At 64.9% G+C, this 81783-nt stretch carries 71 protein-coding genes and 1 pseudogene; 36 read left to right on the forward strand and 36 right to left on the reverse strand.

What is annotated here, in order from left to right; all coding sequences use genetic code 11:
• Positions 1-31: 31 nt before the first annotated feature.
• From AC0L3K_RS11005 to AC0L3K_RS11015, 3 genes are all read left to right on the forward strand, one after another.
• Entirely contained in the window at positions 32-1663 is a 1632-nt protein-coding gene (locus tag AC0L3K_RS11005; RefSeq protein WP_219684478.1) for an isocitrate lyase, read from the forward strand.
• Positions 1664-1693: 30 nt separating this feature from the next.
• Positions 1694-1900: a DUF4170 domain-containing protein gene (locus tag AC0L3K_RS11010; RefSeq protein WP_007595122.1), complete on the forward strand. Its 207-nt coding sequence runs from the start codon at positions 1694-1696 to the stop codon at positions 1898-1900.
• 199 nt (positions 1901-2099) lie between these two features.
• Entirely contained in the window at positions 2100-2654 is a 555-nt protein-coding gene (locus AC0L3K_RS11015; protein ID WP_354201415.1) for a hypothetical protein, read from the forward strand.
• A 113-nt stretch (positions 2655-2767) separates the two neighbouring features.
• Here AC0L3K_RS11015 and AC0L3K_RS11020 read toward each other — a convergent pair whose 3' ends face one another.
• Positions 2768-3649, reverse strand: a complete 882-nt coding sequence (locus tag AC0L3K_RS11020; protein ID WP_473365967.1) for a metallophosphoesterase family protein — start codon at positions 3647-3649, stop codon at positions 2768-2770.
• Between the two features lie 78 nt (positions 3650-3727).
• On the opposite strand from AC0L3K_RS11020, the gene AC0L3K_RS11025 reads away from it, so the two are divergent.
• The 5 genes from AC0L3K_RS11025 (at position 3728) to AC0L3K_RS11045 (ending at position 7717) form a co-directional block, all read left to right on the forward strand.
• Positions 3728-4219 carry an NUDIX domain-containing protein gene (locus AC0L3K_RS11025; RefSeq protein WP_007595115.1) on the forward strand — a complete coding sequence of 164 codons (492 nt, stop codon included), beginning with the start codon at positions 3728-3730 and terminating at the stop codon, positions 4217-4219.
• A gap of 62 nt (positions 4220-4281) precedes the next feature.
• The gene (locus AC0L3K_RS11030) at positions 4282-5229 is read left to right on the forward strand and encodes a glycosyltransferase family 2 protein (protein WP_473365968.1); all 948 of its coding nucleotides are present in this window, start codon (positions 4282-4284) and stop codon (positions 5227-5229) included.
• Between the two features lie 68 nt (positions 5230-5297).
• Positions 5298-5813: a GNAT family N-acetyltransferase gene (locus AC0L3K_RS11035; protein ID WP_007595102.1), complete on the forward strand. Its 516-nt coding sequence runs from the start codon at positions 5298-5300 to the stop codon at positions 5811-5813.
• Between the two features lie 35 nt (positions 5814-5848).
• The gene (locus AC0L3K_RS11040; protein ID WP_007595101.1) at positions 5849-6526 is read left to right on the forward strand and encodes a methyltransferase domain-containing protein; all 678 of its coding nucleotides are present in this window, start codon (positions 5849-5851) and stop codon (positions 6524-6526) included.
• 33 nt (positions 6527-6559) lie between these two features.
• Entirely contained in the window at positions 6560-7717 is a 1158-nt protein-coding gene (locus tag AC0L3K_RS11045; RefSeq protein ID WP_473365969.1) for a hypothetical protein, read from the forward strand.
• A gap of 22 nt (positions 7718-7739) precedes the next feature.
• Here AC0L3K_RS11045 and AC0L3K_RS11050 read toward each other — a convergent pair whose 3' ends face one another.
• The 7 genes from AC0L3K_RS11050 to AC0L3K_RS11080 form a co-directional block, all read right to left on the reverse strand.
• Positions 7740-10097 carry a TonB-dependent receptor gene (locus AC0L3K_RS11050; protein WP_473365970.1) on the reverse strand — a complete coding sequence of 786 codons (2358 nt, stop codon included), beginning with the start codon at positions 10095-10097 and terminating at the stop codon, positions 7740-7742.
• A gap of 147 nt (positions 10098-10244) precedes the next feature.
• Positions 10245-10649, reverse strand: a complete 405-nt coding sequence (locus AC0L3K_RS11055) for a DUF2946 domain-containing protein (RefSeq protein ID WP_473365971.1) — start codon at positions 10647-10649, stop codon at positions 10245-10247.
• Between the two features lie 226 nt (positions 10650-10875).
• Positions 10876-11889, reverse strand: coding sequence for an alpha/beta fold hydrolase (locus AC0L3K_RS11060; protein ID WP_473365972.1), 1014 nt, complete (start codon positions 11887-11889; stop codon positions 10876-10878).
• A gap of 260 nt (positions 11890-12149) precedes the next feature.
• Positions 12150-14213, reverse strand: a complete 2064-nt coding sequence (locus AC0L3K_RS11065; RefSeq protein WP_473365973.1) for a hypothetical protein — start codon at positions 14211-14213, stop codon at positions 12150-12152.
• A gap of 7 nt (positions 14214-14220) precedes the next feature.
• Positions 14221-17034: a DUF4159 domain-containing protein gene (locus tag AC0L3K_RS11070; RefSeq protein WP_473365974.1), complete on the reverse strand. Its 2814-nt coding sequence runs from the start codon at positions 17032-17034 to the stop codon at positions 14221-14223.
• Positions 17031-17975, reverse strand: a complete 945-nt coding sequence (locus AC0L3K_RS11075) for a DUF58 domain-containing protein (RefSeq protein WP_007595084.1) — start codon at positions 17973-17975, stop codon at positions 17031-17033. Before AC0L3K_RS11075 ends, AC0L3K_RS11070 begins: the two co-directional genes overlap by 4 nt.
• Complete coding sequence (locus tag AC0L3K_RS11080; RefSeq protein WP_219684491.1) at positions 17975-18973, reverse strand: AAA family ATPase; 999 nt, start codon at positions 18971-18973, stop codon at positions 17975-17977. Before AC0L3K_RS11080 ends, AC0L3K_RS11075 begins: the two co-directional genes overlap by 1 nt.
• Positions 18974-19249: 276 nt before the next feature.
• On the opposite strand from AC0L3K_RS11080, the gene AC0L3K_RS11085 reads away from it, so the two are divergent.
• From AC0L3K_RS11085 to AC0L3K_RS11105, 5 genes are read left to right on the forward strand one after another with little or no spacing between them, the layout of a single operon-like run.
• The gene (locus AC0L3K_RS11085) at positions 19250-19861 is read left to right on the forward strand and encodes a DUF1285 domain-containing protein (RefSeq protein ID WP_219684492.1); all 612 of its coding nucleotides are present in this window, start codon (positions 19250-19252) and stop codon (positions 19859-19861) included.
• Positions 19858-20529, forward strand: coding sequence for a CoA pyrophosphatase (locus AC0L3K_RS11090; protein WP_007595081.1), 672 nt, complete (start codon positions 19858-19860; stop codon positions 20527-20529). Before AC0L3K_RS11085 ends, AC0L3K_RS11090 begins: the two co-directional genes overlap by 4 nt.
• Complete coding sequence (locus AC0L3K_RS11095; protein WP_007595079.1) at positions 20526-20789, forward strand: DUF6111 family protein; 264 nt, start codon at positions 20526-20528, stop codon at positions 20787-20789. Before AC0L3K_RS11090 ends, AC0L3K_RS11095 begins: the two co-directional genes overlap by 4 nt.
• A 9-nt stretch (positions 20790-20798) precedes the next feature.
• On the forward strand, positions 20799-22055 hold the full coding sequence (locus AC0L3K_RS11100) for a CCA tRNA nucleotidyltransferase (protein ID WP_473365975.1): 1257 nt from the start codon (positions 20799-20801) through the stop codon (positions 22053-22055).
• Positions 22052-22819 (forward strand): sulfite exporter TauE/SafE family protein, encoded by a 768-nt coding sequence (locus tag AC0L3K_RS11105; protein WP_473365976.1) that lies wholly within the window; start codon positions 22052-22054, stop codon positions 22817-22819. Before AC0L3K_RS11100 ends, AC0L3K_RS11105 begins: the two co-directional genes overlap by 4 nt.
• 43 nt (positions 22820-22862) lie before the next feature.
• On the opposite strand, the gene AC0L3K_RS11110 is transcribed toward AC0L3K_RS11105, so the two are convergent.
• Complete coding sequence (locus AC0L3K_RS11110; RefSeq protein WP_473365977.1) at positions 22863-23363, reverse strand: nuclear transport factor 2 family protein; 501 nt, start codon at positions 23361-23363, stop codon at positions 22863-22865.
• Between AC0L3K_RS11110 and AC0L3K_RS11115 the strand changes: the two genes are divergently transcribed.
• Positions 23323-26844, forward strand: coding sequence for a LuxR C-terminal-related transcriptional regulator (locus AC0L3K_RS11115; protein WP_473365978.1), 3522 nt, complete (start codon positions 23323-23325; stop codon positions 26842-26844). The two genes, AC0L3K_RS11110 and AC0L3K_RS11115, sit on opposite strands and share 41 nt — an antisense overlap.
• A 94-nt stretch (positions 26845-26938) precedes the next feature.
• Here the strand turns inward: AC0L3K_RS11115 and AC0L3K_RS11120 are convergent, their stop codons facing one another.
• Positions 26939-27244: a hypothetical protein gene (locus AC0L3K_RS11120; RefSeq protein WP_354169712.1), complete on the reverse strand. Its 306-nt coding sequence runs from the start codon at positions 27242-27244 to the stop codon at positions 26939-26941.
• Positions 27245-27544: 300 nt separating this feature from the next.
• Between AC0L3K_RS11120 and AC0L3K_RS11125 the strand changes: the two genes are divergently transcribed.
• Positions 27545-28618, forward strand: coding sequence for a TauD/TfdA family dioxygenase (locus tag AC0L3K_RS11125; protein WP_473365979.1), 1074 nt, complete (start codon positions 27545-27547; stop codon positions 28616-28618).
• Positions 28619-28861: 243 nt separating this feature from the next.
• Here AC0L3K_RS11125 and AC0L3K_RS11130 read toward each other — a convergent pair whose 3' ends face one another.
• Positions 28862-29059, reverse strand: a complete 198-nt coding sequence (locus AC0L3K_RS11130) for a DUF1127 domain-containing protein (protein WP_354127387.1) — start codon at positions 29057-29059, stop codon at positions 28862-28864.
• Between the two features lie 41 nt (positions 29060-29100).
• Positions 29101-30510 (reverse strand): MFS transporter, encoded by a 1410-nt coding sequence (locus AC0L3K_RS11135; protein ID WP_473365980.1) that lies wholly within the window; start codon positions 30508-30510, stop codon positions 29101-29103.
• 248 nt (positions 30511-30758) lie between these two features.
• Between AC0L3K_RS11135 and AC0L3K_RS11140 the strand changes: the two genes are divergently transcribed.
• Positions 30759-31538, forward strand: coding sequence for an ArsR/SmtB family transcription factor (locus AC0L3K_RS11140; RefSeq protein ID WP_354169719.1), 780 nt, complete (start codon positions 30759-30761; stop codon positions 31536-31538).
• Positions 31539-31715: 177 nt separating this feature from the next.
• On the opposite strand, the gene AC0L3K_RS11145 is transcribed toward AC0L3K_RS11140, so the two are convergent.
• The 6 genes from AC0L3K_RS11145 to AC0L3K_RS11170 all read right to left on the reverse strand — a co-directional run bounded on the left by AC0L3K_RS11145 (position 31716) and on the right by AC0L3K_RS11170 (position 35533).
• Complete coding sequence (locus AC0L3K_RS11145) at positions 31716-31919, reverse strand: YodC family protein (protein WP_354169721.1); 204 nt, start codon at positions 31917-31919, stop codon at positions 31716-31718.
• 371 nt (positions 31920-32290) lie between these two features.
• Positions 32291-33037, reverse strand: coding sequence for an HAD family hydrolase (locus AC0L3K_RS11150; protein WP_007595054.1), 747 nt, complete (start codon positions 33035-33037; stop codon positions 32291-32293).
• Positions 33034-33921 (reverse strand): oxygen-dependent coproporphyrinogen oxidase, encoded by an 888-nt coding sequence (gene hemF / locus AC0L3K_RS11155; RefSeq protein WP_219684501.1) that lies wholly within the window; start codon positions 33919-33921, stop codon positions 33034-33036. Before hemF ends, AC0L3K_RS11150 begins: the two co-directional genes overlap by 4 nt.
• A gap of 119 nt (positions 33922-34040) precedes the next feature.
• Positions 34041-34406 (reverse strand): 6-pyruvoyl trahydropterin synthase family protein, encoded by a 366-nt coding sequence (locus tag AC0L3K_RS11160; RefSeq protein WP_473366017.1) that lies wholly within the window; start codon positions 34404-34406, stop codon positions 34041-34043.
• A gap of 17 nt (positions 34407-34423) precedes the next feature.
• Positions 34424-35056, reverse strand: coding sequence for a 7-carboxy-7-deazaguanine synthase (gene queE, locus AC0L3K_RS11165; protein ID WP_473365981.1), 633 nt, complete (start codon positions 35054-35056; stop codon positions 34424-34426).
• Between the two features lie 18 nt (positions 35057-35074).
• Complete coding sequence (locus AC0L3K_RS11170) at positions 35075-35533, reverse strand: tRNA (cytidine(34)-2'-O)-methyltransferase (protein WP_473365982.1); 459 nt, start codon at positions 35531-35533, stop codon at positions 35075-35077.
• Between the two features lie 288 nt (positions 35534-35821).
• Here AC0L3K_RS11170 and petA point away from each other — a divergent pair, with 288 nt between their 5' ends.
• The 5 genes from petA (at position 35822) to AC0L3K_RS11195 (ending at position 42416) form a co-directional block, all read left to right on the forward strand.
• On the forward strand, positions 35822-36352 hold the full coding sequence (gene petA, locus AC0L3K_RS11175; RefSeq protein WP_007595042.1) for a ubiquinol-cytochrome c reductase iron-sulfur subunit: 531 nt from the start codon (positions 35822-35824) through the stop codon (positions 36350-36352).
• A 62-nt stretch (positions 36353-36414) separates the two neighbouring features.
• Positions 36415-38487 (forward strand): cytochrome b/c1, encoded by a 2073-nt coding sequence (gene fbcH, locus AC0L3K_RS11180; RefSeq protein ID WP_473365983.1) that lies wholly within the window; start codon positions 36415-36417, stop codon positions 38485-38487.
• A 144-nt stretch (positions 38488-38631) separates the two neighbouring features.
• Complete coding sequence (locus tag AC0L3K_RS11185; protein ID WP_007595039.1) at positions 38632-39306, forward strand: dienelactone hydrolase family protein; 675 nt, start codon at positions 38632-38634, stop codon at positions 39304-39306.
• Positions 39307-39702: 396 nt separating this feature from the next.
• Entirely contained in the window at positions 39703-41868 is a 2166-nt protein-coding gene (locus AC0L3K_RS11190) for an anthranilate synthase component I (protein ID WP_473365984.1), read from the forward strand.
• Between the two features lie 8 nt (positions 41869-41876).
• A complete protein-coding gene (locus AC0L3K_RS11195) occupies positions 41877-42416 on the forward strand; it encodes an adenine phosphoribosyltransferase (RefSeq protein WP_007595035.1) in 540 nt (179 codons plus the stop codon).
• Between the two features lie 39 nt (positions 42417-42455).
• Here AC0L3K_RS11195 and AC0L3K_RS11200 read toward each other — a convergent pair whose 3' ends face one another.
• The 8 genes and pseudogenes from AC0L3K_RS11200 to AC0L3K_RS11235 all read right to left on the reverse strand — a co-directional run bounded on the left by AC0L3K_RS11200 (position 42456) and on the right by AC0L3K_RS11235 (position 52284).
• Positions 42456-43124 carry a hypothetical protein gene (locus AC0L3K_RS11200; protein ID WP_007595033.1) on the reverse strand — a complete coding sequence of 223 codons (669 nt, stop codon included), beginning with the start codon at positions 43122-43124 and terminating at the stop codon, positions 42456-42458.
• A gap of 60 nt (positions 43125-43184) precedes the next feature.
• Entirely contained in the window at positions 43185-43937 is a 753-nt protein-coding gene (locus AC0L3K_RS11205; protein WP_007595031.1) for a P-loop NTPase family protein, read from the reverse strand.
• 205 nt (positions 43938-44142) lie between these two features.
• The gene (locus AC0L3K_RS11210; protein ID WP_473365985.1) at positions 44143-45381 is read right to left on the reverse strand and encodes a M48 family metallopeptidase; all 1239 of its coding nucleotides are present in this window, start codon (positions 45379-45381) and stop codon (positions 44143-44145) included.
• A 150-nt stretch (positions 45382-45531) separates the two neighbouring features.
• Positions 45532-46093: pseudogene (locus tag AC0L3K_RS11215) on the reverse strand (LemA family protein).
• A 139-nt stretch (positions 46094-46232) separates the two neighbouring features.
• Positions 46233-47210: a small ribosomal subunit Rsm22 family protein gene (locus AC0L3K_RS11220; RefSeq protein ID WP_473365986.1), complete on the reverse strand. Its 978-nt coding sequence runs from the start codon at positions 47208-47210 to the stop codon at positions 46233-46235.
• A gap of 112 nt (positions 47211-47322) precedes the next feature.
• The gene (gene smc, locus AC0L3K_RS11225; protein WP_473365987.1) at positions 47323-50787 is read right to left on the reverse strand and encodes a chromosome segregation protein SMC; all 3465 of its coding nucleotides are present in this window, start codon (positions 50785-50787) and stop codon (positions 47323-47325) included.
• A gap of 218 nt (positions 50788-51005) precedes the next feature.
• The gene (locus tag AC0L3K_RS11230; RefSeq protein WP_354169754.1) at positions 51006-51662 is read right to left on the reverse strand and encodes a DsbA family protein; all 657 of its coding nucleotides are present in this window, start codon (positions 51660-51662) and stop codon (positions 51006-51008) included.
• Positions 51663-51789: 127 nt separating this feature from the next.
• Positions 51790-52284 (reverse strand): DUF721 domain-containing protein, encoded by a 495-nt coding sequence (locus AC0L3K_RS11235; protein ID WP_007595017.1) that lies wholly within the window; start codon positions 52282-52284, stop codon positions 51790-51792.
• A gap of 122 nt (positions 52285-52406) precedes the next feature.
• On the opposite strand from AC0L3K_RS11235, the gene mutY reads away from it, so the two are divergent.
• Both mutY and AC0L3K_RS11245 read left to right on the forward strand, forming a co-directional pair.
• Positions 52407-53507, forward strand: a complete 1101-nt coding sequence (gene mutY / locus AC0L3K_RS11240; RefSeq protein ID WP_473365988.1) for an A/G-specific adenine glycosylase — start codon at positions 52407-52409, stop codon at positions 53505-53507.
• 68 nt (positions 53508-53575) lie between these two features.
• Complete coding sequence (locus AC0L3K_RS11245; RefSeq protein ID WP_473365989.1) at positions 53576-53998, forward strand: PaaI family thioesterase; 423 nt, start codon at positions 53576-53578, stop codon at positions 53996-53998.
• A 211-nt stretch (positions 53999-54209) separates the two neighbouring features.
• On the opposite strand, the gene AC0L3K_RS11250 is transcribed toward AC0L3K_RS11245, so the two are convergent.
• A complete protein-coding gene (locus tag AC0L3K_RS11250; protein WP_473365990.1) occupies positions 54210-55487 on the reverse strand; it encodes a flavin-dependent oxidoreductase in 1278 nt (425 codons plus the stop codon).
• 141 nt (positions 55488-55628) lie between these two features.
• Here AC0L3K_RS11250 and AC0L3K_RS11255 point away from each other — a divergent pair, with 141 nt between their 5' ends.
• A complete protein-coding gene (locus AC0L3K_RS11255) occupies positions 55629-56249 on the forward strand; it encodes a glutathione S-transferase family protein (RefSeq protein WP_354162122.1) in 621 nt (206 codons plus the stop codon).
• An 83-nt stretch (positions 56250-56332) separates the two neighbouring features.
• On the opposite strand, the gene AC0L3K_RS11260 is transcribed toward AC0L3K_RS11255, so the two are convergent.
• Entirely contained in the window at positions 56333-57253 is a 921-nt protein-coding gene (locus tag AC0L3K_RS11260; RefSeq protein ID WP_473365991.1) for a LysR family transcriptional regulator, read from the reverse strand.
• A gap of 90 nt (positions 57254-57343) precedes the next feature.
• On the opposite strand from AC0L3K_RS11260, the gene AC0L3K_RS11265 reads away from it, so the two are divergent.
• Together AC0L3K_RS11265 and AC0L3K_RS11270 are read left to right on the forward strand one after the other, a co-directional pair.
• On the forward strand, positions 57344-57787 hold the full coding sequence (locus tag AC0L3K_RS11265; RefSeq protein WP_219684697.1) for a nuclear transport factor 2 family protein: 444 nt from the start codon (positions 57344-57346) through the stop codon (positions 57785-57787).
• Positions 57788-58122: 335 nt separating this feature from the next.
• Positions 58123-60132 (forward strand): HAMP domain-containing methyl-accepting chemotaxis protein, encoded by a 2010-nt coding sequence (locus AC0L3K_RS11270; protein WP_473365992.1) that lies wholly within the window; start codon positions 58123-58125, stop codon positions 60130-60132.
• A gap of 58 nt (positions 60133-60190) precedes the next feature.
• On the opposite strand, the gene AC0L3K_RS11275 is transcribed toward AC0L3K_RS11270, so the two are convergent.
• The 3 genes from AC0L3K_RS11275 to AC0L3K_RS11285 form a co-directional block, all read right to left on the reverse strand.
• Positions 60191-60877, reverse strand: a complete 687-nt coding sequence (locus AC0L3K_RS11275; RefSeq protein ID WP_007594996.1) for a glutathione S-transferase family protein — start codon at positions 60875-60877, stop codon at positions 60191-60193.
• A 132-nt stretch (positions 60878-61009) separates the two neighbouring features.
• Positions 61010-61336 (reverse strand): hypothetical protein, encoded by a 327-nt coding sequence (locus AC0L3K_RS11280; protein ID WP_007594994.1) that lies wholly within the window; start codon positions 61334-61336, stop codon positions 61010-61012.
• Positions 61337-61503: 167 nt separating this feature from the next.
• Complete coding sequence (locus AC0L3K_RS11285; RefSeq protein WP_007607106.1) at positions 61504-62634, reverse strand: site-specific DNA-methyltransferase; 1131 nt, start codon at positions 62632-62634, stop codon at positions 61504-61506.
• Positions 62635-63044: 410 nt separating this feature from the next.
• Between AC0L3K_RS11285 and ypfJ the strand changes: the two genes are divergently transcribed.
• Together ypfJ and moaB are read left to right on the forward strand one after the other, a co-directional pair.
• Positions 63045-63980: a KPN_02809 family neutral zinc metallopeptidase gene (gene ypfJ / locus AC0L3K_RS11290; RefSeq protein WP_007594991.1), complete on the forward strand. Its 936-nt coding sequence runs from the start codon at positions 63045-63047 to the stop codon at positions 63978-63980.
• Positions 63981-64136: 156 nt separating this feature from the next.
• The gene (gene moaB / locus AC0L3K_RS11295; protein WP_007594989.1) at positions 64137-64700 is read left to right on the forward strand and encodes a molybdenum cofactor biosynthesis protein B; all 564 of its coding nucleotides are present in this window, start codon (positions 64137-64139) and stop codon (positions 64698-64700) included.
• 250 nt (positions 64701-64950) lie between these two features.
• On the opposite strand, the gene AC0L3K_RS11300 is transcribed toward moaB, so the two are convergent.
• Positions 64951-65877: a bifunctional helix-turn-helix transcriptional regulator/GNAT family N-acetyltransferase gene (locus AC0L3K_RS11300; RefSeq protein ID WP_354127375.1), complete on the reverse strand. Its 927-nt coding sequence runs from the start codon at positions 65875-65877 to the stop codon at positions 64951-64953.
• A 61-nt stretch (positions 65878-65938) separates the two neighbouring features.
• On the reverse strand, positions 65939-66514 hold the full coding sequence (locus AC0L3K_RS11305; RefSeq protein ID WP_007594985.1) for a glycosyltransferase family protein: 576 nt from the start codon (positions 66512-66514) through the stop codon (positions 65939-65941).
• 323 nt (positions 66515-66837) lie between these two features.
• Here AC0L3K_RS11305 and AC0L3K_RS11310 point away from each other — a divergent pair, with 323 nt between their 5' ends.
• A complete protein-coding gene (locus AC0L3K_RS11310) occupies positions 66838-67677 on the forward strand; it encodes an RMD1 family protein (RefSeq protein WP_007594984.1) in 840 nt (279 codons plus the stop codon).
• Between the two features lie 233 nt (positions 67678-67910).
• Here AC0L3K_RS11310 and AC0L3K_RS11315 read toward each other — a convergent pair whose 3' ends face one another.
• Positions 67911-69098 (reverse strand): acetate/propionate family kinase, encoded by a 1188-nt coding sequence (locus AC0L3K_RS11315; RefSeq protein ID WP_473365993.1) that lies wholly within the window; start codon positions 69096-69098, stop codon positions 67911-67913.
• 8 nt (positions 69099-69106) lie between these two features.
• Positions 69107-71521 carry a phosphoketolase family protein gene (locus AC0L3K_RS11320; protein WP_473365994.1) on the reverse strand — a complete coding sequence of 805 codons (2415 nt, stop codon included), beginning with the start codon at positions 71519-71521 and terminating at the stop codon, positions 69107-69109.
• 211 nt (positions 71522-71732) lie between these two features.
• On the opposite strand from AC0L3K_RS11320, the gene AC0L3K_RS11325 reads away from it, so the two are divergent.
• From AC0L3K_RS11325 to AC0L3K_RS11340, 4 genes are all read left to right on the forward strand, one after another.
• On the forward strand, positions 71733-72896 hold the full coding sequence (locus tag AC0L3K_RS11325; RefSeq protein WP_007594981.1) for a PA0069 family radical SAM protein: 1164 nt from the start codon (positions 71733-71735) through the stop codon (positions 72894-72896).
• Positions 72897-72920: 24 nt separating this feature from the next.
• Positions 72921-73376: a VOC family protein gene (locus AC0L3K_RS11330; RefSeq protein ID WP_007594979.1), complete on the forward strand. Its 456-nt coding sequence runs from the start codon at positions 72921-72923 to the stop codon at positions 73374-73376.
• A gap of 84 nt (positions 73377-73460) precedes the next feature.
• Positions 73461-74297 (forward strand): ribonuclease HII, encoded by an 837-nt coding sequence (locus AC0L3K_RS11335; protein ID WP_473365995.1) that lies wholly within the window; start codon positions 73461-73463, stop codon positions 74295-74297.
• A gap of 98 nt (positions 74298-74395) precedes the next feature.
• On the forward strand, positions 74396-75904 hold the full coding sequence (locus tag AC0L3K_RS11340; protein ID WP_473365996.1) for a glycosyltransferase family 39 protein: 1509 nt from the start codon (positions 74396-74398) through the stop codon (positions 75902-75904).
• 120 nt (positions 75905-76024) lie between these two features.
• Here the strand turns inward: AC0L3K_RS11340 and AC0L3K_RS11345 are convergent, their stop codons facing one another.
• On the reverse strand, positions 76025-76834 hold the full coding sequence (locus AC0L3K_RS11345) for a uracil-DNA glycosylase (protein ID WP_473365997.1): 810 nt from the start codon (positions 76832-76834) through the stop codon (positions 76025-76027).
• Between the two features lie 135 nt (positions 76835-76969).
• Here AC0L3K_RS11345 and AC0L3K_RS11350 point away from each other — a divergent pair, with 135 nt between their 5' ends.
• The 3 genes from AC0L3K_RS11350 (at position 76970) to AC0L3K_RS11360 (ending at position 81683) form a co-directional block, all read left to right on the forward strand.
• Entirely contained in the window at positions 76970-78631 is a 1662-nt protein-coding gene (locus AC0L3K_RS11350) for an electron transfer flavoprotein-ubiquinone oxidoreductase (protein ID WP_473365998.1), read from the forward strand.
• A gap of 336 nt (positions 78632-78967) precedes the next feature.
• Positions 78968-80770 carry a tetratricopeptide repeat protein gene (locus AC0L3K_RS11355; RefSeq protein ID WP_473365999.1) on the forward strand — a complete coding sequence of 601 codons (1803 nt, stop codon included), beginning with the start codon at positions 78968-78970 and terminating at the stop codon, positions 80768-80770.
• Between the two features lie 28 nt (positions 80771-80798).
• The gene (locus AC0L3K_RS11360) at positions 80799-81683 is read left to right on the forward strand and encodes a 4-(cytidine 5'-diphospho)-2-C-methyl-D-erythritol kinase (RefSeq protein ID WP_473366000.1); all 885 of its coding nucleotides are present in this window, start codon (positions 80799-80801) and stop codon (positions 81681-81683) included.
• Positions 81684-81783 lie beyond the last annotated feature (100 nt).

Below are 81783 nucleotides of genomic sequence, written 5' to 3' on the forward strand. Positions count from 1 at the left end.
GGTGGCCGTCGTCAGCGAAAGGATCAGGCACATGAATTACCAGCCCCGCGGCATCAGCACCCTCCAGGCCCCCGCCTCGTATCAGAGCGAGGTCGAGGCGGCCCGGTCGCTCCTGGAGACCCAGCCGACCTGGAACGGGGTGTCGGCCGAGGCCGTCGCCCGCATGCGCCTGCAGAATCGCTTCAAGACCGGCCTGGATATCGCCCGCTACACCGCGGCGCTGATGCGAGCCGACATGGCCGCCTATGACGGCGATCCCACCAAGTACACGCAGTCGCTGGGCTGCTGGCACGGCTTCATCGCCCAGCAGAAGCTGATCTCGGTCAAGAAGCACTTTGGCAAGACCGATCGCACCTATTTGTACCTGTCCGGCTGGATGATCGCGGCGCTGCGCTCCGAGTTCGGCCCGCTGCCGGACCAGTCGATGCACGAGAAGACCTCGGTGCCGGCGCTGATCGAAGAACTCTACACCTTCCTGCGTCAGGCCGACTCGCGCGAGCTGAACGATATCTTCCGCAACCTCGATAAGGCCCGCAAGGAAGGCGACAAGACCCGAGAGAAGGAGTTGATCGAGAAGATCGACAACTTCCAGACCCATGTCGTGCCCGTCATCGCCGACATCGACGCCGGCTTCGGCAATGCGGAGGCGACCTATCTGCTCGCCAAGAAGATGATCGAGGCGGGTGCCTGCGCGCTCCAGATCGAGAACCAGGTCTCGGACGAGAAGCAGTGCGGCCACCAGGACGGCAAGGTCACGGTGCCGCACGAGGTGTTCCTCGCCAAGATCCGGGCCTGCCGCCACGCGTTCCTCGAACTCGGCGTCGAAGACGGCATCGTCGTGACCCGTACCGACTCGCTCGGTGCCGGCCTGACCCAGCAGATTGCGGTCAGCCACAAGCCCGGTGACCTCGGCGACCAGTACAACAGCTTCCTGGATTGCGAGGAAGTGACGGCGGAGAACGCCCGCAATGGCGACGTCATCATCAACCGCAACGGCAAGATGATGCGTCCGAAGCGGCTGCCCTCCAATCTCTATCAGTTCCGCCCGGGCACCGGCGAAGACCGCTGCGTGCTGGACTGCATCACCTCGCTGCAGAACGGCGCCGACCTGCTCTGGATCGAGACCGAGAAGCCGCATATCGAGCAGATCGCCAAGATGGTCGACCGGATCCGCAAGGTGGTTCCGAACGCGAAGCTGGCCTACAACAACTCGCCCTCGTTCAACTGGACCCTCAACTTCCGTTGGCAGGTCTACGATGCGATGAAGGAAGCCGGCCAAGACGTCAGCAAGTACAATCGTGCCGAGCTGATGAAGGTGGAATACGACGATACGCCGCTGGCAAAGGAAGCCGACGAGCGCATCCGCACCTTCCAGGCGGATTCGGCTAAGCGTGCCGGCATCTTCCACCACCTGATCACGTTGCCGACCTACCACACGGCGGCGCTCTCGACCGACAATCTGGCGAAGGAATATTTCGGCGACCAGGGCATGCTCGGCTATGTCAAGAACGTCCAGCGCGCCGAGATCCGTCAGGGTATCGCCTGCGCCAAGCATCAGAACATGGCCGGCTCCGACATCGGCGACGACCACAAGGAATACTTCGCCGGCGAGGCTGCCCTGAAGGCGGGCGGCGCCCACAACACGATGAACCAGTTCGGCTAACGCATCACGCTAATCGACAGGAGACTGACAATGACCAACAGCAATTTCTGGGTGATCGGCGGCGAGTTCGGCTCGATGAACTTCCACAAGCTGGTGGAAGGCTCGGCCCAGGTGCAGGGTCCGTTCAAGACCCGCAAGGAGGCCGAGGACGCCTGGCGCTCGGTCTCGGAAGAGAACCGCCACAAGGCGGGCGTCCGCTTCTCGATCGTGGAAGAGCCGTCGCGGGTCTCGGCGTGAGAATCTGAACTAACATGCCAATCTGAATAAGAAGACGTCCAAGGACGGAGGGTCCCATCCGGCGCAAGCCGGGTGGGACCGTCTGTTTTTGGCACAGGTGAATAGCCTGTGGGCTCCGTAAGTAACTGGAATTGTAGGGCCTTTGCGGACACATTGGTTGCTGATAGGTTAATCCGGCCAAGTGAGGACGAGGCCGCCAATGTCAGAGCCCGAGACCAGCGGGATCCATCCCAGCCAGCCGCGCCCGGTGCGGCTGCGCGATGCGCTGTTGCGGGCGCGGATCGAGGCCGCCGACCGCACCGGCGTCGTCGTCGATTTGCGCGATGCCGAGGTGGCACGGCTCGAGATCCTCAACGATTCGCTCGATCCTCTGTTCGCGCAGGTGCCTGACAAGATCGACCTGTTCGACCGCGGTATCAGCCAGGGCGATACGCCCAGGCTCTGGATCGACGTCGTCGCGCACATCGTGATGGGGCGCGACAAGCGGATGTACCGCTTCGTGCAGGACACCCGCTTCGGCCGCATCGTGCTCGCCGAATCGCACGACACCGCTGTCATCGTCGAGGCCGTGACCGATTACGTCGCGCGCCGCATGATCGAGCGCGAGCATGCGATGGTGGTCCCGCCCGAGCCGAAGCCCGAGGTAGCGCAGCCGCGGCGCCGCTCGCGCGTCTGGCCATTCGTGCTGGGGTTCGTGCTCGGTGCCGCCGCGCTGTTCGGGGTCGCCGTGCTCGCGGCCTTGCGGAGCTGGTGAGGCGTCGTCATTCCGGGGCGCGCGAAGCGCGAACCCGGAATCCATTCATCAGCACGTATTGCAGCCCGATGGATTCCGGGTTCATGCTTCGCATGCCCTGGAATGACGGCGAACTAGATCAGCCGCACGTGCTTGATCTGCCCGATCTGAAGTCCAGCCCCCAGGCTCCGCACCGTCTGCTCGCAACGCCAGCCGGTGTTGTCCTTCTCGATCGTGAACAGATTGTAGGCCGCAGCCGGGGTGCGCCCGTGCGCGAGCGCGGAGGCCGAGGGCACGCCGAGCGCGGGAATGTTGCCGTTGGGTCCCTCGAACCACATCGTCGAATGAATGTGGTCGTGCCCGTGCAGGATCAGCTCGACGCCGTGGCGTTTCAAGAGCGTCAGCAGCTCGGCCGAGTCAATCATCCGCTTGTGGCGCGCGCCGGACTTCAGTGGATGATGCACCAGCAGCACGCGAAAGACGTCCTCGGCTGCGAACCGCTCGAGCATCTCTTCGAGCGACGCGAGCTGATCGCGTCCGAGCGTGCCTGTCGCCATCAGCGGCAAGGTGGGCACCGCCGTGGACAGGCTGATCAGCGCGAGCGGCCCGCGCCGGCGCAGGCTCGGAAAGCCGATGCGGCCATCGTCACCCGCAAGATAGGGCGCGAAGGTTTCGCCGAAGCGATGAAAGGTGGCGCGGACATAAGCGTCGTGATTGCCGGGAATCGTGGTGACGCGGTCGGGCGGACCGAGGCCCTCGAGCCAGGCGCGCGCCGGCGCGAATTCCGCCTCCAGCGCCAGATTGACGAGATCGCCTGTGACCGCGATGTGGTCGGGACCTTGCGCCTTCACGTCGGCGACGAGTGCGTCGAGCACCTCGCGGCGCTGGTACTTGTGACGGTTGCGTGTCCAGTTGACGTAGCCGAGCGCGCGCTTGCCCGCGAGCTCGATCAGCCGCGGCTTCGGCAGCGGCGGCAGATGCGGGTCCGACAGATGGGCGAGCGTGAAGGGGGCCATTGGGGCGATTGCCTCGCTATTCGCCCGCTGTAATGGCAAGGTCGCAGGCCAGGTGCAAGCGGGGATCAAGGGGGCCCGATGGCGGAACGTCTGAACAGCGTCCGACGCAGATTCGAGCCGCTGCTGCGGCGAATCTTCCACGCCTATTTCCTGCTGGTCCGCGGCATGACGCTCGGCGTCCGCGCCGTGGTGCTGGATGCCGACACCAGGGTGTTCCTGGTCAGGCACAGCTACGTCACGGGCTGGTATCTGCCCGGCGGCGGCGTCGATCTCGGCGAGACCATGGAGCAGGCGATGCGCCGCGAGCTCAAGGAGGAGGGCGATATCGATCTCACTGGCGATGCCGTGCTGCACGGCATCTTCCTCAACAGCCACGTCTCGCGCCGCGACCACGTCGCGGTCTACGTCGTCAGGCAGTTCAAGCAGGATCGCCTGCCCGCGCCCAACCACGAGATCGCCGAGTGCGGGTTCTTCGCGGTCACCGCGCTGCCCGAGGGGACCACGCCCGGCACGCGGTTGCGGATCGCGGAAGTCCTGCACGACAGGCCGCGGATTGCGACGTGGCGATGATGGCTGCCTGTGCTAGTAAATCGCCGCACCTGCGGTGTCGGCGCATGGACGAGGGATGAAGATTGTCTGAATCGACGAGGTCATGGCCATTTCGGGTCGCCGTGCTGGTGCCCTGCTACAATGAGGAAGCCGCCGTCGCGACGGTCGTCGCTGATTTCCGCAAGGCCCTGCCTGCGGCCGAGGTCTACGTGTACGACAACAATTCGACCGATCGCACCGCGGCGGTCGCGCGCGAGGCGGGAGCGATCGTGCGCAGCGAACGGCGCCAGGGCAAAGGTCACGTCGTGCGCCGCATGTTCGCGGACATCGAGGCCGACATCTACGTGCTCGTCGATGGCGATGCGACCTACGACGCGCCGAGCGCGTCGCGCATGATCGACGAGCTCCTCGACGAGCATCTGGATATGGTTGTCGGTCTGCGTGTCGATCAATCGCAAGCGGCCTACCGGCGCGGTCATCGCATCGGCAACCGGCTGTTCACCGGTTTCCTGGCATCGACCTTCGGCCACGCCTTCAAGGACATCCTGTCCGGCTACCGCGTGTTCTCGCGCCGCTTCGTCAAATCCTTCCCGGTCCTGTCCGGTGGCTTCGAGATCGAGACCGAGTTCGCGGTCTATGCGCTGGAATTGTCGCTGCCGGTCGCCGAGGTCGAGACGCCCTATTACGCGCGCCCGGAAGGCTCCTTCTCCAAGCTCGATACCTGGCAGGACGGGTTGCGCATCTTCAACACGATGCTGAAGCTCAACCGGTCGGAGCGGCCGCTGCGCTTCTTTTCGGCGATCGGCATCGTGCTCGCGCTGCTGTCGATCGCTTTCGGGCTGCCCGTCGTGATCACCTTCCTCGAAACCGGCCTCGTCCCGCGCCTGCCCACCGCCGTGCTCTCCATGGGTCTGATGATCATGGCGCTGCTTTCGGCTTCGTCGGGGCTCGTGCTCGACACCGTGACGCGCGGGCGGCGGGAAATAAAGATGCTCGCCTACCTGTCCCAACCGCCGCTCGGGCGGACCTGAAATTGGCTCCCGGGGCCGGGCGCAATCGTATGGACCGCTGCCCTCCAAGGTGATATCCCGCCGACGCGATGAACGATCTCTCCCTCACCATCCGGTCGGAAGCCGCCGGCGATGCTCAGGCGATCGAGCGGCTGCACGAACGCACCTTCGGACCCGGCCGCTTCGTGCTCAGCGCGTACCGAATCCGCGAGCATGTGGATCATGTGCTCGATCTATCCTTCACCGCCCGCGTCGGTACGTTGCTGGTCGGATCCGTACGGCAATTGCCGATTTGCGTTGGCGACACGCCGGCACTGCTGCTCGGGCCCCTGACGGTCGAGCCTCCGTTCCGCAGCCGCGGCGTCGGCCGGCTGCTGCTCGAGCGCGCACTGACGGATGCGAAGGCGCAGGGCCATCGCCTGGTGCTGCTGGTCGGCGACGAGCCCTATTACAGCCGCGTCGGCTTCAAGCAGGTCCCCAAGGGACGCGTCACCATGCCGGGCCCGGTCGATTACAGCCGGCTCCTCGTCATCGAGCTGGTCGAGGGCGCGTTCGAAGGCGTATCGGGACCGGTCGGTCCGGACTGGAGCAAGACGCGCACCTGACGCCATCGCTTCGAAGCTCACATGAAGGTAGAGCAGTGCCGGTCGATCAGCAATATTACCGGGAAGTGGCGTCCGGGAGCACGGCGGAAAAGCTGCTGATCGCCGCGCGCGACCGCATCTACCAGGATTTCATCGCCCGCATGCAGCCGTCTGCCTTGGACGAGATCCTGGATGTCGGCGTATCCGACGTGATCAACGACGGCGCGAACGTGCTGGAGCGAAGCTACCCGCATCAGCACAAGATCACGGCGTGCGGGCTCGGCGAAGGAATCGGGTTCAAGGCGGCTTTTCCGCTTTGCCGTTACGTGCAGATCGAACCGAATACACGGCTGCCGTTCAACGACAATGCGTTCGATGTCGCGACGTCCAATGCCGTGCTCGAGCATGCCGGTAGCCATGAAAATCAGGTGCTCCTGGTCGAGGAGCTTTGCCGCGTCGCGCGGCGGGTGTTCATCACCGTGCCCAACAGGTTCTTTCCGGTCGAGCACCACACCGCCATCCCGCTGGCGCATTATCTCGACGGCACCTTCAGGATCGCCTGCAGGATCGCCGGCAAGTCGGAATGGACCGACGAGCAGAACCTGATCCTGATGACGCGAAAACGGCTGCTGGGGCTCGCCGCCAAGTCCTCCACCCCTAAGTCCGCGGCCGTGGGCTACACCGGTTTGTCGCTCGGCCCGCTATCGTCCAACCTCTATCTTGCATTCCGCTAAAGCAGCGCCGCCTCCGTCGCATCATGATCCCCGATGAAGAAGATCCACACCAGCAAAGCCGTCTTCGCCGTGTTGTTTCTCGCGGTGCTGATCGGCCATTTCTGGACCATGATGCGATGGAATGAGGCGCGCGGCGTCTATGACGACATCTGCTACCTCAGGCAGGCGCATCTGTTCCAGAGGTTCGGGCTGGTGGAGGGCTTCGACACCAACCTCGGCCGCGACGACGATGGCTATCAGAAAGCGAAGCTGAAGGAGATCGGCTACCCGGACTGGAACGATACGACCGCGGCGCCCTGTCACAATCTGATGCCGGCCACGGGGAAGGTCGTCATTCAATATCCGCCGGGTGTCGGCCTCGTGTTGGCGCTGTTTCCGCCAGGTCACCAGGTCGTGCCCATGTACATGCTGGCGACCATTATCGTGCTCGGCTTTGCGCTGTTTGCGCTTTCTCTCGCGCGCAGCATGCGGTCGGTCCTGATGGCCGGGACGTTCGGCTGCCTTGCGATCTACCTGATGGTCAATCCGGTCAAGGCGAGCTATTCGATGGCCCCGACTGTCGTCGTGTGCGCGCTCGCGGGATGTCTCACGGCGCGATGGCTGGCGAGCCCGCGATCTCAACCGAGGATTTGGCCGCTGGCGCCGATCGGTTTCCTGCTCGGACTGACCGTCGATTTCCGGTTGGCCAATCTCTTCCTGGCGTCCGGCTATGGCCTGTTTCTCCTCGTCGCGTTCCTTGCGGAACGGACGTTGTCCCGGTTCTTGCAGGGGCTCGTGTTCGGCCTCGCGTTGCTGGCCGGCGTGATCCCGACCATCGTCTCTTACGCCGTCAACGCCGGCAGTCCGTTCGCGTCGACCTACGGCAACAACCCCGATGTCAGGCCGCTGGATTTTTCGTTCGCGGTGGTCCGGGACTATCTCGCCGACCCGCTCCAGACCTTGCTGATCGTCATCGGAATTGCAGGCTCGATCTGGCTGTTGCGGCAGGCGAACGGCATTCGCCGTGTCGCGCTGCTCACGTTGGCCAATCTGGCGCTCAACCTCGCCTTCTTCTTCACCTATCCGATCGCGACGCCATACTACACGATCCCCATTTCTCTCCTGACATTGTGGACCCTGCTGTTCGCCGTGCTGTTTCGGGAGGCGGCAGAGGCTTCCCCCGATGCAGCCACTCTAGCCGAAGCGCGATGAGCTCCGGCTAGCTATCGCGCTTTCAGAACTTGAAGTTCGCAAACGCCCTGACCCCGATGCCGGGCATCAGCACCTCGTCCTTGGTGTAGGACACCGAGTTGCGGATGTTCTCGTTGAGGAGATTGTTGCCGACGATACCCGTCGTCACCTCGCGCGCACCGAACCAGTTGTGGTCGAGCTTGGTCTTGTAGCTCACCTCGGCTTTCAACAAATTGTAGCCCGGTGTCGGCGTCTCCGCGATCACCGCGACGTCGTTATGAGCGAAGGCGTGCAACAGATTGACGCGCATCAGCCAGTTGTCGTCGCGCCAGAACACGCCGCCGCCCAGCCGCACCGGCGGAATGCGCGGCACGTTGGTGCCGTCGGTGAAAGTGGCACGGACCACGTCGAACTGGTTCTCGATGCCCCAGATGCCGCCCTGGAATGCTCCGACATCGAGCTGCGACTGGAATTCGCCGCCGCGGAAGTTCGCGTCCCGCTGCGAATAGACCGCCTGGTTCACCTCGGCGCCGGGCGCGCCGCACGAGGCAAAGTCCTCGTCGCACATCACGCCGGTGAGACGGCGATAGATGAAGTTGTTGAAGTGCGTGTAGTAGACGGTCGCCTCGAACCGGAACGGCCCCGTCGCCTTGCGCAGGCCGACCTCGACGGACTTCGCCGTCTCGATGACGAGGTTAGGGTTGCCGATGTCGAAGGTCGCGGTCGCATCATGCGCACCGCGCGAGAACAGCTCCGCCGCCTTCGGCGCGCGCTCGACATATTGCGCGGTGATGCTGCCGACCATGCCACCCGGCAGGTCCTGCAACAGGCCGATGCTGCCGCTTTTCGGCGTGAAGGACGGATTGCGCGAGATCGCCGCCTGCGGCGTGCCATCGGGCAGGAAGTCCGCGGGAAAATCCGGCGTCGTGCCGTGCAGCTCGACATGCTCGATGCGGCCGGCGATCTGCGCCCGCGTCGCGTCCGTGAACTTGAACTCGTTGAAGGCGTAACCGGCAACGCGCGTGCTGTTGTTGGGATCCCACAGGCCGTTGAACAGCGTGCCCGGATTGTCCGGGCTCGGCGCGCTCAATTCCTGATGGCCGACCTGGAAGCCCAGCGCCGTCGTCACCTCGGCGAAGCGCGCGTTGAATGGCATCAGCTGCACCTCGGTGCGGATCTCCTGCTCCTTGTTGGTGAAGGTCTGCCGCACGCCGTCGGTATTGGGATCGGCGGGATCGGCAAGCCCGATCTCGTTGTGCCGGTAGTCGGTCGCGCCGGCCCAGAAGCGAACGACATCGATCGCCGTCGCGTCGGGATGGTACTCGCCCTTGACGTTGATCTTGGTCTGGTGACCGTCGATCCGCGTGTTGTGGTCGGCGCCGTCGATGCCGGGGATGTGGTAGAGCGCATCGTTCTGCGTGATCGCCGCACCGATATAGCCGCCCTGGAAAAAGTAGGAGCCGCCGATCGAGGCGCCGTCCGAGCGCGTCGCCGAATTGGGCTGGCGTCCGTTGACGACTGGCCGGGTCTGGTCGGCGAGGTACGGGTAGCTCGGGATGCTGTAGTCGGTGGTGTTGCGCCCGTAGACGTCGGCATGGAAGGCAAAATTGCCGCCGCCGGTGTCGAGCAGCACGCCGCTTTCGACGCCGCGGTCGACCGAGCTGAAGGCGCTGCGCGTCTCGGCGGTGACGCAAGGCGATGTCGCGGCGCTCGCGAGCGGCGCCTTGGCCGGCATGCCGTAAGCCTGGAACGACGGAGCGCAGGAGGGCAGCGCGTCGGGAATCCGGTTGTTGGTGGCGCTGACGACGCCACCGATCGAGGTCGAGCCGTAGCGCAGCGCAGCCGGCCCGCGTACCACCTCGACCTGGTTGGTCGCCAGCGGATCGATCGGGACGAAGTGATCCTCGCCGAGGTCGGAGGCGCCGCCGGCATTGGTGCCGTTCTCGACGATGCCGACGCGGTTGACGTCGAGCCCCCGGATGATCGGCCGGCTGGAAGCGCCCGGCGCGAAGCTCGAGCCGGTGATGCCGGGTTTCGAAAACAGGAGATCGCCGAGCTGGCCGCCGCCCTCGCGGCGAATTTCCTCGTTCGGCACCACCGTGACGGTCGCGAACTGGTTGGTCACGATGGGCAGCACGCCCTGCTGAGATGCGGCGGGCGTGGAGGCTGCCGGCGTGGCGTCCGCCGTGCGTTCCTGGCTGCGTGCCCGCGCGGTTCGCGTGGGGCGGCCCGGATTGCGGGTCGGCACCACCGCCCTGCGTACGATGGGGCTCGGAGCCGTCACGGTGACGGCGGGGATCTCGGTCGATGACTTATCCTCGGCCAGCGCCGAGGTGGCGACGCCGATCAGGAGCAGGCTTGCTCCGCCAAGGCGCTGCGTGCGCCGCAATTTGAATGACATGGTCCTGATTCCAGTCAGGCGCCGTCCGCATGATGATCTGCTGATCGGAGGCGGCCTGCCGTCGCTGCGCGACGGAATTCGACTTCAACTGCTCCCGGGCACGCGCCTGAAAGCGGCGAGCCGAGCGTGATCAAGCGTTGTTGGAAGTCAGGACGCGGGAGGGGCGCGCGGCTGGAATGCCGTGCCGGCCGATTTCAGATGGACGAATTCGGCGTCGGTGGTGCGATAGAGCAGGTCGATCGCCTGCGGCAGCAATAACACAGGCGGCGCCGCGAACATGACGCTGCCGGCCATCGCGACCAATGCGCAGATCGCGCAATTGTCCTCGCCCGGGTGCTCCCTGTCGGGAGCCGACGGCGATTGCTTCTGAGCCGCGGCGCGGTCGATCGAAGCGAGACCTTGGGCGCTGTCGGTCTGCTGAAGCGAGGGCTGGGCGAGGGGAGCGGCCTGGGCGAACCAATGGCTGTGGCCGAACGTCAGCGCGAACTGCACCAGCATCGCGAAGATCGCGAGCCGGGCGCCGTGTCTGATATTCGACCGGAACCACTTCATCTGGAAACGCCACCCCCACATCGCGAGGTATCATCCCCTGATCCCGCGACGTTATAATGTAACATCGCCCGATCGGTCAGCGGATGTCAACCGCAGCCGCACCGACCCGAGTGGGCCGGCTCCTCGATGTGTCGTTCGGGCAACTGAAAGATCTCGGCTGAGGACCTATCGAATGGCTTACGGGAACGGCGATTGATTGACTCAGTGCCAGCGCGAGGAGGCGGCATCAGAGCTTTTTGCTCTGGAGCCAGGTGCGGATAGCCTCGATGTGTTCTGCCTTGCGCTCCAGCGGCAGCCAATGCCCTGCGGGCATGCTCGTTACGGTCAGGTCCGGGCAGGCGGAGCGCATCGGGTCACCTTGGCGATTACCGGTGATGCTGCAGATCTGATCAAAGTCGCCGTTAACGAACAGCACCGGCTGCGACAGGCGGCCGCCACTGGGTGCCTTGCGCGCATAGGCGATGTCGGCGTCGTCGTTCAGGTACCACGCGCAGGATGGGCGGAAGCCATGAGCCTGGAACGACTGCACCAGCACCTCGAAGTCCGCCGGCGGCCAGAGAGCCGGATCAGGCTCAGTCGGCGGGGCGCGGTGCGCGGCGCCAAAGCGCCCTCCATTGCGCGTGACAATCGCATTCGGCGAAACCTTGCCGATGCCGGCGGGGTTGCCTGGCCGAAAGATCGACGCCAGCGATGCGGCCAGATCTGCATCGAGGTCGGCGACTGCCGCCTCGAAGTGCGTGGTGTAGTAACGGTAGTAATCCCATTGGCCGTCCGGATATTGGTCAACCGGATAAATCGTTCGGTCGACCAGCGGGACGACTGTGCGCAGGGCGTGCCCGTCGGGTTGATACGCCAGCGAGGTCAGCACGACGCCGCGGCTGCGCTTGGGCTGATGCGCGACCAACTGACCAACCACAACACAGCCCCAGTCGTGGCCAACCCAGATCGCAGGCTTGCCGCCGAGGTGATCATGGAGTTCGGCCATGTCTGTCACGATTTCCTCGATGGTATAGGCGTCGTTGGCTGCGGGCGTGGAAGAGCCGCCGTAGCCGCGCAGATCGGGAGCGACGCAGTGCCAACCGTCGGCGGCAAACGCGTCCATCTGAGCGCGCCACATCAAACTGATGCACGGCCAGCCATGGACGAAGATCATCAACGGTCCGTCGGCCGGCCCGCACGCGATGTAGCGCGTTGTCTGACGAGGCGAGCTGAACGTGCGCTGGTGAAGTGTGTCTGTCATGGTCGAGTAACTCCGCTTCTCATCGAACGCTCGCGCTGTTTGGGTGCTGCGAAGGCTCCGTCGAGAACTGCTCTTGTCCGCGGGGAGCGATGCCTGGACAGGGACACGCCTGCCCAGGGCCGAGGAAGAACCGCCCCCAGATTTCACAACGCGCTACATTCGACCGAGTTCGGGGTCGAAGGCGCTATGGAGCTTCCGGCGAAGAAGTGACGATTGGATTTATCCGACTAACGGGAAGCGAAGGGACGCGCGTAAGCCGCCTAGCGCCCTTCACGGACCCACGTCGCAGCAAACGCGCCGAGCAGCAGCAACAGGCCGATCAGGCCGGCAAAGATCGGCAGCACGCCGACGCCCTTCACGACGCTGGCGTCGCGCATCCGCACGCCCATCCAGCCGTCACCATGGAAGACGCTCGCCGAGCGGACCGGCAGGATGCGCGGCAGCTCGACGCTGGCGCCGTCGACCACGCGCACGGCGTCACCGCCGGTCGCCTGGGTCAGCGGCTTCAACGTCTCGGTGGTGGAGGTGACTTCCGAAAACTCCTTCGGATTGGTCGGGCCGACATTGATCAGCGCCTTCAGCGTGCCGTCGGTGGCTTGCCACAGGCCGAGCTCGCTCGCCGGCAGGCTGGCGCGCCATTCGCCGGGATCGCCGGCTGCAAGCGTCAGGTCGCGCGACACGCCCGACGGCGAGGTCACGCTCACCGGCTGAACGCTGTCCGCCATGGTCTGGCGCACCACCACGAGATTCTTGCCCTGCACCTGCAGGCGCAACGCTTCCTCGTCCAGATCAGGCTGCTTCATCAGCCAGTGCGACATCCGCCGCAACAGATCGAGATGCGGACCGCCGCCTTCATAGCCGCGCGCCCACAGCCAGATGTGGTCGGAGAGCAGCAGCGCCACGCGGCCCTCGCCGAAACGCGATAGGAACAGCAGCGGCTTGCCGTCGACGCCCGTCATGACGGGCGGGTTGACCGCATTGCGGGTCTCGACGGTGCGGAAGAAGCGGCTCCAGCGCGGCGGCTCGGAGGCGGAGCCCTCGAGGCCGCGCGTGACGGGATGGCGTTTGCCGACGTCGGACAGATGCGCGTAGAACGGCTTTTCCGTCACCCCGACCGGTTCGGCCGGCAGCACCGAATCCAGCGGCGTGCGCCAGATGCTGGTGTTGGACGCGTAATCGGGGCCGGCCGAGACCAGCACTGCGCCGCCGGACCGCACGTAGCGTGCGATGTTGTCGAAATAAGCGATCGGCAGCACGCCCTGGCGAGCATAGCGGTCGAAGATGATCAGCTGGAATTCGTTGATCTTCTGCTGGAACAGCTCGCGGGTCGGAAACGCGATCAGCGACAATTCGTTGATCGGCGTGCCGTCCTGCTTCTCCGGCGGCCGCAGAATGGTGAAGTGGACGAGATCGACGCTGGCGTCGGACTTGAGCAGGTTGCGCCAGGTGCGCTCGCCGGAATGCGGCTCACCCGAGACCAGCAGCACGCGCAGCTTGTCGCGCACACCGTCGATGGCGACGACGGCGCGGTTGTTCACCGGCGTCAATTCCCGCTCGAGCGGCGAGGCCTCGATCTCGACGATGTTTGGCCCGGAATGCTTGATGTCGACCTCGACGCTTGCGGCCTGGCCGCTCGAAAGCGTGCGCTCGTTGATGACCTCGCCGTCTCTGCGGACCGTGACCTTGGCGCGCTCGCCGCTGACGCCCTGGTCGTCGAGGCGGTAGGTGATGGTCTGGGGCTGCCCGACGATGCCGAAGCGCGGCGCGGCGATGACCGCAATACGGCGGTCGCGCTCGTCCTTCTGCCCCGTGATCAGCGCGTGCACCGGCGCCTGGAAGCCGAGCCCGGCGGCGTTGGCCGGAACGTCGTGGACACGGCCGTCGGTGATCAGGAACGCACCGGCGACGCGGTCGACCGGCACGTCCGACAAGGCCGAGGCCAGCGCCCCGAACAGCTTGGTGCCGTCGGTCTCGCCGTCGGCCTGTCCGGCATCGACGACGCGGACCTCGAGCCCCTTGATCTTCTTCAGGCTGTCGACCAGCGCTTCCTGCGCCTGAGCGGCCTCGCGATTGCGATTGCCGAAATTCTGGCTCGGGCTCTTGTCGACGACGATTGCGGCGACCGAGGTGAGGGGATCGCGGTCCTCGCGGGTGAAGGAGGGATTGGCGAGCGCCAGCAGGAACAGCGCCAACGCGGCCACGCGCACGGCAGCGCCGCGCGCCCGCGCCAGCAGCAGCACGAGCGCGATGACGACGACCGCGGCCAGCGCGAGCCACAGGACAATCGTGGGAACCAGCGGCGTGAATGCGATGCCGTAATTCATATCGATCCTACTGCCCCAGCCGTTCGATCAGGGCCGGTGCGTGCACCTGGTCGGCCTTGTAGTTGCCGGTCAACGTGTACATCACGATGTTGGCGCCGGCGCGGTAGGCGAATTCGCGCTGGCGGGGGTCGCCGCCGGTCACCGGCAGCATGGCCTGGCCGTCGGGCCGCACGGCCCAGGCGCCGGCAAGGTCGTTCGAGGTGATGATGATCGGCGAGACGCCGTCGCCGCCGCGTGCCGGCCGCTGCGCGCTGTCGTCATCGTCTTCGCGCGGCAAGGTCTCGACCCAGGTCTGGCCTGTCGTGAAGCGGCCGGGGAAGTCGCGCAAGAGAAAGAAGGTCTTGGTCAGCACGTGCTCGCGCGGCACCGGCTCCAGCTCGGGCACGTCGAGCGAGGACAGGATCTCGCGGAGCGTCTGCATGGCGGGGGTCTGCGCGGCGCCGTTTGCGCCGGGCGGCGCTTCGACCGCGTCGCGGGTGTCGAACAGCACGGTGCCGCCCTGCTTCATGTAGGCGTCGATCTTGTTGATGGCGTCCCGCGACGGCTTGGGCGCGCCCGGCACGATCGGCCAGTAGATCAGCGGGAAGAAGGCGAGCTCGTCGCGCGCCGGATCGATGCCGACGGGATCGCCGGCCTCAAGCGCGGTGCGCTGCGCCAGGAACAGCGTCAGTCCTGATAGCCCGGCCCTGACGATGGAATCGACGTCGGCATTGCCGGTCACGACATAGGCGAGGCGGGTCTGCGACACCGCCTTCATCGCGAACTCGTCGGACGCGCTGTCCGCGTGCGACGGCGTCGACACGAGCGAGGCGACTCCTGCGAGAGCCAATCCGACGACGATCATCGCGGGCGCGGCGCGGCGGCGCAGCAGCGCGGCAAGACCGCCGCCGAGCACCGCGACGATGATGGCGTCGATCAGGAACAGCGCGAGCGCCGTCGACAACAGCCAGCCGCGCAAGTCCTGCGGCTCGGCATTGGTGTAGGTGGCGTGCCGCGCGCGCAGGCTCGCGGTGTTCAGGGCTGCGATACGGTCGGCGCTGGCAAGCGTGTTCACGGCGAGCGGTCCTTCTGCCGGACCATAGAAGCCCGGCGGATGATCGGGTGTGGCGCGGTCGCGATAATCCGCGGGCAGCGGCTTGGCGGCGGCCGGCGGCGGACCGAAGGCGCCGAAGCCGTCGAGGATATGCAGCGGCGCCACCGTCTCGGCGCTCGCCTCAGTGGCGACGCCTGCGCCCGGTTTGGCGGTATAGCCGGACATGTCGACGACGCGCCGCAGGATTTCGACGAAGGTGCCCGACATCGGCAGATCCGACCAACGCATGTCGGCGCTGACGTGGAACAGGCTGACGACGCCCTTGCCGCGATGCTCGCCCGTCACCAGCGGCGTGCCGTCTTCCAGCGAGGCCCAGCTTTTGGTGGCGAGCACGGCGTCGGGCTCGGCCAGCACCTGGCGGCTGATGGTGACGTCCTTGGGGACCACCACGCCGGCAAACGGACCATCGGCGGCAAAGGAGGCCAGATGTTGCGGCTTTTCCCAGGTCAGGCTGCCGCCGAGCGTCCGGCCGCCCTTGCGCAGCTTGACCGGGACGAGATCGTCCTCGGCCTGCGCCAGCCGCGGACCGGCGAACCGCACCAGCACGCCGCCCTGGTCGATCCAGGCATTGAGACGCTCGCGGATTTCAGGGGCGATGGTGCCGACATCGGCAAGGATGATCATCGGCAGCTTCTGGTCGAGGAACTGCGTGATGCCCTGCTGCGGCGAGCCCTTGTCGGCGAGCCGCACGTCGGCGAACGGCGCCAGCGCGCGGGTGAGATAGAAGGTCGGCGCCAGCAGCGGCTGCGCGGTCTCGCTGGTCGAGCCCGAGACGATGCCGATGGCGCGGCGGCGCCAGCGCTTGTCGAGCAGCTGCACTGCGCCTGCGGAGCGCTCACCGGCAATTTCCAGCCGCGTGATGTCATTGCGCAGCTCGACCGGCAGATCGAACGACGCTTCGGTTTCCTTGTCCTGCGGGCCGAACGAATAACGCGCTTCGCCGATCGGCGAGGCCTTCTGGTCCAGCGCGCGTACGGTGCCGATCGCGATGCCGCTGTCGGTGCGCAGCACCTTCACCGTCATTTTGGCTGCGGCGTTCTCGGCCGCGACCAGGGCCAGCGGCGACGAGGTACCGCCTTCGAACACGGTCAGGCTGCGATCGCCGATGGTCTTGCCGAGGCCCGCCACGAATTCCTCGCCGCGACCGGTGTCGACGCTGTCGGAGAGCCAGGCGATCTCGCAGTCGCCGGTCGCTTTCAGGAAGCGATCGATTGCGGTCAGGGTCTCGACGCGGTCGATGGAATACGGCTTTGGCGTCAGCTGCCGCAACGCGACGCGCGCGGCGCCCGCCGGCATTAACGTGATATCGCGGTTCGGCTCCGACAGCGGCACCAGCGCAATCGCGCGGCGGTCGTTCTCGGCACTGGCGATCAACTCATCGGCGGCCCTGATCCGGATGTCCCAGTTCGAGGCCGCGCTCCAGCCGTCGTCGAACATGATCATCAGCGGCGCCTTGCTCGCGGCGGCGCCTGTTTGCGGATTCCAGATCGGACCGGCGGCGGCGAAAATAACGAGTGCGGCAGCCAGCAGCCGCAATGCGGTCAGCCACCACGGCGTCCGCGACGGGGTCTCTTCGCGCGGTGCGATGTCGAACAGCAGGCGCGTCGGCGGAAACTCGATCCGGCGCGGCCGCGGCGGCATCACCCGCAACAGCCACCACAGCACCGGCAGGCTGACGAGGCCGATCAGGAGCAGCGGTTCGGTGAAGGCGAGCGGCAGTCCCATCATGCTGCCGGCCCCGCCTTGATCGTCGTGGTGCGGGCGCCCGACTTGCTCACCTGCATGCCGGCATGGAGGAACAGCAGGAGCTCGGCGGCCGAGCGGTCGGTCGCATGTGTCGTGAACAGCCAGTCGAGCTTGTTGGTCTCGGCGCGGATCTGGTCGCGGTGCAGCGCGAGCCGCGCGGTGTAATCCTGCGCCCAGCTCTCGGCGCGGCCGGCGGTGATCACGCCGAACCCTTCTGGCTCGACGAACTCGACGCGGCCGGAATAGGGGAATGATTCCTCGGCGGGATCGACGACCTGCACGAGCGTGCCATGCGCACCGGAGCCGGACAGGCCGCCGAGCGTGGTCCTGATCTCGGAGATCGGCGACCAGAAGTCCGACAGCACGATCGTCTCGGCCAGCGCCGCGGGCACGAAGGACGGCGGCAGGCTCAAGCGGTCGGCATCGTCATGCAGCATCGCCTGCGCCATCTTGTCGATGACGCTGCGGCTCGCGGTCGGTGCCATCAGCCCGGGAATGCCGACGCGTTCGCCGCCGGAGACGAGCAACTCGGCCAGCGCGAAGGCGACGATCAGCGTCCGCTCGAGCTTGGATTCGCGCGCCTGTTTTGAAGCGAAGGCCATCGAGGGCGAGCGGTCGGGCCAGATCCAGACCGTGTGCGAGGCTTCCCATTCGAGCTCGCGGACATAGAGCAGATCGTCGCGCGCCGATCGCCGCCAGTCGACGTTCTGCGACGGCTCGCCGGAGACGAAGCGGCGGTACTGCCAGAAATTTTCGCCGGAGCCGGCGCGACGGCGGCCGTGCAGGCCGTGAATGACGTTGGCGGCGATACGGCGGGCCTCGAGCACCAGGCGCGGCAAGGAAGCTGCGAGCGTGCGGCTTTCGCCATCGGCACGTCGGATCGCGATGATTTCCTTTGCTGCGTGCCCGTTCTCCGCCGCCATCAACCGATCCGTGTCTTCAATTGCCGGATCACGTCCGGAATCGTGCGGCCTTCGGCGCGCGCCTGGAACGTCAGCGCCATGCGGTGCTTCAGCACGGGCTCGGCGAGGTCGAGCACGTCGTCGATCGAAGGCGCGAGGCGTCCGTCGATCAGCGCGCGTGCGCGCACCGCGAGCATCAGCGATTGGCTGGCGCGCGGGCCCGGGCCCCAGGCGATGAATTTGCTGGTGTCGCCGCCGTCCGGACCCGGACGGGCCGCGCGCACCAGCGACAGGATCGCCTCGACCACGGAATCGCCGACCGGCAGGCGCCGGATCAGTCGCTGCGCGGTGATGAGTGCGTCAGGTGTCATCGTGCCCTTCGCCAGCGTCTCGTCGGCGCCGGTGGTTTCGAACAGGATGCGGCGCTCGGCGTCGCGGTCGGGATAGTCGACGTCGATCTCCATCAGGAAACGGTCGAGCTGGGCTTCAGGCAGCGGATAGGTGCCTTCCTGCTCCAGCGGATTTTGCGTGGCGAGCACGTGGAACGGCTTCGGCAGGTCGTGACGCGCGCCGGCAACGGTGATGTGCTGCTCCTGCATCGCCTGCAGCAGCGCCGACTGCGTGCGCGGGCTGGCGCGGTTGATCTCGTCGGCCATCAGCAGTTGCGCGAACACGGGGCCGGAGATGAAGCGGAAGGCACGCTTGCCGGAGGTGCTCTCGTCGAGCACTTCGGCGCCGAGAATGTCCGACGGCATCAGGTCGGGCGTGAACTGGATGCGCTTGGCATCGAGGCCGAGGGTGATGCCGAGCGTCTCGACCAGCTTGGTCTTGGCGAGGCCGGGGACGCCGATCAACAGCGCATGGCCGCCGGAGAGGATCGTGACCAGCGTGTTCTCGATCACGCGATCCTGACCGAAGATGACGGAGCCGATCGCCTCTTTCGCCGCGCGAATCTGGCTCGACACCTGCTCGGCCGAACGGACGATTCCGTCTTCGAGCTTCTCGACACTCTCCGCCATCCGTTAGCTCCTTCAGCCTGCCATGCAGCTCGCTTGCGTCGTCATGTCGTCACGTCCTCAACTCAAGACGTGGGCCCTATGCTAGACTTGCAGGAAGGCCATGTATTCGTTGAATTAACCTATCCCCACCTTATCGGCTTAGGGATATGTAGGGCATCACGAAGTGGCGACCTCCACACCGGATGAATCCGGGGTGGAACCGTGCACCGGCATACAACGTAGACCTACAATTCAGACTTGCACCGATCGTGCCAAATGACAAAGTCAGGGCAAACCATGGCGAACCAAGGGCAGAGCGCCGATCGCGGTCTTGAGGGGCTGACTGCCGCTGCCAAAACTGCTGCCGATGCCGAAGGCGCCAAAAAGGGCCTGCCTCCGGTGCATTTGTGGAATCCGCCGTTCTGTGGCGATCTCGACATGCGAATCGCGTCCGATGGTACTTGGTTCTATTTGGGGACGCCAATCGGCCGTCATGCCTTGGTTCGCCTGTTCTCGACCATCCTCAAGCGCGAAGGCGACAAGCATTTCCTCGTCACTCCGGTGGAGAAGGTCGGCATTCGCGTCGACGACGCGCCGTTCATGGCGGTCGAGATGCAGAAGGACGGCGAGGCCAACCATCGCGTGCTCCGCTTCCGCACCAATGTCGACGACTGGGTCACCTGCGATGCGGCGCACCGGCTGCGCTTCGAGCAGGCCAGAGACGGCGGGCTGACGCCCTATCTGCACGTCCGCGCCGAGCTCTGGGCCAAGGTCACCCGCGCGCTCTATTACGATCTTGTTGACATGGGTGAGGAGCGGATGGTCGATGGCCAGCCGATGTTCGGTGTCGAATCGGCCGGCGAATTCTTTGCCATGGCCGATGCGGAGCAGGTGAGGGCCGCGCTTTGAACAAGCCTATCTCCAGGAACGATCCCGCCGTGATCGGTGCGGCCGATTTCTTCGCCCGCTCCTCCGCGCGGCTCGGCTTCGACGTTCCGCCCGGTCTCTACGATCCCAACATCATTCCTGCCTCGGGCGATCCCGGCACCGACAAGATGCTCGAGATCATCGCGCGCGAGCAGCCGGTGCGGCCGGCGGCGGTCCTGATCGCGGTGGTCGATCATCCCGAGCCGACCATCCTCCTGACGCAGCGGTCGGCGCATCTGAACGACCATGCCGGCCAGATCGCCTTTCCCGGCGGCAAGATCGACGCGACCGACCGCTCGCCGCTCGATGCGGCGCTGCGCGAGGCCGAGGAGGAGGTCGGGCTGTCCAGAGACTTCGTCGAGCCGATCGGCTATCTCGATCTCTACGGCACCGGCTTCGGCTTCCGCATCCTGCCGACGGTTGCCAGGGTGCGCCCAGGTTTTGAGCTGACGATCAACCATTCCGAGGTTGATGATGCGTTCGAAGTGCCGCTATCCTTCCTGATGAACCCGGCCAACCACCAGGTGCACAGCAAGGAATTCCGCGGCATGGAGCGGTCCTACTACGCGATGCCGTTTGCCGAACGCTACATCTGGGGCGCGACGGCCGGCATGCTGCGTGTGCTCTACGAGCGGATCTATTCGTCATGATCCGGCCGATCCTGACCGAGATCGGAATCTTCCTCGTTCCCTTTGCCGTCTATGCGCTGTTCCTGGCCGCCACGCGTTCCGGCCTGTTCGTGCAATCGTCCTGGCCGACCACCATCGTCGCGCGTCTCATGCTGGCGGCGCTCGTGCTGGTGATCGCGGGGCTGATCGGCTTTGCGCATTACTCCGGCGCTGCGCCGGATTCGACCTATGTCCCCGCCCATGTCGAGAACGGCAAGCTCGTGCCGGGCGTGGAAAGATAGGGCCGGCCGATGAGCGCGGTGCCCATGCTCGCCGATGCGCCCTGGCTGATTTCGGGCGGGACCGCGCGCGTCCTGCAATTGCTCAATGCGGATAGCGAGGAGGCGCGGGTTGTCGGCGGCGCCGTGCGCAACGCGCTGCTCGGCCTCGTGCCCGGCGACATCGACATCGCGACCACGGCGCTCCCGCACGAGGTGATGCGGCGCGCCAAGAGCGCCGGCATCAAGGCCGTGCCGACCGGCATCGACCACGGCACGGTCACCCTCGTCATCGACAGCCAGCCTTACGAAGTCACGACGCTGCGCGAGGATACCGAGACGTTCGGCCGCAAGGCCAAGGTTGCGTTCGGCCGCGACTGGGTGAAGGACGCCGAGCGCCGCGACTTCACGATGAACGGGCTCTCGGTCGATGCTGACGGCGTCGTCCACGATTATGTCGGAGGCATCGCGGATGCGGCCGCGCGGCGCGTGCGCTTCATCGGCGATCCCGACCAGCGCATCGCCGAGGATTTCCTGCGCATTCTGCGCTTCTTCCGCATCCACGCCGCCTTCGGTGCCGGCGATCCCGACCGCGACGGCTATCTCGCCTGCATCCGCGGCCGCGCCGGACTTGCCAGCCTCTCGGCCGAGCGGCTGCGCATGGAGACGCTGAAGCTGCTGGTCGCCGGCGGCGCCTCTGCCGCCGCGCTCGCCATGGCGGACGGCGGATTGCTGCAGGCGCTGACCGGCGGCGTCGTCTATACCGGGCCGCTCTCGGCGATGATCGCGATCGAGCGCGAGCTTGGCCTCACCGCAAGCAGCACGCGGCGGCTCGCCGCGCTGACGGTCGCCGTGACCGAAGACGCCAAGCGCGTCGCCACGCGCCTGAGACTCTCCAATGCGGAAACCAAGGCGCTGGATTCGATGGGGCATCGCTGGTGGCGCCTGGCCACCAAGGGGGAAGCCGATGCGCGGCGGCTGCTCTACCGGCTCGGTGCGGAGCGCTATCACGATCGCGTGTTGCTGGGCTGGGCGCGAGCCGGCGGTGACGTCGGCTCGTCTGGATGGCGTGCGCTCGCCGAGCTGCCGCAGCGCTGGATTGCGCCGAAATTTCCGCTTCGCGCCGCCGACTTCATCGCGCGCGGCATGGCGGAAGGACCCGCGCTCGGACATGTCTTGACGCTCGCCGAGGACGCTTGGCTCGCGGCAGATTTTCCCCTAGATGAAGCCGCACTCGCTTCCATCGCCGATCAAGCTGCGGCACGAATCAGCCGCGATGAGAGAACGTGACCATCGTCTCAGGCTTCGCCGACATCTCGATTTTTCAGCTCCTGCTGGTCGCGTTGATGGCGTTGTTTGCTTCGATCATCGGTGGTCTCGCCGGCTACGGCACCGGCGCCTTGATGCCGCTGGTGCTGGTCCCTCTCGTTGGCGCCGAGCCGGTGGTGCCGATCATCGCGATCTCCGCGATCTTTACCAATTCCAGCCGCGCGGTCGCCTATCTCCGCCATGCCGATCGCCGCCGCGCGCTGATCGTGCTGGCCTGCGCGGCACTGACGACCGCCCTTGGTGCCTACGGCTATACGCGGCTGACCAATGCCGGCGCGGCACTCGTGATCGGCTCCATGCTGATCCTGAGCGTGCCGCTGCGCCGGGTGCTCCGCCGCCGCCAGGTCAAGATCGGCGACACTGGGCTTGCGGCCGGCTCGGCCGGCTATGGCGTGCTGGTCGGCGGCACCTCCGGCTCCGGCGTGGTCCTGCTGTCGCTGCTGATGGCCGCCGGCCTCGAAGGCGCTGCCGTGATCGCGACCGATGCCATGATCTCGCTCGGCACCGGCCTCATCAAGATCTCGGTGTTTGGGCTGGCCGGCGCCGTGACCGCTCAGGTGCTCGCCTTTGCACTTCTGATCGGCGCCATCGCGATTCCCGGCGCGTTCTTGGCCAAGGCCTTTGTCGAGCGGATGCCGGTGCACATCCACACCGCGATCCTCGACGTCGCCGTGATCACGGGCGGGCTGGTGATGATCTCGGCTGCGGCGAGGCAGCTCATCTAACGCCGCCAGGTGTCCCGCTGCGGGTTGGGGTTACGCCGCAGGTCTAGTGTGAGGGACTGCAGTCCAGTTCCTTGATCCTGCCGGCGGCGTCAAACGCCAAAAGTGCACTCATCACACCAGCACTGGTGATGTACGAGATAATGGTGCGGTCGTTCTGCGAGGGATTGAGATCATCCAACGTGCCTGCCGGATATTTTCGGAGGCGATCGACCCAATAGGCACGAAGTGCCTCGCGGCCGGTAATGGTTTGGACACCGGCGCAGCCGCAGTGCACAACGGCATCTTCGGCATATAGCTCCAAGATCGCCTCGATATCGCCCGCGCGATAGGCATCAAGCCAGTCAACCGCAACGGCCATCGGGTCAAAGGACATATTTTTCACTCGCATGCCGTCCAAATCTGCTTCAGGCTCTGGAACTGCCGAGCCTTTTTTGATTTTAATATCCCACCCGGGCACGGCCATATGGCGAACGACATAGAGGACCGGGCCGAGGGCAAGATCGATGTTGGACGCGTCCGCCAGGCAGGGGATACTCAAGCCCATCCGGCTTGTGATCGTCGATCCACAGCCGATCGTTTTGCAGGGACTGAGGTCGGTTCTCGGGACGCAGCCGGACTTCGACGTTGTCGCATCGTCCAGCGATCGGACAAGCTGCCTCGAAGCAATTCGAAAGCTGACACCCGACGTCGCGCTTCTTGCCGACAAGGTGCCGGATCTGACGGCCCCCGAGATCCTCGCGATCGTGAAAGCTGAGAAGCTCTCCACGCGCCTGGTGTTCTTCACCGAGTCCGACACCGACCACGATCTGACGTCCGCCATCGCAGCCGGCGCCTGCAGCGCAATTTCCAAGTATGCCTCTCCCGCCACGATGCTGCGATCGCTGCGGCTGATGACGAAGAGCGGTGTGGCACTGGCGAAGTCCGATCTCTCGGCAGCCGGCAAGGAGGTGGACGGCGACGGCAAAGTCGAAAAGATGCTGGAGCTGTTGACGCAACGGGAACGTCAAATTGCACGGCTGGTGTCGGAAGGACTGTCGAACAAGGAGATCGCGCGTAAGCTCAACGTCTCCGACGGGACGGTCAAAGTCCACCTGTACAATATTTTCCAGAAGCTTGAGATCACCAACAGAACTGTGCTCGCGACCATCGCATTGCTGCAGCGCCCCTCCGGCCTGGCCGCGCTCTCCCTGGCGTTTCTGGCGTTGGCAATTGCGGACGAACTCAAGGCGTCCGAAGCGAACGGCAGCTTTCCGGATCAGAACGGCGTCGGCCATCCGGACGAGCACGCCGCGTACGAGCCCTGGAAAAAAGGCATTCTCCGGCACCTCATCGCCTGGGAATCCGGCGAGACGCCCACGCTCGCCCAGAGAGACTTGTTCGCCAAGGCCGCCCAAATCACGAACCCGGCGGCCGCAATGGAAGCACTGCGCCCGGCCGAGCAATCCGGAGGCGCGAAAGCGTGGACACACCACGGTCCAACTGGATCGGGCGCGCCCGATCTTCCCGTGCCCTTACCGCGAGCAGCAAACGACATACAGGTCGGAGTTGACCCGGCCCCGGAACATCAATTCCCGCGGCTTCTTTCCAATGCGATGTCGATGCAGGGCGGGTATGGCAACTTCGCTATTCTCGCCGGTGCGTTGATCTACGCACTGCAGGATCCCCATCTCGCCGCGCAGGCGCATGACCTCCGTGAAGCGTCGATCGACAGCATCCTGGCCGTTACTGAAGAGAGTGCGACCACAAAACTGGCCGCGATCACCCATGCTGCCGCCAATCATGACGACAATTCAGCCCCGGGTTTCCTGTCGCACGATGTCCGCCTGTCTTCCGCCGTTGCGACCGCTGGACACGACGACGTCGCGGAAGGCGCTCTGGGCCAAAAGGGCCCGGGCGATGCGAGTGACAACCTCCATAAACCCGTTGGCGCGGACCTTGGTCACGATGCCAGTATCGGCTTGGGCGGCAACGTTGAAAAAATTGTTTATCGCTCCCCGATCGATTCCGTGTCTAACGATTCCAAGTCGACCGCTTCCGACACCGTGTTCGATTTCGCATCTGGGTCGAGCAGGATCAATCTTGCGGCTTTCGGAGCGCTTGCTTGGCTGCATATGACGGCGGCAAGCAAGTCTATACCGCCACATACACTCGCCTGGGTCTACGACTCCGCAAGCAACGAAACGATCGTCTATGTGAATGCGACCGATCGTATCCTTGATATCGGCGATCGCGGCTTGCTGGAAATTCATCTGGAGGGAATTGTAGCCGTTGCGGAGGCGGATGTCGTCTCCGAGCCAGATGGCGCGGCTGTCGCGACCACTTTGGAGCAGCTCGAAGCCGCGCTGATACCGGCGACCGCACCCGATGAGGCTGTTTCGAGCAAGGACCATGTCCAGACCAGTATCGAAGGGGGCGAGAGCACGCTCGGGACGGCCGGAGCCTGGGCCCTTCTGGCCAATAACGGCTCGGGTTTCCATTTCGGGCAGACCCGGACCGGCTTGGGAACGCCGTCGAAGTTCGAAACCTCCACGGACCCGTCCGCGGATGCAACGGAAGAGAGCGATGGTGCGTCTGCCGCGTCGGCTCACGGATCATCCATCGAGCTTGCTCATAGTGCCACAGCGCCGGCAGTCGCAAATGTCACGTCGCACAGTGGCCCGACCGACACGGGCACCGGCGTTTCGTCGATTGCACCCAACGAGATCGGCCAACCGAGCGTCGTAACTGCCGACAACGCGGGGCACGGCAACTCGCAGCACGCTTCAGAGCTAGGGTCTGCAAAGGATGCAGCTACCGAATCGACTGAAGCTGGCTCCAAACCGGGCAAGGGCGACGACAATGGCGCCGAGCATCACGCATCGGCTTCGGAAGCTCCGGGAGGGGCAACGCAGAAGGCAGAACCAGCGGGCGCGGAACACGGCAAATCCGGGCACTCAACCGCTGCAAGCCCGCCGGACGGAGCAGAGATCGATCCGGGCGTCGCAACGGCCGCCGGCGCGGGCCACGACAACTCGCAGCACGCATCGGAGCCAGGGTCTGCAAAGGCGGCAGCTACCGAATCAACTGAAGCTGGCTCCAAACAGGGCAATGATGGCGGCCATGGCGGCGATCATCATCACGCTTCGGCTTCTGACGCTGCGCAACCACCAGCGACGACGGCAGAACCAAGCGGCGCGGAACACGGCAAATCCGGGCACTCAGCCGCTGCAAGCCCGCCGGACGGAGCAGAGATCGATCCGGCCGCCGCAACGCCCGCCAGCGCGGGCCGCGGCAACTCGCAACACGCTTCGGAGCCAGGATCTGCAAAGGCGGCATCCACGGAATCGACTGAAGATGGGGCCAAAGCGGGCAACGCGGCCGACCGTGGTGCCGAGCATCACGCTTCGGCTTCTGACGCTGCGCAACCACCAGCGACGACGGCAGAACCAAGCGGCGCGGAACACGGCAAATCCGGGCACTCAGCCGCTGCAAGCCCGCCGGACGGAGCAGAGATCGATCCGGCCGCCGCAACGCCCGCCAGCGCGGACCACGGCAACTCGCAACACGCTTCGGAGCCAGGATCTGCAAAGGCGGCAAGCACGGGATTGACAGAAGATGGGGGCAAACCGGGCAACGGCGCCGGCGATGGCGCCGAGCATCACGCTTCGGCTTCGGATGCTGCGGGGACCATGAAGACGGCAGAACCAGCCACCGTGGACCACGGTAACTCGCAGCACGCTGCGCAATCTGCAGCAATCGCATCAGACGACGCACACCCGGCCAAGGCTGCGTTCGAAATCGGCGGCGCAGACCAAGGACCGGTGTTCCGGTTCGATAGCGGACCAACTCCTTCTCCTCTCGTCGCGATAGTTGAGGTTAAAGAGTTCAATGATCCGCTCGATGGGCACGTTCCGCCCAGTCAGGAAGAGAGCCTCGGGTTCAACGCCAAGCTCGTCCCTCATGCACTGAACGGACACGCGGACGATCACGGCAATAACGGCGCGCATCAAGCCATTGTCCCTGCGCATCATGATCTGCTGATTTGAACCGCTGCAGCGTCATTGACCGAAAATGGCAACTGTCACCGCAGTACAGGTCTCAGGAACACGACGCCGGATCAGCCTCATTGAGCGGAATTGTTCAGGGTTGCAGCCGTGAGAGCAGACGTTGCCGATCCTGATCGCGACGTCGCTGCTCCATCCGCATCCGTTCGAGTTCGCCTTCCGCCTTGGCTGTGTCCTCGTTCTGGCGCTTCATTTCAATGATCAGCGCCTCCTGCTCTGCGAGCCGGCGTTCTCCTTCGACGACGTCGCGCTCGATCTGCCTCAGCTCATCGTATATCGCCGTCGTGTACATCGCGGTCCTCGCGCGGCCGTGCCGCGAAGCACGCCGCAGAGTAGCTTTCGCCTCTTCCAGAGCCTTATCCGGGCCGCGCGGTGCGGCCATGACCGCAGCGCGACGCGCATGACTTTTAACTCAGCCAGCTTCGTGAACGTTCCGGCTGATGCCATTTTTTCCCGGGCTTTGATCGGTCGCACGAGGGGCGGCGTTGTAATCATTTTGGCGGAAGCGGCTCACCTAACACGCGACTGCCTGGAACGGATCTCGTCACGGCGACAATGCGCTCAGCTCACGGCGGCGCTTCAGCCAAGTTGCAAACAAGTGGTCGGCACAATATCGTCGATCGTCCGCCCCCACGTCTTCCGCCCCCATGTCTGACGTCCAATCTCTTCGGGAGCCAACACTATGAATTTGGTCTCAGTGCCCGGCGGGATTCATCGCCCTCCAGGGAAGGTCGATATCCCGTCTGCCTGGCTGGGCGCTGAGATGAAAGCCAATCCTGATCGATGGTTGATATCGCTTACGGCCGGCGAGATTGCGGAACTCGAGGGCGCGGCTGAAACATATCTTGGCAGAAACAAAAAAATCGCCGAGATCACGAAGGAAAGCTTTCCGCTTCCCCACTTCGGCAGGCATCTGGAAGAGCTTAAGACAACGCTCCTGGCTGGCCTTGGCTTCGAAGTCATGCGCGGCCTCCCGGTGGCAAAATATAATCAGGAGTTTGCCGCTACGATCTTTTGCGGAGTGGGCGCGCACCTTGGATCGGCGCGGTCTCAGAATGCAGCGGGTCACATTCTCGGTCACGTCCGTGACACCGGCGCCGATGCAAGGGATCCCAACACCCGAATTTATCAAACGTCGGACCGGCAGACATTCCACACGGATTCGGCCGACGTGTTTGGATTGTTATGCATTCGCGAGGCGATGGAGGGAGGGGATTCTCTCCTCGTCAGTACGACGACAATCTACAACGAGATGTTTGACAGACGTCCCGACCTTGCCGCTCTCTTGTTTGATCCGATCGCGACGGACCGGCGAGGCGAGGTGCCGGAGAACGAAAAGCCATATCTTGAAATCCCGGTGCTGAATTGGCATGTGGGGTTCCTGACCGGGTTCTATCAGCGCCAGTATATCGATAGTGCCCAACGCTTTCCCGATGCGCCAAGACTGACGCCGGCTCACGTCGAGGCGCTCGATCTCTTTGACGCGCTCGCAAATGATCCCGCGCTGCATTTCGGCATGCGGCTTCAGCCGGGCGACATGCAGTTCGTTTACAATCATGCCTTGTTGCACGATCGGACCGGATTCCGCGATTGGCCCATTGCAGGCCAAAAGCGTCATTTGTTGCGCCTTTGGCTCAGCACGGAAGGCGACCGGCCGCTGCCCGATTGTTTCAAACAGCGCTATGGCTCGATTGAGATCGGCAACCGTGGTGGCATCATCACCAAGGGTACCAGTTTGAACGTTCCGTTGGATTGACGTTCGAAGCATCCAGCGATGTCCGCTCTTATGCCGATATTGGTAGAGGAGCGGACATCGTTGCTGCGAAGCCTGGCACTAGATCGAGGCAGGCCATCTCGAGGCCACGGTCCGGCGCCATTTTCCTTTGCGCAACCGCGGCAAATGTCGCGATGGGCCAAAAGCGGAAGAATTTAGTTGGACAAAGGTCCGCCTTCTTTGGCCGGCCTCGTCGCGCAGGAGGCCGCTCTATCCGAGTGCTATTCAAGCCCGCCAGAAGGACTTTTTGATTTCCAGAGCGATGTCAGACCAGGACAATCCGACATCATGCAAGTCGTGGTCAGTCCATTGCGCCAATTCGCGGCGCTGCCGAACCCGTTCGCGCCAAATTTGCAGTGTGACAAACGCGCGCTTCACTGCGTCAGAAAGCTGCGAACCGTCGGACCCCACGGTCTTCGACATCCGGGCACCATACGAGGTCGATCGGCCCCTCCCTTTCACCGTCAGTCCTTTGCTCGGCCAAGCCAGATCGCGACCGCACCGGCGAGCAACACAGCGGCCGAAATGAGCAGCGAGGTATGTGCGCCCGCAATGAACACGTTGTTGTCTCCGACCAGCGAGCCGAATAGGGCAACGCCAAGCACGCTGCCGGTCTGCCGCGTTGCGTTCAAAACGCCCGCGGCGATGCCGGATCGCGACTTCTCGACACTGCCGAGCAGCGTCGAGGTCAAGGACGGCACGAGCAAGCCGAGCCCGCCGCCGAGGATCACAAGCTGAGTGCCGATCGCCCCGTAGCTGGTGCCTGAGGCCATAGGCAGCAGCGCAACGCAGCCCGCGGCAGTCATCGCACAAGCCAGTGCAATTGTTTGCGGCGCGCCGAGGCGCTCGCTGACCGATGCGGCGACGAGGTTGGCGGGCAGCACCATGCCCATCATGGGAACGAAAGCGAGACCCGTTGCGAACGGCGACCAGCCATTGATTTTCTGGAAGTAGAGACTGAGCACGAAGATCAGGCCGTAGAAGGCGATGTTGAAGAGGAGCCCGACCAGAGCGGTCAGCGCAAACACGCGGTGGCGGAACAGCGAGAGTGGCAGCATCGGTTGTGGCGCGCGCGCCTCGCGCCATACGAACAGGAGTCCGATCACGGCCGCTGCCACGAAGCCCATGATGACGAGCGGATGACTCCAGCCGAGCACGCCGCCTTCGATCAGGGCGCCGGCCAGCGTGCCGAGGGTTGCAATCGCCGCGATCTGTCCCGGCAGATCGATCTCGCGCTGCGCGAGCCGCGGCGTCTCCTCGGCATAACGCCAGGCAAGCCAGAGGCCGGCGGCGCCAATCGGCAGGTTGACGAGAAAGATCGCTCGCCAGCCGACCAGCGCGATCAGCGCGCCGCCGACAAACGGCCCCGAAGTCAGTGCGACGCTCGCACCTGCGGCCCAGAAGCCGATCGCGCGGCCGCGCGCCTTCGGATCGGTATAGGCATGATTGAGCAGCGTGAGCGAGTTCGGCACCAGGATCGCTGCTGCCAGGCCCTGCACGGAGCGTGCGGCGATCAGGAATATCGCCGACGGCGCCAGCGCGCAGGCGAGCGAAGCCAACGTGAAGATCGCAAAGCCCGCGATGAATATCCGTTTGGCGCCGACGCGGTCACCGAGCGCGCCGGAGGTCAAAATGAAGGCCGCGAATGCGATGGTATAGGCGGTCACCACCCATTGCAGCTCGGCCACGCTACCGCCGAGCGAAGTGCCGATGCTGCTCAGCGCAGTATTGACGATGGTGATATCGAGCTGCACCACGCCAAGGCCGAGGCTCGTGGCAGCAAGTGCCAGCGCCGTCGCGAGAGGCGAACGGGATGACGTGTTGTCGGAGTGGGCTAGTTCCGGCTGTCTTGTATTGAACGAAGTTGTTGGCATTGATCACACTCAGTTGCCTGCGAGAATTTGACGGCCCTGATCAGCCCACTTCGCGATGGTCATTCGATACCAACCGAATACTCGGAGCCGCGGGATGATCTTTCTCCTCGTCGCGGCATTTCTTCACCGGGCCTACTGGCGTCCGGGCAACCTATGTTTCGTGATCGATCCAGTCTCGCGGAAACACTACGGTCTTGACCGAAGTATCCGTGCTTGGCACTGCGTCCTTATCGGCGTACGAGAAGGGCATGGACACGGGACCCAAAATCGCCCAAGTCGCAGCGGTCATCGGCGATCCGGCGCGCGCCAACATGCTGAGCGCGCTGATGGATGGCCGAACGTTGACCGCCTCGGAGCTCGCCTATGTGTCTGGCGTGGCGCCGCAGACAGCGAGTGGCCATCTTGCGAAACTCAGCGACGCGGGATTGCTCGCGCTCGCAAAGCGGGGCCGACGGCGATATTTCCGCCTGGCCTCTCCGCACGTCGCGCGCGTGCTAGAAGGTCTCATGGTCGTGGCGCAGGACGGCCCTGCCCGGCAGCGCAATCTCTGGCGCGGTGGAGAAACGCTCCGGCACGCGCGCACGTGCTATGACCACATGGCAGGCCGCATCGCCGTCGCAATCGCCGACCGGCTGGTCCAACAGTCGTTTATTTTGCTCGACGAGGATGGCGGGCAACTCACCGACGCCGGCCGGTCATTCTTCAATGAGTTGGGCGTCGATCTTGGCCTCGCCTCTAAGCGCCGGGTGTTCTGTCGCCCCTGTCTCGACTGGAGCGAGCGCCGGCCGCATCTGGCCGGGGCAGTCGGCGCCGCCATTCTTGATCACGCTCTCGAGCACGATTGGGTCGAGCACGTCAGGGATAGCCGAGCGCTCGTCGTAACCCCGGTTGGCGTTAGAGAACTCGCCACAAGGTTCGGCATTGAGGGCGTACCCCCGACGGACGGTCACGATGGGCGTGTTGGATCACTATCCGGAGGCCGGGTATCAGCTATAACGGTCGAGTCAGCGCCTCCCGGACGGAGGTAGTAGCGCGATTAGCCATTTTAGGCTGTGGTGACCGGAGCTAAGGCAGATGCGCTCCATTGTGGCCGTTCTGCGCCCTGCAGCGATGTCCGCTACCGCGCCATTGTTGGCGAAGAAGCGGACATCACGCGCGCCGGAGCTGTGCGCTACGATCAAACCAGGACGCGGCCTCAGCCGCGCTTACTCCTCGTCTTCGTCGTCCTCGTCTTCGTCTTCGTCGAGCTCTTCCAGTCGATCGAGGACCGCGAGCGGCAGCGTCTCGCGAAACAGATCGCCTTCCGCGCCCATCCAGAGACAGATCACGTCGTCGCCCTTCACGTCAGCGACTGTGAGCGGCTGCCCGCCGGATTTCAGCATGACGATATCGCCGGCTTTTAGTTCCATGGATGGTCCTTTCGGGTTGATTGACGGAGAAGCTAGCAAACCGGCATGACATGCCGATCACGGGCTACTCGGTCAGTGGATGTGTTGCGGTAGCGCGCATCCGCCGGCCGTGCTGCTGAAACGTCGATCAGAGAGCTTTAGGCCGGAGCGATCCCATCACGAGAGGCAATGGCGCCTGTTCGATGGATGGCGCAAGGGCTCTTCCGTCCCGTGCGTCGCGACCATGACACCATGCGCCTGTTTTGCCCGACGGAGCAACCGATTTCGTCGGATCCGCAGTTCGCGTTTTCCGCAAGTCGTTGATTTTGCTGCGGCCGTCTACTGTGCATGGGGTTGTTTTCGATGTTTTTGTTTACGCACCCTGATTGCAGTCAGCCCGGCACCAGTTCTGTCAGCGAGCGGATGATGCGGTCGGGCTTGACGATCGAGCCTTCGGGCAGGCCGTCGCCATGCACGTCGATCCAGATCGAGTAGATGCCGAGACGCTGCGGCGTCACGACTTCCCATTCCAGATTGTCGCCGATCATCCAGGTATCCTCAGCGGTGACGCCAAGCGCGTCCATCGCGTGCAGATAGGCACGCTCCTCGGGCTTGCCGAAGCCGTGTTCGCCCTCGATCTGGATGTGGTGAAAGCGATGCGCCAGCTCGAACCGCTCGACCTTGGCGCGCTGGGTGTCGGCGGCGCCGTTGGTCACCAGCGCGAGCTTGATGCCGAGCGCCTTCAATTTGTCGATCGCATCATGCGCGCCGGGGAAGACGAACATCTCCTCCTCGCGATAGGTGGTGAAGCGGTCGGCGAGACGAATGGCGAGGTCGTCCGGCAAGGCGCGGTGACCAGCGGCCGCGAGCGCGGCAAAACCGCCCTTGACCGTGAGATGGCGGGCCTCGGCGAGCTTCATCCGCCACGAAGCGTCCGCATTGGCCCAAAAATTTTTCGCAAAGGCCAGCACCGTGGCTGCAACCAGTTGCGGCGGCAGCGGCGCCAGCTCCTCGGCGAACTCCGCTGTGATCGTGTTCCAGGCGATCTCGGGCCGCGCATAGGCCGACAGGATGGTGTCGTCCATGTCGATCAGCATGGCGCGCGGCAGCGGCCTCATTGCGGGCTTCATCGTCGTCATGGCCACTTCACCTCCGGCGGCAGCGACGACAGGATCGAATCCACATTGCCGCCGGTCTTGAGCCCGAAAATGGTGCCGCGGTCGTAGAGCAGGTTGAACTCGACATAGCGGCCGCGCCGGATCAATTGCTCCTCGCGATCCTGCGCGGTCCAGCTCGTCGCGAAATTGCGCCGCACGATGTCGGGATAGATCTTCAGGAAGGCGCGGCCGACATCCTGGGTGAAGGCGAGGTCGGCGTCCCAGTCGCCGCTGTCGTGCCAGTCGTAGAAGATGCCGCCGATGCCGCGCGCCTCTTTCCGGTGCGGCAGGTGGAAATACTCGTCGCACCACTTCTTGTACTTGTCGTAATCGGCGATGCCGTTCGGCTGGGTGCAGGCCTGTTTCATTGCGGCGTGGAAGGCGATGCTGTCGGCATCGTCCTGCGTGCGGCGGCGGTCGAGCACCGGCGTGAGATCGGCGCCGCCGCCGAACCAAGCTTTCGTCGTGACGACGAAGCGCGTGTTCATGTGCACCGCCGGCACGTGCGGATTGCGCAGGTGCGCAATCAGCGAGATGCCGGAGGCCCAGAATTTCGGGTCGTCCGCCGCACCGGGAATCTGCGCGCGAAACTCGGGCGCGAATTCGCCGTGCACGGTCGAGCAATGCACACCGACCTTCTCGAACAGGCGGCCTGACATCATCGACATCACGCCGCCGCCGCCGGCCGCGCCGGTATGATCGGTGCGCTGCCACGGCGTGCGTTTGAAGCGGCCCGGCTCGCCCGAATAGAGGCTTTGCGGGGCATCGTCCTCCAGCCGCTCGAAGCTCGCGCAGATGTCGTCGCGCAAGGATTCGAACCAGGCGCGAGCGCGGGTCTTGCGGTCTTCGATCGTAGAAACGTCCATATGCAAATCCCAACGAACCGGCTCGTAGGGTGGGCAAAGGCGCACTTGCGCCGTGCCCACCATTGATCACCGTTTATCTTGAATGGTGGGCACGCTACGCTTTGCCCACCCTACGAATTTCACCCTTGCGGACCGTAATAGGTGCAGCTCTCGTTGCAACTGTCGCGGTGGATGCTGACGCGGGTGAGCTTGCCGATGTGCTGGAGCCGCTCCCAGACGAAGCGCGAGAGGTTTTCCAGCGTCGGTGTGCCCAGCGCCTCGATCTTGTTGAGGTACTTATGGTCAAGCGTCATGCGCACATCCTCGATGGCGCGCTGGACCAGGCCGAGATCGACCACCATGCCGGTCGCAGGGTCCGGCGTGCCGCGCAACGTCACCTCGGCGCGGAATGAGTGGCCGTGGATCTCTTCGCTATCAGCGCCGAATGTCGTTCCCGACAATGAGTGCGCCGCCTCGAAGCGAAACGATTTCGTCAATTCCCACATCTGTTCGAAAACCAATCCTATCTGATACCGAGCGATTTATGCGTCTGCACGCTGAGCCGCCATTGCGGATGATTGAGGCAATAGTCGATTGCGCCCGCGGTGTTTTGGGCGACTTCGGGCCCGTCCATCGGCTGCAGCGAGAAGCGCTCGAAGGCGAGATCCGCGAAGGCCTCCGGCATGGCGAGCGGCTGCGGATAGACCAGCTTCAGCTCGTGGCCGCGCCGGATCACCAGATCGCTGCCGCCCTTCGGGCTGACGCAGATCCAGTCAAGCCCCTCGGGCGGGGCGATCGTGCCGTTGGTCTCGACGCCGATCTCGAAGCCGCGGGCATGGAGCGCGTCGACCAGCGCCGTATCGACCTGGAGCAGCGGCTCGCCGCCGGTGAGCACCACATAACGGTTATCGGTGGAGGCTGCCCATTGCGCGGCGATGGTGTCTGCGAGTTCCGCGGCCGAGCCATAGCGCCCGCCGAGCGTGCCGTCGGTGCCGACGAAATCGGTGTCGCAGAATTTGCAAATGGCCGCACTGCGGTCCGCCTCGCGCCCGCTCCAGAGGTTGCAACCGGCAAAACGGCAAAACACGGACGCGCGCCCGGCATGGGCGCCTTCGCCTTGCAGCGTCAGGAAGATTTCCTTGACCGCGTAACTCAACCGTCTCTCCTCAACATATCAACCTTGCGGGTTCCGGAGCTGCCGCAGCGCTTCGCCTGCGGCCATCGCCGCGGTCATGGCGACATTGAGCGACCGCAGCCCCGGAGCGATCGGGATCACCAGCCGCGCGTCCGCCGCCTCGACCACCGCCTCGGTGACGCCGGCGCTCTCGCGCCCGAATAGCAGGATGTCCGCCGTCTGGTAACGGAAATCGCGGTAGTCGGTCGCGCCTTTGGTGGTGAACAGCAGCAGGCGGGCGCCTTGCGCCGCGCGCCATTGCTCGAATTTCGACCAGGAGTCGTGCCTGACGATGCTGACCTGATCGAGGTAGTCCATTCCCGCCCGGCGGAAATGCCGGTCGGAGACGGGGAAGCCCGCCGGTTCGATGATGTGGGCGGCCACGCCCAGACAGGCGCAGAGCCTGAGAATCGTGCCGGTGTTCTGGGGGATGTCGGGTTGGAAAAGCGCTATCTGCATGGGCTGTGCATGGGCTGTCTCGGTTCGGTGCGGGCCGGAAATGTCTCAATAAAACATCGCTGGCCGCGGAATTCGTGCATTGCACGCTCCCGCGCCGATAGCGGGCTTGCGCTCGCCCGGCAAGGGTGCCAATAGAACGATTCTGGACTGCTGTTTTCGCCTTGTTTTGGTGGGGGCACGTGAAGTTCTGCCGCCGCGGGGGGCCGCGGGCGCCGGCAGGCTGTTCTGGGGACCTTGGGGGCTCCCGGAGCGGTTCCGCCGGCTGCATAAGAAGAAAGGGTTGGAATCGTGACGACAGCGTCTTCGGCGGACCATCCGACACGCCGTGATTTCTTATTCGTTGCAACGGGGGCAGCTGCAGCAGTAGGGGGCGCAGCCGCGCTCTGGCCCTTCATTTCCCAAATGAATCCTGATGCGTCGACCATCGCCGCCGGTGCGCCGATCGAGGTCGATCTCAGCCCGGTCGCCGAGGGGCAGGACATCAAGGTGTTCTGGCGCGGCAAGCCGATCTATATCAGCCACCGCACCAAGAAGCAGATCGACGAGGCGCGCGCCGTGAACGTGGCGAGCCTGCCCGATCCGCAGTCCGACGAGGCCCGGGTCAAGTCCGGCCATGACCAGTGGCTGGTCGTGATCGGCATCTGCACCCATCTCGGCTGCATCCCGATCGCCCATGAAGGCAATTACGACGGGTTCTTCTGCCCCTGCCATGGTTCGCAGTACGATTCGTCCGGCCGTATCCGCCAGGGGCCCGCGCCCGCCAACCTGCCGGTGCCGCCGTACCAGTTCGTTTCCGACACCAAAATCCAGATCGGCTGAGCTTCGGGCCCTCGTCCGAAGCTTCGCGCCGTCTCGTCGTACTATTTCCTCAGGATCGCATCATGAGCGGACCATCCGACTACCAGCCGAGCAATCCGGCCCTGCAATGGATCGAGCGGCGTCTGCCGATCCTCGGCCTCATGCACTCCTCCTTCGTGGTCTATCCCACCCCGCGCAACCTGAACTATTGGTGGACCTTCGGCGCCATCCTCTCCTTCATGCTGGGGATCCAGATCCTGACCGGCGTGATCCTGGCGATGCACTACACGCCGCATGCCGACCTCGCCTTCAAGTCGGTCGAGCTGCTCGTCCGTGACGTCAATTACGGCTGGCTGCTGCGCAACATGCATGCCGTCGGCGCCTCGATGTTCTTCGTCGCCGTCTATGTCCACATGCTGCGCGGCCTCTATTACGGCTCCTACAAGGAGCCGCGCGAGGTGCTCTGGATCCTCGGCGTCATCATCTACCTGCTGATGATGGCGACCGGCTTCATGGGCTACGTGCTGCCGTGGGGCCAGATGAGCTTCTGGGGCGCCACCGTCATCACCAATCTGTTCTCGGCCATCCCCTATGTCGGCGAGAGCATCGTGACGCTGTTGTGGGGCGGCTATTCGGTCGGCAACCCGACGCTGAACCGCTTCTTCTCGCTGCACTATCTATTGCCGTTCCTGATCGCGGGCGTCGTCGTGCTCCACGTCTGGGCGCTGCATGTCTCCGGCCAGAACAACCCTGATGGCGTCGAGCCCAAGACGGAGAAGGACACGGTTCCGTTCACGCCGCATGCGACCATCAAGGACATGTTTGGCGTGTCCTGCTTCATGCTGCTCTACGCCTGGTTCATCTTCTACATGCCGAACTATCTGGGTGACGCCGACAATTACATTCCGGCGAACCCGGGCGTGACGCCACCGCACATCGTGCCGGAATGGTATTACCTGCCCTTCTACGCGATCCTGCGCTCGATCCCGAACAAGCTCGCGGGCGTGATCGGGATGTTCTCGGCGATCATCATCCTGTGCTTCCTGCCCTGGCTTGATGCTGCCAAGACCAAATCGTCGAAGTACCGTCCGCTGGCCAAGCAGTTCTTCTGGATCTTCGTCGCGGTCTGCATCCTGCTCGGCTATCTCGGCGCGCAGCCGCCGGAAGGCATCTATGTGATCGCCGGCCGGGTCCTGACGTTCTGCTACTTCGCCTACTTCCTGATCGTGCTGCCGCTGCTCTCGCGGATCGAGAAGCCGCGGCCGGTGCCGAACTCGATCTCGGACGCCGTCCTGGCCAAAACCGGGAGCAGGTCGACGCCGATGGTGTCGAGCGCGATCGTGCTTGCGCTGGCGGGCGCGTTGTTTGCGGGCTCAGCCGATAGCGCGCGTGCCTCCGAAGGCAGCGACAAGCCGCCGGGCAACAAATGGTCGTTCGCCGGTCCGTTCGGCAAGTACGACCGCGGCGCATTGCAGCGCGGCTTGAAGGTCTACAAGGAAGTCTGCGCCAACTGCCACGGCCTGTCCTACGTCGCCTTCCGCAACCTCGCGGAAGCCGGCGGTCCCGGCTATTCGGTCGCGCAGGCTGCAGCCTTCGCCTCCGACTACAAGGTCAAGGACGGTCCGAACGACGCCGGCGATATGTTCGAGCGCCCGGGCCGGCCGGCGGATTATTTCCCCTCGCCATTCCCGAACGAGCAGGCCGCGCGTGCGGCGAATGGTGGCGCGGCGCCGCCGGATCTGTCGCTGATCACCAAGGCGCGCTCCTACGGCCGCGGCTTCCCCGGGTTCATCGTCGACTTCTTCACCCAATATCAGGAGCAGGGCCCGGACTACGTCTCGGCGGTGCTCCAGGGCTTTGAGGACAAGGCGCCCGAGGGTGTGACGATCCCGGAGGGGTCCTACTACAACAAGTACTTCCCGGGCCACGCCATCAAGATGCCGAAGCCGCTCAGCGACGGCCAGGTGACCTATGACGACGGCTCGCCGACCACGGTCGCGCAATACGCTAAGGACGTCACCACGTTCCTGATGTGGACCGCCGAACCGCACATGGAAGCGCGCAAGCGCCTCGGTTTCCAGGTGTTCATCTTCCTGATCATCTTCGCCGGCCTGATGTACTTCACCAAGAAGAAGGTCTGGGCCGACTCGCACTGAGCGGCCCGAGGCGAGAATGAAGAGGCCCCCGCAAGGGGGCTTTTTTGTTGGGCACGAGAGTGTGTTGTCAGGCGCGATTGCCTATCGCCCGCTCAAACGCCAAAATGCCGCCAACCGCTCCCCAAAAACTCGTCGGAGGACATCATGGGAACCGCCATCACCTTCAAGCGCCCGGACGGCAAGGACGCATCGGGCTATCTCGCCAATGCCGCGCGCGGCAACGCGCCGGGCGTGGTGGTCATCCAAGAATGGTGGGGCCTGTCGGACCAGATCAAGGGCCTGTGCGACCGCTTCGCGCTGGCCGGGTTCGATGCGCTCGCGCCCGATCTCTACAGGGGCAAGGTGGTGCCGTATCACGACACGGACGCGGCCGGCAAAGAGATGAACTCGCTCGATTTCATGGACGCCACCACGCAGACGGTGCGCGGCGCCACGCAATATCTGTCGCGCAATGGCGCCAAGGTGGGCCTGACCGGCTTCTGCCTCGGCGGCGCCGTCACCATCATCGGCGCGGTGCATGTGCCGGAGCTCGCCGCCGGCGTGGTGTTCTACGGCATCCCGCCAGAGCAGGCGGCCAAGCCCGCCGACGTCAAGATCCCGCTCCAGGCCCATTTCGCCAACAAGGACGATTGGTGCACGCCGGAACTGGTCAATGGCTTCGAAAAGGCCATGAAGGCCGCCGGCAAGTCGCTGGAGCTGTTCCGCTATGACGCCGAGCACGCCTTCGTCAACGAGCAGCGCCAGGCCGTGCACGACCGCGAAGCCGCCGAGCTGGCCTGGGGCCGGGCGACGGAGTTTTTCCGCAAGCATCTGGGGTAGGTTGGGCGCCAATCGCGCTACAATTTCGATGTCGTCCCGGCGAAGGCCGGGACCCATAACCACAACACTTTGTGGTTGGGGCGAGCTGCCACTGCGAGTCTTCGCCAAACTCAATTTTGTGGCTATGGGTCCCGGCCTTCGCCGGGACGACGGTGGAGATTGACATCACTGCCGGGCTACGGCGCAGGGGCCTACCCTTGACGCCGTCCCCGCGCCATGGTGAGTATCCGCCCATGAGCACCGCCGTCCGCCCATCCCGTCTTTGGTGGCGCACCTCCTGAGAGGTGGCCGGTGCGATTTATTCTCCCAAAATCGTCTGAGGTCGCCCACGCAGTGCGGCGGCCTGATCGTTTGTCCTGTGTGGCGTTCCCTCGACAAGTTTCGTAAGAGGATCCCATGAACAGGACCGTCTTTGCCCTTCCGGCTCGAAGCGACTATGTGACCCGCGCGGGGCTTGCGATCACGCGCGTGGCGGAACAGTTTTCCGGCGGCGCCAACCGGCTCGACGATCTCGTCAACCTGCTCGACCGCCGCCGCGGCGTGGTGCTGTCCTCGGGTACGACCGTGCCCGGCCGCTACGAAAGCTTTGACCTCGGCTTCTCCGATCCCCCGCTCAAGCTCGAGACCACCAGTGTCAATTTCAAGCTGGAAGCGCTGAACGCGCGCGGGGAGGTTCTGATCGCCTTCCTCGCCGACGTCTTGCGCGAACCCTGCGTCGTGATCTCTGAGACGACGCCCACGCGCCTTGCCGGTCATATCATCCGCGGCGAAGCCCCGATCGACGAAGACCAGCGCACGCGGCGCGCCAGCGTGATGTCGCTGGTGCGCGATCTCGTCGCCGCTTTCTCCGCCAATGACGACGGGGTGCTGGGTCTGTTCGGCGCCTTTGCTTACGACCTCGTGTTCCAGATCGAGGACCTCGTGCAGAAGCGCGCACGCGAGGCCGACCAACGCGACATCGTGCTCTACGTCCCCGACCGGCTGCTCGCCTATGACCGCGCCACCGGCCGCGGCGTCGTGCTCACTTACGATTTCGCGTGGAAGGGCAAGTCCACCGCGGGCCTGCCCCACGAGACCGCCGAGAGCCCCTACCTCAAGACACCGCGCCAGGGTTTTGCCGATCACGCGCCCGGCGAATATCAGGCTACGGTCGAGACCGCGCGCGCTGCCTTTGCGCGTGGCGATCTGTTCGAGGCGGTGCCGGGGCAACTCTTTGCCGAGCCCTGCGACCGCTCGCCGGCAGAAGTGTTCCAGCGGCTCTGCGTCATCAACCCGTCGCCTTACGGCGCGCTGATGAATCTCGGCGAGGGCGAATTTCTCGTCTCGGCCTCACCGGAAATGTTCGTGCGCTCGGACGGACGCCGGGTCGAGACCTGCCCGATCTCGGGGACGATCGCGCGCGGTACCGATGCGATCGGCGATGCCGAGCAGATCCGCCAGCTCCTGAACTCCGAGAAGGACGAGTTCGAGCTCAACATGTGCACCGACGTCGACCGCAACGACAAGGCGCGCGTCTGCGTCCCCGGCACGATCAAGGTGCTGGCACGCCGGCAGATCGAGACCTATTCAAAACTCTTCCACACGGTCGACCATGTCGAAGGCATGCTGCGTCCCGGCTTCGATGCGCTCGATGCGTTCCTCACCCATGCCTGGGCCGTCACCGTCACCGGCGCGCCAAAGCTCTGGGCGATGCAGTTCGTCGAGGATCACGAGCGCTCGCCGCGCCGCTGGTATGCCGGCGCGATCGGGGCGGTGAATTTCGACGGCAGCATCAACACCGGCCTCACCATCCGCACCATCCGGATGAAGGAAGGCCTCGCGGAAGTGCGTGTCGGTGCCACCTGTTTGTTCGACTCCGATCCCGCCGCCGAGGACCGCGAATGCCAGGTCAAGGCCGCGGCCCTGTTCCAGGCGCTGCGCGGCGATCCGCCGAAGCCGCTGTCGGCCTTCGCGCCCGATGCCACCGGAAGCGGCAAGCGGGTACTGCTGATCGACCATGACGACAGCTTTGTGCATATGCTGGCCGATTACTTCCGCCAGGTCGGCGCCGACGTCACCGTGGTCCGCCATGTGCATGCGCTGGACATGCTCAAGCAGAAGCGGTGGGATTTGCTCGTGCTGTCGCCCGGCCCCGGCAGGCCTGAGGATTTCGGGATCAAGAAGACCATCGACGCAGCGCTGGAGAACAAGCTGCCGGTGTTCGGGGTCTGCCTCGGCGTCCAGGCGATCGGCGAGTATTTCGGCGGCGAGCTCGGGCAGCTCACGCATCCCGCCCACGGCCGGCCCTCGCGGGTGCAGGTGCGCGGCGGGCGGCTGATGCGCAATCTGCCGAACGAGATCGTGATCGGCCGCTATCACTCGCTTTATGTCGAGCGTGACAGCATGCCGGAGGTGCTATCCGTCACCGCCAGCACCGAGGACGGCGTCGCCATGGCGCTCGAGCACAAGACCCTGCCGGTCGCCGGCGTGCAATTCCATCCGGAATCGCTGATGTCGCTGAGCGGCGAGGTGGGCTTACGAATTGTCGAGAACGCGTTCCGCCTGGATGCGCGCGCTGATTGAGAGGCACCATGACTTTTGACCACGATCTGAAGGCGAGCGTCCGCACCATCCCGGACTACCCGAAACCCGGGATCTTGTTCCGCGACATCACCACGCTGCTCGCGGATGCGCGTGCGTTCCGCCGCGCGGTCGACGAACTCGTCAATCCCTGGGCTGGCAACAAGATCGACAAGGTCGCCGGCATGGAAGCGCGCGGCTTCATCATAGGCGGCGCCGTGGCGCACCAGGTTTCGGCCGGCTTCGTGCCGATCCGGAAAAAAGGCAAGCTGCCGCACACCACCGTGCGGATCGCTTACTCCCTCGAATACGGCATCGACGAGATGGAGATGCATGTCGACGCGATCCAGCCCGGCGAACGCGTGATCCTGGTCGACGACCTCATCGCCACCGGCGGCACCGCGGAAGGCGCGGTGAAGCTGCTGCGTCAGATCGGCGCCAATGTGGTCGCCGCCTGCTTCATCATCGACCTGCCGGACCTCGGCGGCGCCGCCAAGCTGCGCGCGATGGACGTGCCGGTGCGCACGCTGATGACATTCGAGGGGCACTGAGCCAGGACGCCGAGGAGTATCGCCCGGGTAAATTATCGCCTAGGACCGTTGCAGGATCAGGCTGAGCTCCAGCTCGCGGAAGGCGAGATAGTTCCGCCGGGTCCACTGGTGCAGCTCGGTCGAGGCATCCTTCTCCTGGCGCAGATAGCCGGTGAAGGAGAAGTTCAGCCGGCCGATATAGGTCTTGAGAAAGCCGGGCAGCGCAGGCAGGCGGAATACCCGTCCGGCAGCCATCGCCGCCGGCAGCTCGCCGCGTATGATGTGCTCGTTGTCCACCGTGATCAGGTTAATCCGCGGGATCTGTTCGCGCAGCATCTCGTGGGCGCGGGCCGAGACGCGGTCGGTGTCGGCGACGAACAGGATCATCGGCGCGACGTGGCGGCGCGCCGCCTCTTTCAACAGGCCGATCTCCTCGGTCATCTTGAAGAACTCGTCAAAGGCGTGGAAGCCGAGGTCGATCACCTTGGCAACCCCGTCATCGACGATGACGCGATCCATCAGCTGCATCTTGCCGTAGGTGTCGATCACGTCGGCGGTCTCCGTGATCGTTGGCAGATAGTCGAGCAGCGACGGCTCCTTCAGGTTGACGTCGAAGGCCACGACGTTGCCGTTCTTGAGCAGCAAAAATTCGCTCAAAAGCCGCGCCAGCAGGGTCTTGCCGACCTGCGGGCGGGGCGAGCAAATGATGTAGAGGGGCGTCGCGGGCATCGATAGCTATATCAGTCGAACTCGGCGACCAATCCAGCCGTATCCGCCCGGCTTGCGCAACTATTTTTCGCTGTTGCGGGTCGTGGGCTTGGAGCCGACAATATCGGTCAGCCGGATCCGGTCGAATTCGCTCCAGACGTTCGCCAGCCAATGCCGGACATAGCCGCGCAGCACGAACGAATAGTTCGCGGCCTCGTCGTTGATACCCTTGTTGGCGACGAATTTCAGGAACGGAACGGAAGACACCTCGACCTGCTCATAGGCCATTTCGTTGAGCTTGGGGATGGTTAGCTCGGTCGCATCCTTGATGCGGTGGAAGTAGGAATTATAGGTCGCCTGGTCCCACTGGAAGAACTGGGTGTCGTTGATGAAGTTCTTCACCAGGAAGTATTTGGCGCCGGTCATGAAGCCCGCGGTCTCGGCGATTTCGTCCAGAGAGGCGATCGAGGGTCCGAGGATGTGGAACACGGCAAAGGTGATCTGGCCGGCCTTGGCGGCATCGAGGAAACCGATGTCGCGCAAGGAGGCGAGCGCCGGCGAGAGCAGGCCGGCGCGGACGTCGATCACGGTGACCGACGGGCTCGTGGCGTTGAGCGTATCGAAGATCTTCATCTGATCCGACGTCGTCGTCATGTCGACGATCTCGGTGATGTCGGGGTGGAAGCGCTTCAGGGTTCCGCGCGGTGACTCTGTGTCGAAGGCGCGCGTCGGCACGTTGTTGGCGGAAAAATAATCGAGCAGGGTGCGCGATACCGTGGTCTTGCCGACCCCGCCCTTGTCCGCGCCCACCACAACCACTGCCGGCTTTGCCATTGCTGTCCCCTAACGCGCGCCCCCGATCGCGAGGTCGCAATCGGACGGGCCCCAAATCGATGTCGCAAAGATGTCCCAAGTCTGCTGTTGGGCGCGAACATGGCAGAAACAAGGGAGAATTCAATTCCGCAGGCCCCAGTTACGGCAATTCCCGAGGTTTTTCCCAATCGCGATCAATCCTTCCGCGCATGGCGTCAAATCGCGCTCAATGGCGGCCCCAAGGACCCATAGGATTTCCCAAGGGATTGCTTACCCGATTGCCTATTGGGTTGCTGCTGGCGGTTCCGGGTGCGGGCACGGGCGGCGGACTGGCCGTGCCGCCTGCGTCGTTCCAGGGACCCTGGCGCAGCGGCGGTGGGGTGTTCTGGCGGTCGGCTTGCGTGTCTGGCTCCTCGGCCTCGTAGGCGGGAGGCGGCAGCGGGCCAGGATCACGGCCGCCGGCGAACTTGACCAGCGCGTCCACCCGGGACTGCACCGAGGGGTGGGTCGCGAATAAATCGGCGAAGCCCTCGCGCGGATTGTCGACGCAGAGCTCCATCACCGCCGAGGTTGCGCCCGGCAGCTCGCCGCGGTTCTCGATCTTGCGCAGGGCCGAGATCATGGCGTCCGGGTTTTTCGTCAGCTCAACGGAGCCCGCGTCCGCGAGATATTCCCGCGAGCGCGATAGCGCGAGCTTCACCACCTGCGACAACAGCCAGGCCACCACGATCAGCACGACCGCGATGATGATCACGATCACCGCGCCGCCGCCCGAACTCTTGCTGTCGCTCGACGACGAGGACGATCGTGAGGACGAGGAGGAGCCCGACGACCACGAGCCGCCGGAGCCGGAGCTCCAGCTGAAATTCGTGAACAGGCGGAAGAACAATTCGCCGAAGAACCCGACCACGCCCGCGATGATGACGGCGACCACCATGAGCTGCACGTCGCCGTTCTTGATATGGGTCAGCTCGTGACCCAGCACCGCCTCGATCTCCTTGTCGTCCAACGCATTGAGGAGACCGGTGGTGACGGTGATCGAATATTGCCGCGGGTTGAGGCCGGTCGCGAACGCGTTCAGCGCCGGGCTCTCCATGATCTTCAGCTTCGGCATCGTGATGCCGCGCGAGATGCAGAGATTTTCGAGCAGATTATAGAGCCGCGGCTCTTCCTGCCGGGTGACGTCGTGGCCGCCGGTCACCGCATCGATCATCGACTGGTGGAAGAAATAGGCGATCACGATCCAGGCCGCTGCCACGACGGTCGCAACCGGAGCGGCCACTTTCAGGTCATAGAAGGCACGGCTCAGATAATAGACGACGGTCTCGTCGCCATTGATGACGACTTCAGCGATCAGCGCGCCGGCATAGACCAGCACATAGACCAGCGCGAACAGGCCGGCGAGCAGCAGCATCGAACGAAACTTGTTCGAGGCGATGTGCGTGTAGAGACCATACGCGGCCATGACGCGCCTTCCTCAATGTCCGTCGTTCCGGGGCGCGCCGAAGGCGTGAACCCGGAACCTCGAGATTCCCTGGTGCGCAAGCGCGCACCATGGTTCGTCGCCTTGCGACGCCCCGGAATGACGAAGAAAAACGATGGACATGTCAGGCAATCAGAACTTCACCTGCGGCGTGGCTTCGACCTCGGAGCGGCTGGCACCAAGATCGAAGAAGTCCTTTTTGGTGAAGCCGAACATGCCGGCGAACAGAGCGGCGGGCATCTGCTGGATGCCGGTGTTGTATTCCTGGACCGCGCTGTTGAAGAAGCGGCGGCTGGCCGCGATCTTGTTCTCGAGGTCGGACAGCTCGCTGGCGAGCTGCTGGAAATTGGCGTTGGCCTTGAGGTCGGGATAGGCCTCCGACAGCGCGATCAGCCGGCCGAGCGCGCCCGAGAGCTGGTTCTCGGCCGCGGACACCTGCGCCGGTCCCTGCGCCGACATCGCCGAATTGCGCGCCTTGATGACGTCGTCGAGCGTGCCGCGCTCATGCGAGGCATAGCCCTTCACCGTCTCGACCAGGTTCGGGATCAGATCGTGACGCTGCTTGAGCTGCACGTCGATGTCGGCAAAGGCCTGGCCGACGCGCTGGCCCAGCGCCACCAGCCGGTTGTAGGCGGCGAAGGCAAAGGAACACGAGGACGACGATAACGCCGAGGACGATCCAGCCGGTCGACATGGAGAACTCCTGAAGGGGGAAGAAGGCGAGCGCTAGGGTAGACCAAATTGGCGCGGAGCGAGAGCCCCGGCGCAGAGGGAAGGTAGGATTTGGTCGGATGAGGGACCATCCGAGTTCAAGGTGAAAGAGCCGGAGGAGGTTAACTTTCGGACATGGCGGCATCACCCCAGCGCCACCGCCTTGCGTCCGCATAGGCGGCCTTGTCCCGCCGGGGGACCTTGGCGAGTTCGACACCGTCCTCCGTGCAGAGCTTTGCAGCGATCTCGGCCTTGCCGACATCCGGCGGCGCCAGCACGCGCGCGGCGCGGGCTGCGGGCGGCGTGCGGGTCAGCGCCACATAGATGAACCGCTCGTCCTCGAACGGCACCTCGGCGCCCTTGATCTGGCGGTGAGCCTGCGAGCGCGGCAGGCGCTGTGAGAAATGGCACCAGTCGGGCGCCGTCAGCGGACACGGCTTTTCGTGCGGGCAGGGTGCGGCGACATAGGCGCCCGCCGCGATCAGTTGCTGGCGCAAAGCGAGGATGCGGGCGTAGCCGGCGGGCGTGCCGGGCTCGATCACGACCAGCGCGTGGCGCGCTTTCGCCCACATCGCTTCCGCGAGATTGCGTTGATCGCCCTCACTGAGCTCGCCAATGACATAACTCGCGACGACGAGATCGGCTTGCGAGAACTCGGCGAGGTTCGCGCCGGCATCGCCCGGCAGATAGCGGCAGTCCGCCAGACGCGTGCTGTCGCGCGCCAGTTCGAGCGCGAGACGGCTCAGCGTGGCGTTGGCGTCGAGCAGGGTGAAATCCTGCAGCGAGGAGAACGCCTCCGCAGCGGCCCAGCTCGCGGTGCCCGGACCTGCGCCGACGTCGAGCAGCGTTTCCGGAGCGAGGTCAGTTACGATCTCGGTCAGCGCATTCAGACTGGCCGCCACCGCCGCGTAGGTCGCCGGCATGCGCGCGAGCGCATAGGCGAGCGCGTCGGCATCCGACTTGATCGTGCCGGAGCCGCCGCCTGTGCGGTAGGTGGTCGAGATTCTCTGCGATCGCTGCGCTGCGTCGGTGCGCGAGAACCCCTGGAGCTTGCCGTCGAGGGCGGCCTTTAGCTCAGCGGGAAGCGTGGGCGAGATCATCTTAATTCGCCGTCATTCCGGGGCGCGCGTAGCGCGAATCCGGAATCTTGAAATGGTGGCGCGAGATTCCGGGTTCGATGCTGCGCATCGCCCCGGAATGACGGCCAAAAAATCACGCCACGTTCTGGTCGAGAATGTCCACCGCCTCTTGCAGGTTCACCGACACCAGCTGCGAGACGCCGCGTTCGGCCATGGTGACGCCGAACAGGCGGTTCATCCGCGCCATCGTGATCGGGTTGTGCGTGATGATGATGAAGCGCGTGTCGGTCGAGGCGGTCATCTCGTGCAACAGGTTGCAATAGCGCTCGACGTTGTGGTCGTCGAGCGGCGCGTCGACTTCGTCCAGCACGCAGATCGGCGAAGGGTTGGTGAGGAACACCGCGAAGATCAGCGCCATCGCGGTCAGCGCCTGCTCACCGCCGGAGAGCAGCGACAGCGTCTGTGGCTTCTTGCCCGGCGGCTTGGCGATGATTTCGAGGCCCGCTTCGAGAGGATCATCGCTCTCGATCAAATGCAGCGCGGCTTCGCCGCCACCGAACAGCTCGACGAACAGGCGCTTGAAGTGGTTGTTGACGACCTCGAACGACGTCAGCAGCCGCTCGCGCGCCTCCTTGTTGAGGCTCTGGATACCCTGGCGCAGCCGCTTGATGGCCTCGACGAGATCGTCGCGCTCGGTGACCAGACCGTTGTGCTGGGTCTCGACCTCGCGCAGCTCTTCCTCGGCGCGCAAATTGACCGCACCCAGGCGCTCGCGATCGCGGCGCATTTTTTCGAGGTCTTCCTCGATGTCGTGCAGCGGCGGCAACTCCGTGCCGGGTTCGATCTCGGCGAGGCCGGCAACGGCCTGCGGTTCGACTTCCAGCATGTCGCGGATTTCGCGCTCGATGTCCTCGAGCCGGCGACGCGCACCTTCCATGCGCTCCTCGGCGCGGGCGGTGGCCTCGCGGGAGCTTGAGAGTGCCTCGAGCGTCAGCTTCGCGACGCGATCGGTTTCGGCCATCGCGGTTTCCGCGCTGGCGAGCGCATCGGCGGCCATGCGGCGGTCGTTTTCGGCATATTCGATCTCGGTGATCAGCGCGCTACGCTTCTCCGCGAACACGGCCGGCGCGTTCTCGAGATCGCTGCGCTCGATCGAGACTTCGGCGATGCGCGCCTGGATGGTGTCGATGTGGGAGGTCGCGCTCTCCTTTCGGTTCTGCCACTCGGTGCGTTCGGCGAGGATCGCCTGCACGCGGCGGTCGGCCAGCTCGGCTTCGCGCGCCAACGCCTGTGCCTCGGCGCGGACCTGGGCGGCCATGCGGCGATGGCCTTCGATGTCGCTGCGGACGGCGGCGAGACGGGTTTCGGTGTCCTCGCTCGACGGCAGCTCGGAGATCCCGGCTTCGGCGTATTCGTAGGCGGCTTCGGCCTCGGCACGGTCGGCGGCCAGACGGCTGTGCGCTTCCGACAGCGTCGCCTTGCGCGCGGCGTGGCGGCTGATCTCGCGCTCGACCGTGGCATGGCGCTCGCGCGCGACGTTGAGCTCGCGCTGTGCGGCGCGCCAGGCTTCGCGGCTCGCACCTTCGGTGCTGGCGGCCATCTGCAGCTCGGCCTCGGCGTTCTCCAGCGCCTGACGCTTGATCTGCGCGTCGATGCGGGCCTGCTCCAGTTCGTTCTCGACGTCGATGAGGCGGGCGCGCTCGGCGAGCCGCCGTGCTGCGCCGGTCGGCGCGTGGGCGGCTGCGACAAAGCCATCCCAGCGCCAGACGTCGCCTTCGGGCGAGACCAGCCGCTGGCCGGTCTTGAGCTGCGAGACCAGTTCGGCGCCGCGCTCGCGCGGCACCACGCCGATCTGCGCCAGGCGGCGGGTCAGCTCGGCCGGGGCTTGCACGTGGCTGGCGAGCGGCACGACGCCTTCGGGCAGTTCCGGATCGCCGTCGGTGACGCCGGCATTGGTCCAGCGCATCGGCGCGGACGGATCGACCGGGGCGTCGAGATCGTCGCCGAGGGCTGCGCCGATCGCCTTTTCGAATCCCTTGTCGACGGTGATGCCGTCGATGATCGGCGGCCACAGATTCTTGGTCTCGCCGTTGAGGATCTTGGAGATCGTGCGCGCCTCGGTATCGAGCCGCTGCACGCGCTTGTCGGCTTCGACGAGCGGCGAGCGCGAGGATTCCAGCGTCTGCCGCGCGGCGACATGCGCGGCTTCGCTGGCCTGAGCCGCGGCTTCCGAGGCCGCCAGCGTCTGCTCGGCGTTCTCGACGGTCGCGGTCAGCTCGTCGAGATCGCCGAAGCCGCCGGTCGCCTCGGTGAGCTTCTGCTCTTCCGCCGCGACGTTCGAAATCTCCTGATCGAGCCGGGCGAGCTTGTCGCGGTGGGTGCGAACGTTGGCTTCGAGCTGATTGCGCTTGGCGGTGAGGTCGGCGAGCGCGGTGGTGAGCTCGGCGAACTGCTGCTCGGTTTCGGTCAACACCGCCTCGGCTTCGGCGACACGCTCGTCGACGCCGGAGCGCTTCTCGACGCGCGACTTGATCTCTTCCTTCAGCTCGGCATCTTCGGCGTCGAGGCGCTGCAGCGCGACGTCGGCGTCCATGGTCTGCTGCTGGGCACGCGAGATATCGCCTTCGAACTGTGCGAGGCGCCGCTCGAGCTCCGCGACGCGCTCCTTGGCGCGCTCTTCCTCGCGATCGAGCAGCTCGCGGGCGTTGGTGAGGCGCTGCAGCCCGGCTGCCGCGCGCGCTTCCGCATCGCGCAGCGCCGGCATTTCGGCGGCGCGGATCGCCTGGATGCGGGCGGCCTCGGCCTGGTGCTGGGTCCGCTCGGCCATCTCGCGGACCGCGAGATCGTGGGTGTGGCCGGATTCGTTGACGTCGGCATGGGCGCCGATCCAGCGCAGGTGGAACAGGGTTGCTTCGGCCTTGCGGACCTTGGCCGCAACTTCGCGATAGCGCACGGCCTGGCGGGCCTGCTTCTTGAGGCCTTCCATTTGCCCCGCCAGCTGGCCGATCACGTCCTCGACGCGGGTGAGGTTGGTTTCGGCCGCCTTGAGCCGCAGCTCGGCTTCGTGGCGGCGGGCGTGCAGGCCGGCGACGCCGGCGGCGTCTTCCAGCACGCGGCGGCGTTGCTCGGGCTTGGCCTGAATGATCTCGCCGATCTTGCCCTGGTGGACCAGGGCTGGCGAGCGCGCGCCGGTGGCGGCGTCGGCGAACAGAATCTGCACGTCGCGGGCGCGCACGTCGCGGCCGTTGATGCGGTAGACCGAACCTGCCTCGCGCTCGATACGGCGGGAAATTTCCAGAAGCTGGCTGTCGTTCATCGCCGCCGGCGCGGTGCGATCGGAATTGTCGATCGTCATCGTCACTTCGGCGTGGTTGCGCGCGGGACGATTGCCGGAGCCGGCGAAGATCACCGCGTCCATGTCGGCGGCGCGCAACGACTTGTAGGAGGTCTCGCCCATCGCCCAGCGCAGCGCCTCGACGAGATTCGACTTGCCGCAGCCGTTGGGGCCGACCACGCCGGTCAGGCCGGGCTCGATGACGAAGTCGGTGGCCTCAACAAAGGACTTGAAGCCGTGAAGGCGCAGGCGGGTGATTTTCATAAGCACGCATCTCTGTTGGCAGGCGCGAATCCCCCTGCCGGGACAATACCATGGAAGGCAATGTCGCTATCCGGGCGAGTCGCGCGAGGCGCCTCATGCGGCTGGACAATGGCCGCGGTGCGCTGCGAGGGCAACCGGCGAAAGCCGCTTTTCCCAAGGGATTTATGCCGGGAAAGATACGGCTATCGAGATGCGAATCAGGGATTGTGCCGTGCGAATCAGCTCTTCAGCAGCGGATTGATCTTCTTGGCGAATTCCTCGAACGAGGTCTCGCCCTTGATCTTCTCGCCGTTGATGAAGAACGTCGGCGTCGAATCGACCTTCAGAACGTCGCTGGCATATTTCTGGTCGGCGGCGATCTTGTCGAGCAGCGCCTGGTCCTTCAGACAGGCCTCGACCTGCTGCTGGGTGAGGCCGGCTTGCTTGCCGATCCGCGTCAGGGTCTCCGTGGTGTTCTTCGCCACCCAGTCGTTCTGCTGGCGGAACAGCATGTCAGTGACCGCAAAGTATTTCGGTGCGTCGCCATTGGCGATGCAGCGTGACAGCATCGAGCCCGCGGCGGCTTTGATGTCGAGCGGGAACTCGCGGAAGATGTAACGGACCTTGCCGGCGTCGATGTATTCCGACTTGATCTTGGGAAACACCTGCTCATTGAAAGCCGCGCAATGCGGGCAGGTCATCGAGGCGTATTCGGTGATGGTGACCGCGGCGTCCTTCGGGCCCAGCGCCATGTCGGGCAGTGACACCGGCTTGGCGACGTCGCCAGCGGCCTGCGCGATAGCTTCCGAGATGAACCGCAGCGGCGAGAACCCGGCGAGCGCGGCAAGCCCGGTCAGCGACAGCATCGAGGTGAAGGCGCGGCGGGTGATGATCAAGGTCGGCTCCCGGATTGGCGTGGTCTCGCCCGAAATTCCCATTCAGACGGCCTGTCGCTAGCTTGAAACGTTGTTTGAGGCAATGGCGAGCGGCAAGGACAGGTCCAGTTTGGCCGCCGAATAAGGCTCAATTTCGCTTGATAGCGGCCCCCAGGCGCGCCAGCGCCGACTTCAATTGTTCATCTTCGATGTCGCCCAGGCGCTCAGCCACCTCGGCCACCGATTTGGCGTCCGGCGGGGCGGGCCGGGTTGGCCGCCGGGCGCGCGACAGTGGAGCCTGGCGGAAGGCCAGCTTGCCGACCGCGCTCCAGCCGAAGAAGCGGTTGACCCGCTGCAGGATCACATCGGCGGAGTGCTGGATCTCCAGCGCCATCGGCCCCTCGACCCGCAGCACCAGCGTGGCCGGCTCCTGCGGCTGACCCTCGACCGGCCGCGGCCATTGCATCTTGAGCGGCTCGGCATGGGCCGCGATCTCCGGTCCGGCAATCTGCGCCCACCGCGTCACCAGCTCGCGCGCGGCAAAACCCTGCTTGGCATAGGCCTCGGCGAAGACGTCGTTGAGCAGGAGCGACAGCGGCTTGGCGCTGATAGGACCGGGTTTGATGGGGCGAAGCTTGGACATGGGACCTTATAGCACTCCGGCGCGTCTGCCACAGGCTCTTCGCCGCGAAGAAAAACGTGGACGCCCGCGACCAGCGTGGGCACGACGTGGAGAGATCGGTGCATTGCCGTTACAGTGCGAACATGAGCCCCAAATCCGCCCTCAGGGCGAAATCGGAACCAGTTCCGCCGCAGACCTCGTCGCGCCCGCTCGCGCTGCTCGATTGGTACGACCGCCACCGCCGCCGCTTACCCTGGCGCGCTGCGCCCGGCGAGGCATCTGACCCTTACCGCGTCTGGCTGTCCGAGATCATGCTGCAGCAGACCACGGTGAAGGCGGTCGGGCCCTATTTCGAAAAATTCGTCGCGCGCTGGCCTGATGTCACCGCGCTCGGACGGGCCTCGCAGGACGACGTGCTGCGGATGTGGGCCGGGCTCGGCTATTATTCTCGCGCCCGTAATCTCCATGCCTGCGCGGTCGCGGTGATGCGCGAGCATGGCGGCACCTTTCCCGATACCGAAGTGGGTCTGCGCGCGTTGCCGGGCATCGGGCCCTATACGGCGGCAGCGATCGCGGCGATCGCTTTCGACCGCCGCACCATGCCGGTCGACGGCAATATCGAGCGCGTGGTCTCGCGGCTCTTTGCTGTTGAAGAAGAACTTCCGCAGGCCAAACCGCGGATCCAGCACTTGGCTGCGACGCTGCTCGCCGACTCCCGCGCCGGTGATAGCGCGCAGGCGCTGATGGATCTGGGTGCCTCGATCTGCACGCCGAAAAAGCCAGCCTGCTCGCTATGCCCACTCAACGAGGACTGCACGGCGCGCACGCTGGGAACGCAGGATACGTTTCCGCGCAAGGCGCCGAAGAAGAGCGGCGCGCTACGGCGCGGCGCCGCTTTCGTTGTCACGCGCGGCGACGAGCTTCTCGTCCGCAGCCGTCCCGAAAAGGGTCTGCTCGGCGGCATGACCGAGGTACCGGGATCGGATTGGCTGGCCGAGCAGGACGATGCCAAGGCAAAACAGCAGGCGCCCGAGCTGAAGGGGCTGTCGCGCTGGCAACGCAAGGTCGGCGTGGTCACCCACGTCTTCACGCATTTCCCGCTGGAACTGGTGGTCTACACGGCGAGGGCCGAAGCGCGGACGCGGGCACCCGCCGGCATGCGCTGGGTGCCCATCGCCATTCTCGCGGACGAAGCATTGCCCAACGTCATGCGTAAGGTGATTGCGCATGGATTGGACCCCTAGCAGCCCATCCTGCTGACAACATGCTGGCAGCAGGCCTGCGTTAGCTGTGGTCTGCAACGGAGGCTCGCATGATCAAGACCGCGCTCGACAACTTTCCCAGGCCGCCTTGTGCCGAGCTATTGGGGTGGCGTCTGCTCGATGCCCGTCCCGGGGAAGGCTGGATCAAGCTCGCCTTCGACGGCAAGCCGGAGTTCTGCAATCCAGCCGGCTTCATCCAGGGCGGCATGCTCTCGGCCATGCTCGACGACACGATGGGCCCCGCCGTGCTGGTGATGAGCGAGGGCCGGCTCTACACCACCACCATCAGCATGACCGTGAATTTCCTGGCGCCCGCGAAGCCCGGACCGATCATCGGTGAAGCCAAGGTGACGCAGCTCGGCAGGACGATTGCGTTTGTCGGGGCGAGGTTGACGGCAGAGGACGGCACGCTGCTGGCGACGGCAAGCGCGAGCGAGCGGCTGCTCGAAGCGGCGAGGGTGGTGGGCAAATAGTCTAGCCGCGTAGGCGCTACCCCTTCTCCCCTTGCGGGAGAAGCTGGCGCGAAGCGCCGGATGAGGGGTATCTCTCGGCGAGGTCAAGTTGTCAGAGATGCGCTCGCGGAGACAGACCCCTCACCTGAGTGAGTCCGCGTCTACCGGCATCGCTGCCCTCTCCCACAAGGGGCGAGGGCGCATCAACGCGCGTCTCGCTTCGTGCGAATACTCATTTCGTCGCGCGCGCACCCGCGCTCACGATCGGCGGCTTCGCGTTCAGCGCTTCCACCTGGAAGCCGGCGACGCGCTTGTAGTTGGCGGCAACATCCTCCAGCTCCTGTTGCGACAGCACGTCAGTGACGACCTTGTAGCCATCCGGCGCGCGCTCTTCGACGAGCTGCATCACCTGCTCGGGGCCGTTCTTGCGGTTGAGCAGGACGAGGCTGGTGGTTGCGGGCCGCCGCTCGGCCTCATAGGCGAGCAGGGCCGCCTGTGTCGGGCCGTGCGCCAGGATCTCGCGGGTGATGGTGCGGGCATCGAGGATCGCCTGCGAGGCGCCGTTGGACCCGATCGGGTACATCGGATGTGCGGCGTCGCCCATCAGCGTGGCGCGGCCGAAAGTCCATTGTGACACCGGATCGCGGTCGACCAGCGGATATTCGTAGGCATGCGGGCAGTTCTTGATCAGGCCGGGCACGTCGAGCCAGTCGAATTGCCAGCTCTCGAACCAGGGCAGAAACTCCTCCAGCCGGGCGGTGCGGTTATAGTCCTCGCGCCGCCATTGATAGGTCGGCGGCATGTGGCGCTCGGCAACCCAGTTGATCAGATGGTTGCCCGCGGCGTCCGGTTCCTTCGAGATCGGATAGCAGACGAATTTCAGGATCTCGTGGCCGGCCATGATCATGGTGCGGCCGCTGAGGAAGGCTTTTGCAGGCGTGACGCCGCGCCAGAGGATGCGGCCGTTCCAGATCGGCGGGCCTTCGTCGGGATAGAGTTTTTCTCGCGCGGCGGAATGGATGCCGTCGGCGGCGATCAGGATCTTGCCGTCGTAAGTCCCCGCGGCCTTGCCGGTGGCCTTGTCGATGAAATCGGCGCGCACGCCGTCAGCGGTTTCGCTCCAGCCGGTCAGATGATGGCTGGTGAGGATGTTGTCACGGCCGAGGCGCTCGATGGCGGTGTCGAGCAGCAATTGCTGGAGCGTGCCGCGATGGATGGAAAACTGCGGCCATTTGTAGCCGGCCTCGAGCCCGCGCGGCTCGCTCCAGATCGGCTTGCCGTGCTTGGAGAAGTAGGCCAGCTCACGGGTGCGCACGCCGGCGGCATCGAGCTTGTCCATCAGCCCGAGCTCGATCAGCTCGCGCACCGCGTGCGGCAGCACGTTGATGCCGACACCGAGCGGCCGCAGCTCGGCGACGCTCTCGAACACTTTCACGGGAATGCCGATTCCGTGCAGGCTGAGCGCAAGCGTCAGGCCGCCGATGCCGCCACCGGCGATGAGTACGGTCATGGGAAAGCCCCTCCAACTAGAGGCGTCTTGGCACAGCCGGGCGCCGGTGGGCAACTGCGAAGAGCAAGGGCACTGAGAACGCCGTGCTATGGACCTCGGGGCCGGCAGCCGTTAACTTCCGGCTTTCCCATGAGGTCCGACATGCTCAAGCTCTACTACGCCACCGGCACCTGTGCGCTCGCCACCTACATCACCCTGGAAGAAGCCGGCGCCGACTACGCGGCCGAGCGGCTGAGCTTCAAGACCAACCAGCAGAACAGCGCGGAGTATCTCGCGATCAACCCGAAAGGCCGCGTGCCCGCGCTGGTGACCGATCGTGGCGTCCTGACCGAGACGCCGGCGATGCTGGCCTATCTCGCGCAGACCTTTCCCAAGGCGAAGCTCGCGCCGCTCGACGATCCCTTCGACTTCGCCCAGGTGCAGTCCTTCAACTCCTATCTCTGCTCGACCGTGCACATCAACCATGCCCACAAGATGCGCGGCGCGCGCTGGGCGAGCGAAGAAAGCTCGTTCGCCGACATGAAGCAGATGATCCCAAAGACCATGGGCGCCTGCTTCGCCCTGATCGAGCAGAAGATGTACAAGGGACCCTGGGTGATGGGCGAGCAGTTCACGATCTGCGATCCTTATCTTTACACCCTGTCGACCTGGCTCGAAGGCGACAGCGTCGACATCAACACGACGCCGAAGATCGCCGATCATTTCAAGCGCATGTCCGACCGCCCCGCCGTGCGCAAGGTGATGGACGCGCAGAAGGCGTAGGAGCGCGGCAACGTTTTCCCCTGTCGTCCCGGGCAAGCGTCAGCGCAGACCCGGGACGACACTATTTGCTTTGACGTTGCGTCCTACCCAGCGCGCCCTTTCTTCTCCAATTCCCGTCCCGTCTCCAGCATCAGCCGCCTGAGCCAGATCGAGCCGGGATCCATCTGTGCGCGGGTCGGGTAGAACATGAACTGCTCGTCGATCCCGGGGTCGAGCGGTGGCGTCACCGTGACGAGGCCGAGCTGCTTGGACAGCGCCGCGATCAGCCGGCGCGGCACGAAGGCGACGAGGTCGGTGCGGGCGGCGACATGCAGCGCTTCGAGATAACCCGGGACCACGAGAGCGATGTGCCGGTCGATGCCCTTGGTCCGCAGCCAGGTGTCGATCAGGTCCTCGGGCTGGCCGCGGATAATTACTCCGACATGGCGCGCCGCCAGGAACGTCTCGCGCCGTTTCAGCTTCGCAGCCATGGGATGGCCGCGCCGCACTGCCAGCGCGTCCCTGTCGGTGTAGAGCAGCTGGCGATGAAAGCCCTTGAAGGCGTTGCCGATCGAGATCACGAGATCGATGGTGCGGGCGAACTCGGCGTGGAAGATCGCCGGTCCCCGCCACGGCACCACGTCGATCCGGACGTTGGGAGCGGCCTGCGTCACCTTTTCCATCAAGGGCGGCATCAACAGCTCGACCGCGAGGTCCGGCATCATCAGTCGGAATTGCCGCTCGCTGCGCGCCGCATCGAATTCATCCGATACGAACAGCCCGCGCACCTGATCGAGCGCCTGCGCCAGCGGCGCGCGCAAGGCTTGCGCCCGCGGCGTCAGCTCCATCCGCGTGCCTGTGCGTACCAGGAGCGGATCGCCAAGGATGTCGCGCAGACGCTGGAGCGCATGACTGGCCGCCGGCTGCGACAGCCCGATCCGCAAGGCGGCGCGGCTGACGCTGGCCTCGCGCAGCAGTGCGTCGAGCGCGGTCAGGAGATTGAGGTCGAGCGAATTCAAATTCATGAGGCGAATAGATATCATACCCACTATCGATTTGAAGAATTTAGAGCCGGCGGCGATGATCTCGGTGTTCTCACCGAGGGAGATGCCGCCATGAACGCGAGCGCCAACAAGAAACTGATGCAGGATATCTTTGCAGCCGCCGCCAGCCCCAATCCGGCTGCGCGCGACCGTGGTTTGTTCACCGAAAGTCTTGCCGACGACGCCAAATGGATCGTGACCGGCCAGTACTCCTGGTCGCGCACCTTTTCCGGCAAACAGGCGATCCTCAACGACCTGCACGGCTATGTGCGGACCCGTCTTGTCGACCGGACACGGACGGTCGCCCACCGCTTCATCGCCGACGGCGATGTCGTCGTCGTCGAAGCAAAGGGCGACAATGTTACGCCCGAGGGGGTGCGCTACGACAACGATTATTGTCTCGTGTTTCGGCTCGAGGACGGCAAGATCAAGGAGATCCGGGAATATTGCGACTCGGTGCTGACCGAGAAGGCCCTCGGCCCGTTTCCGCAAACGGCCGTGAGGGCCGCGAGCTGAGCGGATCGAGCGGCGTCGCGTCCGCCGACCGGTGCCGTCCGCCGCGGTCGGCGAGGGGCGGTCGGTCGCACAGGCCGGTAGACTGCAGCGGCATGCATGCCGCTGCGGGCTTCGGGCCAAAACCTTGCTCACCTGCCGATAAAATCAGCAGATGTTGTGCCGTCTGGCGCATGCGCGCGCGAAAAATTTGAAGGTTCAATTAACGAGTGTCGCCCATTGTGTCGCGGTGCAGCGTGGTTCGCGAACAACGCGACCCGCGGCTGCCGGGGTGGCGCGACAAATCGCCGGAGTTGTTCGTCCGCCCGAATTCACATGCTTCTGAGTGGACAGTGGGAATGCCGAGTTTTCGTTTGCGGATCAGGGGACGCCTGTACGCTGGTTTCATGGCCTTGGTGGCGGTTGGTCTTGTGATGGCGGTGGTCGCCATCTGGAATTTGCGGTCCGTCCAGGATCAGGTCGCAAAACTCTCCAAATTGTCGGACAGCACGGCGCGCATCCTGGAGATATCGACCCATCTTCAGGCCATCCAGCGGGCCAATCTGCGCTACATTTACGATGCCAACGAACCTGCGATGCGGGAGGCTGCCGAGCGAGAGACCGCGGCGACCGGGCTGTTGCAGCTCGGAGCAACGGGCACCCTCTCGGAGGAGCGGCGGAAGCTCTACAACGATCTGATCGCCGACATCGCCAAAATGAAAAGCCTGCGTGACAGTCTCGGCGACGCCGTCAACGAGGCGCGGACCGGCAAGGCGACTCTGTTGCCAAGTGGCGAAGAGCTGACCGTCAAGATGGCCAAGCTGGTCGATGTGGCCCGCGCCGCCGCCGACGACGACACGGTGTCGCTCGTCGCGGACCTCGAGTCCCGGGTTCTGTTGGTTCGAATCGCGAACTGGCGCTTCCTCGCTCTGCGCGACACCAACGGCCCCACCGCCTTCAGAACCAATGTCGACAGGGCGGTACAGCGGCTGGCAGCCGTCGAAAGGAGCCCGCAGGCGGCGGACCTTCGGTCGTCTCTGACGCCTGTGAAGACCGCGCTCGGTATCTACAAAGCCGCGTTCGAAACGACCTCCGCCGCGATGCTGCGGTCCGACGAGATCTACCACAAGGATCTCGCACCGCTCATCTCCGCGAGCATCGCCAAGCTCAAGGTCACGGAAACCACCTTGAAGGCGGATTACAACGATTCGCGCATGGCGGCCGATGCTGTGATCGACGGCACGACCTCGCTACAGGAGATCGCGGGCGGCCTCGCCGTCCTGTTCGGACTGATCGTCGCCTTCCTGACCGCCCGCAGCATCGTGGGGCCGCTGACCTCGATGACGCGCGCAATGGGGCTGCTTGCCGGGGGCAATCTCGCCGTCGAGATCCCCTCGCGCGGCAAGGCCGACGAGATCGGCGATATGGCCAAGGCGATCGACGTCTTCAAGACCAACATGATCGAGACCGAAAGGCTGCGCCATGAGCAGACCGCAACCGAGGCTCGGCAGGCCGAGGGCCGCAAGGCCGACATGGCCCGGCTCGCCAGTCAGTTCGAGCAGGCGGTGGGCGAGATCGTCGATACCGTATCCTCGGCATCGCAGGAGCTCGAGGGCTCGGCCGGCACCCTGACCGCGACCGCGAGGCGCGCGCAGGATCTCTCCACCGAAGTGCAATCCGCCTCCCAGGAAGCCTCGGCCAATGTGCAGGCGGTCGCCTCCGCGACCGAGGAATTGTCCTCCTCGGTGACGGAGATCGCGCGCCAGGTGCAGGAATCCGCGCGCATCGCGGGCGAAGCCGTCGGTCAGGTGAGCAAGACCAACGCGCGCGTCAGCGAGCTCTCCAAGGCTGCAGCCCGCATCGGCGACGTGGTCGAGCTGATCAGCACCATCGCCGGCCAGACCAACCTTCTGGCGCTGAATGCTACCATCGAGGCGGCGCGCGCGGGTGAAGCCGGCCGCGGCTTTGCCGTGGTCGCCTCGGAGGTCAAGGCGCTCGCGGAGCAGACCGCGAGGGCCACCGGTGAGATCGCCCAGCAGGTCTCGGGCATCCAGGCCGCGACGGAGGAGTCGGTCGGCTCGATCAGGGAAATCAGCGGCACCATCGAGCGGCTGTCGGAGATCTCGTCGACGGTTGCCGCCGCCGTGGAGGAACAGGGTGCGGCGACGCAGGAGATCTCCCGCAACGTCCAGCAGGCGGCCCAGGGCACGCAGCTTGTGTCGTCCAACATCGGCGACGTGCAGCGCGGCGCTTCCGAGACCGGCTCGGCCTCTTCGCAGGTGCTTTCGGCGGCACGCTCGCTGTCGGCCGACAGCAACCGCTTGAAGCAGGAAGTCGCCAACTTCCTGAACTCGGTCCACGCCGCCTGAGCATGAAAAGCAAAAGGCCACGCGCATGCGCGTGGCCTCGCATTGTGACGTGGTGCGATCAGGCGACTTTCGTCGTCATGTGCTTGAACATGTTGCTGCGGGCCTCGTCGTCCATCTCCGCCTTGAACGTGAACTTGTCCTTCAGCGCGATCGCGCGCGTCGCCGCGGGCCGGGCCGAGATCTCGTCCACCAGCCGCTTCACGTCCGGATATCGCGCGAAGGCGTCGTCGCCAAGCTTGAATGGCACCATCCGCGCCCAACCCCACAGCGCCATGTCGACGATCGAATAGTTGTCGCCGACCATGTAGCGGCGACCTTTGAGGTGACCGTCGAGAATCTTGTAATGGCGATCGGTCTCGAACTGGTAGCGGTTATGCGCGTAGTCGTGGTTCTGGTCTTTCGGCGCAAAATGCTTGAAGTGCACGGCCTGGCCCGAATACGGCCCGACGCCGGTGGCGACGAACATCAGCCATGACAGCATCTCACCGCGAACATTGGCGGCGGGCAGGAATTTGCCGGTCTTCTCGGCCAGATAGAGCAGAATGGCGTTGGAATCGAACACGATCGTGCCGTTGTCATCGATCGCCGGCACCTTGCCGTTCGGATTGATCTTCAGATAGTCCGGCGTGAACTGCTCGCCCTTGCGGGTGTCGATCTTCACCGGCTCGAAGGGCAGGCCGGCCTCTTCGAGATAAAGCGCGACCTTGGTCGGGTTCGGCGAACCGTTAAAATAGAATTTGAGCATCGGGCATCTCCCCTGTGTTTGTTGGCCGAGAGTGGAGGCAGCAACATGTCCGCAAGCGGCCTTGTCTTGCCTGAACCTTGTCGGGGAGGGCAACCGGCGAGTTTGCCGGGCGGTATCTGCGCGCGACGCAGATCAGCCGGCGTAACAAAGGCCGATCGCCGCCGTAATGACCATGGCCGCGCCCACAGCCTCGAGGCGCAGCCCGATCCGCGTGGCGATATGCATGTCGGAGGCCCGCGCCGCGCGCTCCGATCCGCGCGCATAGCCGTGAACGATGACGTCGTGATTGAAACTGTCATGGGCCTCGTTGCTGCTGGCGAGCCCGACACAGACCACGAGCACGCCGAACAAGGCGAGGCCGAAAAATCCCAGCAGCGCAATCAGGAACATCGGAAACATGCCGACCAGAAAGATCGGAAGCAGCGGCACCAGCAGCAATGTCTCGGACTGTCGTCGCATGGCTCGACCGGTCAAGACGGGGCGTAGACAGTCAATCTAGTCCCGGCCGTCGCGTCATTCAAGACGCCGTAGGGTGGGCAAAGGCGCAAAGCGCCGTGCTCACCAAACATCGCGGCGAGAATGGTGGGCACGCTTCGCTTTGCCCACCCTACAACATCACGGGAAGGCTACCCCGCCGCCATGCCGGCGCGGATCTCGGCGCGGAGCTCGTCGATCAGCTTGAGACCCTTCTTGGTCTCGATGTGCCAGAAGGTCCATCCGTTGCAGGCTTGCGCGCCTTGCGCCACCGCGCCCATGCGGTGAATGGAGCCGACCTTGTCGCCGAACATGATGGCGCCGTCGGCGCGGACCAGCGCGCCGAGCTTCTTCTTGGCGTCGAACAGCTTGGTGCCGGGCATGATCATGCCGCGCTCGATCAATTCCGAGAACGCAACCCGCGGCGCTTCGCGCGCCGTCATGAACGGGGCGAGGCTTGCCTCCGGCAACGGCTCGACCGCGGCGATGCGCGCTTGTGCCGCTTTCGCATAGGTCTTGTCGCGCTCGAAGCCGATATAGGAGCGGCCGAGGCGCTTGGCGACCGCGCCGGTGGTACCGGTGCCGTTGAAGGGATCGATCACGAGATCGCCGGGTTTGGAGGACGACAGCAGCACGCGTGCGAGCAGGCCTTCCGGCTTCTGCGTCGGGTGCACTTTCTTGCCATCGGCGCCCTTGAGGCGCTCCTCGCCGGTGCAGAGCGGGATCAGCCAGTCGGACCGTGCCTGCACGTCCTCGTTGGCGGCCTTCAGCGCCTCGTAGTTGAAAGTGTAGCCCTTGGCCTTCTCGTCGCGCGCGGCCCAGATCATGGTTTCGTGTGCGTTGGTGAAACGGCGGCCGCGGAAATTCGGCATCGGATTGGTCTTGCGCCAGACGATGTCGTTCAGGAGCCAGAAGCCGAGATCCTGCATGATCGCGCCGACGCGGAAGATGTTGTGATAGGAGCCGATCACCCAGATCGTCGCCGACGGCTTCATCGCGCGGCGGGCGGCGAGCAGCCAGGCGCGGGTGAAATCGTCATAGGCGGAGAACGAATCGAACTTGTCCCAGTCGTCGTCGACCGCATCGACATGGGATTCGTCGGGGCGCTTGAGATCGCCCTTGAGCTGAAGATTGTAGGGTGGATCGGCGAACACCAGGTCCACCGAACCAGCCTGAAGCTTCGACATCTCTGCGACGCAATCGCCGAGGACGATGCTGTGCGAAGGAGACTCAAAATTTGTGCGGGGCGCCCTTGCAGACGCCCCGCGACGCGACTCTACCATGACTCAAGAACTCTGACTCAGGCGACGCTGTCGGCGACGCGGGACCAAACAACCGACTGACCGTTACATTGAAGCGGCAAAGTAAAAATCGACTTAACCCGCCGCTTTCGTAAGCAGCCCTCGCATCGCGCCTCGCACGCGGTTCGCTCCGCGTATTCGCCGTGTTTTGCAGTGTATTTCGCGTTTCTTCGCGTTGCGGCTGTGATCGGAGCGCAAAAAGACTCGAAATTCCTCTCGGAAAAAATTGCTCGATGCCCGGAAAAAATTGCTGGCATTGCCATGCTGTCGCACTAGGCAATAATTGCCGAGCGGGATATTGATTAACGCAATGGAAATTTTACGTGCATGGTGCGTTGAGCTTTGCCGCCTTTGCGCCCAATTGATGCCAGCCAGGACCGAGGGAAGCCGCCATGCGCTACGATGATTTCCGCCGCAGCGACGACATCGAGGATCGTCGCGACGATGGTGGCGGGGGCGGTGGAGGAGGCGGGTTCGGCCTCCCCATGGGCGGCGGCGGGCTCGGGATCGGCACCATCATCGTGCTCGGCTTGGTCGGCTACGCCTTCGGCATCGATCCGCGCATCCTGATCGGCGGCGCCGAGATCCTCACCGGCGGCGGCCAGGCGCCGTCCTACCAGACCGATCGCCAGTCGTCGTCCAACGCCAAGCGCGGCGCGCCGACCGACGAGATGGGCAGCATGATCTCCGGCATCCTCGGCGAGATCGACGATCGCTGGAGCGAGATCTTCCAGGCCTCGGGCCAGTCCTTTACCGGTCCGAAGGTCGTGCTGTTCCGCAACGTCACCAATGGCGGGCGTTGCGGCCGGGCCGAGTCGGCGATGGGACCGTTCTATTGCCCGCCGGACAAGACCATCTTCCTCGACACCGGTTTCTTCCGCGAGGTCGAGACGCGTTTTCGCGGCTGCTCCGGCAAGTCCGCTTGTAACTTCACCACCGCCTACATCATCGCCCATGAGGCTGGCCATCACATCCAGAACCTGCTCGGCATCATTCCACGCGTGACGCGCCTGCAGCAGCAGGCCGGCAGCAAGGCGGAGTCGAATGCGCTCCAGGTGAAGGTCGAATTGCAGGCCGACTGCCTGTCCGGTGTCTGGGTCAATCGCGAGGCGAAGAAGCGGCCGAACTTCCTGGAGCCGGGCGACATCGACGCCGCACTCACCACGGCGAGCGCGATCGGCGACGACACGCTGCAGCGCCAGTCCACAGGCCGCGTCGTGCCCGATTCCTTCACCCACGGCTCGGCGGCGCAACGCAAACAGTGGTTCATGACCGGCTACCAGCAGGGCACCGTCCAGGCCTGCAACACGTTTGGTGGCGGACAGTAGGCTGACGGTTTCGTGCCCCCGGACGCAGCGCAGCATGTAACGCTGCGCTGCTGAGCCGGGGCCCATAACGCCGGCGCCTCTTCACGAGCATGGGTCCCGGCTCTGCGACGCACCGCTGACGCGCTGCATCGCGTCCGGGACACGAGAGGAAGTACAATGACCTCCATCGACGAAACAAAACAATTCGTCCCGCTCAACATCGCAGTGCTCACCGTGTCCGACACGCGCGTGCTCGCGGATGACAAATCCGGCCAGACCTTGGCCGACCGTCTCACCGCGGCCGGCCATCATCTCGCCGCGCGCGAGATCGTCACCGACGACGTCGAGGCGATCCGCACCGTCATCCGCCGCTGGATTGCGGACGCAGGCGTCGACGTCGTCATCACCACCGGCGGCACCGGCTTCACCGGGCGCGACGTCACGCCGGAGGCGATCGAGCCCTTGTTCGAGAAGCGCATGGACGGTTTCTCGATCGCATTCCACATGCTGAGCCACGCCAAGATCGGCACGTCGACGATCCAGAGCCGCGCCACGGCCGGCGTCGCGGGCGCAACCTACATCTTCTGCCTCCCAGGTTCGCCCGGTGCCTGCCGCGACGGCTGGGACGGCATCCTCAAAGCCCAGCTCGATTACCGCACGCGTCCCTGCAATTTCGTCGAGATCATGCCGCGGCTGGACGAGCATCTGCGTCGGCCGAAGGCCCAGGGCGCGACGGTGTAGGGGTCCGCGTTGGCGCGCCATTCTTCCCTTCCCCCTTGTGGGGGAAGGTGGCATAGGCCGCCTTGGGCCGCCGTTCTTAAAGAACGCCGAAGCGAAGCTTCGGCTATGGCGCCGGATGAGGGGTATCTATCGGCACGGAATGTGCCGAAGCAAACCCCTCACCCAAGTGGGCTTGTGTCTACCAGCGTCGCTGCCCTCTCCCGCAAGGGACGAGGGCGCATTCATGCGCATCTCGCTCGTTGCGAAATAGTCAGAGATCCCGCTCCCAGGTCTCGCCGATCAGATCGACACCGAAGCTGTGGTGCTTCTCTTCCTTCACGAGCTTGAAGCCTGCACTTTGATAGATGCCACGCGCGGCGACCAGGATGCTTTGCGTCCACAGCGTCATCTTGCTGTAGCCCCTCTCGCGCGCACCCTGGATACATTGCTGGACCAGCGCGCGGCCGACACCGAGTCCCCGCGCCTTCTTTTCCACCTGCAACAGGCGCAGCTTGGCAATCTCGTCCGTAGCCTTGACCAGAAAGATCGAGCCGACCGGCTCGCCGCCCACTTCCGCAATCCAGCAGTGCTCGCGGGCGACGTCATAGTTCTTGATGAACTGTGCGCAGATCTCGGCGACCAGGGCCTCGTAGCTGATATCCCAGTTGTAGTCGGCCGCATAGGCGGCGGCCTGCCGGGAGATGACCCAGCCCATGTCGCCGACGCGATGGCTGCGCAGCATGAAAGCCGCGGGCTGGCTTCGACGCTCCAGCACGGCCTCGATGGTCGCCATAGCCTGCGTGAGCCGCGTTGCATCGCTGGCCGAAAGCTGAGCCAGCATTGCGGCGACCTCATTTTGCGAGCTCAGGTTCAGCTTGGCAAAGGTCTGGCGACCCTTGGCGGTGAGGCTGAGCTGGTATTGCCTGCGATCCGCAGGCAGGGGCCTGCGGGTGATCAGGCCCTTTTCGTCGAAGCTTTGGACTATGCGGCTGAGATAGCCGGGGTCGAGGCCAAGCTCGTTGCCGATCTCCTTGGCGGCAAGGTCGTCCCGTTGTGCGAGCTCGTAGAGCACGCGGGCCTCGCTGAGCGAGAACGGGCTCTTTCCAAGGTGCTGGTCGAGCACGCCAAGTTTGCGGGTGTAAAAGCGGTTGAAGGCGCGGACCGCTGCGATGTGGTCGTCGGTACCGTTAAATGACATGGGTCACCTTGATACTTGCCATTGTCAAACAATTATTTGACTTTGGCAAGTATCGAGAGTGTTAGCCGACCATGACGATCCGACTGCGCAGCATGATCCGCGACGAGCGGCCGAGCCGCCGCAGCAGCCGCGCCTCGGAGCGGCGGGCTTGGGGCGCGTAGCCGCCGATGCGGTCGTAGTGATCACGCGCGATCAAAAGTCCCTGATCGCCGAAGGGACCGACGAGCTTGCGCATCAGGGCCCAGAGAATATCGCGGAAGCCGGCATCGGCGTAGGGCGAGCGGGCATAGCGGAAGACGGCCGCACGATCCCGGCCGCTGGTCGAGACGGACTGAATGAACTGGGTGGTTTCCTCGATCCAGCCGGTTTCCAGCACAGCGCCCGCAGGGAGGAACATCAGCCAGGACGAACGGGCCTGGAGTGCGCCGGCGGCGAGCGCGGCGCCTTGCGTGGATCCTTCGAAGCCGATGAAACGGCAGCCCGCGACGTCGGCAACGCGCTCGATGACGCCATTGCGGGTGCCGTCGACCAGGAGCACTTCCCGGATGATGCCTGCGGCGGCACCGGGTACCAGCGCGGCCAGAGTGGCGACCGCCGTCTGCTCGACGCCTTCGGTCGGAATGATGACGCTCAGCATGATTGAGGCTTCAGTGTCCACACTTCGGGAGAAGCGTAGCTCATTATGAGGGCGTCATAAAACATGTGGCGCTGCCGAGCAACTTTCCGGCCGCGCTTCGGGTATACGATGGTAAACCGCTGCAGCTGTCGCATCCAAATGTGTCCCGTACGGGGCGGCGATATTGCCGAATGTGTCGCCCCAAGCCTGTCCTGTCCGTATTAGTCCGGAGACGAACCGCAACATTGCGAGGCGCGCCGGCCGTTCGTAAATCCTGCAAGAGGAGGATGCGATAGCGGGAGAACGGGAAAAACCGTGCAATGGTGCTGCTGACGAGGCTTTGAATGAACGCCGATCAACTTGCTGTTAACTCGCCGGCAACATCTCCCAGGCCGGACGGCGCGCCGACCTTGCGGATCCGCGCCGTGATGCTGGGTGAACGCATCAATCCCTCCGGACTCGAAATGGGCGCGACAGTCTCCTCGATGCCGGCCGCCTTCCGCGTCCATGCCGGCCTTGCGGTCATCTTCCGCTACGGCGTCGTGGTGCTGATCGGTCTCCTCCCTTCGGAGGAGAAAGTGCTGATCGACAGCCTGAAGCCCCGCGTGATCGGCGAGTTCAGCCCCTACGAGGAGGAGATCGCGCATGCGCAACTCTGCAAGGACGAAAGCGCCGAGGCTATCCAGCCGGGCGGCCCGATCTGTCTCGCCAAATTCTCCGACGACCGGCTGCTGCTGATCGCGGACGCGCTTGCCAAGAGCACTTCGCTCGCACGTGACGAGCGCCGCGTCGCCGCCGTCTTCGACGTGATCGAGCCATTTGCGCGCAAGCTCGCCGAGCAGGGCCGCACGCCGCCCCGGCGCAAGGGCATCTTGCAATTGATCGGCAATGCGCTTCTCGTCCAGCAGCGCGTCGCCGGCCGTGTTGCGGTGGCCGAGAAACCCGACGTGCTCTGGGAGAAACCCGAACTCGACCGGCTCTATGCCCGCCTTGAAGACGAGTACGAACTGAAGGAGCGCCTGGACACGCTCGAGCGCAAGCTCGCCGCCGTGTCCGCGACCGCCAACGCACTTACCGACATCATCGATACCCAGCGCTCGCTCCGCCTCGAAATCGCCGTGGTGGTGCTGATCGTGATCGAGGTCGCGATCGGGTGTTTCCAGATTTGGTCGGGGACGCATTAGAACGCGCGGGCCGCTGGATCAATTTATCCCGCGAGCGAGATGCTCGTGACTGCGCCCGCGCCCCCTTGCGGGAGAGGGCAGCCCCGCAAGGAGACACAAACTTACAGGGGTGAGGGGTATGTCTCCGCATACTCACATGCATACGTGAGCGACGAAAGAACCCCTCATCCGGCGCTTCGCGCCACCTTCTCCCGCAACGGGCGAAGGGAAGCGACGCCGACGTACGCCGTTGATCACGAGCTGACGGCCCGCAGCACCGCCGCACAATGCCGCGCGATCATCAGTTCCTCATTCGTTGGAATGACGAAGACATCGACTGCGCTATCGCCATCGTTGATGCGCTCGCGCGCCGCCTCATTCGCAGCGGCATCGATGCGCACACCGAGCCAGTCGAGACGCTCACCGATCGCGCTGCGGATTTCCCCGGCGTGTTCGCCGATGCCGCCGGTGAAGACCAGGCAGTCCAGCCCGGCAAGCGTTGTCGCCATCGCCGCCACCTCCTGCGCGGCGCGGAAGGTGAAGAGCTCGACCGCCTCCCGTGCCGCAGCTTCGCTGCTCGCAAGCAGCGTGCGCATATCCGAAGCGATGCGGGAGACGCCGAGCAGGCCCGATTCGTGATAGAGCAGGTGCTGGACATCTTCGACCGACATTTTCTCGTGCTGTTGTAGATAGAGCAGCACGCCCGGGTCGATCCTACCGCAGCGCGTGCCCATCACCAGCCCGTCGAGCGGCGTCAGTCCCATCGTGGTGTCGATGCTGCGGCCGTCGCGCAAGCCGCACAGGCTCGCGCCGTTGCCGAGATGCGCGATCACAGTGCGCTTCGCCACGAGTTGCGGCGCGATTCGGGCGAGCCGTCCCGCGACATATTCGAACGAGAGGCCATGAAATCCGTAGCGCCGAACGCCGCGCTCTTCATAACGTCTCGGAATGGCGAAGCGGCTGGCGGGCGGCGCAATGCCGTGGTGGAAAGCGGTGTCGAAGCAGGCGATCTGCGTCAGGTCGGGCCTTATCGCCGTGATGGTGCGGACCGGCGCCAGGCAGCGCGGCTGGTGCAGCGGCGCCAGCGGCGTCATCGCTTCCAGCTTTGCGGTGATATCGTCCGTCAGCTCGACCGGAGCGGAATAGTCTAGACCGCCATGGACGACGCGGTGGCCGACAGCGCGCAAGCGATGGTCCCCGAAACGATCCTCGATGAAGCCGAGCACGTCGGCGAACAGATGATCGCTGTCCGCATCCGATGCTTCCCTCCGTTTCTCGAACAGGTCCTCGCCCACGGAGCCCTTCACGACGAGCCGCGGCTTCGTCTCGTCCTCGTCGAGCAGGCCCTTGCAGAGCAGGGTGGGCTCGGCCGCCGAGATCTCGAACAGGCCGAATTTGACGCTCGACGATCCCGAGTTGAAAACGAGTACCGTGTTCGACATGGCTGCTGTCAGTCGCCTGCCTGCGCCGGCGTGTTGCCGCCGGCGCTGTTCTGCCAGACCCATTCCTGGATTTCCGGCATGTCCTCGCCGTATTCGCGCACATAGCGCGAATGCTCGATCAGCTTGTCGCGGAATTGCTGCTTCACCTGCGCCGCCTTGGTGGCCAGTCCCGGCACGCGCTCGATCGCCTCGATCGCGAGGTGATAGCGGTCGAGCTCGTTGAGCACGACCATGTCGAACGGCGTCGTCGTGGTGCCTTCCTCGGCAAAGCCGCGGACGTGCATGCCGGCGTGGTTGGTGCGGTTATAGGTCAGCCGGTGGATCAGATAGGGATAGCCGTGATAGGCGAAGATCACCGGCTTGTCGCGCGTGAACAGGCCGTCGAAGTCGCGGTCGGACAAACCGTGCGGGTGCTGCTCCCTGGGTTGCAGCGTCATGAGGTCGACAACGTTGACGACACGGATCTTCAGCTCGGGCAGCGCCTTGCGCAGCAGGTCGACGGCGGCGAGTGTTTCCAGTGTCGGCACGTCGCCGGCGCAGGCCATCACGACATCGGGCTCGCCATTCGCGTCTTCCGTGCCGGCCCAGCTCCAGATGCCGATGCCGGCGTCGCAATGCGTGGCCGCCTCCTGCATCGACAGCCATTGCGGCGCCGGCTGCTTGCCGGCGACGATGACGTTGACGCGGTCATAGGTGCGCAGGCAGTGATCGGCGATCCACAGCAGCGTGTTGGCGTCCGGCGGGAAGTAGATGCGGACGATGTCGGCCTTCTTGTTGGCGACGAGATCGACGAAACCGGGATCCTGATGGCTGAAGCCGTTGTGGTCCTGACGCCAGACATGCGAGGTGAGCAGATAGTTGAGCGAGGCGATCGGTCGCCGCCACGGCAGATGCCGGGTCACCTTCAGCCATTTGGCGTGCTGGTTGAACATGGAATCCACGATGTGGATGAATGCCTCGTAGCAGGAGAAGAAGCCGTGCCGGCCCGTGAGCAGATAGCCCTCTAACCAGCCCTGGCAGAGATGCTCGCTCAGGACTTCCATCACGCGTCCGTCCTGGGCGAGATGCACGTCGTAAGGTTTTGTCGGCTCCATCCAGACGCGTTCCGTGGCCTCGAACACCGCATCGAGCCGGTTTGACGCGGTCTCGTCCGGACCCATGATGCGGAAGTTGCGGGCCTCGGCGTTGAGGCGGATGACGTCGCGCAGGAATTTCCCGAGCTCGCGGGTCGCCTCCGCCACGACGCCGCCCGGCTGAGTTACCTCGACGGCGAAGCTGCGGAAGTCCGGCAGCTTCAGCTCCTTCTTCAGAAGGCCGCCATTGGCGTGCGGATTGGCACCCATGCGGCGATTGCCTTCGGGCGCGAGCGCCTGGAGCTCGGCAATCAGCGCGCCGTTGGCGTCGAACAGCTTTTCCGGCTCGTAGCTGCGCATCCAGTCTTCGAGAATCTTCAGATGCGCCGGATTCTCGCGGCAGTTCGCGACCGGCACCTGATGCGCCCGCCAAAAACCTTCGACCTTCTTGCCGTCGACTTCCTTGGGGCCGGTCCAGCCCTTCGGGCTGCGCAGCACGATCATCGGCCAGCGCGGGCGTTCGATGCTCTTGCGGCCGTCGCGGGCGTGCTGCTGGATCGACCGGATGCTGGCGAACGCGACATCCAGCGCGTCCGCCATGGCCTGATGCATCGGCTTGGGATCGTCGCCCTCGACGAACAGCGGCTCGTGGCCGAGCCCGCGGAACAGATTGCGGATCTCGTCGTCGCGCATCCGCCCGAGCACGGTCGGATTGGCAATCTTGTAACCGTTGAGATGCAGGATCGGCAGCACCGCACCGTCATGGGCGGGATTGAGGAACTTGTTGGAGTGCCAGGACGCGGCGAGCGGGCCGGTCTCGGCCTCGCCGTCGCCGACGACACAGGCGACGATCAGGTCGGGATTGTCGAAGGCCGCGCCATAGGCATGCACCAGCGCGTAGCCGAGCTCGCCGCCTTCGTGGATCGAACCGGGCGTTTCCGGCGCCGCGTGACTCGGGATGCCGCCGGGGAAGGAGAACTGTCTGAACAGCTTGCGCAATCCGTCGGCATCGCGCGCGATATCGGGATAGATCTCGCTGTAGCTGCCTTCGAGATAGGTGTTGGCGACCATGCCGGGGCCGCCGTGGCCGGGACCGCAGACATAGATCACGCTCAGGTCCAGCGCGCGGATGACGCTGTTGAGATGGGCGTAAATGAAGTTCAACCCGGGCGTCGTGCCCCAATGGCCGAGCAAACGCGGCTTGATGTGCTCGGGCCGTAACGGCTCGCGCAGCAGCGGATTGTCGAGCAGGTAGATCTGCCCGACGGAGAGATAGTTCGCGGCGCGCCAGTAGCGGTCGAGCAGATCGAGGTCGCTGCTCGCTGCGGCCAATTGTTGTTGATTTGTCATGTTCCTGCCGACCTTCACCCGGGATCGTCACCAACCGAGTTCCGGCGAGATCGATCCTTCGGCAGCATCAAACGGGATCGCCGTGACGCCACTGTTGCGTGAGGTCAAAAGCGGGCGCGCGAAGTTTGGGCAGCTCTACTGTGCATGGGGTTGTTTTCACGTTTTTTGTTTGTGTTCTTGATTTGTTCCTTTGGCGTGCTATCTTGGCTTCATGAGTCCAGCATCCTCTCATGCTCTCAAGCACCCGCCGGTCACGGCGCCCTCCGAGCCGGCGGGTGCGCCTTCTGACTTCCCTGAGTTGGCGGTCGCCATCGACCGCCAGCGCAGGCGAGGCCGGGGCGCGCAGTCCAACGCCAGCGGCCGGTTCGAGGCCGAGGCGCGCGTCGCATTCGACGATGGCTGGCAAAGCCTTGAAGAACTGCCTCCGTTCAAGACCACGGTCGGGATCGACACCTCGCGCAAGGTGATTACCCGCAACGATTCTCCCGACATCGGCTTCGATCGTTCGATCAATCCCTACCGCGGCTGCGAGCACGGCTGCGTTTATTGCTTCGCGCGGCCGACCCATGCCTATCTCGGCCTGTCGCCGGGGCTCGACTTCGAGTCGAAGCTGTTCGTGAAGCCCGAGGCGCCGGCGCTGCTCGAGAAGGAGCTTGCAGCGCCGGGCTACGAGCCGCGGATGATCGCGATCGGCACCAACACCGATCCCTATCAGCCGATCGAACGCGAGCGCAAAATCATGCGCGGCATTCTGGAGGTGCTGGAGCGCGCCGGCCATCCCGTCGGGATCGTCACAAAGTCGGCGCTGGTGACCCGCGACATCGACATTCTCGCGCGCATGGCCAAGCGCAACCTCGCCAAGGTCGGGATCTCCGTGACCTCGCTCGATCCGAAATTGGCGCGCACCATGGAGCCGCGGGCGTCCACGCCGCCGAAGCGGCTGGAGGCGCTGAAGCAGCTTTCCGAGGCCGGCATTCCGACCACCGTCATGGTCGCCCCCGTCATCCCCGCGCTGAACGATTCCGAGATCGAGCGCATCCTGGACGCCGCCGCTCATGCCGGCGTCAAGGAAGCCTCCTACGTGTTGCTGCGGTTGCCGCTCGAGGTGCGCGATCTCTTTCGGGAATGGCTGATGGCGAACTATCCGGACCGCTATCGCCACGTCTTCACGCTGATCCGCGACATGCGCGGCGGCCGCGACTACGACGCGAAATGGGGCGAGCGCATGAAGGGCACCGGTCCGATGGCCTGGACCATCGGCCGCCGCTTCGAGATCGCCTGCGACAGGCTCGGGCTGAACAAGCGGCGCTCCAAGCTGACGACGGATCATTTTGCCAAGCCGAAGCGGAACGGCGATCAGCTCAGCCTGTTCTGAGGGACGAAGTGGGAGAGGCGTCGTATGAGTCAGGAACTGCCAGCTCCAATCCCGCGGCTCACCGTCATCACGCTGGGCGTGAATGATATCCGCGCCAGTATTGCCTTTTACGACGCGCTCGGGTTTTCGCGCCGGCTCAAGGTGACCGGTGAGGCCGTTGCGTTCTATGACACCGGCGGTCCGGTGCTCGCGCTGTTTCCCTGGGACCAACTCGCGGTCGACGCCAGATTGCCGGATCATCCGAGGCCATCGACGTTCCGCGGCATGACGCTCGCTTGGAACTGCCGCGCGCGTGAGGAGGTGGATGCGGTGCTGGCTTTCGCCATCGGCAAGGGAGCCGCGCTGCTGAAGGCCGCGCATGAGACCGATTACGGCGGCTATTCCGGCTATTTCGCCGATCCTGATGGCCATCCATGGGAAGTCGTGGTCGCACCCGGCATCGACGTCGGCGAGGACCGGCGGGTGCATCTGGCGGAATAGGGCGGCTGGCTTGAATCTTGAATAGCGGGAATTGTCCGAGGTTCCCGGTTGCGCAGGCCGTGCCGCTTGCGCACGATCCCCGCCATGATTCGGGATCAGTCCGCCAAGAAGCCGGCCAAAGGTGCGCCCAAGAAGGCTGCGCCTGAAAACAAGAAAGCTGCGCCCAAAAAAATCGCCAAGGCGCTGGCCGGCACAAAGAGCGCCATCATCGTCGCCCCAAGCTTCCGCCGGGAGCGCGCGCTGATGAAGCGCGGCGTCTGGCCGGTGGCGGGCTGCGATGAGGCCGGGCGCGGGCCGCTGGCCGGTCCTGTGGTGGCTGCGGCGGTGATTCTCGATCCCGACCGCATCCCGCGCGGCATCGATGATTCCAAGCGCCTGACGGCCGAGGAGCGCGAAAGACTGTTCGACAAGATCTGCGCGACCGCCCAGGTCTCGGTGGCCGTCGCCTCGCGCTCCCGCATCGACCGCGACAACATCCTGCGCGCCTCGCTGTGGGCGCTGAAGCGCGCCGTGGTGGCGCTGCCCGAGCAGCCCCGGCACGTCTTCGTAGACGGCCGCGACCGGCTCGACACGGAATGCGATTGCGAGGCCGTGATCGGCGGCGACGGCATCGTCCTGTCGATCGCAGCGGCCTCGATCATCGCCAAGGTGACGCGGGACCGCCTGATGTGCGCGTTGGCTCAGGACTGTCCCGGCTACGGTTTCGAGCAGCACAAGGGCTACGCTGTGCCCGAGCACCTCGACGCGCTCAACCGCCTCGGTCCCACCGTCCACCACCGCAGCTTCTTCGCCCCCGTCGCCGCCGCCCGCGCCAAGCACATGCCCTGGACGGTCGAGCCGGCACAGGATCTGTTTGCGGTGACCGAGATCGAGCTGCAGGTGGACACGAGCCTGGAAGTCGACGCGTCGGCAAATCTCTAGACGAGACTCGGTTGCCACGACGCGCCGCGCCCTCTATCAAAATAGTCGTGAGCGAATAGGGCCGGCTTCACGGGTTGGCTGCATCTTTCGGACGTTGCATGCGGTTTACCTCCCTGGTCATCGAGCTCATTCGCGCGCGGCCGCGGCTGATCGTCTGGATCGCCGTGCTGCTCCAGGCCGCGATGTGGCTGCTCGTGGCGCTGGTGTTTTATCGCAGCCCGCCCGGCAGCCTCGCGACCCTGCTGGCGTTCGGCCGCGAATACCAGGTCGGCACTGATTTGGGCCCGCCCTTGCCGGTCTGGCTCGCCGACATCGCCTATCGCGCCGCCGGCGGCCACGTGTTCGGCGTCTACGTCCTGGCGGAGCTCTGTGGGGTCGCGACCTTCATCGCGCTCTATCATCTGTCCCGCGCGGTGGTCGGCCCCCAGCAGGCAGTGCTGGCCGTGCTGCTGACCATGACGCTGCTGGCCTTCTCCTCGCCCGCACTCGACTTCGGCCCCCTGGTGCTGGCGCGGCCGCTCTGGGCGCTGCTGCTGCTGCATTCCTGGCAGATCATCGGACAGCGCCGCGGCAATGCCTGGTTCGCCTGGTCGATCGAGGCGGGCCTCTTGCTGCTGACGACGCCGGCTGCGATCTTCTTCTTGCTGCTGATCGTCGTCTTCGCGCTCGCAAGCGCGGACGGCCGCCGCACGCTGCGCGCATTCGACCCACTGTTTGCGCTGGTGGTCGTCGCCGTGCTGGCATTGCCCTATGCCGTCTGGCTGATGCGCGCCGAGGTGCTCGTCCTGCCGGCCTTGCCTGAGGTCGCCCAGCTCAATGCCCGCGCGCTGCACGCGGCCTGGCTGCTCGGGGGGCTCCTGCTCGGTGCGGCGGCGATCCCGGCGCTGACGGTCCTCAACACCGGCCTGTTCGTTCCCAAGAGCGAGGAGGCGCCGATCATCTACCGCCCGCCGGTCGAGCCGCTCGCGCGCAACTTCGTCTATTTCTTCGCGCTGGCGCCGCCACTCGGCGCGGTGCTGATCTCCGGCCTGCTGGGCCTCGACGCCGTCGTCGGCGGCGCCGGCGTCGTGCTGGTGTTGTCGGGGCTTGCCGTGGTCGTGGGGGCCGGTGATCTCATCGCGATGCGCCGCGCGAGGATGCTGCGGATGGTCTGGGCGGCCGCCGTCATCGCGCCCGCAATCGGCGTCGTGCTCGCCGTCCTGCTCCTGCCGTGGACCGGTGCCAACGAGATCGCGACCTCGATGCCGGCGCGCGCGATTTCGGACTTCTTCGACGAGAGCTTTGCCCGTCGCACCAATCATCGCCTGCGCGCGGTCGCCGGCGAGACCCAGCTTGCGAGCCTGATCACGCTGCATTCCGGCCGGCCGCATCTCTTCATCGATGCCGAGCCCGCGCGGACGCCTTGGATCAATCAGGCCAAGTTCAGCGAGACCGGCGGCGTCGTGGTCTGGCGCGCCTCTGATACCGGCGGCACTCCGCCGCCGGACATCCTCGCGCGCTTTCCCGGCATCGTCCCGGAAGTCCCGCGCGCCTTCGAATGGCTGGTGACCGGACGCCAGCAACTGCTGCGCATCGGCTGGGCCATCGTGCGGCCGAAGGGGACTTAGTCGCTCGCCCTTTCCCTCGTCATTGCGAGGAGCGCTTGCGACGACGCAATCCAGAGTCCGCGGAAAGATTCTGGATTGCTTCGCTGCTCTCGCAATGAGGGAGAGAGGTCGTACGACTCCTCACGCGCCCGCCAGCACCTTCGCGATCGCGCGCAGATCCTGCCAGGCCAGCCGCTTGTACGACGGCGAGCGCAGCAGATAGGCGGGGTGGAAGGTCGGCAGCGCGCGGATGGTGCGCGCGCCCGTCTCGTAGTCGAACCAGCGGCCGCGGGTGCGCATGATGCCTTCGCGGGTCGACAGCAGCGTCTGCGTCGAGGGATTGCCGAGCGTCACCAGCACATCCGGATTCACCAGCTCGATCTGGCGCTGGATGAACGGCAGGCAGATTTGCGTCTCCTGCGGCGTCGGCGTGCGGTTGCCGGGCGGCCGCCAGGGGATCACGTTGGCGATGTAGGCCGTGGTGCGGTTGAGGCCTATGGCTCCTATCATCAAATCGAGCAGCTTGCCGCTGCGCCCGACGAAGGGCAGCCCCTCGATGTCCTCGTCGCGGCCCGGTGCCTCGCCGACGAACATGATGCGCGCCTGCGGATTACCGTCGGCGAAAACCAACCGTGTCGCGGTGTGCTTCAGCGCGCAGCCGTCAAAGCTCTGCATCAGCTCGCGCAACGCCTCCAAGGTCGGCGCGGTGCGTGCGGCCTCGCGCGCCGAGGCGATTGCGACGTCGGGCGCGGGCGCAGCCTCGCCGCGCAACACCGCGGGCGCGGCGACCGGCCGTGGGGCCTCGAGCGGAGGTGGGGCGCGCGGGGCCGGAGGTGGAGCATCCAATTCCGCCAGGCGGTCGATCGGTTCCTCCGCGAGCGTGCAATCGACTCCGGCCTCCAGATAGAAGGCGAGAAGCTCTCGGACCGTGGGTGCGGGTTCTGGGATCATTGGAAAGTCTGACTATTAGTCCAGTTTGGGGCGCCTTGCACCCCGGCGAAACGCATTTCCGAGGTTGTCCTACCCGGAAAAATCGGAAACAAGAGGGCGCAATCGACCAAGGACCGTCTCAAGGGCTGAGATCAGATGAGCACCGAAGAACTTCCCCCGCGCGAATCCATGGAATTCGACGTCGTCATCGTCGGCGCCGGCCCCTCGGGCCTGGCTGCAGCGATCCGGCTGAAGCAGATCAATGCCGAACTCAATGTCGTCGTTGTGGAGAAGGGCTCCGAGGTCGGTGCGCATATTCTCTCCGGCGCCGTGATCGACCCGGCCGGGCTCGACAAGCTGATCCCGGACTGGCGCGAGGATTCCGATTGTCCTCTGAAGACCCAGGTGAAGGACGATCGCTTCTACTGGATGACGGGCGGCAGCGCGATCAGGCTGCCTAACTTCATCATGCCGCCGCTGATGGACAATCATCACTGCTATATCGGCTCGCTTGGCAATGTCTGCCGCTGGCTGGCGCGCAAGGCAGAGGCCCTCGGCGTCGAGATCTATCCGGGCTTTGCCGCCGCCGAAGTGCTCTATGACGAGCAGGGCGCGGTGAAGGGCATCGCCACCGGCGACATGGGCATCGGCCGGGACGGCAAGCCGAAGGACTCCTTTACCCGTGGCATGGAATTGCTCGGCAAGTACACGCTGTTCGCGGAAGGCGCGCGCGGCAGCCTGACCAAGCAGCTCATCGCGAAATTCGCGCTGGATACCAAGAGCGAGCCGGCGAAGTTCGGCATCGGGCTCAAGGAAGTCTGGCAGATCGATCCCGCCAAGCACCAGAAGGGCATGATCCAGCATTCGTTCGGCTGGCCGCTCGATCTGAAGACCGGTGGTGGCTCGTTCCTCTATCACTACGACGACAACCTCGTTGCCGTCGGCTTCGTCGTGCATCTCAACTACGACGACCCGTATCTGTCGCCGTTCGACGAGTTTCAGCGCTTCAAGACCCATCCGTCGATCCGCTCTACCTTCGAAGGCGCCAAGCGGCTCGCTTATGGCGCGCGCGCCATCACCGAGGGCGGCTATCAGTCGGTGCCGAAACTCAGCTTCCCCGGCGGCGCGCTGATCGGCTGCGCGGCCGGCTTCGTCAACGTTCCCCGCATCAAGGGCGTGCACAATGCGATGGGCACGGGCATGCTCGCCGCCGAGCACGTCGCGTCCGCCATTGCCGCCGACCGTGCCAATGACGAGATCGTCGACTACGAGAACGCCTGGCGCTCCTCCTCGGTCGGCAAGGATTTGTTCCTGGTCCGCAACGTCAAGCCGTTGTGGTCGAAGTTCGGCACCGTGCTCGGCGTTGCGCTCGGCGGCTTCGACATGTGGTGCAACACGCTGTTCGGCGGTTCGCTGTTTGGCACCCAGTCGCACGCGAAGCCCGATCGTGCGACGCTCGATCCGGCCAAGACCCACGCGCCGAGGACCTACCCGAAGCCGGACGGCAAGATTTCCTTCGACAAGCTCTCGTCGGTGTTCCTGTCCAACACCAATCATGAGGAGGACCAGCCGGTCCATCTCAAGGTCACGGACATGAACCTCCAGAAGACCTCCGAGCACGACGTGTTTGCAGGTCCCTCGAATCGTTATTGCCCGGCCGGCGTCTATGAGTGGATCGAGGAAGGTTCGGGCCCGCGCTTCCAGATCAACGCCCAGAACTGCGTTCACTGCAAAACCTGCGACGTGAAGGACCCCAACGGCAATATCACCTGGGTTCCCCCGGAGGGCGGCGGCGGTCCGAACTACGAGGCGATGTAGGCGGGGATCAGCAAGCCACGATCCATGTGGCCAAGGCCCCAAGTGACCAATATTGCGTGACCTTGGCCGTGTGACGCACGTTCGCGTGAGAACCCGGCCGCGGTCGCGGTCCGTGGTCACGATAAGGCCATACTGGCGGCGTCTTGGGGCGCTCTTGACCAATCACTTGGCCGATTTGGACCGTGCGGAGGGGATCGCCCGGCCCGAATCCTTGCGGTGAAGCGCCAAAAGCGGCATTGTCGGCCCGACGGTTCCGGGTCCCCATGCCACCGGCCGCGTTCGCATGCGATACGGCCTTCTGCAAACCCAGGCACTACCAACTCAAGGCGAGCCCCGATGCTTTCAAATCGTTTCAACCGTTGGACTGTTGCCGCCATTGCCCTCATGGGCACAGCGATGGCGATGGTCCCCGGCGCGGTCCTGGCGCAGACGCCGGACCATCCGTCCGACACGGCGGCGCAGTTTCCGACCCGAAACGATCTGAAGGCGCTGACCACTTCCGGCAGCTATCTCGCCGCCCGCCACGCCAGCGTCGAGCGCGACGCGGCCTCCGCCGCCGCATTCTATCGCTCGGCCCTGCGCACCGATCCCAAGAACAACGAGCTGCTCGACCGCGCCTTCATCTCCTCGGTTGCCGACGGTGACATCGACGAAGCCGTCAAGCTCGCCGAGCGCATCCTGACCATCGACAAGACCAACCGCGTTGCGCGCCTCGTCGTCGGCGTGCACGATCTCAAGTTCAAGAAGTACGCGACCGCGCAGACCAACATCAACCAGTCGATCCGCGGTCCGATCACCGATCTCGTCGCCACGCTGCTGTCGGGCTGGGCCGCCTATGGTGCGGGCGATGCCAAGGGCGGTGTCGCCACCATCGACAAGCTGGCCGGTCCGGAATGGTATCCGCTGTTCAAGGATCTCCACGCCGGCATGATCCTCGAGCTCGCCGGCAAGGAGAAAGACGCGGGCACCCGGTTCGAGCGTGCCTACAAGCTCGACGATTCCATGCTGCGCGTCACCGAGGCCTATGCGCGCTGGCTGTCGCGCAACAAGGACTCGGCCGCCGCGACCACCGTCTACCAGGCTTTCGACAAGAAGCTCGCCCGCCACCCGCTGATCGTGGAAGGGCTGCGCGACACCAAGGCCGGCAAGAAGATGCCGCCGCTGGTCGACAGCGCGCAAGCCGGCGCCGCCGAAGCGCTCTACGGCATCGGCGCCACGCTGACCCGCCGCGGCGGCGAGGATCTGGCGCTGGTCTATCTCCAGCTCTCGCTCTACCTCCAGCCCACCCATCCCCTCGCGCTGCTCTCGCTCGCCGATCTCTATGAATCGGTGAAGCGGCCGCAGATGGCGATCAAGGTCTATGAGCGGGTGCCGTCGTCCTCGCCGCTCAAGCGTAACGCGCAGATCCAGCTCGCCATAGATCTGGATTCCGCCGACCGCACCGACGAGGCGATCAAGATCCTCAAGGGCGTCACCACTGAGGATTCCAAGGATCTCGAAGCCATCATGGCGCTCGGCAACATCGAGCGCGGCCGCAAGAAGTTTGGCGAATGCGGCGCGACCTATTCGCAAGGCGTCGACGTGCTGCCGGCCGGCAACGACAAGGCCAACAGCGTCTGGTACTATTATCGCGGCATCTGCGAGGAGCGCTCCAAGCAGTGGAGCAAGGCCGAAGCCGACATGAAGAAGGCGCTCGAACTGCAGCCCGACCAGCCGCACGTCCTCAACTATCTCGGCTATTCCTGGATCGACCAGGGCATCAATCTCGACGAAGGCATGAAGATGATCAAGCGGGCGGTCGAGCAGCGCCCGGACGACGGCTACATCGTCGACTCCCTCGGTTGGGCCTATTACCGCATCGGCAATTACGAGGACGCGGTGAAGAACCTCGAGCGCGCCATCGACCTCAAGCCCGAGGATCCCACCATCAACGATCACCTCGGCGACGCCTATTGGCGCGTCGGCCGCACGCTGGAAGCCAAGTTCCAGTGGGCGCACGCCCGCGATCTCAAGCCCGAAGCGGATGAGCTTCCGAAGATCGAGGCCAAGATTGCCAACGGAATGACCGACGACAATTCGAACTCCTCGGCTGCGCAGGCGGAGAAGGAGAAGAAGAAGGACGACGGCAAGGGCGGCTGAGCGAGTTGAAGTTGGGGGCGTGTCGTCTATGCCGGCGTTGATTGAAGAAGGGCGCGCGAAGGTCAATCTGAGCCTTCGCGTGGTCGGCCGTCGTGCCGACGGCTATCATGATCTCGAAAGCGTGGTCGCCTTTGCCGACTGCGCCGACCGGCTCACGCTGGAGCCCGGCGGCGAGCTGAAGCTCACCACGACGGGGCCGCTCGCGTCGGCCTGCGGCGATATGGCCGACAACCTCGTGTTCAAGGCGGCCAAGCTCCTGGCCGAAGCCATCCCGAACCTGAAGCTGGGCGCCTTTGCGCTCGACAAGGTGCTCCCGGTCGCTGCCGGCATCGGCGGCGGCTCGGCCGACGCCGCTGCCGCGCTGCGGTTGCTGGCGCGCCTCAACGATCTGTCGCTCGACGACCCGCGGCTGCAGAAGGTTGCGCTTGCGACCGGCGCCGACGTGCCGGTGTGCCTGTTCTCGCGCGCCTGCGACATGACCGGTGTCGGCGAACAGCTGCTGCCGCTGGCGTTGCCGAGCATGCCCTGCGTGATGGTCAATCCGCGCGTGCCGGTCGCGACCAAGGACGTGTTCCAGGCGCTGGGCCTGCGCAACGGCGAACTCCTGGTCGGCGCCACCTCCGTCCTCAACGCCCCGGCCTGGCCGGGCGAGGGCGCCTCCATTGCCGATTGGGTCGACACGCTCGAGACCGTCGCCAACGATCTCGAAGCCCCCGCGATGCGCATCGAGCATGTCATCGGCGACGTGCTGGACGCCTTGCGTGGCTCCTCCGGCGTCAAGCTCGCCCGCATGTCCGGCTCGGGTGCGACGTGCTTTGCGATCTATGGCGCATTTGCCGAGGCGCATGCCGCCGCTGAGAAGATCCGCAGGGATCACTCCGGCTGGTGGGTGCACGCGGGGACGCTGAGCTAGGTCTTTCCCGACGACGGTGCCGTAGCCCGGATGGAGCGAAGCGTAATCCGGGATGGTTCGGCTGCGGCGGTCCCGGATTACGCTACGCTCCATCCGGGCT

It is taken from the genome of Bradyrhizobium sp. MI1.10, assembly GCF_055811035.1.

Excerpts from the sequence above, each read along its gene's own strand:
- AC0L3K_RS11150 (WP_007595054.1), bottom strand. The coding sequence starts at position 33,037 with ATGACGACGATGAAGCCCGCAATGAGGCCGCTGCCGCGCGCCATGCTG.
- AC0L3K_RS11275 (WP_007594996.1), bottom strand. The coding sequence starts at position 60,877 with ATGCTCAAATTCTATTTTAACGGTTCGCCGAACCCGACCAAGGTCGCG.
- AC0L3K_RS11205 (WP_007595031.1), bottom strand. The coding sequence starts at position 43,937 with ATGGCAAAGCCGGCAGTGGTTGTGGTGGGCGCGGACAAGGGCGGGGTC.
- AC0L3K_RS11255 (WP_354162122.1), top strand. The coding sequence starts at position 55,629 with ATGCTCAAGCTCTACTACGCCACCGGCACCTGTGCGCTCGCCACCTAC.
- AC0L3K_RS11200 (WP_007595033.1), bottom strand. The coding sequence starts at position 43,124 with ATGCCCGCGACGCCCCTCTACATCATTTGCTCGCCCCGCCCGCAGGTC.
- AC0L3K_RS11300 (WP_354127375.1), bottom strand. The coding sequence starts at position 65,877 with ATGTCATTTAACGGTACCGACGACCACATCGCAGCGGTCCGCGCCTTC.
- AC0L3K_RS11330 (WP_007594979.1), top strand. The coding sequence starts at position 72,921 with ATGAGTCAGGAACTGCCAGCTCCAATCCCGCGGCTCACCGTCATCACG.
- AC0L3K_RS11070 (WP_473365974.1), bottom strand. The coding sequence starts at position 17,034 with ATGATGGGACTGCCGCTCGCCTTCACCGAACCGCTGCTCCTGATCGGC.
- AC0L3K_RS11110 (WP_473365977.1), bottom strand. The coding sequence starts at position 23,363 with ATGGGCTTGAGTATCCCCTGCCTGGCGGACGCGTCCAACATCGATCTT.
- AC0L3K_RS11280 (WP_007594994.1), bottom strand. The coding sequence starts at position 61,336 with ATGCGACGACAGTCCGAGACATTGCTGCTGGTGCCGCTGCTTCCGATC.
- AC0L3K_RS11335 (WP_473365995.1), top strand. The coding sequence starts at position 73,461 with ATGATTCGGGATCAGTCCGCCAAGAAGCCGGCCAAAGGTGCGCCCAAG.
- AC0L3K_RS11010 (WP_007595122.1), top strand. The coding sequence starts at position 1,694 with ATGACCAACAGCAATTTCTGGGTGATCGGCGGCGAGTTCGGCTCGATG.
- AC0L3K_RS11220 (WP_473365986.1), bottom strand. The coding sequence starts at position 47,210 with ATGATCTCGCCCACGCTTCCCGCTGAGCTAAAGGCCGCCCTCGACGGC.
- AC0L3K_RS11005 (WP_219684478.1), top strand. The coding sequence starts at position 32 with ATGAATTACCAGCCCCGCGGCATCAGCACCCTCCAGGCCCCCGCCTCG.
- AC0L3K_RS11015 (WP_354201415.1), top strand. The coding sequence starts at position 2,100 with ATGTCAGAGCCCGAGACCAGCGGGATCCATCCCAGCCAGCCGCGCCCG.
- smc (WP_473365987.1), bottom strand. The coding sequence starts at position 50,787 with ATGAAAATCACCCGCCTGCGCCTTCACGGCTTCAAGTCCTTTGTTGAG.
- AC0L3K_RS11245 (WP_473365989.1), top strand. The coding sequence starts at position 53,576 with ATGATCAAGACCGCGCTCGACAACTTTCCCAGGCCGCCTTGTGCCGAG.
- AC0L3K_RS11305 (WP_007594985.1), bottom strand. The coding sequence starts at position 66,514 with ATGCTGAGCGTCATCATTCCGACCGAAGGCGTCGAGCAGACGGCGGTC.
- AC0L3K_RS11265 (WP_219684697.1), top strand. The coding sequence starts at position 57,344 with ATGAACGCGAGCGCCAACAAGAAACTGATGCAGGATATCTTTGCAGCC.
- AC0L3K_RS11100 (WP_473365975.1), top strand. The coding sequence starts at position 20,799 with ATGAGCGCGGTGCCCATGCTCGCCGATGCGCCCTGGCTGATTTCGGGC.
- AC0L3K_RS11025 (WP_007595115.1), top strand. The coding sequence starts at position 3,728 with ATGGCGGAACGTCTGAACAGCGTCCGACGCAGATTCGAGCCGCTGCTG.
- AC0L3K_RS11195 (WP_007595035.1), top strand. The coding sequence starts at position 41,877 with ATGACTTTTGACCACGATCTGAAGGCGAGCGTCCGCACCATCCCGGAC.
- AC0L3K_RS11260 (WP_473365991.1), bottom strand. The coding sequence starts at position 57,253 with ATGAATTTGAATTCGCTCGACCTCAATCTCCTGACCGCGCTCGACGCA.
- AC0L3K_RS11050 (WP_473365970.1), bottom strand. The coding sequence starts at position 10,097 with ATGTCATTCAAATTGCGGCGCACGCAGCGCCTTGGCGGAGCAAGCCTG.
- AC0L3K_RS11135 (WP_473365980.1), bottom strand. The coding sequence starts at position 30,510 with ATGCCAACAACTTCGTTCAATACAAGACAGCCGGAACTAGCCCACTCC.
- AC0L3K_RS11320 (WP_473365994.1), bottom strand. The coding sequence starts at position 71,521 with ATGACAAATCAACAACAATTGGCCGCAGCGAGCAGCGACCTCGATCTG.
- AC0L3K_RS11125 (WP_473365979.1), top strand. The coding sequence starts at position 27,545 with ATGAATTTGGTCTCAGTGCCCGGCGGGATTCATCGCCCTCCAGGGAAG.
- AC0L3K_RS11060 (WP_473365972.1), bottom strand. The coding sequence starts at position 11,889 with ATGACAGACACACTTCACCAGCGCACGTTCAGCTCGCCTCGTCAGACA.
- AC0L3K_RS11210 (WP_473365985.1), bottom strand. The coding sequence starts at position 45,381 with ATGGCCGCGTATGGTCTCTACACGCACATCGCCTCGAACAAGTTTCGT.
- AC0L3K_RS11360 (WP_473366000.1), top strand. The coding sequence starts at position 80,799 with ATGCCGGCGTTGATTGAAGAAGGGCGCGCGAAGGTCAATCTGAGCCTT.
- ypfJ (WP_007594991.1), top strand. The coding sequence starts at position 63,045 with ATGCGCTACGATGATTTCCGCCGCAGCGACGACATCGAGGATCGTCGC.
- mutY (WP_473365988.1), top strand. The coding sequence starts at position 52,407 with ATGAGCCCCAAATCCGCCCTCAGGGCGAAATCGGAACCAGTTCCGCCG.
- AC0L3K_RS11345 (WP_473365997.1), bottom strand. The coding sequence starts at position 76,834 with ATGATCCCAGAACCCGCACCCACGGTCCGAGAGCTTCTCGCCTTCTAT.
- AC0L3K_RS11075 (WP_007595084.1), bottom strand. The coding sequence starts at position 17,975 with ATGGCGGCGGAGAACGGGCACGCAGCAAAGGAAATCATCGCGATCCGA.
- AC0L3K_RS11140 (WP_354169719.1), top strand. The coding sequence starts at position 30,759 with ATGGACACGGGACCCAAAATCGCCCAAGTCGCAGCGGTCATCGGCGAT.
- AC0L3K_RS11095 (WP_007595079.1), top strand. The coding sequence starts at position 20,526 with ATGATCCGGCCGATCCTGACCGAGATCGGAATCTTCCTCGTTCCCTTT.
- AC0L3K_RS11035 (WP_007595102.1), top strand. The coding sequence starts at position 5,298 with ATGAACGATCTCTCCCTCACCATCCGGTCGGAAGCCGCCGGCGATGCT.
- fbcH (WP_473365983.1), top strand. The coding sequence starts at position 36,415 with ATGAGCGGACCATCCGACTACCAGCCGAGCAATCCGGCCCTGCAATGG.
- AC0L3K_RS11315 (WP_473365993.1), bottom strand. The coding sequence starts at position 69,098 with ATGTCGAACACGGTACTCGTTTTCAACTCGGGATCGTCGAGCGTCAAA.
- AC0L3K_RS11055 (WP_473365971.1), bottom strand. The coding sequence starts at position 10,649 with ATGAAGTGGTTCCGGTCGAATATCAGACACGGCGCCCGGCTCGCGATC.
- AC0L3K_RS11350 (WP_473365998.1), top strand. The coding sequence starts at position 76,970 with ATGAGCACCGAAGAACTTCCCCCGCGCGAATCCATGGAATTCGACGTC.
- AC0L3K_RS11185 (WP_007595039.1), top strand. The coding sequence starts at position 38,632 with ATGGGAACCGCCATCACCTTCAAGCGCCCGGACGGCAAGGACGCATCG.
- AC0L3K_RS11170 (WP_473365982.1), bottom strand. The coding sequence starts at position 35,533 with ATGCAGATAGCGCTTTTCCAACCCGACATCCCCCAGAACACCGGCACG.
- AC0L3K_RS11325 (WP_007594981.1), top strand. The coding sequence starts at position 71,733 with ATGAGTCCAGCATCCTCTCATGCTCTCAAGCACCCGCCGGTCACGGCG.
- AC0L3K_RS11355 (WP_473365999.1), top strand. The coding sequence starts at position 78,968 with ATGCTTTCAAATCGTTTCAACCGTTGGACTGTTGCCGCCATTGCCCTC.
- AC0L3K_RS11080 (WP_219684491.1), bottom strand. The coding sequence starts at position 18,973 with ATGGCGGAGAGTGTCGAGAAGCTCGAAGACGGAATCGTCCGTTCGGCC.
- AC0L3K_RS11310 (WP_007594984.1), top strand. The coding sequence starts at position 66,838 with ATGAACGCCGATCAACTTGCTGTTAACTCGCCGGCAACATCTCCCAGG.
- AC0L3K_RS11130 (WP_354127387.1), bottom strand. The coding sequence starts at position 29,059 with ATGTCGAAGACCGTGGGGTCCGACGGTTCGCAGCTTTCTGACGCAGTG.
- AC0L3K_RS11020 (WP_473365967.1), bottom strand. The coding sequence starts at position 3,649 with ATGGCCCCCTTCACGCTCGCCCATCTGTCGGACCCGCATCTGCCGCCG.
- AC0L3K_RS11045 (WP_473365969.1), top strand. The coding sequence starts at position 6,560 with ATGAAGAAGATCCACACCAGCAAAGCCGTCTTCGCCGTGTTGTTTCTC.
- AC0L3K_RS11250 (WP_473365990.1), bottom strand. The coding sequence starts at position 55,487 with ATGACCGTACTCATCGCCGGTGGCGGCATCGGCGGCCTGACGCTTGCG.
- hemF (WP_219684501.1), bottom strand. The coding sequence starts at position 33,921 with ATGGACGTTTCTACGATCGAAGACCGCAAGACCCGCGCTCGCGCCTGG.
- AC0L3K_RS11235 (WP_007595017.1), bottom strand. The coding sequence starts at position 52,284 with ATGTCCAAGCTTCGCCCCATCAAACCCGGTCCTATCAGCGCCAAGCCG.
- AC0L3K_RS11085 (WP_219684492.1), top strand. The coding sequence starts at position 19,250 with ATGGCGAACCAAGGGCAGAGCGCCGATCGCGGTCTTGAGGGGCTGACT.
- AC0L3K_RS11145 (WP_354169721.1), bottom strand. The coding sequence starts at position 31,919 with ATGGAACTAAAAGCCGGCGATATCGTCATGCTGAAATCCGGCGGGCAG.
- AC0L3K_RS11115 (WP_473365978.1), top strand. The coding sequence starts at position 23,323 with ATGTTGGACGCGTCCGCCAGGCAGGGGATACTCAAGCCCATCCGGCTT.
- AC0L3K_RS11270 (WP_473365992.1), top strand. The coding sequence starts at position 58,123 with ATGCCGAGTTTTCGTTTGCGGATCAGGGGACGCCTGTACGCTGGTTTC.
- AC0L3K_RS11285 (WP_007607106.1), bottom strand. The coding sequence starts at position 62,634 with ATGGTAGAGTCGCGTCGCGGGGCGTCTGCAAGGGCGCCCCGCACAAAT.
- AC0L3K_RS11065 (WP_473365973.1), bottom strand. The coding sequence starts at position 14,213 with ATGAATTACGGCATCGCATTCACGCCGCTGGTTCCCACGATTGTCCTG.
- AC0L3K_RS11160 (WP_473366017.1), bottom strand. The coding sequence starts at position 34,406 with ATGTGGGAATTGACGAAATCGTTTCGCTTCGAGGCGGCGCACTCATTG.
- AC0L3K_RS11340 (WP_473365996.1), top strand. The coding sequence starts at position 74,396 with ATGCGGTTTACCTCCCTGGTCATCGAGCTCATTCGCGCGCGGCCGCGG.
- AC0L3K_RS11190 (WP_473365984.1), top strand. The coding sequence starts at position 39,703 with ATGAACAGGACCGTCTTTGCCCTTCCGGCTCGAAGCGACTATGTGACC.
- moaB (WP_007594989.1), top strand. The coding sequence starts at position 64,137 with ATGACCTCCATCGACGAAACAAAACAATTCGTCCCGCTCAACATCGCA.
- AC0L3K_RS11120 (WP_354169712.1), bottom strand. The coding sequence starts at position 27,244 with ATGGCCGCACCGCGCGGCCCGGATAAGGCTCTGGAAGAGGCGAAAGCT.